The 113363-nt window shown below is 59.0% G+C and carries 113 protein-coding genes, 3 tRNA genes and 3 pseudogenes (2 of these 119 cut by a window edge); 48 read left to right on the forward strand and 71 right to left on the reverse strand.

Annotated features, from left to right (window positions below; translation table 11 throughout):
• Positions 1-9, forward strand: the end of a protein-coding gene (locus IPI80_RS00610; RefSeq protein ID WP_413856147.1) for a MerR family transcriptional regulator. 423 nt of this gene lie to the left of the window's left edge; the window shows 9 of its 432 coding nt (coding positions 424-432); its start codon lies beyond the left edge, outside the window; its stop codon occupies positions 7-9.
• A gap of 155 nt (positions 10-164) precedes the next feature.
• On the opposite strand, the gene IPI80_RS00615 is transcribed toward IPI80_RS00610, so the two are convergent.
• The 3 genes from IPI80_RS00615 to hrcA form a co-directional block, all read right to left on the reverse strand.
• Positions 165-241 (reverse strand) — tRNA-Ile (locus tag IPI80_RS00615).
• Between the two features lie 144 nt (positions 242-385).
• On the reverse strand, positions 386-1231 hold the full coding sequence (locus tag IPI80_RS00620) for an FkbM family methyltransferase (RefSeq protein WP_413856149.1): 846 nt from the start codon (positions 1229-1231) through the stop codon (positions 386-388).
• Between the two features lie 89 nt (positions 1232-1320).
• On the reverse strand, positions 1321-2325 hold the full coding sequence (hrcA, locus tag IPI80_RS00625; RefSeq protein WP_413856151.1) for a heat-inducible transcriptional repressor HrcA: 1005 nt from the start codon (positions 2323-2325) through the stop codon (positions 1321-1323).
• Between the two features lie 28 nt (positions 2326-2353).
• Between hrcA and IPI80_RS00630 the strand changes: the two are divergent.
• The 3 genes and pseudogenes from IPI80_RS00630 to rapZ form a co-directional block, all read left to right on the forward strand.
• A pseudogene (locus IPI80_RS00630) lies at positions 2354-3241 on the forward strand (NAD kinase); the annotation flags it as partial.
• Positions 3242-3266: 25 nt separating this feature from the next.
• Positions 3267-4916, forward strand: coding sequence for a DNA repair protein RecN (gene recN, locus IPI80_RS00635; protein ID WP_413856153.1), 1650 nt, complete (start codon positions 3267-3269; stop codon positions 4914-4916).
• Positions 4917-4920: 4 nt separating this feature from the next.
• The gene (rapZ, locus tag IPI80_RS00640) at positions 4921-5814 is read left to right on the forward strand and encodes an RNase adapter RapZ (protein ID WP_413856155.1); all 894 of its coding nucleotides are present in this window, start codon (positions 4921-4923) and stop codon (positions 5812-5814) included.
• Between the two features lie 9 nt (positions 5815-5823).
• Here the strand turns inward: rapZ and mutY are convergent, their stop codons facing one another.
• The 3 genes from mutY to mutM are packed head-to-tail and all read right to left on the reverse strand — an operon-like array spanning position 5824 to position 9706.
• Positions 5824-6879, reverse strand: a complete 1056-nt coding sequence (mutY, locus tag IPI80_RS00645; RefSeq protein ID WP_413856157.1) for an A/G-specific adenine glycosylase — start codon at positions 6877-6879, stop codon at positions 5824-5826.
• 2 nt (positions 6880-6881) lie between these two features.
• Positions 6882-8840, reverse strand: a complete 1959-nt coding sequence (locus IPI80_RS00650; RefSeq protein ID WP_413856159.1) for a dynamin family protein — start codon at positions 8838-8840, stop codon at positions 6882-6884.
• Between the two features lie 50 nt (positions 8841-8890).
• Entirely contained in the window at positions 8891-9706 is an 816-nt protein-coding gene (gene mutM / locus IPI80_RS00655; protein ID WP_413856161.1) for a bifunctional DNA-formamidopyrimidine glycosylase/DNA-(apurinic or apyrimidinic site) lyase, read from the reverse strand.
• A gap of 37 nt (positions 9707-9743) precedes the next feature.
• On the opposite strand from mutM, the gene IPI80_RS00660 reads away from it, so the two are divergent.
• From IPI80_RS00660 to IPI80_RS00695, 8 genes are all read left to right on the forward strand, one after another.
• Positions 9744-11480: a tetratricopeptide repeat protein gene (locus tag IPI80_RS00660; protein WP_413856163.1), complete on the forward strand. Its 1737-nt coding sequence runs from the start codon at positions 9744-9746 to the stop codon at positions 11478-11480.
• Positions 11477-11980, forward strand: a complete 504-nt coding sequence (locus tag IPI80_RS00665; RefSeq protein ID WP_413856165.1) for a lipoprotein insertase outer membrane protein LolB — start codon at positions 11477-11479, stop codon at positions 11978-11980. Before IPI80_RS00660 ends, IPI80_RS00665 begins: the two co-directional genes overlap by 4 nt.
• A gap of 22 nt (positions 11981-12002) precedes the next feature.
• Positions 12003-12869 carry a 4-(cytidine 5'-diphospho)-2-C-methyl-D-erythritol kinase gene (gene ispE / locus IPI80_RS00670; protein ID WP_413856167.1) on the forward strand — a complete coding sequence of 289 codons (867 nt, stop codon included), beginning with the start codon at positions 12003-12005 and terminating at the stop codon, positions 12867-12869.
• Positions 12870-12890: 21 nt separating this feature from the next.
• Positions 12891-12967, forward strand: a tRNA-Gln gene (locus tag IPI80_RS00675).
• A 78-nt stretch (positions 12968-13045) separates the two neighbouring features.
• On the forward strand, positions 13046-14023 hold the full coding sequence (locus tag IPI80_RS00680; protein WP_413856169.1) for a ribose-phosphate pyrophosphokinase: 978 nt from the start codon (positions 13046-13048) through the stop codon (positions 14021-14023).
• A gap of 98 nt (positions 14024-14121) precedes the next feature.
• Positions 14122-14805: a 50S ribosomal protein L25/general stress protein Ctc gene (locus tag IPI80_RS00685; protein ID WP_413856171.1), complete on the forward strand. Its 684-nt coding sequence runs from the start codon at positions 14122-14124 to the stop codon at positions 14803-14805.
• 120 nt (positions 14806-14925) lie between these two features.
• Positions 14926-15612: an aminoacyl-tRNA hydrolase gene (gene pth, locus IPI80_RS00690; protein ID WP_413856173.1), complete on the forward strand. Its 687-nt coding sequence runs from the start codon at positions 14926-14928 to the stop codon at positions 15610-15612.
• Positions 15609-16064: a hypothetical protein gene (locus IPI80_RS00695; protein ID WP_413856175.1), complete on the forward strand. Its 456-nt coding sequence runs from the start codon at positions 15609-15611 to the stop codon at positions 16062-16064. The genes pth and IPI80_RS00695 overlap by 4 nt, the downstream gene beginning before the upstream one ends.
• A gap of 117 nt (positions 16065-16181) precedes the next feature.
• Here the strand turns inward: IPI80_RS00695 and IPI80_RS00700 are convergent, their stop codons facing one another.
• Genes IPI80_RS00700 through IPI80_RS00720 form a run of 5 tightly spaced genes read right to left on the reverse strand, consistent with a single transcriptional unit; the run spans position 16182 to position 20457 of the window.
• Positions 16182-16445, reverse strand: a complete 264-nt coding sequence (locus IPI80_RS00700; protein WP_413856177.1) for a YfhL family 4Fe-4S dicluster ferredoxin — start codon at positions 16443-16445, stop codon at positions 16182-16184.
• A 9-nt stretch (positions 16446-16454) separates the two neighbouring features.
• Positions 16455-16889: a universal stress protein gene (locus IPI80_RS00705; protein WP_413856179.1), complete on the reverse strand. Its 435-nt coding sequence runs from the start codon at positions 16887-16889 to the stop codon at positions 16455-16457.
• Positions 16890-16904: 15 nt separating this feature from the next.
• The gene (gene coaD, locus IPI80_RS00710; protein WP_413856181.1) at positions 16905-17393 is read right to left on the reverse strand and encodes a pantetheine-phosphate adenylyltransferase; all 489 of its coding nucleotides are present in this window, start codon (positions 17391-17393) and stop codon (positions 16905-16907) included.
• A 38-nt stretch (positions 17394-17431) separates the two neighbouring features.
• Positions 17432-18124, reverse strand: coding sequence for a 16S rRNA (guanine(966)-N(2))-methyltransferase RsmD (gene rsmD, locus IPI80_RS00715; protein WP_413856183.1), 693 nt, complete (start codon positions 18122-18124; stop codon positions 17432-17434).
• Positions 18121-20457 (reverse strand): putative bifunctional diguanylate cyclase/phosphodiesterase, encoded by a 2337-nt coding sequence (locus IPI80_RS00720; RefSeq protein WP_413856186.1) that lies wholly within the window; start codon positions 20455-20457, stop codon positions 18121-18123. The genes rsmD and IPI80_RS00720 overlap by 4 nt, the downstream gene beginning before the upstream one ends.
• 159 nt (positions 20458-20616) lie before the next feature.
• Here IPI80_RS00720 and ftsY point away from each other — a divergent pair, with 159 nt between their 5' ends.
• From ftsY to IPI80_RS00745, 5 genes are all read left to right on the forward strand, one after another.
• Positions 20617-21678 (forward strand): signal recognition particle-docking protein FtsY, encoded by a 1062-nt coding sequence (ftsY, locus tag IPI80_RS00725; RefSeq protein ID WP_413856188.1) that lies wholly within the window; start codon positions 20617-20619, stop codon positions 21676-21678.
• A gap of 47 nt (positions 21679-21725) precedes the next feature.
• Positions 21726-22829 (forward strand): SMP-30/gluconolactonase/LRE family protein, encoded by a 1104-nt coding sequence (locus tag IPI80_RS00730; protein ID WP_413856190.1) that lies wholly within the window; start codon positions 21726-21728, stop codon positions 22827-22829.
• Between the two features lie 73 nt (positions 22830-22902).
• Positions 22903-23595, forward strand: coding sequence for an alpha/beta hydrolase (locus IPI80_RS00735; RefSeq protein WP_413857549.1), 693 nt, complete (start codon positions 22903-22905; stop codon positions 23593-23595).
• On the forward strand, positions 23585-24871 hold the full coding sequence (locus IPI80_RS00740; protein ID WP_413856192.1) for an Hsp70 family protein: 1287 nt from the start codon (positions 23585-23587) through the stop codon (positions 24869-24871). Before IPI80_RS00735 ends, IPI80_RS00740 begins: the two co-directional genes overlap by 11 nt.
• Positions 24872-25076: 205 nt before the next feature.
• On the forward strand, positions 25077-26189 hold the full coding sequence (locus IPI80_RS00745; protein WP_413856194.1) for an FAD-dependent oxidoreductase: 1113 nt from the start codon (positions 25077-25079) through the stop codon (positions 26187-26189).
• Positions 26190-26204: 15 nt separating this feature from the next.
• Here IPI80_RS00745 and selD read toward each other — a convergent pair whose 3' ends face one another.
• Positions 26205-27296 carry a selenide, water dikinase SelD gene (gene selD, locus IPI80_RS00750; RefSeq protein ID WP_413856196.1) on the reverse strand — a complete coding sequence of 364 codons (1092 nt, stop codon included), beginning with the start codon at positions 27294-27296 and terminating at the stop codon, positions 26205-26207.
• A 122-nt stretch (positions 27297-27418) separates the two neighbouring features.
• Between selD and IPI80_RS00755 the strand changes: the two genes are divergently transcribed.
• The 5 genes from IPI80_RS00755 to IPI80_RS00775 all read left to right on the forward strand — a co-directional run bounded on the left by IPI80_RS00755 (position 27419) and on the right by IPI80_RS00775 (position 31993).
• Positions 27419-27877 carry an acyl-CoA thioesterase gene (locus tag IPI80_RS00755; RefSeq protein ID WP_413856198.1) on the forward strand — a complete coding sequence of 153 codons (459 nt, stop codon included), beginning with the start codon at positions 27419-27421 and terminating at the stop codon, positions 27875-27877.
• Entirely contained in the window at positions 27874-28401 is a 528-nt protein-coding gene (locus IPI80_RS00760) for a C40 family peptidase (protein WP_413856200.1), read from the forward strand. The genes IPI80_RS00755 and IPI80_RS00760 overlap by 4 nt, the downstream gene beginning before the upstream one ends.
• Before the next feature lie 14 nt (positions 28402-28415).
• Positions 28416-29075, forward strand: coding sequence for a response regulator transcription factor (locus IPI80_RS00765; RefSeq protein WP_413856202.1), 660 nt, complete (start codon positions 28416-28418; stop codon positions 29073-29075).
• 2 nt (positions 29076-29077) lie between these two features.
• Positions 29078-30409: an ATP-binding protein gene (locus tag IPI80_RS00770; RefSeq protein ID WP_413856204.1), complete on the forward strand. Its 1332-nt coding sequence runs from the start codon at positions 29078-29080 to the stop codon at positions 30407-30409.
• Between the two features lie 81 nt (positions 30410-30490).
• Entirely contained in the window at positions 30491-31993 is a 1503-nt protein-coding gene (locus IPI80_RS00775) for a DegQ family serine endoprotease (protein WP_413856206.1), read from the forward strand.
• A 23-nt stretch (positions 31994-32016) separates the two neighbouring features.
• Here the strand turns inward: IPI80_RS00775 and IPI80_RS00780 are convergent, their stop codons facing one another.
• From IPI80_RS00780 to IPI80_RS00790, 3 genes are all read right to left on the reverse strand, one after another.
• Positions 32017-32352 carry a hypothetical protein gene (locus tag IPI80_RS00780; RefSeq protein WP_413856208.1) on the reverse strand — a complete coding sequence of 112 codons (336 nt, stop codon included), beginning with the start codon at positions 32350-32352 and terminating at the stop codon, positions 32017-32019.
• Positions 32353-32423: 71 nt separating this feature from the next.
• Entirely contained in the window at positions 32424-33173 is a 750-nt protein-coding gene (locus tag IPI80_RS00785; RefSeq protein ID WP_413856210.1) for an SDR family oxidoreductase, read from the reverse strand.
• 172 nt (positions 33174-33345) lie between these two features.
• Positions 33346-34044 carry a class I SAM-dependent methyltransferase gene (locus IPI80_RS00790; protein ID WP_413856212.1) on the reverse strand — a complete coding sequence of 233 codons (699 nt, stop codon included), beginning with the start codon at positions 34042-34044 and terminating at the stop codon, positions 33346-33348.
• Positions 34045-34099: 55 nt separating this feature from the next.
• Here IPI80_RS00790 and IPI80_RS00795 point away from each other — a divergent pair, with 55 nt between their 5' ends.
• The 4 genes from IPI80_RS00795 to IPI80_RS00810 are packed head-to-tail and all read left to right on the forward strand — an operon-like array spanning position 34100 to position 38232.
• A complete protein-coding gene (locus IPI80_RS00795) occupies positions 34100-34987 on the forward strand; it encodes a WcbI family polysaccharide biosynthesis putative acetyltransferase (protein ID WP_413856214.1) in 888 nt (295 codons plus the stop codon).
• Positions 34988-35009: 22 nt separating this feature from the next.
• Entirely contained in the window at positions 35010-36182 is a 1173-nt protein-coding gene (locus IPI80_RS00800; RefSeq protein WP_413856216.1) for a thiolase family protein, read from the forward strand.
• A 33-nt stretch (positions 36183-36215) separates the two neighbouring features.
• Positions 36216-36443: an acyl carrier protein gene (locus tag IPI80_RS00805; RefSeq protein WP_413856218.1), complete on the forward strand. Its 228-nt coding sequence runs from the start codon at positions 36216-36218 to the stop codon at positions 36441-36443.
• Positions 36430-38232, forward strand: a complete 1803-nt coding sequence (locus IPI80_RS00810) for an HAD-IIIC family phosphatase (RefSeq protein ID WP_413856220.1) — start codon at positions 36430-36432, stop codon at positions 38230-38232. The genes IPI80_RS00805 and IPI80_RS00810 overlap by 14 nt, the downstream gene beginning before the upstream one ends.
• Before the next feature lie 28 nt (positions 38233-38260).
• Here IPI80_RS00810 and IPI80_RS00815 read toward each other — a convergent pair whose 3' ends face one another.
• On the reverse strand, positions 38261-39082 hold the full coding sequence (locus tag IPI80_RS00815; protein ID WP_413856222.1) for a class I SAM-dependent methyltransferase: 822 nt from the start codon (positions 39080-39082) through the stop codon (positions 38261-38263).
• A 43-nt stretch (positions 39083-39125) separates the two neighbouring features.
• Here IPI80_RS00815 and IPI80_RS00820 point away from each other — a divergent pair, with 43 nt between their 5' ends.
• Positions 39126-40070, forward strand: coding sequence for a class I SAM-dependent methyltransferase (locus tag IPI80_RS00820; protein WP_413856224.1), 945 nt, complete (start codon positions 39126-39128; stop codon positions 40068-40070).
• On the opposite strand, the gene IPI80_RS00825 is transcribed toward IPI80_RS00820, so the two are convergent.
• Genes IPI80_RS00825 through IPI80_RS00835 form a run of 3 tightly spaced genes read right to left on the reverse strand, consistent with a single transcriptional unit; the run spans position 40009 to position 46053 of the window.
• Entirely contained in the window at positions 40009-40500 is a 492-nt protein-coding gene (locus tag IPI80_RS00825; protein WP_413856226.1) for a class I SAM-dependent methyltransferase, read from the reverse strand. The genes IPI80_RS00820 and IPI80_RS00825 overlap by 62 nt on opposite strands.
• Positions 40451-40870, reverse strand: coding sequence for a tetratricopeptide repeat protein (locus IPI80_RS00830; RefSeq protein ID WP_413856228.1), 420 nt, complete (start codon positions 40868-40870; stop codon positions 40451-40453). The genes IPI80_RS00825 and IPI80_RS00830 overlap by 50 nt, the downstream gene beginning before the upstream one ends.
• A complete protein-coding gene (locus tag IPI80_RS00835) occupies positions 40867-46053 on the reverse strand; it encodes a glycosyltransferase (RefSeq protein WP_413856230.1) in 5187 nt (1728 codons plus the stop codon). The genes IPI80_RS00830 and IPI80_RS00835 overlap by 4 nt, the downstream gene beginning before the upstream one ends.
• A 378-nt stretch (positions 46054-46431) precedes the next feature.
• Between IPI80_RS00835 and IPI80_RS00840 the strand changes: the two genes are divergently transcribed.
• From IPI80_RS00840 to IPI80_RS00860, 5 genes are all read left to right on the forward strand, one after another.
• Complete coding sequence (locus IPI80_RS00840; RefSeq protein WP_413856232.1) at positions 46432-47034, forward strand: class I SAM-dependent methyltransferase; 603 nt, start codon at positions 46432-46434, stop codon at positions 47032-47034.
• 183 nt (positions 47035-47217) lie between these two features.
• Complete coding sequence (groES, locus tag IPI80_RS00845) at positions 47218-47508, forward strand: co-chaperone GroES (protein ID WP_210544423.1); 291 nt, start codon at positions 47218-47220, stop codon at positions 47506-47508.
• Between the two features lie 165 nt (positions 47509-47673).
• Complete coding sequence (gene groL, locus IPI80_RS00850; protein ID WP_413856235.1) at positions 47674-49332, forward strand: chaperonin GroEL; 1659 nt, start codon at positions 47674-47676, stop codon at positions 49330-49332.
• A gap of 135 nt (positions 49333-49467) precedes the next feature.
• Entirely contained in the window at positions 49468-49806 is a 339-nt protein-coding gene (locus IPI80_RS00855; protein ID WP_413856237.1) for a hypothetical protein, read from the forward strand.
• A gap of 117 nt (positions 49807-49923) precedes the next feature.
• Entirely contained in the window at positions 49924-50850 is a 927-nt protein-coding gene (locus IPI80_RS00860; protein WP_413856239.1) for a plastocyanin/azurin family copper-binding protein, read from the forward strand.
• Between the two features lie 13 nt (positions 50851-50863).
• Here the strand turns inward: IPI80_RS00860 and IPI80_RS00865 are convergent, their stop codons facing one another.
• The 3 genes from IPI80_RS00865 to tal form a co-directional block, all read right to left on the reverse strand.
• On the reverse strand, positions 50864-52129 hold the full coding sequence (locus tag IPI80_RS00865) for a winged helix-turn-helix domain-containing protein (protein WP_413856241.1): 1266 nt from the start codon (positions 52127-52129) through the stop codon (positions 50864-50866).
• Between the two features lie 27 nt (positions 52130-52156).
• Positions 52157-52339, reverse strand: coding sequence for a hypothetical protein (locus IPI80_RS00870; RefSeq protein WP_413856243.1), 183 nt, complete (start codon positions 52337-52339; stop codon positions 52157-52159).
• Positions 52340-52487: 148 nt separating this feature from the next.
• Positions 52488-53435 carry a transaldolase gene (gene tal, locus IPI80_RS00875; RefSeq protein ID WP_413856245.1) on the reverse strand — a complete coding sequence of 316 codons (948 nt, stop codon included), beginning with the start codon at positions 53433-53435 and terminating at the stop codon, positions 52488-52490.
• Positions 53436-53500: 65 nt separating this feature from the next.
• Here tal and IPI80_RS00880 point away from each other — a divergent pair.
• A pseudogene (locus IPI80_RS00880) lies at positions 53501-54538 on the forward strand (hypothetical protein).
• A gap of 40 nt (positions 54539-54578) precedes the next feature.
• Positions 54579-55242: pseudogene (locus tag IPI80_RS00885) on the forward strand (hypothetical protein).
• Here the strand turns inward: IPI80_RS00885 and IPI80_RS00890 are convergent.
• Positions 55239-56189 (reverse strand): porin, encoded by a 951-nt coding sequence (locus tag IPI80_RS00890; protein WP_413856247.1) that lies wholly within the window; start codon positions 56187-56189, stop codon positions 55239-55241. The pseudogene IPI80_RS00885 and the gene IPI80_RS00890 overlap by 4 nt on opposite strands.
• A 247-nt stretch (positions 56190-56436) precedes the next feature.
• Here IPI80_RS00890 and coq7 point away from each other — a divergent pair, with 247 nt between their 5' ends.
• Complete coding sequence (gene coq7 / locus IPI80_RS00895) at positions 56437-57060, forward strand: 2-polyprenyl-3-methyl-6-methoxy-1,4-benzoquinone monooxygenase (protein WP_413857552.1); 624 nt, start codon at positions 56437-56439, stop codon at positions 57058-57060.
• Positions 57061-57081: 21 nt separating this feature from the next.
• Here coq7 and IPI80_RS00900 read toward each other — a convergent pair whose 3' ends face one another.
• On the reverse strand, positions 57082-57531 hold the full coding sequence (locus IPI80_RS00900; RefSeq protein ID WP_413856249.1) for an OsmC family protein: 450 nt from the start codon (positions 57529-57531) through the stop codon (positions 57082-57084).
• Positions 57532-57612: 81 nt separating this feature from the next.
• On the opposite strand from IPI80_RS00900, the gene ilvA reads away from it, so the two are divergent.
• The gene (ilvA, locus tag IPI80_RS00905; protein WP_413856251.1) at positions 57613-59220 is read left to right on the forward strand and encodes a threonine ammonia-lyase, biosynthetic; all 1608 of its coding nucleotides are present in this window, start codon (positions 57613-57615) and stop codon (positions 59218-59220) included.
• Between the two features lie 30 nt (positions 59221-59250).
• Positions 59251-60144: a 5'-nucleotidase gene (locus tag IPI80_RS00910; RefSeq protein ID WP_413856253.1), complete on the forward strand. Its 894-nt coding sequence runs from the start codon at positions 59251-59253 to the stop codon at positions 60142-60144.
• Between the two features lie 21 nt (positions 60145-60165).
• Here IPI80_RS00910 and queC read toward each other — a convergent pair whose 3' ends face one another.
• Both queC and ilvD read right to left on the reverse strand, forming a co-directional pair.
• Positions 60166-60879: a 7-cyano-7-deazaguanine synthase QueC gene (queC, locus tag IPI80_RS00915; protein ID WP_413856255.1), complete on the reverse strand. Its 714-nt coding sequence runs from the start codon at positions 60877-60879 to the stop codon at positions 60166-60168.
• 415 nt (positions 60880-61294) lie between these two features.
• Positions 61295-63154, reverse strand: coding sequence for a dihydroxy-acid dehydratase (gene ilvD, locus IPI80_RS00920; protein ID WP_413856257.1), 1860 nt, complete (start codon positions 63152-63154; stop codon positions 61295-61297).
• A gap of 735 nt (positions 63155-63889) precedes the next feature.
• On the opposite strand from ilvD, the gene IPI80_RS00925 reads away from it, so the two are divergent.
• The 5 genes from IPI80_RS00925 to IPI80_RS00945 all read left to right on the forward strand — a co-directional run bounded on the left by IPI80_RS00925 (position 63890) and on the right by IPI80_RS00945 (position 68563).
• Positions 63890-64537: an SPOR domain-containing protein gene (locus IPI80_RS00925; protein WP_413856259.1), complete on the forward strand. Its 648-nt coding sequence runs from the start codon at positions 63890-63892 to the stop codon at positions 64535-64537.
• A 139-nt stretch (positions 64538-64676) separates the two neighbouring features.
• Entirely contained in the window at positions 64677-65366 is a 690-nt protein-coding gene (locus IPI80_RS00930; RefSeq protein WP_413856261.1) for a DUF3348 family protein, read from the forward strand.
• Positions 65363-67279 (forward strand): hypothetical protein, encoded by a 1917-nt coding sequence (locus IPI80_RS00935; protein WP_413856263.1) that lies wholly within the window; start codon positions 65363-65365, stop codon positions 67277-67279. The genes IPI80_RS00930 and IPI80_RS00935 overlap by 4 nt, the downstream gene beginning before the upstream one ends.
• Positions 67279-67932 carry an OmpA family protein gene (locus IPI80_RS00940; protein ID WP_413856265.1) on the forward strand — a complete coding sequence of 218 codons (654 nt, stop codon included), beginning with the start codon at positions 67279-67281 and terminating at the stop codon, positions 67930-67932. The genes IPI80_RS00935 and IPI80_RS00940 overlap by 1 nt, the downstream gene beginning before the upstream one ends.
• Entirely contained in the window at positions 67925-68563 is a 639-nt protein-coding gene (locus IPI80_RS00945; RefSeq protein WP_413856267.1) for a DUF2894 domain-containing protein, read from the forward strand. The genes IPI80_RS00940 and IPI80_RS00945 overlap by 8 nt, the downstream gene beginning before the upstream one ends.
• An 82-nt stretch (positions 68564-68645) precedes the next feature.
• Here the strand turns inward: IPI80_RS00945 and IPI80_RS00950 are convergent, their stop codons facing one another.
• The 5 genes from IPI80_RS00950 to IPI80_RS00970 form a co-directional block, all read right to left on the reverse strand.
• The gene (locus IPI80_RS00950) at positions 68646-69098 is read right to left on the reverse strand and encodes an NUDIX domain-containing protein (protein WP_413856269.1); all 453 of its coding nucleotides are present in this window, start codon (positions 69096-69098) and stop codon (positions 68646-68648) included.
• A complete protein-coding gene (locus tag IPI80_RS00955; RefSeq protein ID WP_413856271.1) occupies positions 69095-69976 on the reverse strand; it encodes an ATP-binding protein in 882 nt (293 codons plus the stop codon). The genes IPI80_RS00950 and IPI80_RS00955 overlap by 4 nt, the downstream gene beginning before the upstream one ends.
• Before the next feature lie 3 nt (positions 69977-69979).
• Positions 69980-71209, reverse strand: a complete 1230-nt coding sequence (argJ, locus tag IPI80_RS00960; protein WP_413856273.1) for a bifunctional glutamate N-acetyltransferase/amino-acid acetyltransferase ArgJ — start codon at positions 71207-71209, stop codon at positions 69980-69982.
• A gap of 9 nt (positions 71210-71218) precedes the next feature.
• Positions 71219-73984 carry a preprotein translocase subunit SecA gene (gene secA / locus IPI80_RS00965; RefSeq protein ID WP_413856275.1) on the reverse strand — a complete coding sequence of 922 codons (2766 nt, stop codon included), beginning with the start codon at positions 73982-73984 and terminating at the stop codon, positions 71219-71221.
• Positions 73985-74157: 173 nt separating this feature from the next.
• Entirely contained in the window at positions 74158-75132 is a 975-nt protein-coding gene (locus IPI80_RS00970) for a M23 family metallopeptidase (RefSeq protein WP_413856277.1), read from the reverse strand.
• 25 nt (positions 75133-75157) lie between these two features.
• On the opposite strand from IPI80_RS00970, the gene IPI80_RS00975 reads away from it, so the two are divergent.
• Positions 75158-75472: a hypothetical protein gene (locus tag IPI80_RS00975; RefSeq protein ID WP_413856279.1), complete on the forward strand. Its 315-nt coding sequence runs from the start codon at positions 75158-75160 to the stop codon at positions 75470-75472.
• A gap of 19 nt (positions 75473-75491) precedes the next feature.
• On the opposite strand, the gene IPI80_RS00980 is transcribed toward IPI80_RS00975, so the two are convergent.
• The 6 genes from IPI80_RS00980 to petA all read right to left on the reverse strand — a co-directional run bounded on the left by IPI80_RS00980 (position 75492) and on the right by petA (position 79629).
• Positions 75492-75567 (reverse strand) — tRNA-Thr (locus tag IPI80_RS00980).
• Between the two features lie 60 nt (positions 75568-75627).
• Positions 75628-76095 carry a ClpXP protease specificity-enhancing factor gene (locus tag IPI80_RS00985; RefSeq protein ID WP_413856281.1) on the reverse strand — a complete coding sequence of 156 codons (468 nt, stop codon included), beginning with the start codon at positions 76093-76095 and terminating at the stop codon, positions 75628-75630.
• Positions 76096-76109: 14 nt separating this feature from the next.
• Complete coding sequence (locus IPI80_RS00990; RefSeq protein ID WP_413856283.1) at positions 76110-76721, reverse strand: glutathione S-transferase N-terminal domain-containing protein; 612 nt, start codon at positions 76719-76721, stop codon at positions 76110-76112.
• A gap of 103 nt (positions 76722-76824) precedes the next feature.
• Entirely contained in the window at positions 76825-77583 is a 759-nt protein-coding gene (locus tag IPI80_RS00995) for a cytochrome c1 (protein WP_413856285.1), read from the reverse strand.
• 16 nt (positions 77584-77599) lie between these two features.
• Positions 77600-79003, reverse strand: coding sequence for a cytochrome b (locus tag IPI80_RS01000; RefSeq protein WP_413856287.1), 1404 nt, complete (start codon positions 79001-79003; stop codon positions 77600-77602).
• Positions 79004-79014: 11 nt separating this feature from the next.
• Entirely contained in the window at positions 79015-79629 is a 615-nt protein-coding gene (gene petA / locus IPI80_RS01005; RefSeq protein ID WP_413856289.1) for a ubiquinol-cytochrome c reductase iron-sulfur subunit, read from the reverse strand.
• 163 nt (positions 79630-79792) lie between these two features.
• Here petA and mscL point away from each other — a divergent pair, with 163 nt between their 5' ends.
• Positions 79793-80221: a large conductance mechanosensitive channel protein MscL gene (gene mscL, locus IPI80_RS01010; protein WP_413856291.1), complete on the forward strand. Its 429-nt coding sequence runs from the start codon at positions 79793-79795 to the stop codon at positions 80219-80221.
• Positions 80222-80267: 46 nt separating this feature from the next.
• On the opposite strand, the gene pdxA is transcribed toward mscL, so the two are convergent.
• Together pdxA and IPI80_RS01020 are read right to left on the reverse strand one after the other, a co-directional pair.
• Complete coding sequence (gene pdxA / locus IPI80_RS01015; RefSeq protein ID WP_413856293.1) at positions 80268-81377, reverse strand: 4-hydroxythreonine-4-phosphate dehydrogenase PdxA; 1110 nt, start codon at positions 81375-81377, stop codon at positions 80268-80270.
• Between the two features lie 3 nt (positions 81378-81380).
• A complete protein-coding gene (locus IPI80_RS01020) occupies positions 81381-82127 on the reverse strand; it encodes a Nif3-like dinuclear metal center hexameric protein (RefSeq protein ID WP_413856295.1) in 747 nt (248 codons plus the stop codon).
• A 228-nt stretch (positions 82128-82355) separates the two neighbouring features.
• Between IPI80_RS01020 and IPI80_RS01025 the strand changes: the two genes are divergently transcribed.
• On the forward strand, positions 82356-83504 hold the full coding sequence (locus IPI80_RS01025) for a S1C family serine protease (protein WP_413856297.1): 1149 nt from the start codon (positions 82356-82358) through the stop codon (positions 83502-83504).
• Positions 83505-83574: 70 nt separating this feature from the next.
• On the opposite strand, the gene tatC is transcribed toward IPI80_RS01025, so the two are convergent.
• The 6 genes from tatC to hisI are packed head-to-tail and all read right to left on the reverse strand — an operon-like array spanning position 83575 to position 86292.
• Entirely contained in the window at positions 83575-84372 is a 798-nt protein-coding gene (gene tatC, locus IPI80_RS01030) for a twin-arginine translocase subunit TatC (RefSeq protein ID WP_413856299.1), read from the reverse strand.
• Positions 84372-84836: a Sec-independent protein translocase protein TatB gene (gene tatB / locus IPI80_RS01035; RefSeq protein WP_413856301.1), complete on the reverse strand. Its 465-nt coding sequence runs from the start codon at positions 84834-84836 to the stop codon at positions 84372-84374. Before tatB ends, tatC begins: the two co-directional genes overlap by 1 nt.
• Before the next feature lie 41 nt (positions 84837-84877).
• Positions 84878-85117 carry a Sec-independent protein translocase subunit TatA gene (gene tatA, locus IPI80_RS01040; protein ID WP_413856303.1) on the reverse strand — a complete coding sequence of 80 codons (240 nt, stop codon included), beginning with the start codon at positions 85115-85117 and terminating at the stop codon, positions 84878-84880.
• 41 nt (positions 85118-85158) lie between these two features.
• Entirely contained in the window at positions 85159-85521 is a 363-nt protein-coding gene (locus tag IPI80_RS01045) for a histidine triad nucleotide-binding protein (RefSeq protein ID WP_413856305.1), read from the reverse strand.
• The gene (locus tag IPI80_RS01050; RefSeq protein WP_413856307.1) at positions 85518-85898 is read right to left on the reverse strand and encodes a phosphoribosyl-ATP diphosphatase; all 381 of its coding nucleotides are present in this window, start codon (positions 85896-85898) and stop codon (positions 85518-85520) included. Before IPI80_RS01050 ends, IPI80_RS01045 begins: the two co-directional genes overlap by 4 nt.
• A gap of 4 nt (positions 85899-85902) precedes the next feature.
• Positions 85903-86292 (reverse strand): phosphoribosyl-AMP cyclohydrolase, encoded by a 390-nt coding sequence (gene hisI, locus IPI80_RS01055; protein ID WP_413856309.1) that lies wholly within the window; start codon positions 86290-86292, stop codon positions 85903-85905.
• 211 nt (positions 86293-86503) lie between these two features.
• On the opposite strand from hisI, the gene IPI80_RS01060 reads away from it, so the two are divergent.
• Complete coding sequence (locus tag IPI80_RS01060; protein WP_413856311.1) at positions 86504-87433, forward strand: fasciclin domain-containing protein; 930 nt, start codon at positions 86504-86506, stop codon at positions 87431-87433.
• Here IPI80_RS01060 and hisF read toward each other — a convergent pair.
• The 7 genes from hisF to IPI80_RS01095 are packed head-to-tail and all read right to left on the reverse strand — an operon-like array spanning position 87423 to position 92095.
• Positions 87423-88202, reverse strand: a complete 780-nt coding sequence (gene hisF / locus IPI80_RS01065) for an imidazole glycerol phosphate synthase subunit HisF (RefSeq protein ID WP_413856313.1) — start codon at positions 88200-88202, stop codon at positions 87423-87425. The two genes, IPI80_RS01060 and hisF, sit on opposite strands and share 11 nt — an antisense overlap.
• The gene (gene hisA / locus IPI80_RS01070; protein WP_413856315.1) at positions 88202-88942 is read right to left on the reverse strand and encodes a 1-(5-phosphoribosyl)-5-[(5-phosphoribosylamino)methylideneamino]imidazole-4-carboxamide isomerase; all 741 of its coding nucleotides are present in this window, start codon (positions 88940-88942) and stop codon (positions 88202-88204) included. Before hisA ends, hisF begins: the two co-directional genes overlap by 1 nt.
• 27 nt (positions 88943-88969) lie before the next feature.
• Positions 88970-89632 (reverse strand): imidazole glycerol phosphate synthase subunit HisH, encoded by a 663-nt coding sequence (hisH, locus tag IPI80_RS01075; RefSeq protein ID WP_413856317.1) that lies wholly within the window; start codon positions 89630-89632, stop codon positions 88970-88972.
• A 1-nt stretch (position 89633) separates the two neighbouring features.
• Complete coding sequence (gene hisB, locus IPI80_RS01080; protein ID WP_413857554.1) at positions 89634-90248, reverse strand: imidazoleglycerol-phosphate dehydratase HisB; 615 nt, start codon at positions 90246-90248, stop codon at positions 89634-89636.
• Between the two features lie 14 nt (positions 90249-90262).
• On the reverse strand, positions 90263-91393 hold the full coding sequence (hisC, locus tag IPI80_RS01085) for a histidinol-phosphate transaminase (RefSeq protein WP_413856319.1): 1131 nt from the start codon (positions 91391-91393) through the stop codon (positions 90263-90265).
• A gap of 20 nt (positions 91394-91413) precedes the next feature.
• Positions 91414-91878, reverse strand: a complete 465-nt coding sequence (locus IPI80_RS01090) for a PIN domain-containing protein (protein WP_413856321.1) — start codon at positions 91876-91878, stop codon at positions 91414-91416.
• Positions 91871-92095 (reverse strand): CopG family transcriptional regulator, encoded by a 225-nt coding sequence (locus tag IPI80_RS01095; RefSeq protein ID WP_413856323.1) that lies wholly within the window; start codon positions 92093-92095, stop codon positions 91871-91873. Before IPI80_RS01095 ends, IPI80_RS01090 begins: the two co-directional genes overlap by 8 nt.
• Before the next feature lie 919 nt (positions 92096-93014).
• On the opposite strand from IPI80_RS01095, the gene IPI80_RS01100 reads away from it, so the two are divergent.
• Together IPI80_RS01100 and IPI80_RS01105 are read left to right on the forward strand one after the other, a co-directional pair.
• Positions 93015-93419, forward strand: a complete 405-nt coding sequence (locus tag IPI80_RS01100; RefSeq protein ID WP_413856325.1) for a VOC family protein — start codon at positions 93015-93017, stop codon at positions 93417-93419.
• Positions 93420-93676: 257 nt separating this feature from the next.
• Complete coding sequence (locus tag IPI80_RS01105; RefSeq protein ID WP_413856327.1) at positions 93677-93898, forward strand: hypothetical protein; 222 nt, start codon at positions 93677-93679, stop codon at positions 93896-93898.
• A 31-nt stretch (positions 93899-93929) separates the two neighbouring features.
• On the opposite strand, the gene IPI80_RS01110 is transcribed toward IPI80_RS01105, so the two are convergent.
• The 19 genes from IPI80_RS01110 to IPI80_RS01200 all read right to left on the reverse strand — a co-directional run.
• Positions 93930-94325: a hypothetical protein gene (locus IPI80_RS01110; protein ID WP_413856329.1), complete on the reverse strand. Its 396-nt coding sequence runs from the start codon at positions 94323-94325 to the stop codon at positions 93930-93932.
• 29 nt (positions 94326-94354) lie between these two features.
• The gene (gene hisD / locus IPI80_RS01115; RefSeq protein ID WP_413856331.1) at positions 94355-95671 is read right to left on the reverse strand and encodes a histidinol dehydrogenase; all 1317 of its coding nucleotides are present in this window, start codon (positions 95669-95671) and stop codon (positions 94355-94357) included.
• A 34-nt stretch (positions 95672-95705) separates the two neighbouring features.
• Complete coding sequence (gene hisG / locus IPI80_RS01120) at positions 95706-96350, reverse strand: ATP phosphoribosyltransferase (RefSeq protein ID WP_413856333.1); 645 nt, start codon at positions 96348-96350, stop codon at positions 95706-95708.
• Complete coding sequence (gene murA, locus IPI80_RS01125; protein WP_413856335.1) at positions 96347-97612, reverse strand: UDP-N-acetylglucosamine 1-carboxyvinyltransferase; 1266 nt, start codon at positions 97610-97612, stop codon at positions 96347-96349. Before murA ends, hisG begins: the two co-directional genes overlap by 4 nt.
• Positions 97613-97631: 19 nt before the next feature.
• A complete protein-coding gene (locus tag IPI80_RS01130) occupies positions 97632-97874 on the reverse strand; it encodes a BolA family protein (protein ID WP_413856337.1) in 243 nt (80 codons plus the stop codon).
• 17 nt (positions 97875-97891) lie between these two features.
• The gene (locus tag IPI80_RS01135) at positions 97892-98647 is read right to left on the reverse strand and encodes an ABC transporter permease (protein ID WP_413856339.1); all 756 of its coding nucleotides are present in this window, start codon (positions 98645-98647) and stop codon (positions 97892-97894) included.
• Positions 98644-99588, reverse strand: coding sequence for an ABC transporter ATP-binding protein (locus IPI80_RS01140; protein ID WP_413856341.1), 945 nt, complete (start codon positions 99586-99588; stop codon positions 98644-98646). The genes IPI80_RS01135 and IPI80_RS01140 overlap by 4 nt, the downstream gene beginning before the upstream one ends.
• Positions 99589-99617: 29 nt before the next feature.
• Positions 99618-99884 carry a lipid asymmetry maintenance protein MlaB gene (locus IPI80_RS01145; protein ID WP_413856343.1) on the reverse strand — a complete coding sequence of 89 codons (267 nt, stop codon included), beginning with the start codon at positions 99882-99884 and terminating at the stop codon, positions 99618-99620.
• Between the two features lies 1 nt (position 99885).
• Positions 99886-100536, reverse strand: a complete 651-nt coding sequence (locus IPI80_RS01150) for a phospholipid-binding protein MlaC (RefSeq protein ID WP_413856345.1) — start codon at positions 100534-100536, stop codon at positions 99886-99888.
• Positions 100537-100544: 8 nt separating this feature from the next.
• Positions 100545-101339, reverse strand: a complete 795-nt coding sequence (locus tag IPI80_RS01155) for a VacJ family lipoprotein (RefSeq protein ID WP_413856347.1) — start codon at positions 101337-101339, stop codon at positions 100545-100547.
• Entirely contained in the window at positions 101336-101821 is a 486-nt protein-coding gene (gene mlaD / locus IPI80_RS01160; RefSeq protein ID WP_413856349.1) for an outer membrane lipid asymmetry maintenance protein MlaD, read from the reverse strand. The genes IPI80_RS01155 and mlaD overlap by 4 nt, the downstream gene beginning before the upstream one ends.
• 65 nt (positions 101822-101886) lie before the next feature.
• Positions 101887-102669, reverse strand: coding sequence for a lipid asymmetry maintenance ABC transporter permease subunit MlaE (gene mlaE / locus IPI80_RS01165; RefSeq protein ID WP_413856351.1), 783 nt, complete (start codon positions 102667-102669; stop codon positions 101887-101889).
• Positions 102666-103511, reverse strand: a complete 846-nt coding sequence (locus IPI80_RS01170) for an ABC transporter ATP-binding protein (protein ID WP_413856353.1) — start codon at positions 103509-103511, stop codon at positions 102666-102668. The genes mlaE and IPI80_RS01170 overlap by 4 nt, the downstream gene beginning before the upstream one ends.
• 71 nt (positions 103512-103582) lie before the next feature.
• Entirely contained in the window at positions 103583-105058 is a 1476-nt protein-coding gene (locus IPI80_RS01175; RefSeq protein ID WP_413856355.1) for a glutamate synthase subunit beta, read from the reverse strand.
• Positions 105059-105071: 13 nt separating this feature from the next.
• Positions 105072-109850 carry a glutamate synthase-related protein gene (locus tag IPI80_RS01180; RefSeq protein WP_413856357.1) on the reverse strand — a complete coding sequence of 1593 codons (4779 nt, stop codon included), beginning with the start codon at positions 109848-109850 and terminating at the stop codon, positions 105072-105074.
• A gap of 183 nt (positions 109851-110033) precedes the next feature.
• Positions 110034-110726, reverse strand: coding sequence for an REP-associated tyrosine transposase (locus IPI80_RS01185; protein WP_413856359.1), 693 nt, complete (start codon positions 110724-110726; stop codon positions 110034-110036).
• A gap of 30 nt (positions 110727-110756) precedes the next feature.
• Complete coding sequence (locus IPI80_RS01190) at positions 110757-111659, reverse strand: class I SAM-dependent methyltransferase (protein WP_413856361.1); 903 nt, start codon at positions 111657-111659, stop codon at positions 110757-110759.
• Positions 111656-112243: a DUF1415 domain-containing protein gene (locus IPI80_RS01195; RefSeq protein WP_413856363.1), complete on the reverse strand. Its 588-nt coding sequence runs from the start codon at positions 112241-112243 to the stop codon at positions 111656-111658. The genes IPI80_RS01190 and IPI80_RS01195 overlap by 4 nt, the downstream gene beginning before the upstream one ends.
• 10 nt (positions 112244-112253) lie before the next feature.
• Positions 112254-113363: the 3' portion of a deoxyguanosinetriphosphate triphosphohydrolase gene (locus tag IPI80_RS01200; RefSeq protein ID WP_413856365.1), read on the reverse strand. The gene runs 90 nt beyond the window's last position; the window shows 1110 of its 1200 coding nt (coding positions 91-1200); its start codon lies beyond the right edge, outside the window — the gene reads right to left on this strand; its stop codon occupies positions 112254-112256.

Here is a 113363-nt window from a genome sequence, read left to right on the forward strand (position 1 = left end):
CGCCAGTAGGCCAACTGGCCACTGCGCGGTGGCTGCCACATCATGGTCGACGTCACTATTGTTTTGATAGTGACATAGTCAGTATTGACGAGGGCTAGAGGCCACAAATGCAAAAGCCCGCCGCTCCAAAGAACTACGGGCTTCACTGTTGGCATATGTTGAAATGGTGGGCCGTCACAGACTTGAACTGTGGACCAAAGGATTATGAGTCCTCTGCTCTAACCAACTGAGCTAACGGCCCAACCGAACCGGCGATTGTAATGGGCTGAATCGACCAATTCACGTCAGGCAATGCACATCTACATGCAGCAATGCTGTGTAGGCACACTGTTGGGTTGCGTCATGGCGATTGAAAGTCCGCCTCCACCACCAATTTGAAAGCCCGTCAACGGCTGAAGAGCAGATTTTCAATCACCGGCCTACTGCACCCCAACTTTGCAGCAAAGTTCATGACGCCTTCAAGGATCTGCGGGTTTGTCTTGCCTTTGCAGTCGATCAGGAAGCTGTCGTGGTCGAAGTCCTCGTATTTCCGTGCGTCTTCAACCAGTTCCGCTATGTCAATTGGGGTTCCGTCCATCTGGCGTGGCATCAATCCGAGGCCACGAAGATAGTCGATGAACTCCCTGGGCTTGCCACCGGCTTCCAACATCGAAGCGGGGCAGTACTCGCTGATGATTTTCAAATTTGCGTTTTCTCGCAGGCAGTTTTCCGCTCCGCGCAGCGCGGATTCTTCATAACCCTCAATGTCAATCTTGATCAGGTCTACCTTTGCCCCGACCAGAAGGTCATCGAGACGAAGCACAGGCACGTTCACCGATGGCCCGGAGCAACACACGGATGCATATAGCCGATGCATGCCGCCATTGAAGTCGCTGGTGTGCAAGCTGGCGTCCCCTCGCTCTTTCCCCACCGCTGCGCGATGCAGGCGAACGTTGGTTAAACCATTCATATTCACGTTTTCCGTAAGAATTGAAAAATTCACTGGCTCAGGTTCAAATGCATGAACCACACCATGCGCACCAACCAAGCGTGAAAGGTGAACCGTAAAGTAACCAATGTTTGCACCAATATCAACGACGGTCATGCCGGGACGGACCCACTGCCGCAACGCCGCAAGAACTTCCGGCTCAAAAAGTGCGCCCCCACCGAGCCCAAGACTATCCATTTCATCAATGCGGAGTTTGAAGCCTTCACGCTCTATTAGCCGAGCAGCAGAATTGGTAAATGTCATGGTTACGGTTTGTTGAAAATGTGGAGGGCTGTGGGTTTACAAGGTGTCAGTCCCGGGGCACCCTCATCGGATCCGGGGACTGCCATGGGCTATTTATGGTGGCTCAACGCATTGCTGACCAGCTTGGATGTGATATCCACAATTTGGATCATGCGGTCGTAGGCCATGCGCGTGGGGCCGATAACGCCCAGGGTACCAACCACCTTGCCATCCACCTCGTAGGGGCTGCTGACGATGGATAGGTCTTCAAACGGCACCACCTGGCTCTCGCCACCGATGAAGATGCGCACGCCTTCGGCCTGGCCGGCAATGTCCATCAGGCGCATGAGCTGGGCCTTTTGTTCGAATAGTTCAAACGCGCGGCGCAACTGACCCATGTCGCTGGAAAAATCCGACACTGAGAGTAAATTGCGCTCGCCCGAGATGATGACTTCGTCTTGCGATTCGCTGATGGTGTCAGAACTGACCGTCACCGCTGCCTGCATCAGCGTGGCGATTTCGGAACGAAGGGATTCAACCTCACCCTGCAAACGCTCGCGCACACGGTCAATGTCCAGGCCCACGTAGTTGGTGTTGAGGAAGTTGGCAGCTTCCACCAGTTGCGTCTGCGTGTAATCCAACTCGGTAAAGATCACCCGGTTTTGCACATCGCCATCGGGCGACACCAGAATTACCAGCACACGCCGTTCGGACAAACGCAAAAATTCAATATGCCGAAACACCGACGTACGCTTGGGCGCAATCACCACACCCACAAACTGCGACAGGTTGGACAGCATGTTGGCCGCGTTGGAAATAACCTTTTGCGGCTGATCCGGCGCCAGGATGTGCGATCCATACTGGCTGGGCTGCACCGTGAGCATGGTGTCCACAAACAGGCGATACCCCCGCGCTGTAGGAATGCGCCCGGCAGAGGTGTGCGGGCTGACGATCAGGCCCATCTCTTCCAGGTCGGACATCACATTGCGGATGGTGGCCGGCGACAACTCCAGCCCCGACGCCCGCGACAAGGTGCGGCTGCCAATGGGTTGTCCATCGGCGATATAGCGCTCAACGAGCGCCTTGAGCAACAACTTGGAACGATCATCGAGCATCGGCTCATTTTAGTGATGTAATTTGCACATGAAGTCCCAATTGCGCAACGTAGCCCTGATCGGCAAATACCTCGCTGTTTCCAGCGGTGCTGCAGGGGCCGCATCGCGCCAGGTGTTGGAGCGTATTGCCCACTTCCTCATGGACCAGGGTTGCGATGTGTCGATAGAAGCCGATACCGCGACCAATATGGGGCTTAGCAACTACCCCACGCTGGACGTTGCCGGCATCGGCAAAACCTGTGATGTGTGCGTGGTGGTTGGTGGCGATGGCACCATGCTGGGCATTGGCCGCCAGCTGGCGCAGTACGGGGTGCCGCTGATCGGCATCAACCAGGGGCGCCTGGGCTTCATCACCGATATTCCCCTGGACAACTACCAGACCACATTGCAACCCATGTTGACTGGCTTGTATGAAGAAGACCACCGCAGCCTGATTCAGGCACGCGTCATGCGCGACGGGCACTGCGTGTTCTCTGCACTGGCCATGAACGATGTGGTGGTCAACCGCGGCGCCACTGCCGGCATGGTGGAGTTGCGGGTGGAAGTGGATGGGCATTTCGTGGCCAACCAGCGCGCCGATGGCCTGATCATTGCCACGCCCACGGGCTCCACCGCCTATTCCCTGTCAGCCGGCGGGCCACTGATGCACCCTTCCATTCCCGGCTGGGTGTTGGTTCCCATTGCCCCGCATACTTTGTCAAATCGGCCGATTGTCCTCGCCAACGCGTCAGAGATCGCTATTGAAATAGTAGCAGGCAGGGATGCTAGCGCCAATTTCGATATGCAGTCATTGGCATCACTTATTCACGGTGACCGCATTGTGGTGACACGATCGCAGTACCAGGTGCGCTTTTTGCACCCCAAGGGCTGGACCTACTTCGACACCTTGCGCCAAAAACTTCACTGGAATGAAGGAGCGGCTAAGGGCGGTGGGCCGACCTATGAGCCTCAAGCGCATCGTCTTGCAGGATTTTGTCATCGTCAGCGAGCTGGAGCTGGATCTGGAGAGCGGCTTCACGGTGCTGACCGGTGAAACCGGTGCCGGAAAATCCATCCTCATCGATGCATTACAACTGGTGACCGGCGCACGGGCCGACACGGGCGTGATCCGCGAGGGTGCCAGCCGCACCGATGTGAGCGCCGAATTTGACACACCCGCCAACGCGCGCCCAGCCCTGCAGGAAGCCGGCTTTGACGAAGCCGATACTATGCTGTTGCGCCGCACAGTGGACACCGCAGGCAAGAGCCGGGCCTGGATCAACGGTAGCCCGGCCACTGCCCAGCAATTGCGCACGCTTGGGGAACAACTGCTGGATATCCACGGCCAGCACGCCTGGCAAAGCCTGACTCGACCGGAGGCCGTGCGCAGTTTGTTGGACGCATACGCGCAGGTCACTACCACAGCCGTGGTTGCCCGCTGGCAAGAATGGCGCCTGGCCCAAACCGCCTTGGCAGACGCACTGGCTGCCCAAGATTCATTGCAACGTGAACGCGACCGACTGGCTTGGCAGATTGGAGAATTGGAAAAGCTCAACCCACAACCCAACGAATGGGAAGCACTCCACACCAGCCACACCCGTCTATCCAACGGCCAGGCTTTGCTGGATGCCGCACAAGGTGCGTTGCAGGTGCTGGAGAACCAAGACGTCAACGTATTGGGTTTGCTGAACAACGCTTTGCAACAACTGCAGGCCCAGGCTCACCTGGAAGCCGAATTTACCAATCCGGTAGAGGTCCTGGGCTCGGGTCTGGCCCAGGTAGAGGACACGGTGCGCACCCTGCGGGGCTACCTGCGCCACACCGAACTGGAGCCGGATCGCCTGGCTGTGCTGGACGAACGCATGGCCCTGTGGGTTTCATTGGCACGGCGCTACAAGCGTGCGCCCGAAGAATTGCCAACACTGTTGGCGTCCTGGCGAACGGAGTTAACGCAGCTGGACGCGGCAACCGATCTGCAAGGCCTGCAAAACGCCGAGAAGAAGGCGCAGGCCGGGTACATGGCTGAGGCCAAAACATTGACCAAGGCCCGCACCAAGGCCGCGCCGCTCTTGGCACAGTCCATCACGCTGGCCATGCAAGGCTTGGGCATGCAGGGCGGGCAGTTTCAGGTGCAACTGCAGGTTAGCGCACAGCCGCTGCAAAGCGGGCTGGAAGACGTAAGTTTTTTGGTGGCCGGCCATGCGGGCAGCACACCGCGCCCGGTGGGCAAGGTGGCCTCGGGCGGTGAGCTGTCACGCATTGCGCTGGCCATCGCCGTCACTACCAGCCAGTTGGGAACAGCGCAGACACTGATATTTGACGAGGTGGATTCGGGTGTAGGCGGTGCCGTGGCCGAAACGGTTGGCCGACTCATGCGCCAGTTGGGCGGTGACCGCCAAGTACTGGCCGTGACCCACCTGCCCCAGGTTGCAGGCTGTGCCGACCACCATTTGGTAGTGGCCAAGCAATTGAGCGGGAAATTTACTTTGAGTACGGTGGCAGCCGTTACGGGTGAACAGCGGGTGGCCGAAATCGGGCGCATGTTGGGTGGCGAAAAGCACTCCAGCACTACGTTGGCCCACGCCAAGGAAATGCTGCAGTCAGGAGTTTAAAGTCATGCAAAAAGACGCCCCTGCGCCTCTGGAAATCGTACTCATCACGGGAATGTCGGGGTCTGGTAAAACGGTGGCGCTCAACGCCCTGGAAGATGCCGGCTTTTACTGTGTGGACAACCTGCCACCTGAACTACTGCTGCCCTTTGTGGAGCTGGAGCAAAAACACCAGGCCCGGCGCGTGGCCATTGCCATAGATGTGCGCAGCGCCACATCGTTGCCACTGGTGCCGCACCAATTGGCCAGCCTGCGCAGCCGGGGCATTAACGTCAAGTCCTTGTTTCTGGATGCCAATACCGACACCCTGGTACGCCGCTATTCCGAGACCCGGCGCAAGCACCCCCTGTCCCAGCTGGATGCAGGCCATGGCGAGCAGGACGCGCGCCGCGCTTTGGTCGATGCGATTGAACTCGAACGCAAGCTGCTGGCCATCCTGCGCGAAGAGGCACATGTCATTGATTCCAGTATCATCCGGCCTTCGCAACTGCAAGGCTATGTCAAGACATTGATCTCGTCATCGCAGGACCAGTTGACACTGGTGTTTGAATCTTTTGCGTTTAAGCGAGGAGTGCCAACCGACGCCGACTATGTGTTCGACGTGCGCATGCTGCCCAACCCGCACTACGAGCCCACATTACGTCACCTGACTGGACGGGACGCACCGGTGGCCGAATTTCTGCAAGCGCAGCCCGATGTGGAGCGCATGCAGCATCACATTGCGCAGTTTCTGGAAAATTGGCTCGACGCCTTGGCACATGACCACCGCAGTTACGTCACGGTGGCGATTGGCTGCACGGGCGGCCAGCACCGTTCGGTCTATTTGGTTGAACGCCTGGCTCAACGTTTCGCGTTGGATTGGGTCACGCTCAAGCGCCACCGGGAACTCGACTCGGTCTGAAGCACCCTGTTAGTCCGTGGTGCTTGACTGCAGCAGCTTGCGAATGGGTGCCGGCAACCCGACATCAGGCCACGCGTCGGCGCTAACCCAACGCCCGCTAGCCCACTGCAATGAAGAATCCGCCAACAGCAGACACCAGGCGTGCAAGTGCAGGTCTTTGTGGGTGAGTACATGGGTGAACACCGGGACAGCTTGCAACAGATTGTGCAGATGCGACGGCACGGCCTGCCTTAGCGCATCTTCGCTCGCAAACAGGGGCAGACAGTAGAGGCCTGCCCAGACACCGGGCGTAGGCCGCTTGTCCAGCCATACATCGCCTTGCGCGGTTTGTGCCCACAGCAACCAGATGGACTGGCTGCTGCGCTTGAGGGCGCGGGTGCGCACGGGGTAGCGCTGTGGGTCGCCCGCTGCGCCCGCCACACAGTCAACGCGCACCGGACAAACGTCGCATGCGGGCTTGGCCGGCACGCATACGGTGGCACCCAGATCCATCATGCCCTGGGTGTAACGCGGCATGTCCGCCTTTGCACTTTTGCCAGCAGGCAGCAAGCCTGTTGCCGCATCCCACAGCGCACGCACATGCGCAGCCTGCGCCAGATCAGCATCAAAGCCCAACACCCGCGTCACCACCCGTTTGACATTGGCATCCAGAATGGCTACGCGTTCACCAAAGCACAGGGACGCAATGGCAGCGGCGGTGGAGCGACCAATGCCCGGCAATGTTTCCAGCACTTCTGAGGTTTGGGGGAAAACGCCCTGGTGTAACGCCATGATTTGCTGCGCACAGCGGTGCAGATTGCGCGCCCGGCTGTAGTAACCCAGGCCGCTCCACAGGCCCAGCACATCGTCCAGGCTGGCAGTAGCCAACGCCTGCACATCGGGAAAGCGCGCCAAAAAGCGGTCGAAGTAGCCGCGTACCGTCACCACTTGCGTTTGCTGCAGCATGATCTCGGACAGCCACACGCGGTAGGGGTCGCGGGTGTTTTGCCAGGGCAGATCGTTGCGGCCATGCGCCTGCTGCCAGGCCACCACACGGGCTGCAAAGTCAGCCTTGCGGGCGCGCACGCTCAGGCGAACTCGACGTCTACCGAGGTAGCGCTGGGGGCCTGATTGGCGGCGATCAGGTAGTCGGTCAACTCGATCAGCTTGAGTTCGATCTGGCTCAAAGCCGCTTCTTGCTGGTCGATGTCTTGAATACGGTCCTCCAACCCACCGGCGGCTTGCTGAATGCGGTCAATGGCTTCAATGCGGCGACTGAAATTGCGACGACGCTCGCGCAATTGCGCATCGAGTTGGGCGGCGGCTGACTTACTCCACAGCTCCACATCGCTCAAGGCCATTTCATGGATGCTGCGCAGCCGGCTGGACAGCGCACGCACCAAGCGGTCGGCAAACTCTGGCTGAGCCAGTTTGAAGGCATTGCCAATTCCCAGGTACTGAATATGGCTGCGTTCCACCATGTTCAGATCGCTCAAATACTGCGCCATTTGCGGCTCGGCAGGGGCCTGCAGCGAGAACCCGTGTTCTCCATTGAGCTGGCGGAAAGTGGCCGCCAACATGGACTGAATTTCTCCACACAAGGTCTGCACCTTTTGCAAATTGGCCCGCAACCGATCAAAGGTTTCGCCATAGGCCCGTTTGACACCAAGTTTGAGGCCCCTTTGCAACAGGGCAGCACTCAACTGCGACATTTCTTTTTTGAGGGCGGTGGAGCCCAGGATGCTGAAAACCTCGCGCAACAACTTCAGGTGAACCGAGCGCACAGCGTGTATCTTGGCTCCGCCCAGATCAAATTCGGCTTGTTCTTGCGAAATGCGGTTGCGCATGTGCTTGATGACTGTCGTGTTCTTACCCTGCAGGCCCTTGAGCTCCATCATCTGCTCGGTCAGATCGCGCTTGCGAATGTTGATCACGCGTGCGGTTTCGCCACGCAGGTCGGTGATTCCCGCCGCCATGGCTTGCGCCAAAATCCGCTGGCGTTTGCCCATCATGCCGCGGCCCAGCGCGTCTTCCAGCACGGGCAGGCAGCTGCGCTGCAGCAGCTCTTCGTCTTCTGTGACTTTGGCGACCAGTCCCTTCTGGGCCGATACGGCTATCACGCGGTCACGGGGAATGCCCAGAATTTCGGCGGTGCTGCTGATCTGGCGGTCAATCTGCGCGTCTATTTGCGCCGGCGAGCTGAGGTCGTCCCACAGGGTATCGATTTTGTTGAGCACCACTAAGCGCGAATCGGGGCTGTCCGCCTCGCACACCAAGTGTTCCCGCCAGATGGAGAGGTCCGACTTGGTCACCCCGGTATCCGCGCCCAGGATGAACACCACGGCATGGGCCTGCGGAATCAGGCTCACCGTGAGTTCCGGCTCGGCACCAATGGCATTCAGGCCAGGTGTATCAAGAATGACGAGGCCCTGCTTGAGCAAAGGGTGTGCAATATTGATCAGGGCATGGCGCCACTTGGGCACTTCCACCATCCCTTGGGCGTCAACCATGGGGTTGTCTTCTGGGGCTTGGCTGTGCCAGAAGCCCAGCGCGCGGGCTTCATCTTGCGTAACTTTGCGGGTTTCGGCCACTTTTTCCAGGGCCGACGCCAGCTGTTGCGGATTGTTCACATCCAGATCGATGCGAGTCCACTTTTCGGGGGCCATGCGCCATTCCATGAGGGCCTGAGGTTGCAGGCGGGTCTCGATGGGCAGAAGACGCAGGCATGGCGGCACATCAGCGTCATAGCCCATTTCCGTGGGGCACATGGTGGTGCGCCCGGCACTGGCCGGCATGATGCGTCGACCATAACCGGCGAAGAACACCGCGTTGATCATCTCGGATTTGCCGCGTGAAAATTCCGCCACAAAAGCCACCATGACCTTGTCGGAACGCACCTGGGTGCCAAGGCGAAGCAGGCGCTCTTCCACTGCAGCATCCAGCAGTTCGTTGTCCTTCATCCACTCGGCAAGCAGTTTCAGGCGCAATGCAAATTCCCGCCGCCAAGTGCCAAGCTGGTCAAACTGTTCGTTAAAAGATGTAGTCAAGAAAGCCCCCGTCTAGCCGCCCAATATAGCACTGCCCCCACTGGTTGCACTCAGGGTTTTTGGCATTGGGGGCAGAAAAAGGTGGATCGCTGACCCTGACGAATGGCCTTGATCGCCGTTCCACAGACCCTACAAGCCTGCCTTTCCCGACCATAAACCATGGCCTCCAGCTGAAAGTAACCCGCCTCACCCTGCGCATTGGAGAAATCACGCAGGGTGCTGCCACCCTGCTGCACAGCCCGTGCCAACACGGTGCGTATAGCCTGGTGCAAACGGGCCGTGCGCGGTCGGCTCAGCCGCGACGCACGTGTTGTGGGTCGAATACCCGCCAGAAACAGGACCTCGGAAGCATATATATTGCCTACACCCACCACCACGTCGCCCGCCAGCAACACCTGTTTGATTGGCGCACTGCGCCGCACAAGCCCCTGCTGAAACCGTGGCAGATCAAAGTCTGGGCCCAATGGCTCCATACCCAATTTACCCAGCAGCTTGTGTGCAACGGGGTCATCTTCGGAGTCCGCATGGACTACCGCCCCAAATCGGCGCGGGTCGTTCAGGCGCAAAAGGCCGCGTGAGGTCTGCATATCAAAGTGGTCGTGTTTGCCGGGCGCCGCGGGCCGCAGTGCGAAGGACAGGCTGCCCGACATGCCCAAGTGCAGCAGCAAAATCCCATGGTCCAGATCCAGCAAGAGGTATTTGCCCCGCCGGCGCACACCCAGCACTTGCCGCCCCACCAACGCCTCTGGAACAACACCCAATGGCCAACGCAGCGGCTGCCCCATCCGTAGAGCCTCAATGTGTGCCCCCGCGATACGGTTTGCAAAACTCAGACGGGTGACTTCGACTTCGGGTAATTCAGGCATGACTCAAGGATTCTCCAGCTTGGATTATTATGGTCCGATGTCACGAATCCCCCGCATCCTCTGTCTGACCCTGCTGTCTGCCTGCATGGGCGTCAGCGCCTTGGCAGCTTCGTCCAAGTCCGACAAACCAGACAACTCCAACCTGGATGGCCGGCTGTTCTACGAAATCCTGGTGGGAGAGATTTTGGCGCGCACCGGCGACAAAGGTCCGGCCTACGCCAACCTGCTGGATGCCGCTCGCAGATCCAACTCGCAGCAGTTGTATGAGCGCGCGGTGGAAATCGCTTACAGCGCCCGCAGCGGCGAATGGGCGTTGGAAGCGGCCCAGTCCTGGTCCCAGGCTTTTCCGTCCTCGCGCGAAGCCAACCGGCTGCAACTGCAGATCTTGCTGGGTCTGAACCGCGTTGCCGAAACCCAGGAACCGCTCAAGCGCGAATTGGCGGCGTCCAGCCCAACCGAACGCGTGGCCACCATCCAACTGCTACCCCGCTACTTTGCCAACGCCACCGACAAGAAGCTCGCGGAGAGCGTGGTCGAAAAGGTGCTGGCACCAGAGATCACCAACCGCACCACTGGCCCCACGGCCTGGGCTGCCATCGGTGCCCTGCGCTTGCAAGCTGATGATCTGAATGGCGCTATGGAAGCCGCCCGACGCGGTGCTGCCCTGGACCCTCAGGCCGACTCCCCTGTGCTGCTGGCCATTGCGCTCATTGGGCCCAAGGCTCCCACTGCAGAAACCATGGTGGAACGCTACCTGGCTGGCAAACCCAATGTAGACGTGCGCATGGCCTATGGACGCTACCTGGTGAACGCCCAACGCTACCCCGATGCTTACACGCAGATGCGTCTGCTCACCGAGGAGCATCCCCAGTTCCCCGAGGCCTGGCTGTTGCGCGGCTCATTGGAATTGCAGGACAGCAAATTGGCGCAGGCCGAATCCTCGTTCAAGACCTATGTAGGGCTGTACCCGCCAAGCGCGGACGACGCGATCGGTGCCGACATGAACCGAGGCATGGTGCAGGCCTATTTGCTGCTGTCGCAAGTGGCCGAGCTAAGTCAACGGCTGGATGAGGCGTTGGCCTATCTGGACAAAATCAACAGCCCGACTGACGCCTTGCGGGTGGAACGCAGACGCGCCAGCATTTTGGTACGCCAGGGCCATCTGGAGCAGGCGCGTGCCGGGATCCGCAACGTACCGGAATTGCAGGCCTCCGACGCCCTGGCCAAGGTCAATGCCGAGGTGGCGCTACTGCGTGATAGCCGCCTCTACGCAGAGGCCTACCAGGTGCTGCAAGCTGCGCGCACGCGCTACCCTGATGACGTCGACGTCCTGTATGACCTGGCCATGATGGCCGAGCGCCTGGGCAAGACCGATGAAATGGAGCAGATGCTGCGCAGGGTGATTGAGCTCAAACCCGACTACCACCACGCCTACAACGCACTGGGCTACTCGTTGGCCGATCGCAACATCCGCCTGAACGAGGCACGCCAACTGATTCAGCAGGCGTTGACCTATGCGCCCGATGACCCGTTCATCCTGGATAGCCTGGCCTGGGTGGAATTTCGCGCTGGAAACGCAACCGAGGCTCTGCGTTTGCTGCAAGGCGCGTTCAAGGCGCGTCCCGATGCCGAGATCGCCGCCCACTTGGGTGAAGTCCTGTGGACCACGGGCCAACATGACCAGGCCGTTGCCATCTGGAAAGAGGGAGTAGCTCTGAGCCCTCAGAACGAAACCCTGCGCGACACCATGCGGCGCCTGCGCGGCGCTCCGTGAGCCGGACCGTACTGGCGCTGTGGCGCCTGGTGTTGCTATTTACTATTATTTTGATAGCTGGTTGCGCCCATCCGACGAGGGCTAGCAGCCAAAATGATCAAAGTAATTCCTTTTGGCAGGGTCGCCTGGCGTTGACCGTGCGTAGTGATCCGGTGCAATCCTTCTCCGCAGATTTTGAGCTATCAGGCACGTCCCAAGCCGGTGAGTTGACCTTCTTTTCTCCCTTGGGAACTACTGTTGCGCGCCTGCAATGGGGCAATGATGGTGCCGTGCTGCAAGCATCTGGCCAGACACAGCAATTTGACTCGCTCGATGCTCTGACGCTCCACACCACGGGGGCCGTTCTTCCGGTAGCCAGCCTGTTTGCCTGGCTGCGGGCTGAGTCGCCCGACACACCGGGATGGCAAGTGGACTTGCAGGGGCTGTCCGATGGCCGACTCAACGCCCGCCGCTTTGCACCAGAGCCCGCCGCCGAACTCAAGATCCTGCTGGAACGCTGAGCGCACGGATAATTCCAACACCATGCAGTCGCTCTACGACATTCCGGCCCCGGCCAAACTCAATCTCTTCCTGCACATCACGGGTCGGCGCGCTGATGGCTACCACCTGCTGCAATCGGTCTTCATGCTGATCGACTGGTCAGACACCCTGCACTTCAGCTTGCGCCGTGACGGCCAGATCAGCCGCGAAGACCTCACCTGGGCTTTACCACCCGACGACCTGGTGGTACGCGCCGCCCGCGCGCTGCAACAAGCCACCCAATGTCCACAGGGTGTGCACATTGGCATTGCCAAGTCGGTACCCGCCCAGGCCGGCATGGGTGGCGGTTCGTCCGACGCGGCCTCCACTTTATTGGCGCTCAACCGCTTGTGGCAACTGAACCTGTCCCTGCCAGCCCTGGCGCGTTTGGGCCTGGCGCTCGGCGCGGATGTCCCTTTCTTTCTGGGTGGGCACAACGCCTGGGTCGAAGGCATTGGTGACCAGATCACCCCGGTGGAACTGCCCAGCGCGCAATTTGTCGTGGTTAAACCAGATATGGGACTGGAAACTGCAAGAATATTTTCTGACCCTGCGTTGAAACGCAACACGGAAACTGCTATAATTTCAGGCTTCGCTGCAGACGCACTCGGGAAATTCACATTTGGCCGAAATGACCTGCAAGCTGTTGCCCAAAAGCTGTGTCCCAGCGTGTCCCAAGCCCTTGATTGGCTGAAGTCGCAAGGGCTCGCTGGCAGGATGACAGGTTCAGGCAGTGCGGTATTTGCGCAACTGCTGCATGGTATTGATTTGGATAGCGCGCCGGACGCGCTGCTGATCAGGTTGTGCAGCAATTTGGATGTTCATCCTCTGGTGGGGTGGGCACCTAGCGATCGGTTTATCGGTGGGTAGCGTTTAGCTGCCAACCCGTGTAGGGGAGTCGCCAAGTTGGTTAAGGCACTGGATTTTGATTCCAGCATGCGAAGGTTCGAGTCCTTCTTCCCCTGCCAAATTCGTTGTTTGGACCATTCTGGTCACGAAACGCGCAACGTACGGACAATAGACCCACTCTACTCGCTGGAATCCGCATGCAGGCTTCACTCCCCCCCGATTTCATGGTTTTCACTGGCAATGCCAACCCCGGCATGGCGTCCGAGATCGCGCATCACCTGGGTATTTCACTGGGCAACGCCACAGTGGGTCGCTTCTCCGACGGAGAAGTGACGGTAGAAATCAACCAGAACGTGCGTGCCCGCGACGTCTTTGTGGTGCAAAGCACCTGTGCTCCCACGAACGAAAACCTGATGGAACTGCTCATCATGGTCGATGCCTTGAAGCGTGCATCGGCCGAACGTATCAGCGCGGTCATCCCCTACTTCGGCTATGCCCGACAGGATCGCCGCCCGCGTTCCACCCGCGTGCCCATCACCGCCAAGCTCGTGGCCAATATGTTGCAGACTGCCGGTGTCGGCCGCGTTCTTACCATGGACTTGCACGCCGATCAAATCCAGGGTTTCTTTGACATACCCGTAGACAATATTTACGCATCCCCCGTTTTGCTGGGCGATTTGCGCCAGAAAAACTACGACGACCTGATTGTGGTGTCGCCCGACGTGGGCGGCGTAGTGCGTGCTCGCGCCCTGGCCAAGCAACTCGGTTGCGACCTGGCCATCATCGACAAGCGTCGCCCCAAGGCCAATGTGTCGGAAGTAATGCACGTGATTGGTGAAATCGACGGACGCAACTGCGTCATCATGGATGACATGATCGACACCGCCGGCACGCTGGTCAAAGCAGCCGAAGTGCTCAAGGCGCGCGGTGCCAAGAAGGTTTACGCCTATTGCACACACCCCATTTTCTCGGGCCCCGCCATCGAACGCATCACCACCGGTGATGCCCTGGACGAAGTCGTTGTGACCAATACCATTCCCTTGAGCCAAGCTGCAAAGGAATGCCAAAAAATTCGCCAACTCACTGTGGCACCGCTGATTGCCGAGACGATCCAGCGCATTGCCAAGGGTGAGTCGGTCATGAAGTTGTTCTCGGATCAGGAAAATCTATTCTGATCGGGACATCAAGCAGACGCCGCTGCATAGGGCAGCATTGCGCGTCTTTGTTAAACCGGAATCGCACTGGTCGCGGTGGGTTCCTTCAGGAGTAATTTATGAAATTTGTCGCTTTTGAGCGCGCCAAGCAGGGTACGGGTGCGAGCCGCCGTCTCCGCAACACGGGTCGCACACCCGGTATCGTTTACGGTGGAGCCGGTGAGCCATTGCTCATCGAGCTGGACCACAATGCCCTGTGGCATGCCATCAAGAAGGAAGCGTTCCACGCATCCATTCTGGACATGGAACTGGCTGGCAAGGAAAGCAAGGTTTTGCTGCGTGACGTGCAAATGCACCCCTACAAGCAACTGATTCTGCACATCGACTTCCAGCACGTTGACGCCAGCACCAAGCTGCACATGAAGGTGCCATTGCACTTCAAGGGCCAGGAAGAATCGTCCGCCTTCAAGGTGGACCATTGCCTGGTTACCCACGTACTCAACGAAATCGACGTTTCCTGCCTGCCCAAGGATTTGCCCGAGTTCATCGAAGTGGACCTGAGCGACCTGAAGAAGGGCGCTTCCTTCCACCTGAGCGACATCAAGTTGCCTGCTGGTGTGAAGGCCGTGGTCAAGGGTAAAGAAAACCCCGTGATCGTCTCGGTGGTGGTCTCTGCCGCCGAAGCCTCTGCTGAAGCCACGGCAGAAGCCGCAGCTGCAGCGCCCGCCGCAGCCGCCAAGGGTGGCAAAGCGGCTCCTGCTGCGAAGGCCGCTCCTGCTGCCAAGCCCGCTGCCAAGAAGTAAGCAGTTCTTGCGCTGATTTTTGGCGCACACTGTCGACGGCCCACCTCGGTGGGCCGTTGTCATTTCAGTGCTGTCCAAATTGCCCTACCATCGGCAACACTGTTGCCTGCCCGCATTGTCATGATCAAACTGTTTGTTGGCCTGGGAAATCCCGGCCCGGAATACGAAGCCACCCGCCACAACGCCGGATTCTGGTGGGTCGACGCCTTGGCCCGCGAACTCAAGGTCAACCTGGCCATGGACAAGGGCTACCATGGCTACGTGGCACGCACCACCGTTCATGGTCAAACCGTCTGGCTACTGCAACCCCAGACCTTCATGAATCTCTCGGGGAAATCCGTAGCGGCACTGGCGCGTTTCTTCAAGATCGCACCCAACGAAATTCTGGTTGCCCACGATGAATTGGACATTGCCCCTGGCCAGGTCAAACTCAAATTTGGCGGCAGCCACGCCGGCCACAACGGCCTGCGTGACATCCACGCCCAACTCGGCAGCGGCGACTACTGGCGCCTGCGCCTGGGCGTGGGCCACCCCGGCAACAAGGCCGACGTGGTCAACTGGGTATTGAAGAAGCCCTCGCAGGACGACCGCATTGCCATGGAACAGTGCATCGACCGCTCGCTCAAAGCCCTGCCAGCGTTCCTGGCCGGGGACATGGACAAAGCCACCTTGTTGGTGCACACAAGCAAGCCACCGCGCCCCCACGCGCCACAGGCACTCCGCGATACCCCACCCAGCCCCGCCGTCGCCCCTGCCGACACACGGCCCCCTGCCACGGGAACAACCTTACCCGAAGGTGCACCATGAAACTTCTCGCGTCATTCACTATTATTTTAATAGCTATATGTGGAGCTTTCACGAGGGCTAGCGCCCAGTATGTCTATCGATGTGGCAACAGCTACAGCCAAGCTCCCTGCCCGGACGGTATACCCGTAGACGTGCAGGACGCCCGCACAGCAGAGCAAAAAATCCAGTCCGACGCAAACATCCGCCGTGAAACCAGTACCGCAGATGCAATGGAAAAAAAGCGGCTAAAAGAAGAAGCCCAATGGGAGCGTCAGCAGGCCAAAGCGGCCGCCGCTGCCCGCAAGAAAAAACCGGCCCCAGCGGCAAGCCAACCGGTTGTCGAAGTTGAAGCCAAATTACCCAAGGCTCACGGGCGGTTAAAAAAGAGCCGAAAAAAGTCGGAACCAGAGTCCTTCTCCGCCCGTGGCGCAGTACCGAAAAAGCCCAGGCATGCAGCCAGCAAGCCCAAATAGTTGTTACGAGTCCAATACGTTTGATGGCTGCGCCTGGTATTTGATGGGCTGGCAGTCCTGGGTTTTGAGGCCCTGATCCGCTGACCGAAAAACCGACCTCACGCACCGCATACGCCATCAGACTTTGTCCACCACCAGTTCCCGCAGTTGGTGGTATTTGGCCAAGAGCGTTTCGTGGTCTTCAACGAACTGGGGGTCAACCGGAATGCAGGATACCGGGCAGACCTGCATGCACTGTGGTTCACCAAAATGGCCTACGCATTCCGTGCACTTGTACGGGTCGATGACATAAATCTCCGGCCCCATCGAGATTGCCTCATTGGGGCATTCGGGTTCGCAGACGTCGCAGTTAATGCACTCGTCGGTGATGATCAATGCCATGCTGGCAACTCACACTTCATCGGGCTTGGCGATCATGACGGGAACTGCGCTGGCGTGCAGCACTTCATTGGACACCGAACCCAGCATGGCACTGCGCAACGCGCTTTGGCCACGCGCGCCCATGACGATGAGATCGCAGGCAAAACGTTCGGAAATATCCACAATGGTGTGGGCTGGATCACCCATGGCGACTTCGCACTCATACGTGATGCCGGCAGCATCCAGCAGCTCACGCGCACTCTGCAGGGCGTGCATCCCGGCTTCGGCGCTGACGCGGCTGATAACTTCGGGGTCGTGCGCCATCAGCAACTCATACAAATTGGCTGGCTCCTGTACGTTGGCCAGCACCGCATCGGCGCGCAGGCCCGCCAGTACCATGCGAATGGCAAAGCGCACGGCCTCCAGGGACAACTCGGAACCATCCACCGGCAGCAGGATTTTCATAAGGTGTTCTCGCGGTTAAGTTTTAAATTTTTGTAACAGGCGCGCATGCACGGCAGGCGACACAAACTGGGCCACGTCTCCTTTGAGCGTGGCAATCTCGCGCACCAAGGTGCTTGAGATGTGTTGGTAACGCGCGTCCGGTGTCAAAAAAACGGACTCGACGTCCGGCACCATGGCACGGTTCATACCGGCGAGCTGGCTCTCAAAATCGAAGTCGGTGACCGAACGTACACCGCGCAACATGGCACGCGCACCGTGCCGGGTGGCAAATTCCACCACCAAACCAGAAAAAGGCTCCACCCGCACATTGGGGTAGGCCCGCATCACCTCTCGCACCGAATCCAGGCGTTCTTCCAGGCTGAACAGCGTCTTTTTGTGGTGGGCAACGGCGACGGCGACGATGACCGTCCCAAACAGGCCCGCAGCACGGCGAATCAGGTCCTGGTGGCCCAGGGTCATGGGGTCGAAGGTGCCGGGGTAGACGGCGATCACGGACTGGGACATCAAGGGCTCCGGGGCCAACAAGCCCTGCGTTGGGTCAATTATGCCCCGCCACTCGCCTCGAAATCGGTGGCCCTGTGCAAGATGTGGGCATGCACGGCACCCGCTTTGAGGTGGCGGTGCACCATCAGCCCCAGGGGCTGCAGCGCCTCATCGTTCCAGGCCTTGGGTGATTCCAGGTAGATCGAGCCGTTGACCACCAATGCCCGTGCCGCTGCGGCAAGCGCGGCTTCGTACAGATTGCCATCGAACGGCGGGTCCAGAAAGATCACGTGGTAGCTGGTCGGCGCCAGCTGGCGCAACGCGGCGACGCCCTCACCACGCAGGATCAGGAGCTTCTGCGGTTGCGGATCGGGTAACTCCAACGCTTGCAACTGCGCCAACACGCGCTGCAACTGCGTGACCAATGTTCCGTCCTGTTCCACCAGCAGCACTTCAGCAGCGCCGCGGGATGCCGCCTCGAAACCCAGGGCCCCCGTGCCGGCAAACGCATCGACACAGCGCAGTCCGGTCATGTCCTGGCCCAACCAGTTGAACAGCGTCTCACGCACGCGGTCTGGCGTGGGGCGCAGACCAGGCTTATCCGCTACTTTGAGCTTGATGCGCTTCCACTGGCCACCAATGAGGCGGATCTCGCCCGGTTGACGCTTGTGTACCGGTGTACGTGGGGGTTTGCCGACGCCGGCGGCCCTGCGACCGGTGGACTTGGAAGAAGAATTGCGGGGTTTTGTCATTCCCCAAGCTTACCGGACTGCAAGGGCATTTCCAGGGTCTCGGACCAACGCTCGGCAAAGCGCTCCAGCCAGCCTTCAGCGTCCTGCACCGAAAGGGGTTGTGCATACAGAAAACCCTGCAGCTCCGCGCAGCCCGCATCGCGAGCGGCAATAGTCTGAGCTGTTGTCTCCACGCCCTCAGCCACCACATGCAAATCCAGCGCATCGGCCAATTGGCAAATAGCCCGCACCACGGCAATAGCCTGCGGATTGGGCAGAGGGTCGATCAGGCCGCGGTCGATCTTGACCGTGTGCAGCCGCAGGCTGCGCAACATATTGAGCGATGAGAAGCCAGTGCCAAAGTCGTCCATGGCCACGTGCACCCCCATGGAGCGCAACTGCTCAATCTGCACCGTAGTTTGCTCCAGGTTCTGCACGGCTGAACTTTCAGTGATTTCCAGCGTCAACCACTGCGAATCCACACCACTGGCGCGCAGAATCTGCGCTACCAATTCGGGAAAACGGGGATCGAGCAACTGCAGTGGCGACACGTTGACAGCCACCGGAACACAGGACTCAAATCGCGATTGCCAATGGGCAATCTGCTCGCAGGCTTGTTTAAGCAAGTGTGTGCCCAGGGCCCCAATCAGACCAGTACGCTCCGCCACCGCGATGAACTCAACCGGACTGACTACCCCCACACCGGGGCGGTTCCAGCGCGCCAGCGCCTCGAAACTGGTGAGTCGACCGCTGTGTGCGTTGACCTTGGGTTGGTAAACCAGCTGGAACTCGCCACGCTCGATGCCGGCACGCAGTGCCTGTTCCTGTTCCAGCGTGTTGCTGGAACCTCGTTCGAAGGCTTTTTCGGCCAAGCGGTAGGACGTACCCGGCGTACGCTTGGCCACGTGCATGGCGGCGTTTGCCGCGCGCAGAAGGGACTCGGCATCGTGCGCGCTGCCCGGGTACAGGGCAATGCCCAGCGAGGCGTCCAAAAAGAGTTCCTGATGGGCAACCTTGAGTGGCCGGCCCAACAACTGTCGCACCCGCGTGACCAGGTCGACCGCCGTATCACGGTCGTCTTCAGAGCTGCAAACCAGCGCAAATTCGTCACCGGAAAGTCGCATCACCTCGCAGGCCGGGTCCATGCTTGCGCGCAGGGCTTGACCCATGGCACGCAGCACATCGTCTCCCATGGAGTGGCCATGGGCCTCGTTAAAAAGCTTGAAGCGGTCCAGATTCATCAACACCAGCACAAAGTGCTGCGCTGACTGCATGGGTTGCGCGGGGTTGCAACGATTACGCAAGGATTTGATTAGCGCCGTGCGGTTAGGCAGGCCAGTCAGTTCGTCATGCAGGGCCTGGTAGATCAACGCCTGGCTAGCATAGTAACGTTCGGTCTCATCGGATATCAGTACCTGCACCGCCGGCGAACCATCCCACTCCGTGCGAAAGTAATGCAACCGCAACCACATGGGTGTTCCGTCTACCCGGTGGCGCTGGGCTTCATAGCCGGTATCATCTTTCTGGCCACGTTGTATCTGGTCAAGCAAGCGCCCAACAGCCTTGCGCTCAGCCTCAGGAATGGTCTGTGCAACGGTGGCAACCTGCAATTCGGCCAGACTCTTCACGCCGTAGATAGCCAAGCAGGCCGGGTTGGCATACACAATGCTGTCACTGCCCTGGCAGATCAAGATGCCTTGGGGGGAACGCTCCGTCAGGCGCTCAAAACGGTTCTGCAGCCTGCGTGTGGCCAGTGCTCCTCGGTCCAGCGCGGCGTACAGCAAAACCAACCCCAGCATCACGCGCAATAGTGCCCCTAACGTGGCCAGCAAGGCAGTACCTGCATCCTGGTAGACGACGTAGATGAACTGGATCAAACCCAACAACACCAGCAACGGTCCCACCAATTTTTCAGAGCTGTAGCGTGTAGAGCCAGCATTCCAAAGCCAATACGTGCAGACCACGCCCAACATGGTGTTGATAGTGGCCATGCTGGCTTGCCCAAGACGCAGACCCGCCAGACCCACTGCAGCGGTGTTGACCAACGCCAGCGTCAACAAAATAGGCCAGGCCAACTTGTGACCCAGTGGTCGGTTCGCCAAGTGCGCAGTACCAATCAACAGCAAGGTGGAATAGCCAGCCGCAATCACCATGAGCGCAAGGTTACCGATCGTGTCAACAAAAGGGTCCCCCCGAACCTTGACCAGAAAGGTCAAAGGCACCAGCAATTGGACCAGGTTGGCCCAGCCGATGTAGCGGGTAAAGGCCTGCGTGGGGTCGCGCCGCCAAACCAGTACCAACGCGCTGCCCATGATGAGGCTGATGGCGGCGTTGATAACCAGAACGTAATTCATTAGTGGTGCGCAGAAGGTTGCTGCACCCATTGTGCGGCACCGCCCGTGCGGGATCCTCCGGATTGATATAGGGATTACCCTGATTGGGAATGCTCCCACCGTCGTAAGGCAATCAGCGGCAGGTGTTTCATAGAATGCAGGTATTCCAAGAACCCCCGTATGTTCAGCTTTTTCAAAAAGAAAACCCCTCCCCCACCGCCACCCGCTGCGCCAAGCACCAGTACCGTTGTGGCAACTTTGCCTACACTGTCTGGCGGATCGATGATTGGCAGCGCGCTGGTCACCCCCATCGACATCCCGGTACCCAGTGCCACGCCGCCCGAACGACAAAAGTGGGTGGACAAGCTCAAGGCAAGCCTGGGCAAAACCGCTGGCAGCATCTCAGCCGTTTTTGGCGGATCGGTCATTGACGAGACCTTGTACGAGAACCTGGAAGACGCCCTGCTGATGTCTGACGCGGGCGTGCCCGCCACCCAATACCTGCTGACCGAACTGCGCCGCAAGGTCAAGGACAGCGGCGTGACCCACCCGGTAGCGCTGAAGAATATTTTGGTGGCCCTACTCACCGACCTTCTGCAACCGCTCCAAAAACCGTTGATGATCGGCGAACACAAACCCACGGTCATCATGGTGACGGGCGTCAACGGCGCAGGCAAAACTACATCCATTGGCAAGCTGACCAAACACCTGGCCGACCACGGCGCCAGCGTCTTGCTGGCCGCAGCCGACACCTTCCGCGCTGCGGCGCGCGAACAGCTCAGTGTCTGGGCGGACCGCAATTTGGTGGAAATCATCAGCCAGGAAGGCGGCGACCCCGCCGCCGTGAGCTTTGACGCAGTCAGCGCCGGGAAGGCCAGGGGCAAGGACGTGGTGCTGGTAGACACAGCCGGGCGACTGCCGTCGCAGTTGCACCTGATGGAAGAGCTCAAAAAAATCAAGCGCGTGATCCAGAAAGCCGACGCCACAGCACCGCATGAAATTTTGTTGGTCATCGACGGCAACACCGGCCAAAACGCCCTGGCGCAAGTCCGCGCCTTTGACGATACGCTGTCGCTTACCGGCCTGGTCATCACCAAGCTCGACGGCACGGCCAAGGGCGGCGTGATTGCGGCGATTGCGCGCGAGCGGCCCATTCCCGTGTACTTTATCGGTGTGGGCGAAAAGCTGGAAGAACTGGAAACCTTCAACGCCCGCGAGTTTGCCCAAGCCCTGCTGGGCTAGAGCGCTACTCTGCGGCTATCCTTGGCGCATAACAAGGAGACACCGCCATGAAGAAACTGCTGGGCACGCTGGCTGCCCTGGTTCTGCTCGCTGCCGCTTACCTCTTGCTCTGGCCAGTGCCCATCGTGCCGGTGGCCTTCACTCTGGCCGCAGCGCCGGGCTACGTGGGCGTGCATGCCACCAACACCAAACTGGCCAAGCTCCAGTTGATCGACCTGCACGGCGAAGTGGGTCCCGAGCACATTGCCTTTGGTCCGGATGGCAAGCTGTACACCACAGTGGCCAGTGGCAACATCCTGCGCATGAACGCCGATGGTTCGGCCCAGCAAGTATTCGCCAACACTGGCGGGCGGGTGCTGGGCTTTGACTTTGACGCCAAGGGCAATCTGATTGCAGCCGATGCCGTCAAGGGCCTGCTGTCCATTGCGCCAGACGGCAAGACCACCACGGTGCTGACCGACACCATTGGTGGTGACCCCATCCGCTATGCCGACGCTGTGGTGGTGGCCAAGAACGGCAAGATGTACTTCAGCGATGCCTCCATGCGCTTTGCGCCCAAGGACTGGGGCGGCACCTTCGAGGCCAGCGTGCTCGACATCATCGAAGGGGCCTCCACCGGTCGTATTCTGGAATATGACCCCGCCACCCAAGCCACCCGCCTGGTGGCGCAGGGCATCAGCTTTGCCAACGGTGTTGCGCTGAGTGCAGACGAGCAGTTCTTGTTCGTCAACGAAACCGGCAAGTTCCGCGTCTGGAAGATTGCCGTGGCAGCCAACGGGCTCAACGTGGCGCAAAACAGCCCCCAGGCCACCGTGCTGTTCGACAACCTGCCGGGTTACCCCGATAACCTGATGCGCGGGCTAGACGGCAAGATCTGGCTGGGCTTTGCCAAGCCGCGCAACCCCAAGGCCGACGCCATGGCCGACAAACCCTGGCTTCGGCGTTTGAGCCTGCGCCTGCCCCGCGCGCTGTGGCCCATTCCCAAGTCCTACGGCCATGTGATGGCCTTCACGGAAGATGGCAAGGTGGTCGCCGATTTGCAGGACCCCACCGGCAACTACCCCGAGACCACGGCGGTAACCGAAACCAAAGACCGGCTCTACATCCAAAGCCTGCATGCCCACGGCCTGGGCTGGCTACCCAGGCCCTGAGGACGGGCCTCGCTGACCACGCAAATGGCGCTTCATGGACAATGAGCCCTTTTTCTTTGCAAACTGCCCTGCCATGATCACCCTGCTGCCCCGCGTCGAACTCGAATCCCAACCCGGCACACCGGCCACGGCCGCCGTCATTTGGTTGCACGGCCTGGGCGCTGACGGCAACGACTTTGCTGGCCTGGTGCCCGAACTGGACCTGAAGGGTTGCCCGCCCATCCGCTTTGTTTTTCCGCACGCGCCCAGCATTCCGGTCACCATCAACGGCGGCTATGTGATGCCGGCCTGGTACGACATCCTTGGCCTCAACCTAGTGGACCGCCAAGACGCGGCCGGCATCCAGAGATCCGAGCGCGCCATCGTGGCGCTGATCGAGAACGAAGTCGCCCGTGGTATTGCCTATGACCGCATCGTGCTGGCCGGCTTTAGCCAGGGCTGTGCCATGGCCCTGCACACCGCCCTGCGGCTGCCGCACACGCTGGCAGGCATCATGGCCCTGTCGGGCTACCTGCCGCTGGCAGACCGAACCCGCACCGAGCGCCAGCGGGCCAACGCCCACACGCCCATCTTCATGGCACATGGCACCATGGACCCGGTGGTGGCAGTGACGCGCGGCGAAGATTCGCGCGATGCCCTGGTCGCGCTGGGCCACCCGGTGCAATGGCACACCTACCCCATGCAGCACGCCGTGCACCCGCATGAGATTGCCGACATTGCGGCCTTTTTGAAACAGGTGTTGGGAAAGCCCGCCCATGCCGCCTGAGCGGAAGGCAACCCGGGGTTTGATCCTGGGCATTGACTTCGGTACATCCAACTCGGCCGCGGCCTTGATTGGCGTAGACGGGCAAATGCACACCATCCCTCTCGACGGTGCCCGCGCCGAAATGCCCACCGCCGTCTTTTTTGCCAGCGAGACACACACCGTGCTCTACGGCAGTGAAGCCTTGCAGGCCTATCTGGCCGGCACCGAAGGCCGCTTGCTGCGCTCGCTCAAGAGCCTGCTGGGCAGCCGCCTGATGGACGAATACACGACGGTCAACGGCCAGAGCCTGCGCTTCTTCGACATCGTGGTGCTGTTCTTCAAGGAACTCAAACGCCGCTGCGAGGCCCAGGTTGGCCAGCCGCTAAACCGCGCCATGCTGGGCCGCCCGGTGCATTTTGTGGATGACGAGACCGAGCGCGATGCCCTGGCACAAGAGACCCTGGGCCGCGCGGCACGGGAAGCCGGCTTTACCGAAATCGCCTTCCAGCTGGAACCCATTGCCGCTGCGCTGGACTACGAGCAGCGCGTGCAACACGAGACCACGGCCCTGGTGGTGGACATTGGCGGCGGTACGTCGGACTTCACCGTCATCCGGCTCAATCCCGCACGCAGCGCAATAGCCGACCGCAGCGCCGACATTCTGGCCACCACGGGCGTGCACATTGGCGGCACCGACTGTGACCGCCTGCTCGATCTGGCCACCGTTATGCCCCTGCTGGGCTACCGCCACATCGGCACAGGCAGGCGCCCGGTGCCCAACAGCGTGTTCTTTGACCTCTCTACCTGGCACCTGATCCACCAGGCCTATACCCGCAAGGCGTTGCACTTTGCCAAAGAACTGTGGACCGACTACGTGGACCAAACCTTGCATGCGCGCCTGATGGACGTGCTGGAAGGCCAGCACGGTCACCGCATGCTCAGCGGGGTTGAGGCGGCCAAAATTGCCTGCTCCGTCACCGGAGACGATGCCCTGGTAGACCTCGACTTTCTGGGCCACGGTGGATCCGAACATCTGGGCGCCACCGTTACGGCGAGCACCATGACCGACACCTTGCAACAGGCCATCAACCAAATCGTGCAGTGCGCCCAACAGTGCGTGCAACGCTCGGGCCTTGCCAGCGTGGACACCATCTACCTCACCGGCGGTTCTTCAGCCCTGCGTCCCTTGGCAGAGGCCCTGCGCACCGCCATGCCCGAGGCCACGCTGGTGGAAGGCAACCGCTTTGGCGGTGTGGCTGCGGGGTTGGGGTACGCAGGAGCGACGCTGCCCGTATAAGGTATTTTGTTTTACTATTATTTTGATAGTGACTTACGTATATTCCACAAGGGCTAGCGTCCAAATTCATAAAAAATTATCACGACTCCTGCGTTGACTACCCGGCAAGAACTGGCCAACGGGCACATCAAGCAGACGAAGCGGCTAAAGGCACTGGGACCATTCAACACGTTTGCCAACCCCCGCTCATGGAACAATAGTCGATATGACGGTTTTATCCAGTCCCGCAGCACCAACCATCAGCGGCACCCAGCACGTCGTGCTGCTGGGCGTAGGTCTTGTCCATGTGCAGGCCTTGGCCCAACTGGCCACCAAGCCCCTGGCAGGCACAGTAGTGACACTGGTCGCGCCCCACCCGCGACAGCTCAATGCGGGCATGGTGCCGGGCTTCATGGCTGGCCACTATGCGCTGGATGATTGCGCTATACCCTTGGAACCGCTGGTGCAGCGCAGCGGCATTCGTTGGGTGCAGCACAGTGCCGTCGGGTTGGATGTGCAACAGCAAACCCTGCAGCTCGACGATGGCAGTACGCTGCACTTTGACTGGCTGTCAATCAACACCGACCCAATCCAGGACCGCGATCAGCTGGAAAAAGCCATCCCCGGCGTGCGCGAGCATGCCCTGTTTGCACGCCCCATTGAGGCCTTTGCCGCGCTGTGGCCACGCGTGGTTGAAATGGGTAGCAGTCGTGCGTTGCGCGTTGCGGTGATTGGCGGTGGCAGTACGGGCATCGAACTGGCCCTAGCGGTGCGCCATCGGCTGCCTAACGCGGCCGTCACGTTGGTCAGCAGCTCCACGGTGCCGGGTGCCAATTACCCCACCAACATGCGGCAGCGCTTGCATAACGTGCTGAAAATGCGCCGTGTCACCGTGATACAGGATCTGGCGGTGGGCCTGACAGCAAATGCTGTTCAGTTAGGCTGCGGCGCCGATCTGGCCTGCGACGTGCCCATTCTGGCCACCGGCGGCGCCCAACCTCCAGCGTGGTTGGCAGCCAGTGGGCTGGCACTGGATGATCACGGTTTCATTGCGGTGGACCGATACCTGCGTTCTACCAGCCACAGCCGCGTATTTGCAATGGATAACGTGGGTACCTGCAGCAGACACCCCTTGGTACAGAACCTGGCCGCCGCCATGGCCGGCTCGCCCCTCCAACCGCACCAGCCGCCAATCAAATCCCTGAATATTCTGTCCTGCGGTGACCGTTACGCGGTGGCGTCATGGGGCCATTTCAGCGCCCAGGGTTGGTGGGTTTGGCGGCTCAAGGATTGGATGGATCGACGCTTTATGGCGCGGTCCACGCAACAGCAGGGTTAACAAACTCCCCCGCCATCAGACAATCTGCAGCGCCGCTCCGTACGGTGCGCTACCCGAAGGCAAAATTTGCCCAACCTCTGCTGCCCCATCAAAGCCGTGGCGTCGGAAGATTTCCAGCACCGCCGGCACGGCTTGCGGCACACAACTCGCCAGCAATCCGCCACTGGTCTGCGGATCGCTCAGCAAGGCCTGGTCAACCGTATTGAAACCGGCGGGCACCGCAATCTCATGCCCGAAGGCCGCCCAATTGCGCCCCGAGGCACCCGTCACCATACCGGCACTGGCCAGCGCGTGCACGCCTTCAATCAGTGGCACGCTTGACCAATCCAACTGCACCACACACTGCGCACCACGCGCAATCTCCAGCGCGTGCCCGGCTAGCCCAAAGCCAGTGACATCGGTCAGGGCGTGTACTCCGTCGAGCGCGGCCAGCTCGGGCCCTGGTGTGTTGAGCTGCGTGGTGACTGCAATCATGCGCGCATAACCGGCGGCGTCGAGTTGCTCTTTCTTCAGCGCAGCCGACAGAATGCCCACACCCAACGGCTTGCCCAGGATCAGGCGGTCGCCCACGCGGGCATCGGCATTGCGCTTGACGCGCTTGGGGTGTACCAGCCCCATGGCCACCAGACCGTAAATGGGTTCCACCGAATCGATGGTGTGGCCGCCGGCAATGGGAATGCCTGCCGCCTTGCACACCGACGCACCGCCGGCCAGGATCTGGCCAATGGTTTCCAAAGACAACACATTGATCGGCATACCCACCAGCGCCAACGCCATGATGGGGGTGCCGCCCATGGCATAGACGTCCGAGATGGCGTTGGTGGCGGCAATGCGGCCAAAGTCAAAAGGATCGTCCACGATGGGCATGAAAAAGTCGGTGGTGGCAATCAGTGCCTGATCGGCATTGAGCTGGTACACCGCCGCGTCGTCTGCCGTTTCAATACCCACCAGCAACTCCAGCGGCAGCGGCATGGCTGTAGTGGTTTTAAGGATTTGCGAAAGCACACCCGGTGCAATCTTGCAGCCGCAGCCGCCGCCGTGGGATAGCGAGGTCAAGCGGGGCTCGACCACTGCGCTGGGTGATGGATGGGTGGAACTGGAATTCATGGTGGTATGCGGGTTGCCAATGGATAGCGTCGAGTATCCCAAATTGGGGCCATCCACTTTGGGCGACAAGGCCAGCCATCGGCGCGGCGTAAGATGCCGCCCATATCTGCTCAAAGACCGCCATGGCCTGGGACTATCCAAACCCGTTCACCATTTCCGCGATGCCGCAAGCCTGCGACATCGACGGCCTGAACCACACCAACAATGCGGTCTACGTGCAATGGTGCGAGAAAGTGGGTTGGGCCCACTCGCACGCGCTGGGCCTGACGTTGGACGACTACCGGCGTCTGGACCGTGCTATGGCGATCCGCCGGGGTGAATACGATTACCTGCTGCCGACATTGCTGGGTGAGCCACTCACACTGGGCACCTGGCTGTTTGCGGGCAACGGCAAGCTGACCATGGAGCGCCGTTTTCAGTTGGTGCGCGACCGGGACCACGCCACTGTGCTGCGAGGGCGTTGGGATCTGGTCTGTATTGAGCTTAGCCGCGGCCAAGCCCGACGCATGCCGCCCGAGTTTTGTCAGGTGTACCTGCCAGCGGTTGTTACAGTCCTCACTACACAGGAGGCCATGGAATGATCCAATCTCCGCCCGCACATGTTGCACTGCGCCTTGTCACGGTGCTGCCAGTGGCTATGGTGGTGGTGCTATTGCAAGCGTGCTCATCCACGCCACCGAATCCAAACGCCACCTACGGGACTAGCACACGGTCATTTACCTCGCGTCTGACGCCGTACCAGGCGGCCGATGTCACGCTCAATGCGGTGTCCCTGGTGGGCACGCCCTACCGTCGTGGCGGCAATACCCCGGAAAACGGTTTTGATTGCAGCGGGCTGATTCGCTATGTGTACAAGGCCAGCGCGGGCGTGAATGCGCCGCGCACGGTGGCCCAGTTGTCGGACTGGGGCCAGGCCATACCTTCCGATTCGGTTCAAACCGGTGATCTGGTGGTGTTCACGTTGGGGGGGGTGGCCTCGCACGCTGGCATATATGTGGGCGACGGCCGCTTTGTCCATGCACCTTCAACCGGTGGCGAAGTGCGGTTGGACCAGTTGGCATCCAAATACTGGTCCCGCCAGACGGTGGCATTTCGCCGCCCGTAAGTGCCGCCTCGATCATGCGCATCCTGCTGGTAGAAGACGATACGATGATCGGCGAATCGGTGATGGACGCCCTGCGTGCCGAGCACTATGCCGTTGACTGGGTCAAAGACGGCGAGATGGCGCTGACCGCCCTGCATACACAAACCTACGATCTGGTTTTGCTGGACTTGGGGCTGCCACGGCGTGATGGCATGGCGGTTTTGCACTCCATGCGTTCGCACAAGATCCGCACACCGGTTCTGATCGCGACCGCGCGCGATTCGGTGCAGCAGCGCATCCAGGGGCTGGATGCGGGTGCCGATGATTACGTTCTCAAACCCTACGACCTGGACGAACTCCTGGCTCGCATACGCGCCTTGCTACGACGCGCTTCGGGACGCGCCGAACCCATTTACGAGCACAAAGGCGTGAGCATCAATCCCGCGACCCGGGAAGTAAGCGTTGGCGGGCAACCGGTGCTGCTATCGGCACGCGAATGGGCGGTTCTCGAACCGATGTTGGCCCGACCGGGCTTGGTTTTGTCCCGCACGCAGTTGGAAGAAAAGCTGTACGGCTGGAAAGATGAAATCAGCAGCAACGCAGTCGAGGTCTACATCCATGGTTTGCGCAAAAAATTAGGGACTGAGCTGATCCAGAATGTGCGCGGTGTAGGCTACAACGTGCCCAAGGTATAACAATGCGACTGCAAACCACCCACTCACTGCGCAACCGCTTGCTATGGGTATTGCTGGTGGCCATCATGCTGACTGCAGTCGCACAGGCGCTGATTTCCTACCGTACGGCTCGCTCCGAGGCGGACGACATATTCGACTACCACATGCAGCAAATGGCGCTTGCACTGCGCTCTGGTTTGCCCACAAACGGGGCAACCAGCGTGGACGGTGATGCGAATGCAGACGAGAATTTTGATTTTGTGATCCAGGTCTGGACTGCCGATGGTCTGAGCGTGTTTCAGTCGGCCGCGCGCGCCGAATTGCCGCAGCGGGCGATTTTGGGTTTTTCGAACGTCGCCGCTCGCGGCACCACCTACCGCGTGTTTTCGATGCAGTCGCGATCACAGGTCATCCAGGTCGCCCAGGATATGGCGGCACGGCGCCAGATGGCTAGCAGGTTGGCACTGCGCTCCATGCTCCCCATCGCCGTCATGGCACCCTTGCTGATGCTGGTGGTCTGGTGGGCCGTGGGCCTTTCATTGCGACCGGTATCGCGCGTGCGCCGCCAAGTGGCACAGCGACAGGCCGATGATCTCAGCGATGTCAGTGAGCTTGGCCTGCCCGACGAAATTCGCCCTTTGGTGCACGAGCTCAATCTGCTGTTTGCGCGCGTTCACCAGGCCTTCGATGCGCAAACCAATTTCGTGGCGGACGCCGCCCATGAACTGCGCTCGCCCTTGGCCGCATTGAAGCTCCAGGTACAAGGGCTGCAGCGCGCGACGGACGACGCCACGCGAGAAGTGGCGGTTACCCGCCTGGTCACGGGCATTGATCGTGCCACCCGATTGGTAGAACAACTGCTCGTACTGGCTCGGCATCAGGCCAACACGCTTGAAACCAAGCCGCAACCGGTGTCACTGGCAGAGATGGCCCGCCTGGCCATTGCCGATGCCACTCCCGCCGCGCAGGCGCACCAAATAGACCTCGGTCTTGGGCGCACTGTTGAAGATCGCATTGCAGGTCACCCCGATGCATTGCGCATCCTGATGCGCAATCTACTCGACAACGCCGTCAAATACACGCCGCCGGGTGGCAGGGTGGACCTTGAAATTCAGCGTGAGGCCAATCTGCTGCGCCTGGTTGTGGAGGACAGCGGCCCAGGCATCGCAGACGCTGATCTTGAGCGGGTTCTGGATCGGTTCTATCGTGTTGCCGGAACACGGACTACCGGTAGCGGCCTTGGGTTGGCTATCGTCAAGTCCATCGCGGATTTGCACCACGCATCACTACAACTCGACCGCTCCCCGCGCATGGGCGGACTGCGTGTGGAAGTCAAATTTCCGGCTATTGGTTGAAAGCGATTAGTGGTTTAAGCCCTGTCTAAGTTTTGGGCACGATATTCGAGTCGTGTTCATTCTTTACCCCCAGGAGCTTTTATGACCATGCGTTCAATGGCACCGTCCCGACTTGTTCTGGCGCTAGTCGCCGCTGGCGCACTCGGTGGCGCAGGGGCCACTTTCTTAACAATTTCCCATGTGAGTGCAGCGCCAACCGCTGTCACCGTGACTACGCCCGCTGTGGCATCGAACAGTGCTATCGGGGCTCCCGACTTTTCACAGATTGCTGAGCGCTATGGCGCAGCCGTTGTCAATATCAGTGTCAGCGGCACCAAGGCGGCAACCGATGATTCACAGCAAGAGCCGGCTGCGCAGCGTCGTGGCGTGCCTGGCATGGATCCGAACGATCCGTTCTACGAATTCTTCCGGCGCTTCCAGGGACCCAATGGCGCCATGCCAGGTCAGCGCGACCAGCCGGTGCGGGGACAGGGTTCAGGTTTTATCGTCAGTGGAAACGGGCTGATTTTGACCAACGCTCACGTGGTGCGCGATGCCAAAGACGTTACCGTCAAACTCACCGACCGGCGCGAGTTTCAGGCCAAGGTTCTAGGATCCGACCCCAAGACTGATGTTGCAGTGCTCAAGATCGAAGCGAGTAACCTGCCCGTCGTGCCTTTAGGCGACTCGCACAACCTGCGGGTGGGCGAGTGGGTGCTGGCTATCGGCTCGCCGTTCGGTTTTGAGAACAGCGTGAGTGCAGGCGTGGTCAGCGCCAAAGGCCGTGCTTTGCCCGATGATGGCTTTGTGCCATTCATCCAAACCGATGTCGCCGTCAATCCCGGCAATTCCGGTGGTCCACTGTTTAACTCACGCGGCGAGGTTATCGGTATCAATTCGCAGATTTTCAGCCATACCGGCGGCTACCAAGGTCTGTCATTCGCCATTCCGATTGATTTGGCGATCAAGATCAAAGACCAGATCGTGGCCACTGGCAAAGCCAGCCATGCGCGCCTGGGCGTGGCCATCCAGGATGTGAACCAGGGTTTTGCCGATTCGTTCAAGCTGGACAAACCGGAAGGTGCACTGGTGGCCAATGTCGACAAGGGTAGTCCAGCCGATCGTGCGGGGTTACAGGCTGGCGACGTTATCCGCAAAATCAATGGTCAACCCATCATCGCCTCGAATGATCTGTCGGCCTTGATCGGCCAGTCTGCACCGGGGCAAAAGGTCGCGATCGAAATCTGGCGGCAGGGAAAGCGTGAAGAGCTCAGCGCCCAGCTTGGGGACGCCAGCGACAAGGCGGGCAAGGTAGCCAAAGCCGACGAATCTGCCGGCAAAGGCAAGCTTGGGCTGGCGCTGCGGGCGTTGGAGCCATCGGAAAGACGTGACTCTGGCCTAGCCACCGGGCTGGTGGTTGAGGGGGTCAGTGGCGCCGCAGAACTTGCGGGTGTGCGGCCTAGTGACGTGGTGCTGGCAGTCAATGGCACTGCGGTAAAAAACGTTGAGCAGGTGCGTGAGATCGTTTCCAGCTCCAACAAATCGGTGGCGCTGTTGATCGAGCGCGAAGGCAGCAAAATTTTCGTACCGGTGCGCATCGGCTGAAGCAGCCTACCAGCCTGGTCGATTCAGCCGAAGGTGGCCAGCACACTCACAAACAGTGTCTTGACAAGCAGCCACGTGGCCAGCACGATGGCCCAGGATTTCCAGCGCACGCGTGGTGTATTGAAACGGTTCTCGGTCAGGGTGAATACGACTGCCCCGGCCAGACCAAATGACATGCCCATAAAGGCCTGGTCGAGCTTTTGCGCCCAGAACGGGTTACTGGCGCCATCTACCGGCTGGAACAGGTGCACGACCAACCCAAACACCAACCAGCGCACCAAGTAGCCCCACCACCGGGTCCATCGGCCGGTACCAACCGGGGGCCAGTGGGGCGTGTCATGGGGTGCTGCGTGGTTCATCGTGCCAGCAGTTTACCCACGTCTACGCGCCGAACGTGGTCGTGTGGCTACAGGCAGGTCATGCGCTGGGGTTAGCGTGCCAGATAGCCGCCATCAACCGGGTAATAGGCCCCGGTGACAAAGGAGGCACGGTCTGATGACAGCCAAGCAACAAGCTCGGCTACTTCCGTTGCTTTGCCCAAACGGCCAATGGGGTGCGCTCCCACCAAAAACGCACGCACGCCGTCGTCAGCCTCCAGTCCGCTGATCATGGGGGTGTGAATAAAGCCCGGTCCCACGGAGTTGACGCGAACCCCCTGGGCGCTGTATTCCAGCGCGGCGGCTTGCGTCAAACCCAGCACACCGTGTTTGGCTGCGGAGTAGGCCGGGCTGTTGGCAAATGCCACGGCACCCAAAATGGAAGCCATGTTCACGATAGAACCTCCACCATTTTTCAGCATGGCAGCAATCTGGTACTTCATGCCATAGAAAACACCCGACAGGTTGATGTTGATAACCTGCGCCCACCCATCCAGCGGATAGTCCGCCGTGGGGGCAGAGGGCCCACCAATGCCGGCATTGTTGCAAGCCACATCCAAGCGACCATAATGAGCCACAGTCGCATTGACCAGTGCTTCACAGTCGGCAGCCTTGCCCACATCGGTCGCGACAAAAATAGCGTCACCCCCCTGAGCCCGCACCAGTTTTACCGTTTCCTCACCACCTGCAACGTCTAGGTCCGACACGACGACTTTGGCACCCTCACGCGCCCACACCTGCGCTACCGCGCGCCCAATACCGGAGCCGCCACCGGTTACCAAAGCCACTTTGTTCTTCAACATGTCATTTCCTTTGCTTTCACACGGCGAGGCGCCGCAACCGGATCACGCACTATGACAGCATGATACGCAGCTTCTTTCCCCCGACGGGTAAGCTGACACCACTGCTTCCCCAGGCTGCTACGGGTTGGCGGCGTAATTATTTGATAATTGCAAGTTGTTTTTGGATGCGAATTCAGTCTCTGGCAAATAGCGCGACGATGTTGTCTCCGCGTTCCAACTGAGGCATCGACGGCAGGCTTTGCAGCACCTCGGCAACCCTGTCCACGACCTCATCGCCACCCAGGTTCCAGCTATCCATGGTTCTGGACCAGACCGTCCTCAAACCGCACTTGAGCGCAACCCGGTCAAGGTCCGCCAGCGTGAATTCCCGCACATGTTGCGGATCGGCCAGTAACAACTCCCCATAAATCCATTTGGCCAGCATGTGCATGGAAGCCGCATTGGGCGTTGTTACCAGTAGCAAACCCTCTGGTCGCAGCGTGCGCCTCATCTCGCACAGCATGCTCTCGACACCCGAGTAGTTGAACGCCTCAAGGTCACGCAGTTCGCTACTGTCAACATCCTTGATGTGCTCAATAACTTCAGTACACAGGACGAGATCAATGCATTGGTCAGGGAAAGGCAAGGGGCCGCGCAGGTCCACCTCTGTGCCGCGCACCTCCCAGCCCATGCTACCGAGGTAAGTTGCTACAGGACCCACCCCGCCTGCGTCCAGCACTACGCCAGTGGAAAGCCCCAGTCCTGCAACAGTGTTCCAAGTCTGGACGAAGCGACGCCGATGATGAACAAAGTATGCTCCACGCTGAACCCACTCAATGTCGCAATACAACTCAAATGTCACCGTTTTCCTACCCCATGTCCAAATGGGCATTGTTGCAGATCGCCCCGTCTACGGTCATCTATCGCATCTATCACGGTCAATCCGCATGTCGCAAGTCCTGACGTACGGCGGTGCAACGGCGCAAGCGCGGACCGTTCTGGTCTACGGCAATTGCCAGGCGCCGTTTTTGGCCCAGACTCTGGCAACGCTCGATGACTTAAACGACGACTATCGCTTCGTCTTCGCGCCCAACCACATCTTCCCTGGCGCAGACAAAGCCACCGAGCTGTCCGACCATTTTTTTGAGAACGTGGCGCTGGTGCTGTGGCAGTTGGAGGAATACACCACCAACCCTGCAGCACTCGCTGTTCAGGCACGCTTGCCTGCGTGCTGCCCAGTCATCACCTACCCGAGCTTCGTAATGACGAGCCTGTGGCCCTTCGAGTGCCCGGAGCCTCGCGGCACCATCGACCCCGCCTTTCCCTGGGGGCGCTACCAACTAGGCGACATAATCGGGCTGCAGATCAGGAATGCGGGACTTACCGGGCCCCTCGCCGTGGCGGCTTACCTTGATCTGTCTTATAGGAAGATGCCGAACCTCGAGATTCGTCTGCAGCGCGACATCGACCGGATGTGCCGCTACGATACCCAGTGCGACATCCAGCTCGCGGACTTCGTTGAAGCGAATTTCCGTGACCAACACCTGTTCTGGACTAGCGGGCATATGTCTCAGTCTGCCATTATCGAGCTGACCCGCAGGGTCGCCAAGGTCGTTCGCCCGATTCTTGGCGGCAAAGAGGCCAGATTGGAAGCTTGCCTTTCAGCCTCGGGCTTCAAAGGTATGGGTGACCTGCAAATGCCTATTCATCCCATGGTGGCCGAGGTCTTGGGATTGACCTTCTGGCAACCTGGGCAGACCTACCGCTGGTACACTGAAAATTGGACTTTCTATGACTACTTTGAGCGATACATCACCAATAACGCTGACTGGTAAGAATCGCCAGATCGGCTGAAATATGGAAGATCCCGTCGTCATAACCGCTGCGGTACGAACTGCGACAGGCGCCTATCAGGGTGTATTCAAAGACGTCGCTGCGCAGGCACTGGGTACCGCCGTAATCGCTGCCACATTAACGTGGTCCGGCATGGACCCGAAGGACGTTGGAGAGGTGTATCTGGGCAATGTGCTCACTGCAGGTTTGGGCCAGGTGCCCGTCCGTCAGGCTGCGCTCTTTGCGGGCTTGCCGCCGAGCGTGCCTTGCAGTGCGATCAGCAAAGTCTGCGGGTCAGCCATGCTGACAGTGATGTTGGCGCATGATCTGCTGCGTGCTGGAACGCTGACGAGCGTGATCGCGGGCGGTATGGAAAACATGAGCCGGGCTCCCCTGTTACTCGGTCGTGAACGCGGGGCTTACCAAGCGGGTCTGCGCGATCATCTGCTGCTGGATTGCATGCTGGATGCCTGCACCGGCCAGGGCTCTCCCTCACTCGGCCGGTTTGCGGACGCCATCGCTCTAGCGCGAGGCATTAGCCGCGCCGACCAGGACGCCCAGGCCATCATCTCTGTGACTCGGGCTCGCACGGCCCAAGACAGTGGCGCATTTGAGCGCGAGATCTTCCCGTTCAAACTCCCTGACGGCTCCACGGTGTCGATCGATGAACCAATGATCCGTGCGCAGCCGGAAAAAGTGCCGACACTCCTGCCTCTGTTCCCGCCGGATGGCAGGGTGACGGCGGCAACCGCCGCGCCTTTTTCCGATGGCGCGGCAGCGTTGCTGCTCACCCTCCACTCTCGGGCCGATGCGCAGGGTTTGCCAGTCCGCGCTCTGGTGCGTGGACACGCGTCACACGCACAGGCGCCAGAGCAGTTCATCACCGCACCGGTTGGCGCCGTGCGCAAACTACTGGCCAAGACTGGATGGGAAGCGCGCTCGGTTGATCTCTTTGAAATCGGCGAAGGCTTTGCACTCGGTGTTCTGGCCGTGGCGCAGGAGCTGGGTATTGGCCTGCAGCGTGTGAACGTTCACGGCGGCGCCTGCGCGCTGGGGCACCCTGTTGGCGCCACGGGTGCCCGGATCATCGTGACGTTGCTCCATGCCCTGGAGCACCATGGTCTGCGCCGCGGCATCGCCACCCTTTGCATGGGTGGTGGTGAAGCCACGGCCATTGCGCTGGAACTGCCAGCGTGAAAAATATATTGCTCCCAACAGGAAAATGCACCTATGTCTGACGTCTTGACGCTGATCGCTTCGGTATTGCAGGTAGATGCCGCAGACCTCAATGAAGACGACGGCATCGACACCGTGGCCGCCTGGGACAGCCTGAAGACCATCCTGCTCGCCAGCATGATCGAGATCAACTACAGCATCACCCTGGACAACCACGACATTGAAAAGCTCATCACGGTTCGGGGTGTTCGCGAGGTGCTGGCCCGCCATGGCAGCGAATAATCTTCCCGACACGCTGCGTGCACGTCTCGCGGCGCCTCAATGGACTCCAGCCGATGTGATGGCCTGCGCCGACCAGTTGCAGCATTTAGCGCAGGAAGCTCAAAGCGCCGGCACGTCGGTTCAGCGGGTCGCCGTGGTGGGCGACCTAACGTCTGACTTGCTGGCGCGGGCGGTCGCCTGTGCCATCGCGCAGGAAGGTGTGTTGCCCCTGCTTTACGCGGCCCCCTACGGTGTGATGCAGCAAGAGTGCCTGGACCCGGATTCAGCTCTGCATGCCTTTCGACCCGATGTAGTAGTGCTGATCCCCGACTGGCGAAACACCTGGCCAGCGCTGCCGGTCGACACGCCCGTTGATCGGGTTGACGCCGATACTCAGGCCCAGGTGCGCCGGTTCGAAGCACTGTGGGACGCTCTGGAGGCGCGGCGCTGCATCATCATCCAGCACACTCTGGTTCCACCGTCGCAACAATTACGAGGCATCGCCGAGCGCCGGTCTCCGGCCAGTATGGCGAGCCGCGTTGATGCACTCAATACCGCTCTATTCGAGGCCGGTGCGGGTCGGGTGTGTTGGTTACAAGCCGACCAACTCGCAGCCCAGGTAGGACGGGTGACATGGTCACCAGCACGGTATTACTATGCCGGCAAACTCGGATTTGACCCGCGCTTCCTGGCCGACTACCTGCCCTGGTTTCGTGGTGCCTGGCGCGCCGCAACCGGACGCGCGAAGAAGCTGCTAGTGCTTGACCTGGACGACACACTTTGGGGCGGCACGATCGGTGACGATGGTCCCGAGGGCATTGCCCTGGGCCTAGATCACGGCGCCCGGGGTGAGGCCTTCGCAGCATGGCAGCAGTACATCGCCCAGTTGGGCCAACGGGGCGTAGTACTCGCTGTGTGCAGCAAGAATGATCTAGCACTAGCAGTCAGCGGGCTTAGTCATGCAGTGAGCGCATTGAGCCGCAGTGACTTTTCCGCCTTCGTCTGCAGCTGGAGTGACAAGGCTACGGGTCTGCGGCAGATCGCGACCGAGCTCAATCTCAGCCTTGATACCATGGTCTTCGTGGACGACAACCCGGCGGAGCGTTCCCTTATTGAGCAGATCCTGCCTGAAGTGGCACTGGTGGACCTCGGCACCGACCCCGCCCAGTTCATTGAACGTCTGGAATCCGGCCACTGGTTTGATCTTCAGAGCTATACCGTGGCCGACCTACGACGCACCGCAACCTACACAGCGCGCTGCGAAGCACTGGCTACACAGTCGACCGCAGCCGACTTGAGCACCTACCTTGAAGGACTGGAGATGGTCGGTCGGCTCGCCGTCGCGCAAGCCGCCGACCTGCCCCGTCTGACCCAGCTTGAACTCAAGACCAACCAGTTCAACCTGACAACGCGACGCTACGCGCAGCCGCAACTGGCGGCCACACTGGCGCGACCCGACCAGCAATTGCTGGTTTTCCAGCTCAAAGACCGGTTCGGTGACCACGGCCAAGTGTCTTCCATGCTGCTGGTACGCGAAGGCGACGTGCTGCGAATCGACAGCTGGCTCATGAGTTGCCGCGTCTTTTCACGCTCAGCCGAACAATTCATGCTGGTGGGCCTCATTGCGCTGGCTAAGGATCAGGGTGCCACGACCTTGAGCGGCGAGTACCTGCCCAGTTCGCGCAACGGCGTCGTGGCCGATCTTTATCCTCGCTTGGGTTTCATTCCTGCATGCACCAAAGGCCGCTACTGGCGACGTAACCTTGCAGCCCCGATCAGCGACCTCACCTCGCACATTCGGGCGGGCTAGCCCAGTTCGACCACGGCCTGTCGAAACCCTAGCAGCGCTGCATCCAGAAACTCCCCCCCGCGCCCAGACCCGGACAACGTGGGAAAACCGAGCAAACCGCCTCACGGTGGCGACTCAACATGTAGTGCGCCATCCACACCACGCGCCAGTCGGTGTTGAACATCAAAAAGGCGTGCAATAGGTATTGCTCGGTCCAGCTTCGTTCCTCATCAATCACCCAAGGCTTGGGGTACTCGTCCGGCAGGAAGATGTCGTGCAGGTGCACATACACCCCTGACTTGAGTCGTGGCAGCACCTCAAAGAAAAGATGGTTCACATCGCTTCCGGCCTTGGACACGTGGGACGAATCGATGAACAGCAGGTCGCCCGCCTCCAGTTGGGCAAACACCGCTAGATCGGTTTCCTCCACGCGTGACGGTAGCAGCCGCGTGATGCCCTCCACACCCGCGCGAAGGAAATCACGGGGGTACGGTTCGATGCAAGTAATGTCCAGCGCGCCGCCAAACACGTCGACGTTCGCATCCGCCATCACCAGGGACGAAAACCCCGAGCCCACCTCCACAATGCGTTTCGGCCTGAACAGGCACAACGCGCCATAGAGGAACTCGGCGTCAAGCACCGGGAACATGCCATTCATGTAATAGTAGCGGCCCGGCTCAGCAGGCGCTTCCACCGGATAGTGAAGGGTGACCAGGTGGGGGCGGAGCCGTTTCAGCAAGGCAAGCTGGGCTGGCACCTGGGTGTCAACACCCGAGAGGCTTTCCCGAAGGGCCCAGACCCTGTCCTCCCGTTTCAGCAGGTCGACGGGGTCAGGGATCGACGAATAAAAATGTCCTGGCGGAAAGCCCATGCCGCATCCTTTAGGAGAGACGCCCATTGTAAGATTGAGCCTGATGCTCGATTCTCACCTCTCCGACCGGCTCGATGCCGTATGGGGCAACCCACATTCATGGGTCGCCAACGGCCTGCAATGGACTCATCTGGAAGAAGTCCGGACGCTGATCAATCGCAGGGTCAGCGGCGACGCGTCAATCGGGCCGCTCGCGTGGTTCGCGCAGCACCTTGCAGCGGCGGGCGCCTTGCCGCTGCGCCGCGTGCTGGTACTGGGTTGCGGCGCCGGGCGGGTCGAACGCGATCTGCATGAAAATGGATGGGCCCGCGAGATCGTGGCTTTCGACCTGTCCCCCAAGGTACTAGCGGTGGCCCGCGAAAGCGCCGCTGGCATCGCGTCGATCGAATACGTTCAGGCCAACATGGATAACCTGCCGCTCGGTGAGCCGCCTTTTCTTTCAGGCAGCTTTGACGCCGTTCTGGGCGTGGCCAGCGTGCACCATTGCTCCCAACTGCGGCAGCTTTTCAGCGTCGTCGCGCAGTTGCTGACACCCGGAGGCTGGTTTTTCCTCGACGAATACGTAGGCCCCGACCGGTTCCAGTTTTCCCCCAACAACATGGAGCAAATTTGCGCGCTGGCGGACCTGCTGCCCGAGCGACTGCTGACCACGCGCTCGGGTGGGATCAAGCGAGGCTTTCGTGCGCCGACCGTAGATGAGGTAATCGCGGTGGACCCGAGCGAAGCCGTCTGCTCGTCGCAGATCCTGCCACTTCTGGGCGAGTATTTCGAGATCATGATGCAACGACCCTATGGTGGCTCGGTGTTGCATCTGCTGCTCGCCGACGTGGCGCAGAACTTTCAGTCGCCGGAAGCCGGGCCGTGGCTGCAGGCCCTGATCGCCACCGAAGAAGATCTCGACCGGCTGGGGAGACTTGAGCACCATTTCAGCTGCGTGATTGCACGCCCGCGTCCAGAAGCCACCGACTCACCGCATTCGCTTCGCTGAGTCCCAGTGGCCCTACCACTGCCCCGGGCCGCTCGACAATGCGTTGCGCGCTAAGCCGCGCATACACCTCAACAATCTGCGACTTTCGTTCGTACAGCACGTCGGAGCGCGGGTTCAGCCCAGTTATCAGCGTGAGGCCTGTCGGCGCGATAGGCAGGGTCAGCAATCGCAGCTCGGGCCGCAACGCGTTGAGGCAGGGCACGAGCTTCCAGCCGTCACCGGTATAAAACCCGGATTGCCGCTCTGCGGTGGCGGTCACGTTGGTCAGCGGCAAGGTGTCGTGCAGCACGACCAAAGCGCTTGGCGCAGCCCACTTTTCAAGGCCAATGTAATCCTCCAGCACGCTCTGGAAGCGATGATCCCCGTCGACACAGGCCAGATCAAAACCCTGCTCCCTCAGCCCGCAGTCCGCAGTCCGCAGGTGGATCACTCAGGAATTCCGCGCTGGTCTGACGATACAGGCTTGCCGCCGCATTGCAGGCCGCCAGTGGATCGCCCATGGGCGCGGGGTCAACCCCAATGACCCGCGTTGGTGGCAACGCAAGCTTCAGCGACTCACCCCTTTCCACACCGATCCCCACATACAGCCGTGGCTGCAGCTCGCCGTGCAGCCATGCCAGCCAGTGGAGGTAGTCTGGCCCAGGCCACCGCAGTTGCGCCAACTCCAGATGCACTGTGGCCAGATTGGGCTCCTGCGCCAACGCTTCCCAAAGAACCGCTTCCGCCTGTGCCTCCTGCCCCCTGGCCCGCAAAAACCTGACGCGCTTCAGCGTGGGCTGCTCCAACGGGTGAGGTTTCATGCGTCTCCCTCTGCAGCCTGGTACAGCACCCGACGCAGCGCCCGCCCGAAAAGGTCGGGGTTGTAGCGCAACGCACACTGCTCCCATGCGGCGGACTGCTGACGCTCCCACACCGCGTCGTCTTCCAGCAGGCGGGCAATTGCGGCGGCAAAAGCCCTGGCGTCGCGGGCACCCACAATGTCCAGCCCGTCGCGCCAAGCCAGTTGGCGCACCAGCAAGGCTGAGGCTACTGTGGGAATACCGTTGGCAGCGGCCTCAATCACCTTTGCCGGAACGCCGCCCGCAAATCGCACCGGTGCAATGAACACTCGGGCGGCGTCATAGTGCGGCTCTAGCGTTTCTTGCGGCCCCAACACCATCACCTCGGGCCCCACGAGGGCCGCCACCTGATCAGAAAGACACACACCCACCACCGACAGAAGTGGCGGCGACGCCAGTCGCCTACGCAGCAACGGCATCACTTTGCGGATGAACCAGAGTAGGCCGTCTTCATTGGGCGTACCAGGATGCAGGGCACCCACAAATAGCATGCCGCTGCGGGTTGCGACGCCGGGGGCGTTACGCCGCACCGGCGTGCTGTGACTGAGAACCTCCACCCGGTGGCCTGCGGCCTCGAAATATCGGGCGTCGCGCTGCGAAACCACAAGCACATCACTGGCGCCGGCTGCCAAAGACATCTCAGCATCCATCCGGGCCTGCGCTGCAACCCGCGAAAGTGGATGACCCTGCACACCCGCCATGGCGACCTCACGCAGCGCGAAAAGCGCTTCCGCGTCATAGACCAGCCGCATACCAGCAAAAAGATCCGGCCGTCGCCGGCGCAAGGGTTTAATGGCGTCCAGGTTGGTAGGCCGGCTAACCAGCAGAACGTCGTATACACCAAGGCGCCGCTCCAGGAACGATTCAAGCCCGTCCAGCCCGTAGCCCAGTGCGACTTCGACGCTGCGCGGAATGGACGCATAGACCGCACGCCAGTTGTCTTGCAGCGTCCAAAGCGGAAACAGAGTCACCGGCCAGTCGTCCAGAGCCTGAAGCATGAGGCGGGCCCGCGGCAGGCCACCGCCTTTGAACATATGCGGGACTTCGTTTTCCAGGAACAGCACACGCGGGCGTCGGGCCTGGTCCTCGGGCGACCGCCACCGGTCGCCATCGAGCGGTAATGCCTGTGGCATAGGTTGCCCTTTGAGCCATGTCGCGTGACGATTTCGGAACACAGCCCGATTGCACTCCATAAGCTGTGTGGCGCTGTCGCCTGTAGCACTGCCCCATTCCAGATGCTCCAGCAACACCGAAGGCTCGTACACGACGCGCAAGCCCGCGCGCCACACCCTTAGACAATAGTCAGTATCTTCGTAATAGGCGGGTGCCAGCGCCACGTCGAAGCCTCCGAGCATGCGCCATACCGGCGCCGGGGTGACCAGAAAAACACCAGAAACATAGTCTGTTGCTCGGGCATGCAGCGCAGCGTGACCAAAGGGATCTTCACCACGACCAATGCCACCAGCCCGCCCATCGTCAAAGACCACGTTACCAGCTTCCTGCAAGCCGCCATCTGTCAGTACCACACGCCCACCCATGGCACCAATGCTGGGGTCTGCATCCATGGCCTTGCAAGCATTAGCGAGCGCGTCCGTCAACAGGATGGCGTCGCTATTGAGGAAAACCAAATACCGGCCTCGTACTGCGCAGGCACCCTGCCGCGCAGCCAGCAGAAACCCCAGGTTGTTTGAATTGCGAATCACGCGCGCCCCACGTAGGCACGCCAGAAGCTCTGGCGTGCGGTCCGTCGAGGCATTGTCAACAATAATAGTCTCGAAGCTTGGGCCACGCTGATCAGCCAGCGCCTGCAGCGTGCGATGCGACAGGCCAGCCTGGTTGAACAGCACCACGACCACAGAGAGGTCGGGTACCACGTCCGAAGGCACAGCCGGAAAGTCCACCACTCGGGGCAGCCGCAGCCAGGTATCCAGAAATTTTTGTGCCTGCATACGTGTGCGAGCCTTGGCGCCATCCGCCGCCGCCAGGTCCTGGTACGCTCCTTTCAGCCGGGCACAGATGGCTTCAATCTGCGAGGCAACGCGCTGTCCGTCCACCAGCGCGGAGCCGAGGATGCGGTCACGCAGCGCCAGACGGTGCGCCGACAGGCCTTCCACATCTGCCACGAGCTTAACCGCGAGTGCGCAGAAACCCTCCACGGTCTCAGCGCTCCAGCACAACAACCCCAGCGACGCCAGCACCGAGGCCCCCTGCCTGGCGCCCACCCATTCACCAGCCAGCGTGACTACCGGCACACCCATCCACAAGGGATCCAGCAGGCTCAGGCCTCCGTTGCCAGGGAAGCTGTCCAGCACCAGATCAACGCGGCCAAACCATGCCAGGTAGTCGGCATGCGGCATGAAGGGGTGGAAAAACACCCGACCAGCGCTAACGCCCTGGGCTTGCATGCACGACAGAATCTCGCAACGCTGGGGCCAGTCGCCCGCCACCTCACCAACGAAGCGGATAGTCGAATTGGGGGTATCGGCCACGATACGCGCATAAGCGGCCAGACATGCGGCACCCAGCTTTAAACCGCGCGCCGTAACGCCATAGGTAACAGAACCCAGGCTGAGCACAGGTGGCGCGCTGACCGCTGGCGCCAGGACGGATGGGTCCCAGCACCACTGTCCGCCTGCAATCCGGCAAACTACCTCGTCATAGTGAACTTCGTGGCATACCGGCACCGATACCTCATCGGCGAGCAGCACATCAAACAGCCCGCCCGCGGAGCCCCAGCACCCCAGCCAGCCCATCTGCACCGGGGCCAAGCGGCGCGCATAGGCCTGCAACAAGGCAAACTGTCCCTGAAACGGGTGAAGGCCGCCAACATCAATCACCACATCGATCCGGTTGGCAGCGCACGATTCGGCCAGGGTATCTATCAGCAGCGGTTGCAGATAGATGTGCGGCGGAAGATCCGGCCACACCTGATTGGTGTACAGGAAGACTTGGGCTCGATCGCCCGAATGGGCCGCCAGCACGCGACGCAACAGACTCTGGTGCAGCTGCCCCGCCATGTAGGCGATGCGTGGCCTCGTATCAAAAGCCAGATTCTGCTTCGAATGCGGCAGACGCGTCAGCCCACTTCTAACCTTGAGGCTGCGGTACCAGTTCCGCGCCTGAAGCGACAAATCCGCCCTGTCAGACCCGGCGCACAGCGAGGCCGCGTACAACATCGCAGCACCATTCCATGGATCTTCATCCAGGTCCTCACGAGCGATCAGGGCGAGGCGGTCCAGATACGACTGCCCCTGCGTGTAAACAGCCTGCTGCAAAGCATCACGCAGGGCATTGCGCAGAACCTCCACGGGGATCAGGCGCAAGAGCGAACGGGCATTCGGCTTGCCCAACCCGACCAAGCGCAAGGTAGTCTTGATCGCATCTGGCGCAAAACGGTCGTGGCGTAGTAGCCGGGCGCACGCATTCAGGGCGTCACCATCACCGGCCTCGGTCAACACGCGGGCCCTGAGCAGCAGGGCGGGTGGCCAGCCGACTTGCGCTTCGAGCAAGGCATCGACACCTGCCAGAGCCGCTGCAAAGTTTCCGGTCCGGCTTTGCGCCTCAGCCAGTTCAAGTCGCGGAGCGGGGTTGTCAGGTTTGCATTCAACAGCGCGCAGAAAGGCGAGTTGGGCCTGCGCCGGCCGGTCGGCACTCAGCATCACCCAGCCCATCTGCCGCAGCGCGTCCACATGGTCTGGCGCCAGACGTAGGGCGGCCTTCACTGCCAGTTCAGCGTCGGCCAGTCGACGCTGTCGCAGCCGCACCTCGGATAATGCGCGCCAGGCCTCTGCCGAATCGGGCGCGTGTGCCACCGCCCGCTCCGCCCAGCCCTGCGCTTCAGCGATCAACTCCGCACGGGTAAAGATGAACGCCGCCTGAATCTGGGCCGGGCTATCGCCCGGCAAGCGCGTCACTAGAGCCCTTACCGCCTCAACGGCGAGGGCCTTGTTGCCAAGTTCCAGCGCCAACCAGCCTTGCATGCGAAGGCCTTCAATGTCGTCGGGCGCCAGGGTGAGTACATGGCGAAGCGTTCGCTGTGCAATCTGCAAACGCCCTCGCCGCCACTGGGCCACGGCCAACAGTCGCCGCAAATCCACCGCATTACGGTGTTGTCGCAAGCGCCTGACCAGCACACGGCGTGCCGCGAGCGTCTCGCCCAAGTCGAGCAGCACCTGGGCCATGAGATCCTGCGCAATCGCATGATCGGGCGCCTGGTCCAATACCATTTCCAGCAGCCACCTAGCGCCCACGAAGCGCTCCCAGCCACGCTGGATCTGCGCCCTGCGAAACATTGCATCAATGAGGCCCGGATCCAATTCGTGTGCGTTGGCCAGCGCTTCATCAGCCTCCTGCAGTTCACCCATGTCCTGTAGGGTTGCACCCAGCAGAAGCCAGGAATCTCCCCGTGAAGGCTGCGCCTGCACCAGATCGCGCGCTAGCCGCTTCGCGCCTTGCCAGTCTCCACGCTTCCAGCAACGGCGCACCGCTTCAGCCACCAGTTCAGCATTCAGTGGCCACTGGTCTAGGGCCTGTCGTAACACGGCCTCGGCCCCGTCCACATCCTGCACCGCCTGCAAACACTGCGCCAGGTGCAGATGCAGCCGGGGCTGTTCGGGCGCGGCAGAATGAAACGCGGTGATGGCTTCACGGTAGGCCTGCACCGCCGATGCGTGGAGCTCGCGCTTCTGCTGCAACCATCCCATTTGCATCCATCGTTGCGGCAATTTCCTTTGCGCAATGGCGTGCGCAGCCCAGTCAGCGGCCTCTTCAATCCGGCCCAGGTCGTGCAGTACCCATGCTAATGCATAGGCCGCTTCATCGAGCGAATCATCGAGCTCGCAGGCGCGCTGAAAAGCCGCGGCTGCAGCAGCCGCGTCACTGCGCCGTTGGTACAGGTAGCCAGCGTACCAATGCAGCGGTGCATACGCAGGAGCATGTTCAAGTGCGGGGAAAAGAACATCTGCGGCCTCGTCGTCCCGACCAGCCTGTATCAGAAAAAAACCAAGAGCAGCAAGGGCCTGGTTTGATGGTCTGCCCCCCGCAGATGCCTGCTGCGCCTCCAAAATCGCGGCGTCCAGCTCACCTGCGGCATAGAGCCGCCAACTTTCCGTAACCCTTTGAAATGCGAAAGAATCGGCGTCCATAAAGTTAATTAATCAACCCGGCGCGCCAGCACGGACAGTCCATTGAGCTGGGTTTCGATGACGCAGCAGTCAAACAAGCCTCCCCAGGCTAATGGCTTTAACAGCAGCACGACTGGGCAAATACGGTACACACACCATCCATTTCAGAGTTCCGCGCCAGTTTACCCAAAGCCTGCGCACGACGGCATTGAAGGTTGCGCAGTGTTGGTCGAGGGTCCCGCCTTCGGCAGGCAGAAATAGCCAGCAAGTACCGGGTGTGTAGCCAAAACCGGTCCTACAATTTGGCAACGGCCTTAACGCCCCCGCAATGCACCCCACCGCCCTGGATAACGGCCGCCTTTTTTTGAATGCTACCTGTATGGTCGCACAGGAGCCACTGTGCTCGACATTGGAGCCCAGGACGTCAACGGCTCGCTTCGGCCACTGGTGCCCGAGGGCTGTCGCTACATTGGCCTGGATTTTGAAGCTGGGCCTGGCGTGGACCTTGTATTGGACGACCCTTACCGCCTGCCGTTTGACGCAGGATCAGTGGACACGGTGGTCAGCAGCTCATGTTTCGAACACGTCGAATTCTTCTGGCTCATGTTCAACGAGGTGTTGCGGGTGCTCAAGCCCAACGGCCTGTTTTACCTGAACGTACCGTCCAATGGCGAGTTCCACCGCTACCCTGTGGACTGCTGGCGCTTCTACCCTGATGCCGGCATGGCGCTGGTGAACTGGGCTCATCGCGCAGGCTACAAGCCAGTGCTACTGGAATCGTTCACCACGCGGCAACGCCTCGATATCTGGAACGACTTTGTGTCCGTCTACCTAAAGGATGAGGCAACATTGGCCGCACACCCTCGGCGCATGCTTGATCACATTGGACACTACAGCAACGGTCGGCGGCATGGAAGGCCTAAACTACTGCAACCCGAAGCGGCCCCCGAGGACCTTGCGAAGCTGCAGCGGCTGACGGGCTATAGCAAGCCCCAAAGCTAAGACCGACCTCAGCTGTTGATTTCCGGTGCTGTGCGGTCTTGTAATCCCCATAAAAGGCCTTATCATTAGCACTCGTCGGAGTTGAGTGCTAACATCATCCAATCCGCAAGTTAATGAGCACTAACTCAATGCAGTTGGTGCAAGTTTGAATGTGCAATTGTTTCAAAACCCAGGAGATTTCCCATGAAACTGCGTCCTTTGGCAGACCGCGTGATTGTTAAACGCGTCGAAAACGAAACCAAAACTGCTTCCGGCATCGTCATCCCTGACAGCGCCGCAGAAAAGCCAGATCAAGGCGAAGTCTTGGCCGTTGGCCCAGGCAAGAAGAACGACAAGGGCGAACTGTTGGCCATGAACGTCAAGGTCGGTGACCGCGTTTTGTTTGGCAAGTACAGCGGCCAGACCGTCAAGGTCGACGGCGACGAACTGCTCGTCATGAAAGAAGACGACCTCTTCGCTGTTGTCGAGAAATAAAGCTACTGCGCGAACGCCATGCGTCGTTGCTCCGTGCTCGCCATCCTCACGTACAGAAGTACGTTCCGGTGGCTGTGCGCGGTGCGCCTAGCCTGACGTCCGCTCGCTACGCTTTCTTCCCCAACAACAAGTTTTGTATTTATTTGAAATTATTGGAGTCATATCATGGCAGCAAAAGACGTAATTTTCGGCGGCGAAGCCCGCGCACGCATGGTTGAAGGCGTGAACATTTTGGCCAACGCGGTCAAAGTGACACTGGGCCCCAAGGGCCGCAACGTGGTTCTGGAGCGCTCGTTCGGCGCCCCCACCGTGACCAAGGACGGTGTGTCCGTGGCCAAGGAAATCGAACTCAAAGACAAGCTGCAAAACATGGGTGCGCAGATGGTCAAGGAAGTTGCTTCCAAGACCTCTGACATCGCTGGCGACGGCACCACCACTGCTACCGTGCTGGCACAAGCCATCGTGCACGAAGGCATGAAGTATGTGGCCGCTGGCATGAACCCAATGGACCTGAAGCGCGGCATCGACAAGGCTGTAACAGCCCTGGTCGAAGAACTGAAGAAGGCTTCCAAAGCCACCACCACGTCCAAGGAAATCGCCCAGGTCGGTTCCATCTCTGCCAACAGCGACGAAACCATTGGCAAGATCATTGCAGACGCGATGGACAAGGTCGGCAAAGAAGGCGTGATCACTGTGGAAGACGGCAAGTCCCTCGACTCCGAACTCGAAGTCGTCGAAGGCATGCAGTTTGACCGCGGCTACCTGTCACCCTACTTCATCAACAACCCTGAAAAGCAAGCCGCTTTGCTGGACAACCCGTTTGTGCTGTTGTTCGACAAGAAGATCAGCAACATCCGTGACCTGCTGCCGACCCTGGAACAAGTCGCCAAGGCTGGCCGTCCTCTGTTGATCATTGCTGAAGATGTCGATGGCGAAGCCCTGGCAACTTTGGTGGTGAACACCCTGCGCGGCATCCTGAAGGTTGTGGCTGTCAAGGCTCCTGGCTTTGGTGACCGTCGCAAGGCCATGTTGGAAGACATCGCCATCCTGACCGGTGGCAAGGTCATCGCTGAAGAAATCGGTCTGTCGCTGGAAAAAGTGACTTTGGCTGACCTGGGTACCGCCAAGCGTATCGAAGTGAGCAAAGAAAACACCATCATCATCGACGGTGCGGGTGCTGCTGCTGACATCGAAGCCCGCGTCAAGCAAGTGCGCGTTCAGATCGAAGAAGCCACTTCTGACTACGACCGTGAAAAGCTGCAAGAGCGCGTGGCCAAGTTGGCTGGCGGTGTTGCCGTGATCAAGGTGGGCGCTGCCACCGAAGTCGAAATGAAAGAGAAGAAAGCCCGCGTGGAAGACGCATTGCACGCTACGCGCGCTGCTGTGGAAGAAGGCATTGTGGCTGGCGGCGGCGTGGCTCTGCTGCGCGCCAAGCAAACCGCTGGTGTGGTCAAGGGTGCGAACTCGGACCAGGACCACGGCATTGCTCTGGTGATGAAAGCCATCGAAGCGCCTCTGCGCGAGATCGTGTACAACGCCGGTGGCGAAGCGTCGGTGGTGGTGAACGCCGTGTTGGCCGGCAAGGGCAACTACGGCTTCAACGCAGCCAACGACACCTACGGCGACATGATCGACATGGGTATCCTGGACCCCACCAAGGTGACACGTACTGCACTGCAAAACGCAGCGTCGGTCGCGTCTTTGATGCTGACTACCGAATGCATGGTGGCCGAGTCTCCCAAGGCTGAATCCGGCGGCGGCATGGGCGGTGGTGACATGGGTGGCATGGGCGGCATGGGTGGTATGGGCGGCATGGGCATGTAATTGCCTCGCTGCTGAAGACCATCGGGTTTTCACGCTCCCCAAAGCCTGCAAGGTTTGCGCCTTGCAGGCTTTTTCTATGGGCCATTGTTCTACGGCGCTTGCTATCATGCGGCCATGGTTTGGATACGCTTTCTATTGCTTACTGTATTGCTGGCTCGCATCGCCGCCGGCGCTGCGTGGGCCATGCCGCCAGTGATAGACATGCCATTGCCAGCCAGCCACTCTGTGAGCGCAGCCAATATGCCCTGCCACATGGTAGCCTCGGCAACCGATGCCGAAAGCTCTACTGCCCAGAACGCCACCGCACAGCCCGCCTCGGGCCATACCGGCTGCGGCCACTGCGCGTTGTGTTTTCCGGCGCTGACTATGGCAGTCCATCTGCCTGTCACCGTGGCGGTTTTCAGCGCTCCCACAACGCCTGCAAAGACCAGCTCCCACTGGCAGCCAGCCCCCGATCTGCGTCCACCCATTTAAGACGAAACCGCTGCGCCCACTGCGGCGTGGTACCCATGATCGAAACTCTTGGCGCCACCTTGATGCGCCGCTCGTCCGCATTTTCTGGAGGGTGCAATATTGTTGCGCCCCATCACCATGACACCCAATTTTCAAACCCAACACGCCACCATGCTGTTCAAGTATGCGGGCATCAGTTTTATTTCCGGTGCAGTCAACCACGGCTTTTTCAGTGGCGAACGCTCGCTGTGGACGGGCGGTATCGGTATCGTGCTCTTTGTGCTGGGCGCTGTGTGGGAACACCACCAAACCATGGCAACCGCCGATACACCCCGAAGCTTGGGCAAGGCCCTGCTTTGGGGTACGCTGCTGTCCATTGGGCTGGGGTTTTTTACCGGCGGGTTACAACACTTTCCTGATTCTCCGGCGCGCAGTGCGTGGGTCGTTCCCACTGGCTTCGCAGTGTCGGTCATCGCACTGGCGCTTAACAGCGGTTTTCAGTGGCGGCGTAGCATGGTCTCCTATGGCGTGCTGGTGGGCACAGCGGTTCTTGCAGGAAGCTTTGGTACCGCCCAATGGCTGCAGGCACACCCCGAGTGGGCGGCCGTTGGGGGTGACCACAGCCATCGCGAACCTGCCCCGCTGGTAGCCCAGGTGGTTAGCCGCACAGTGAGCGTCCACATGGATGACACCATGCGCTTTACCCCCGACACCATTGCCGTCCGAGCCGGTGAAACGGTGCGTTTTGTGGTGCACAACGGCGGCACTGCGACCCACGAATTTGTGTTGGGCAGTGACCATGAGATCGCTGAGCACGCTGCACTGATGCGCCAAATGGCCGAAGGCAAAGTCGTGCAGCATCAGCACGGTGGCGGTATTGCGCTGAGTCTGGCGCCCGGTGAAATGGGCGAACTGGTGGTGACGTTTGCGCAACCCGGCGCGCTACAGATTGCCTGCCTGGTGCCCGGCCACTTTGAAGCGGGTATGCGGGGGCGCATCCAGGTCGGCACGCATCCCGTCGATGCGGGATCAGGTCACCACGATATGGCTGGCATGCACCACTGACAACCGCATCGGACTACACCGCACTGGGCAAGTTCTGGATGTGCGCCAGTGCCCGGCGCAAGGCTACGGCCATGCGTGCGGGTTGGGTTACACCGATCATGACTTCCGTTAGCCCCTGCCAGCGGCCAAAGCGCCACAAGGCCAGGGCTACGTCGAGCACCTGTTCGGCATTCCAGCCCTTTGGGCCTTGGCTGTACAGGCGCTTGACTTCAAGCACGCCGTCGCCACGGTGTGCCTTGGCATCGAGGCGGCCGATCAACTCGCCACGGCACAGAATGGGGAGCACGAAGTAGCCGTGCACGCGTTTCGCCTCGGGGGTGTAGCACTCCAGCCGGTAGTCAAAGTCAAACAGGGTCAGGGCACGCTCGCGGTCCCACACCACCGGGTCAAACGGCGACAGAACAGCCGTGTGCTGTGCCTGCAGCACACCACGCATGGCCTTTTTGAGCAGCGTCTGGTGGCTGTGGTGCACGTAGGCAGGGGCATCCCACCCGTCAACCACAACGCGGTGCAGGGTGCCGGCCTCGACCAGCGGTTGCAGGTCGGCGTCTTTCAGGCGTGGTTTGATCCGAAAGTAATCGTTGACCCAGCGGGCCTGGGCAATGCCCAGCGCGATCACGGATTTTTCGATGAACTGACGGTGGACCATGGCGGGATCTGGGCTCTGCCCTGCGGCCTCCTGCGTCAACGCGTGCGGGGCAACGCGACGAGTCAATTCATAGACGCGGTGAAAATTCTCGCGCCGGGCCACCATCAGCTCGCCACTGGCAAACAGCGCTTCCAGCCAGCGCTTTTCATCCTTCCAGGCCCACCAGGCTCCACCCTGCCCTTCTGTGCGTTCAAAGTCCGACGACTTGACCGGGCCTACGTCCGCAATATGCGCCAGCAGCTTGTTCAGATGCCTGGACTGGTGTGCGTAGGTTTTCTTCGCATGGTTAAGCCCCCAGTGCTGACGCAAGCTGCGGTTGTAGGCACGGTGCAGGAGCAGATCATCAGCCGGCGCAAAACAGGCTTCATGGGCCCAGGTCTCAAATACCTGTCCGCCGCTCAGAGCCGCTTCCAGCCAGTGGTTTGGGTAGTCCCCCAATCGGGAAAAAAGCACCAGATAGGGACTGCGTGCCACCACGTGGATCGTGTCGATTTGCAGCAACTGCATGCGCGCAATGCACTGGTGCAGCGCATTGGCCGTGGCGCGTGAGGAAGGGTGCTCCAGCAGGCCTTGTGCCCCAAGGTGCAGGGCACGGGCCTGAGCCAGGGTGAGGAAAGGATTTGTCAACACGGCCCGTGCACCACGCGATACACGACGTCAACCGGGCCAAAAGGCCGGCGTCAAATCGTCCATCACGTGAGTGCCAGCTAAAAATTCACGCAAGGCCGTTTCACCAATGGCGATGGCAAGCGGGAGCCCAATGCTGGACCCGACCGAATAGCGGACACCCAGCGCCAGCATGGCATTGCGCGAGGCATGCAACTGTTGCAACTTATTCACTACATTTTTAATAGCTGATTGCGCAGTATCCACGAGGGCTAGAGCCGAATTTCGCAACAACCTATGCGTGGCGGCGCGCAGGTCACATCGTTGTCGCGTAATGGCCTGCATCGGTTGTAGTCCAGGTACTGACGCGCCGGGCAGCGTTTCAGGCCGCCAACAGCAATTGATCTAGTTTCACCGCATCGGCGCAGAATGCGCGTATGCCCTCGGCCAGCTTCTCGGTGGCCATAGCGTCCTCATTCAGCGCCAGACGAAAAGCGTATTCGTCCAGCACCTGGTGTTTCAGATCGGACTGGCGGGCCGTTGCAGGGTCGAGTGCGCGCACCAACGGTGCATTGGTGGTCGCCAGGGTGGCCAGCAAGTCGGGGCTGATGGTGAGCAGGTCGCAACCCGCCAACGCCGTGATTTGGCCCACATTGCGAAAGCTCGCTCCCATCACTTCTGTGGCAATCTCAAACCGCTTGTAGTAGTTGTAGATTTGGGCGACTGAACGCACGCCGGGGTCGTTGGCACCCGCGTTGTCAGCCTCCACCCACGCAGCACCCGCAGACTTTTTGTACCAGTCGTAAATGCGGCCCACAAAGGGCGAAATCAGCTGAACCTTGGCTTGTCCGCAGGCCACGGCCTGGCAAAACGAAAACAACAAGGTCAGGTTGGTGCGAATGCCATCACGTTCCAGTCGTTTGGCCGCCTCAATACCTTCCCAAGTGGCGGCTACTTTGATCAACACCCGGTCAATGTGGATGCCCTCTGCCTGGTACAACTCGGCAATACGCCAACCGCGGGACACGGTGGCACTGGTGTCAAAGCTCAGGCGGGCGTCGACTTCGGTCGACACACGCCCCGGAATGATGGACAAAATTTCGCAGCCAAAGCGCACCAACAGCCGGTCCATCACCTCGTCCACCGCACGGTCACGAAACCGGTTGACGGTTTCCCTGAGCAATGGCGCATATTCCGGCTTTTGTACCGCCTTGAGGATGAGCGAGGGGTTAGTGGTAGCGTCTTGCGGCTGGAACTGCGCCATTTGCTTGAAATCACCGGTGTCGGCGACCACAGTGGTGAATTGCTTGAGTGCGTCGAGTTGGTTCATGTTTGAATTATCCGATGAAACAAAGTGACAGCGCAGTGTGTCTTTTCATGTAACTTCAGCAACCTATGAGTTTTGATCTTATCTTGTTCGGTGGCACAGGTGATCTGACATGGCGCAAGCTGATGTCTGCTTTGTTTCAGGCCTTTCGCCATGGCAATATGCCAGACCGTGCGCGCATCATTGGCGTTGGACGCGATGATCTGAGCGACACGCAATACCGCGCACTCATCCAGTCACGATTTGACAACGTTTAGCCAGCCAAGCGTCCCAACACGGACGAATTCTCCCGTTTTGCGGCCCTGCTGGAGTATGTCCGCATGAACTTGTCCCAGCCTAACGACTACCCCAGTCTGGCTGCGAGCCTGCTGGCCTGCATGGTCTACATCGACCTCAACCCGGTGCGATTTGGGACGAGAAGCTCAAAGTGCTGCGCTCGCTCAAACCGTGGACCACAGAATCACTGGCACAAGATGTGGTGCGCGGCCAATACGCCAGCGGCAGTATCGATGGCGCCAAGTTGCCGGCGTACCGCGAAGAGCCAGGCGTCAACCCACTGAGCAATACCGAGACGTTTGTGGCGCTACGCACCGAGATTGCCAACTGGCGCTGGGCTGGTGTGCCCTTTTGAATCCGCACCGGCAAGCGCGTGGCTGGCCGCGATGCGCGCATCGTGATTAACTTTCACCCAACGCCCCACGCAATCTTCAACACCCAAATCGAGGTGGCGAACCGCTGATCATCAATCTTCAACCCAAAGACGGTCTGGAATTGCATTTGATGGCGCAGGGTCAGGCCAACCGGCAAAGCCCCCTGGGCGGCGCAAACCCTGGTTCCGGTACAGCTTGACCTTGATTTTGACAAACGCGTGGGCACTGAACGGGTGGGCGCCTGTGAGCGACTGCTGCTGGACGTGATTGATGGTCGCTTAAACCTGTTTGTACGCAGCGACGAGCAAGACGAGGCCTGGCGGCGCTGGGTAGAGCATCTGCTCAACCATTGCTCTGGCGACGCCCAGCCCCTGCGCCTGTATGCTGCCGGAACCCTGGGGGCCAATTGCGTCCAGCGCGATGAATGCATGCGATGGCTTTTGCTGGGCAGAATAATCATGAGTTGCCAGCCATGCTAGACCGTGTATAAGCTGCTCTGCCATCACTGGCCCCTTCAGAGCAGTCCGTGGGCAAGCTGTGCCAGGCTGACCCCACGGTTTTTGCCAAATTGCCAGTGAGTGTTCTGGCCAATCGGTCACACGTGAACAAACCAACCGTCGTCCGCTTTGGCCGTGGCCTGACGTGATGGTCGAGGTGATCGGACAACACGGTTGCTCGGGCAATTGCCGCCCTGATGTTCGCATACGATGGCAGGGCAGCACATTCAGCTTTTTTTAGTGTCGGCAATTCTCGCGCAGTGGCCCAAGCTGCACAGCATAAATTCTTCCGCGTGGGCATTCACACAATTACCTACAGCGATGGACAGATGCAGGTGATGAGCGCAACCTCCATCGTCGTTACCGTCAGCGAATCGCCACTGGCCAGTGCCGGTCATGTCGAGCTGAGTTCCGACCACCCAGAAGGTTTTTGACAAGTACAGTCCCATGGTGTCACGCTTGCTGCACATGATGATCATCGACATCCTGGCCACCTGTATGGCACTGACCAATGTTGGTGACACACTACAGCCGCTGCTGCGCGAGATGAAGGGCAACCTGCGCAGCAAACGCTGCACCTGGAATGTAAAAACCCCCGCTGCGTTGCCGCAACGGGGGTTTGGTCTCTTAACCATTAGCTGGCAGATGCCAGCGTCAGTTTAGAAGTTGTGACGAACGCCAATGCCGTAGATGTCGGCGTCAACAGCGGACTTGCCACCTGCCTTGTTAGACTTGCCGTCACGACGGTAGTCGAAGTAAGCGGTAGTGCGCTTGCTCAGGCTGTAGCCAGCGTACAGCAGGTAGTCGGTGTCATCAAAGCCGGTGTCTTGAGCGACGTCAACCGTGAAAGCCCATGGGCCAACGGGAACGCGAGCACCCAGGGACCAACCTTGCGAAGGACCAGCAGCATCTTGGAAGGAACCAGCCAGGATGAAGGCGCCGAAGTTGTAGCTAGCACCCAAAGAGTAGTTGCCGTCGGTGGAAGCACCAGGTGCAACCTTGTCGTTCTTCCAGTAGGACAGGCCAACTGCCAAAGGACCAGCGGCGTAGATAGCGTTAGCATCCAACTTGCTACCCAGACCACCATTTTCCATACCGTCCAACTCGGTCACGTAGCCCAGAGTTGCCGAGAAACCACCCATGTTGGGGGTGGTGTAGCTGAACTCGCGGCTGTTACGCGAACCGCCGCCAGCAAAACCGAACTGGTTAGCAACAGCGGAGAAGTTGGCAGCGCCAGTCAGTTCCCAAGCAGCAACGCCGAAGAAGGAAGGAGACAGGGTACGGCCAGCCTTGATACGGCCGAAACCACCGTCCAGAGCCATGTAAGCGTAACGACCGCTGGCAACGTCAGCAGCGCCAGTGGAGTAGTCGATGTTTTGCTCGAACTGGGCAGTAGCCTTCATGCCGCCGCCGAGGTCTTCAACAACCTTGATGCCCCAACGGCTGTTGCCGTCGTTCTGAGCGTCATTGGTCTTCATGTTGGCGTCGCTCTTGACGCCAGTTGCATTCACGGCACCCAGTGCAATATCAGCCACGCCGTACAGGGTAACTTGCGCCATGGCGGCGCTGGAAGCGGCCAAAACGGCCAAAGCGATGAGGGTTTTTTTCATTTCGGGTTTCTCAAAAAGGTTAAACAGCGGGCTCCGGTCCGACGGGATTGGAACCCCGGGCCAACCTCCTAGTTCAGGAAGTTGGGTCTATTGCACCAGACCGCTGCCTGTTTGGCAAAGCATTGCCCTTAAAAAGGGCCGAAAAGTCCGATTTCCCCTAGTATCCGTTGCTGGGTTGCAACAATTTGTTTTCCCACCTCCTGTCACAGAATCACGCTAGACTGTGACACTGTTCAAATTCCGGAGATTGACCATCGATTCGCTGCTAAATGCTGCAGATTGCGCCCTGCGCACCTTGTTTGCAAAGCCCCGTGCAAAGCATGCCAGCCCCTCGGCAACCGAATCAACCGGGCCGTTGTCACCTGACGAGAGCCGCCAGGCGGCGGCATTAATGCGGGTAAACCATGTGGGCGAAGTTTGTGCACAGGCGTTATATACGTCCCAGGCATTGGCAACCCGAAACTCGGCATTGCGGGTCCATTTTACGCAAGCGTGCCGTGAAGAAACAGACCATTTGGCCTGGACTGCAGACCGCTTAAGCGAACTGGGTTCCCGCCCTTCCCTGCTGAATCCGTTGTGGTATGCCGGAGCGTTCGGGTTGGGTCTGCTGGCAGGCCGGCTGGGTGACCCGGTCAGCTTGGGTTTTGTGGTGGAAACAGAGCGTCAAGTAGGCGCACACTTACAAAGTCATCTTGAACTATTGCCGAAGGCAGACCATGCTTCGCGGGCAATTGTGGCGCAGATGCAATCCGATGAGTTGCATCACGCCGAGGCCGCCAGGACCGCCGGCGCTATGGATTTGCCAGCATCCGTGAAAGGCATGATGCGCGCTGCGGCCAAGGTCATGACGACCGTCGCGCACCACGTCTAAACCGTCAAATTCAGGGTTGAATCAGGCTTCAATCACTTCAAAACTAGTTACGATTTCAGCAGTCTTGGCCAGCATGATGCTGGCAGAACAGTATTTTTCGTGGCTCATGGCAACTGCCCGTTCGACCGCAGCAAGCGGTATGCCTTTACCTGTTACGGTAAAGTGCATTTGGATTTTGGTAAATACTTTTGGGTCCGTTGGTGCCCGTTCAGCTGACAGCTTGACGGTACAACCCTGAACCGTATGGCGACCGCGTTTTAAGATCAGTACCACGTCATAGGCCGTGCAACCACCGGTACCTGCCAACAGGGTTTCCAGTGGTCGGGGCGCCAAGTTTTGCCCACCATTTTCCGGCTTATCCGCATCCAGGGCCCCATCCATAACCAAGGTATGTCCGCTACCGGTTTCCGCCACGAACCCCATGCCCGAACGGGTATTCAAGCCGCCGGTCCAACTGACTGTGCATTCCATCGTTTCATTCCTTGGCAACTGTCATCAACCGAATCTACGGTATGACGCCGATTATCATGCGGGAACACCCCATTGCCTGCCATGACGACCAAATCCCCAAAACCACTCACCCCCGCTGACTATCTCAAGAAAATATTGACTGCGCGCGTCTACGACGTCGCCACTGAGTCTGCTCTGGAGCCAGCCAAACAACTGGGCAAGCGCTTGCACAACACCGTGTTGCTTAAGCGCGAAGACCAGCAGCCGGTGCGCAGCTTCAAGTTGCGGGGTGCTTACAACAAGATGGCTCAGCTCAGTTCTGAGCAATTGAAAAAGGGTGTTATTTGTGCCTCCGCCGGCAACCACGCTCAGGGCGTTGCCCTGAGCGCATCCCGACTGGGTACCCGCGCAGTCATCGTGATGCCCACCACCACGCCCCAAGTCAAGATTGACGCCGTGCGTGGTTTTGGCGGGGAAGTTGTTTTGCACGGGGATAGCTACTCCGACGCTTATACCCACTCGCTGACACTGCAAAGCAAGCAAGGGCTGACCTTTGTACACCCGTTCGACGACCCGGACGTCATTGCCGGACAGGGCACCATTGCCATGGAAATGCTGCGCCAGGTCCAAACGCTGCACATGCGCACCGCACCGCTGGCAAGTGGCACGCCCACGCCTCCGGCCTTAGACGCAGTATTTGTTGCCATTGGCGGCGGCGGCCTGGTGGCCGGCGTGGCGAACTACCTCAAGGCGGTGGATCCGCGCATCAAAGTCATCGGTGTGCAGATGAACGACTCCGACGCAATGATTCAGTCAGTTGCCGCAAAAAGGCGCGTCACCTTGCCAGATGTGGGCCTGTTCTCGGATGGCACTGCTGTCAAGCTGGTCGGCGAGGAGACTTTCCGAATCGCGCGTGGCTTGGTCGACGAATTCATGACGGTGGATACTGATGCAGTGTGCGCCGCCATCAAAGACATCTTCGTGGACACCCGCAGCATTGTGGAGCCCGCCGGTGCTTTGGCAGTGGCCGCCATCAAACAGTATGTGGCTAAAAACAAGACGCGTGGCGAAACCTACGCTGCCATTCTGTGTGGCGCCAATATGAACTTTGACCGACTTCGTTTTGTTGCCGAACGGGCCGAAGTGGGCGAAGAGCGTGAGGCCTTGTTGGCGGTGACGATTCCAGAAGAGCGCGGGAGTTTCAAGCGCTTTTGCGAGTTGATTGGTGGTTTGCCAGGTGGTCCTCGCAACGTGACCGAATTCAACTATCGCATCAGCGACGCAACCAAAGCCCACGTGTTCGTCGGTCTGACCACGCATGGCAAGGGCGAGTCCGCCAAAATCGCCACCAACTTCACGCGCCACGGATTTCAGACCCTGGATCTCACCCACGATGAATTGGCCAAGGAACATATCCGCCACATGGTGGGAGGGCATTCCACCCTGGCTGAGAACGAACGTCTGCTGCGCTTTGTGTTCCCCGAAAGGCCCGGAGCATTACTCAAGTTTTTGAACCTAATGCGCCCCAACTGGAACATCAGCCTGTTTCACTACCGCAACCAAGGTGCGGACTATGGGCGCATACTGGTTGGCCTGCAGGTTCCCAAGGCGGACGACAGGGCATTTGCAAAGTTCTTGCAGACCTTGGACTACCCCTACGTGGAAGAATCGGATAACCCGGTGTACCGCATGTTCTTGCGGCAGCAGTAAGACCGTCGCACCTAGACAGGACGAACCAACATGGGCATTTCCCTGGATGGCAAATTGGTTGTGGCAATCTCTAGCCGCGCCTTGTTCGATTTTGAAGAAGAAAATCTGGTTTTCGAGCAATCGGATGACACGGCCTATATGCGACTCCAACTGGAGCGATTGGAAACACCGGCCAAACCCGGTGTTGCATTCTCGCTGGTTCAAAAGTTGCTCGCGTTCAATTTGGAGCCTTCGCAAAAGGTCGAAGTCGTTATCCTCTCGCGTAACGACCCGGTCAGTGGCCTACGCGTCATGAAATCAGCCGCTCACTACGCACTGCCGATCATCCGGTGTACGTTTACCAGAGGCGAGGCACCCTGGCGCTATCTAAAACCCTTACGTGCCAACCTGTTCCTGAGCACACACTTGAGTGACGTTCGCGCCGCATTAGCCGCTGGCGTGCCAGCGGCACAGGTCTACCCTCAGTCAGCCCATGCCAGTGATGCACATCCTTGCGAAGTACGCATTGCCTTTGACGGCGATGCGGTGTTGTTCAGCGACGAAGCCGAGCGTGTCTACCAGTCACAGGGCCTAAATGCCTTTCAACAGCACGAGATAGACAAGGTGGCGCTACCCCTGCCCGACGGCCCTTTCAAGCCCCTGCTCGTCGCGCTGCATCAGCTACAGCAGGCTTCCACACCCAACATGCGCATTCGTACGGCATTGGTAACGGCCCGCAGTGCGCCCGCGCACGAGCGTGCTATCCGAACCTTGATGGACTGGAATATTGCCGTGGATGAAGCCATGTTCCTTGGGGGCCTGGACAAGGGTGAATTTTTGCGCGAGTTCGAACCGGATTTTTTCTTTGATGACCAGACTGGGCACATTGAATCCGCAGCGCGTCATGTCCCTTCTGGACATGTTGTCAGTGGCATCCGCAACTAGAGCGCAGGTGCCGCTGTAGGTTCAGCGCGCAATTTCCTGGCCCACCCCAATGTAGGTGGTGTATCCACGTGCACGCAGCAAGCAAGCTGGACACTCCCCGCAACCATAGCCCCAGACATGGCGTTGATCCCGTGTTCCCAAATAGCAGGTATGGGTGTGCTCCACAATCAGGTCTACCAAGGGCTGGCCACCCAGTGTTGACGCCAGTGCCCAGGTAGCAGCCTTGTCGATCCACATCAGCGGAGTTTCAATCAAAAACCGCTTGTCCATTCCCAGCGACAGCGCCAGTTGCATGGCTTTCATGGTGTCATCGCGGCAATCGGGGTAGCCGGAAAAGTCGGTTTCGCATACGCCAGTGACGATCACCTGCAGGTCACGCCGGTAAGCGACGGCCGCCGCCAACGTCAAAAACAGCAGATTGCGCCCGGGCACAAAGGTGTTGGGCAACCCGGTGCTTTCCATTTGGAAAGCGGTCTGGCGGGTCAAGGATGTTTCGCTGACCGCCCCCAGGACCGCGAGATCCAGCAAATGGTCTTCACCCAACTTGACAGCCCAATGCGGGAACTGAGCGCGAATTTCCTGTAAGACGACTAAACGCGCATCCAACTCCACGCTGTGGCGCTGGCGGTAATCAAAGGCAATGGTCTCCACCCGCTCGTAGCGTTGCAAAGCGTGGGCTAGGCAGGTAGTGGAATCCTGTCCACCGGAGAAAAGTACAAGGGCGCTGGTATGCATGGCCGCAATGTTAGATCATGGCCTGTACCTAGGCACTTAACGGTGGATCATGAGTTGCGCACTGACTGACCGATTCACTGGCGCAATCGGGATTACCCTATTTGTCCCAGACGAAACCGTGTCTGCGTTGGCTCGACGCAGGTTCGCGGCTCGACCAATGATTGGCAATTGCAATTGGTTTGGGTTTGGGTTTGGGCCCCTTCAGTTATTTTCTATGTAGCCGTGCGTTTCTTAACGGCAGATTTAGACAGCCATTTAGTAGCGCACCTTTTGAGATACTTTCAAAAGTCTTCGTTTTACCGTCGAGATTCTCGTTTTATGCACCGCTTCGGTGCATAAATAAAATGCAAACCCATTGGCGATTACGCCAACGCTGCACAGCACGTCAGACTCGGCCGTACGCCGGCCATCTACTTCAGTAGTCCAGCAACGAAGCGTCCCGCACCGCACCTTTGTCAGCTGACATGACCAGCATGGCGTAGGCCTTGAGCGCGCTTGAGACCTTGCGGGGGCGGGGCAGCGCGGGCTTCCAGCCCTTGGCGTCTTGCTCGGCGCGCCGCCGGGCAAGCTCTTCGTCCGACACCAGCACGTTGATTGAGCGGGCATGGATGTCGATACGGATGCGGTCGCCGTTACGCACCAGGCCAATGGCACCACCGGCAGCAGCTTCGGGCGAGGCGTGGCCAATGGACAGACCCGAGGTGCCGCCCGAGAAGCGGCCATCGGTCAGCAGTGCGCAGGACTTGCCCAGCCCTTTGGACTTGATGTAGCTGGTGGGGTAAAGCATTTCTTGCATGCCGGGGCCGCCTTTGGGGCCTTCGTAGCGCACGATCACGATGTCACCGGGCTTGACCTTGTCGGCCAAGATGTTGGCCACGGCTTCGTCTTGCGATTCGGTCACGTAGGCGGGGCCTTCGAACACCATCAGCGCGTCGTCCACACCGGCGGTCTTGACCACACAGCCCTTGAGCGCAATGTTGCCCACCAGCACGGCCAAGCCGCCTTCTTGTGAGAAGGCATGGTCGCCAGAGCGAATGCAGCCGTTGGCGCGGTCCAGGTCCAGACTGGGCCAGCGGGTGTTCTGGCTGAACGCCGTTTGCGTGGGGATACCGGCCGGGCCAGCCATGTAGAAGGTTTTAACGGCCTCTGATGGGTTACGGGCAATGTCCCACTCGTCCAGCGCGTCCTTCATGGTCTTGGCGTACACGGTGGGGGTATCGGTGTGCAGTTTGCCAGCACGGTCCAGCTCACCCAAAATGGCCATGATGCCGCCGGCGCGGTGCACGTCTTCAATGTGGTACTTGTCGGTGTTGGGCGCCACCTTGCACAGCTGCGGCACGATGCGCGAGAGGCGGTCAATGTCGGCCATGGTGAAGTCAATCTCAGCCTCTTTTGCAATGGCCAGAATGTGCAGGATGGTGTTGGTGGAGCCACCCATGGCGATGTCCAGCGTCATGGCGTTCTCAAACGCTTTGAAGCCGACAGAGCGCGGCAACACGCTGCTGTCTTCCTGGTCGTAATAGCGCTCACACAAATCCACAATCAAACGACCGGCGCGCTTGAACAGCTGTTCGCGGTCCGAGTGCGTGGCCAGCGTGGTGCCGTTGCCGGGCAGCGAGAGGCCCAAGGCCTCGGTCAGGCAGTTCATGGAGTTGGCAGTGAACATGCCCGAGCAGGAGCCGCAGGTGGGGCAGGCCGAGCGCTCGACCTCAGCCACATCGGCGTCGGAGGCCGTGTCGTCAACGGCCATCACCATGGCGTCGATCAAGTCGAGCTTTTTGAAGGTCAGCTCATGCGTACCGGGCGTAGCCAACTTGACCTTGCCTGCTTCCATGGGGCCGCCGGACACAAACACCACGGGGATGTTGACGCGCATGGCCGCCATGAGCATGCCGGGGGTGATCTTGTCGCAGTTGGAGATGCACACCATGGCATCGGCGCAGTGGGCGTTGACCATGTATTCGACTGAATCCGCAATGATGTCGCGGCTGGGCAGCGAGTACAGCATGCCGTCGTGGCCCATGGCAATGCCGTCGTCTACCGCAATGGTGTTGAACTCTTTGGCCACACCGCCGGCGGCCTCAATCTCACGCGCCACCAACTGGCCCATGTCTTTGAGGTGCACGTGGCCGGGCACAAACTGGGTGAATGAGTTCACGACCGCGATGATGGGTTTCTGAAAGTCGCCGTCTTTCATGCCAGTGGCGCGCCACAGTGCGCGGGCGCCCGCCATATTGCGACCAGAAGTAGAGGTTTTGGAACGGTATGCGGGCATGGAGCGATCTCTCTGTTTGGCGTTAAGTCAGAGCCAAATTATCGCCCACTGCCCGTTTTGATGACCGCCATGCAACAAATGCCCGCAACGCCAACAAGAGAACGACTTCTACCGTGTTGGTGGGACCAACTGCCACCCTTCCGGGCAGTATTGCGTGTAAGGGTAATACTGGCCCACCGAGCGGCAGAAATACCAGGCATCGGCTGGCGGTGGAGGAGGCATGGAGGGTGCGGGAGCAACCTCGGCCGGCGCGACATAGGTCGCGATTGGCGGTGCGTACGTGACTGGTGGCGATACGTACACAGGCGGTGGTGGGCTTGGTTGGCTATTGGCGGCCCCGATTATCGCGCCCGCAAGCCCCAGGAACAACAGCGGAGCGACCCAACCAGCGTCGCCGCCGAGATGCGAGTATTCGCGGTGCGGCTGACGGTAATAGCCCCGTGGGCCATCAGCCAATGCGTTGGTGCCCAGAGTGGCAATAAGTAGTGCCAAGCCGACGGATTGTGCGATTTTCTTCATGGTGTGCCTTTACATCCTCCTCAACGTTGTCAGCCTTCGGTGGTTGACAGAGCGGCTCTCCATTGCTGATCGCTACGTACCAAATGACCATATTCAAGTGGCCGTTACAACGACCGATGGGCAATTACGGAAAAAGTACCCCACGGGTTCTCGGTCTGTTTGGCAAAATGCGAACAAACTACCGGCCAACGGCCACTTTGCAAAGCAGCAATACGCATGAACCATGAAACTCAAGGCCACGGAACTCCGACGCGCGTTCAGACAAGTACCTTTAGTCGGGTTGCCGTACTAAGCACCGCAGCGGCTGTACTGGCCGGCTCCTTCGGCGGCTGTTCCATTTGGCCCCAATCACTCTCTTTGCAGTCTGAACCCCTTCCAGAGGCTCCGCAGCAAGTGAGGGGAGCGAAAGCACCCAATCAAGCGCCAGAGCCTTCAACGTTTGTAGCATTGCCTGTCAGCGCCGTTACGGCAACTGCCATACCACCTGCGGCAGAAGTTAAAGCTGTCGAAGTGACAGCGCCCAAAAAAGCCGCTTTTCCTGCACCAGACACCGCTCAACCGGTCCCGGTAATCCCAAAGGTGAAACCCAGTGTGGCAATCGATGCCACCAAGCCTTCTCACCCGGATAAGTCGTGGCATGGCTACTACGTTAACGTCGGGTTGTTCGCTGTCGAAAGGAATGCCCGCAAAGCGCAACAAACGCTGGAACGAGCGGGTCTGGCTGTCCAAACCCAAGAAGTTCGGACCAAAGATGCGAAGGCGACCCGCATCCGCGTTGGACCGTTTGTAAAACAGGCTAAGGCAAAAGCAGCAGCCAAGAAGATTCGCGCAGTAAAACTCGACGCAGTCGTCGTGCATCACTGACTGCGCCTTTGCCTGTTGGCACTGATACCGGGGCTGGTATCGGTCCGGCCTAAAATACGCCCTTTCAAAATCACTTCAATCCTTTGATCCTGTGCATGCCCCGGGAGGGGGCGCTTGAGACTATTGCCGAGGACTGAATTTGCGCGGGAACTTCAACAGTTCACAACTTGTTAGCTTACTCAGCACTTGGGGTCACACGGATGCGCAGGCGTCCCTGCAGGACTGGGCACACCAGCTTAGTTTGTGGCTGGGCCCTTTCGATGCCATCACGCTGCAAGGGGTTCATCAGTCGATCACAACAGCATCCGCTTCAGTGCGACCTCAGGCGTCAATGCCAGGCGCCCAAACGCTAAATGAAGCACTGCAGCGGGTGCGCTCTGACTTGGTGAATTCCATTTCGGCTTGGCAACGGCCACGCCCTGGAGGATCCGATGACACCGAAGTCGCTGGCGAATTTGCACCATACAGAACGCAATACATTGAACTGCAGCGCCGCATGGAATGGCGGCTAGATCCCTTTCGCGTTCATTGCAGGCAGGTACTCTCACGAACCCATTCCCGGTTGAAGCAACTGGCCGACCTGGATGCGGCACTGGAACAGACGCTAACAAAGCGAGAGAAGGCCTTGCTATCCAAACTACCTGCATTACTGGAACAACGCTTTATGCACTTGAAGAGACACCACGACGATGGCCCCCACATAGTTGGTTGGTTGAGCCCTTTTGAAAGGGAGTTTCGCGCGCTGCTATTGGCAGAAATGAACCTTCGGATGGAGCCCATCATGGGATTGATTGAAGCATTTGCTAACGGAACACACACAACACAATGAACAGGTTTCTATTTCCGATCAGCTTTGCAATGGGGTTGGTTGCCGTGATTTGGGTTGGCGTGGGCTTTATTGGATCGAGTGCATTGGCACTGGCTATGACCCTTGCGATAGCCGGGGTCTACTTGCTGGGTGCCCATGAACTTCGGCTGTTTCGTGCGGCCACCACCTCATTGGCGACTGCGCTAACGGATATTCCACACCCCCTTGTAGCTCTGGGTACGTGGCTCGAACGCCTGCCCTCTTCCCTGCAAAACGCTGTGCGCCTGCGCGTTGAGAGTGAACGCGGGGCCTTACCCGGCCCTGCGTTGACGCCATACTTGGTGGGACTTTTGGTGATGTTGGGCATGCTGGGCACCTTCCTGGGCATGGTTGTGACGTTCAAGGGTGCCGTGTTTGCCTTGGAAGGCTCTACGGATCTGCAGGCCATTCGCACCGCAATGGCAGCCCCCATCAAGGGGCTGGGTCTCTCGTTTGGCACTTCTGTCGCAGGGGTCGCTGCGTCGGCCATGCTGGGTTTAATGTCGGCCATCAGTCGGCGTGAGAGGTCAACCGTCGCCCGCAACCTCGACAGCAAGATTGCGACGGTTCTTCGCCCTTTTTCTCATGCCCATCACCGTGAAGAAACCTTGCAAGCACTGCAGGCACAAACCCGTGCGTTGCCCAACGTTGTGGACCGACTGACTGCCATGATGGAACAGATAGAGCAGCGCAACCAGCAGTTGAACGAGAGCTTGACGAGCCGACAGGATCAATTTCACCGCGAAGTTGCGGTGGCTTACACCGGACTGGCGGATGACGTCGGAAGATCCCTGAGAGACAGCCTGGTAGAAAGCTCCACATTGGCCAGCGAGAGCATCAAGCCCGTGGTGGAGGCTGCCATGGCCGACATGGCCCGAGAGTCGCGGTTGCTGCACGAGCGCACCAGCGAGTCTGCGCAGGCACAACTATCCGGGCTGACAACATCGCTGCGCGACGCATGGCGGCGTGCAGGCCAGCAGACGCTGGAACAACAACAGGGCATCTGCCAGACGCTGGTAGAAACAGCCGGCGCAATCACCGGGCACACCACGGAACATGCCAATCGGGCGATGGGCGGCATCAGCCGTTTGCTGGAACGTGCTGAGACTTTGGTCAGCTCACGGATTGACGCCGAGGCCGACTGGATGAAGCACCAAGGTGACCGTATGGATCAGTTGGCTAGTCTTTGGCGAAAGGAGCTGGGCGCGCTACGGGATGACGAAGCCTCACGGGGACACACGGCGCTTGAACGCCTGGGCGAACTACAAGCGGCACTTGCGCTGCAGTTGGCGACTTTGGGCGCTGCATTGGAAGCTCCTTTGGAGCGCCTCATGCAAACAGCAGCCGAAGCCCCGAAAGCCGCAGCTGAATTGATCACCCAACTGCGCAAAGAAATGACCCACGCTACCAAGCGAAACGCTGTTGCACTGCAAGAGCGCACCGACTTGATGGAACGCATGAGCGCACTGCTGGATGCTGCTGGCCAGACTGCACTGGAGCAGCGCGCAGCCATTGACTCGTTGGTAGCCTCAGCCGCCACGGCGCTGGACAAGACCGGCAACCGATTTGAAGCACTGCTTGGCGTTCAGGCCGACAACGCGAAGAACGTAGTGGCCCACGTGAGCGGTAGTGCTATCGAGCTGTCCAGCCTGGGCGAGTCCTTTCACCTTGCCGTGAAGCTTTTCAACGACTCCAACAACAAACTGATTGAGAGTTTGCAACGCATCGAAGGTGCGGTGAGTCAGTCCATGCTGCGAAGCGACGAACAACTTGCCTACTACGTGGGCCAAGCGCGCGAAGTGATTGACCTGAGCCTCACGTCACAAAAAGCAGTCGTCGAAGATTTGCGTCGACTCCACAGCAAATCCATTGCGCACCCAGAGGGCAGTCTTTGATGTTCGACGCGGACGCAAGCGACGATGGCGTGGAGCAAACGGCACCGGTTTGGGCCGTTTTTGGCGACCTGATGTCGGGATTGCTGGGCGCATTTGTCCTGATACTGGTTGGCGTGCTGGTGGTCCAGATGGACCTTGTGGCCAATCTGCAGTCGGAAGTCAAGAAGCGCCAAGTGGAAGAGCAACGCCGCATGGCCCTGGAGAAGGCATTGGCCATTCCACTGCAGGCAGGGCGAGTCACACTGAACAATGGCCGCATTGGCATCAGCGGCAGCGTCTTGTTTCCCGTGAACTCTGAAGAATTGCGTCCCGACGGTCGTCAGTTGCTGAAGAGTTTGGTCCCCCCCTTGCAGGTGTACCTTGGTGAGCGCGATGAAATGTTGATGGTCAGCGGGTTTACGGATGACAAGCGAATCCAGCAAGGCAACCAACGCTTTACCGATAACCTGGAGCTGTCAGCGCAACGCGCCCTGACGGTCACCCGCGCTTTAATTGACGAGGGAATGCCCTCGGCGCGTGTCTTCGCTGCGGCATTTGGGGCCGAGCAGCCCGTGGCTTCCAACAGCAATGATTCGGGGCGCGCATTGAACCGGCGGGTAGAAATGGCGCCGGTTCCCAAATCCTCACCCCAAAAGCCGCCAGCGCATGAGTGAATCCGGACTTTCCGAAACGTCGGCGGAGAACATCCTCGAATCCTGGCGACGCGATGGATGCCACCGCCAAGACCCAGTGCGCTTTCATTACATGGAAGTACTGTCCCAGCGATTGCAATCCCAACAGGATGCTGTACGCGGTGTCCTCACCGAGAAACTGGGCGCCGCATTAAACGCCTACCGGGAGCAATTGGCGCTGACCAGCGAAGCCACTATTCAAAAACCTCGAACGAATACAGTGACGACCCAAGGCACAGGTCACGCATCGCTGGCTGAACTGAATCGCTACATTCGTAGTGCAACAGATGTTGGCACCGATACCCAGGTGACGGGAGAGACGGTTGCACCACCAGAGATGAAGAGCGTGCGCCACTTCAAGCATGCCTGGTCGCGCATGCGCGCCCAAGACCAAGTACTGAAAGCAGTTCAGCAAGGGCCAGAGAACGCTGGGCCACTCAATTCACATCGGCTAGTACTTCGCTCGCTGTCGCTGATGCGAGACCTTTCGCCCGACTATCTGCAGCGATTTTTGTCGCATACCGAGTCGTTGCTGTGGCTTGACCATCTCAGCGTAAAGATTGCCACGATGGATTCCAAAACCGCCCGGCGCAGTCGCCCTAAAAAGCAATGACCGGATACGGGCAAAGCTTATAGAAAAATAGGCCTCTAGCCCTCTAGAATTCTGCGTTGTACGCTATTCAATATATAGCGTATCAGGCAGATCGTTCCTCGGTCAACCATTGCAGAACCGGGATGGTTCCAGGTAGCACCGGGCTGACCTGCACCGGCAGCTGCTCCCAGGAACAGCGTTGCCCTTCGCGCATTTCCAGCTCACCCGACCATGCCGACACCTTGCAAAAGTGCAGACGAACCAGCGCGTGCGGGTAGTCCACCAGTTCGACCCTCCAGGGTGTAACCGGCCCAATCTGGATACCCAGTTCTTCGTGCAACTCACGGGCCAGCGCTTGCGCTACCGTTTCGCCCGCTTCGAGCTTGCCGCCAGGAAACTCCCAGTAACCTGCATAGGGCTTACCTTCGGGGCGGGAGGCCAGCAAAAACTGTCCATCGGGCCGGATCAACACACCAACCGCGACTTCAACCACGCTGCGATCGCTGCCACCCTGTCGCTTGGCGCCAGGATCGGCAACCAGAGGGGTGGAGGTCATAGCTCCGAGCCGTTACGACCGGCATAGTCCCGGGCAAACTGCCAGGCAACACGACCACTGCGCGACCCGCGTTCCAGCGCCCAGATCAAGGCCTGCGGCCGGGCCTCGGCAATATGGGAGTCGCCCACGCCCATGGCAGACAGCCACTGCGCCACAATGTGCAGGTATTCTTCTTGGCTGAATGGGTAAAAACTCACCCACAAGCCAAAACGCTCTGACAGGGATATTTTTTCTTCCACCACTTCACCAGGGTGCACCTCGCCGTCCGCAGTGTGGGTGTAGCTGAGATTCTCAGCCATGTATTCTGGCAACAGGTGACGGCGGTTGCTGGTGGCGTAGATCAGCACATTGGACGTCGCTGCGGCCACCGAACCATCCAACACAGATTTGAGCGCCTTGTAACCGGACTCACCCTCGTCAAAACTCAGGTCATCGCAAAAGACGATAAATTTCTCAGGCCGCTGGGCCACCAACTCGACAATATCTGGCAGGTCTATCAGATCGTCCTTGCCCACTTCAATCAGGCGCAATCCCTGGTCGGCAAAGGCATGCAGGCAGGCCCGGATCAAGGAGGACTTACCCGTGCCGCGTGACCCCGTCAACAACACATTGTTGGCCGGCAGACCCCGCACAAATTGCTCGGTGTTACGGTAGATTTTTTCCTTCTGGGGCTCGATTTCTTTCAAATCTGCCAGACTGATAGCACCAATATGGGCAATAGGCGCAATGACCCCTCGTCCCGACCGGCGTTGGCGATAACGAAAGGCGATGGACCGGCTCCAGTCGGGCTGCTCCAGCGCATGGGGCAAAGCGGCCTCAATACGCTCCATCAGCAATTCGGCTCGCGCCAAAAACGCGATCAGGGGGTCTGCACCCATCGCTTAGGAGCGGTAATCCGCGTTGATGGTGACGTAGTCGTGACTCAGGTCGCAGGTCCACACCGTATCCGCCGCCGCGCCGCGGCCCAGACCCACGCGCACTGTGATCTCGCTTTGCCGCATGACCCTTTGGCCATCTTCTTCACGGTAGGCGGGATTGCGCCCACCCTGGGTGGCCACGTGAACATCATCCAGAAAGAGTTCGATGTGGCTCTGGTCCAGATCGTCAATGCCTGCATAACCCACGGCTGCCAAAATGCGACCCAAATTGGGGTCACTGGCAAAAAAAGCGGTTTTTACCAACGGTGAATGCGCAATGGCGTAGGCAACTTTGCGGCACTCCGCACTGTCCTTGCCGCCTTCCACGTGAACGGTGATGAACTTGGTGGCGCCCTCACCGTCCCGCACAATGGCCTGCGCCAGATTACGCGCCACGCCCAACATGGCTGCCTTCAATATCTGCCCGTCCGCACTGTTCAGCGACTCAATTTCCGCATGTCCAGCCTTGTTGGAGGCGATCACCACCAAGGAATCATTGGTTGAGGTATCGCCATCCACCGTCACGCGGTTGAAGGATCCTTCTGCAAGGTCAGTCGCCAGTTGCTGCATGACGGACTGGTTGACACAGGCATCGGTAGCAATGAAGCCCAACATGGTCGCCATATTGGGCCGGATCATGCCGGCGCCTTTGCTGATGCCCGTGATGTGAACGGGCTTGCCACCAATCGTGATTTTTGCTCCAAAGGCCTTGGGCGCAGTGTCTGTAGTCATGATGCCTTCGGCCGCACGCAACCAGTTGCCTGGCTGTGCGTCGGCAATGGCCGCCGCCAAACCCGCCTCAATGCGGTCATTTGGCAAAGGCTCCATGATCACACCGGTCGAAAATGGCAATACCTGTTGCTCACCAATTCCCAACCGCTGTGCCAATGCTACGCAGGTACTACGCGCCCGGGCCAAGCCGTCTGCGCCCGTGCCGGCATTGGCGTTACCGGTGTTGATCACCATGGCCCGCACACCTTGGCCGGTTTGCAGGTGCTGGCGGCAGAGCTGAACGGGCGCGGCACAGAAACGGTTGGTCGTAAACACACCGGCCACCGAGGCACCTTCGTCCAGTAGCACCACGCTGAGGTCTTTACGCCCCACCTTGCGGATACCGGCTTCGGTCACGCCGATGCGAACACCAGCGATGGGAAAGAGTGAGCTGAGGTCAGTTGGCGGCAGATTGACTGGCATGGCTATCTCTCAGGCTAGCTTTCCATGGCACTGTTTGTATTTCTTGCCGCTACCGCAAGGACAAGGCTCATTGCGTCCAACGCGCAGGTAAGGGTCAGCAACCGCAGCTGTGGCCACATGGACAGTTTCGGGGTCCACCATGGTCTGAACTTCTCCGGTTTCGGTGGGCGCGCTGTAGGTGACGTTGGCAATGCTTTCGCCACGGCTTTCCATGGCGTCTGCTGCCTCTTCCAATTGTTCGTTGGATTGGATTTTGACCGTCATCAACACCTTGGTCACATCGTTCTTGACGGAATCCAGCAACTGGCCAAACAACTCAAACGCTTCGCGCTTGTATTCCTGCTTGGGCTGCTGTTGGGCATAACCACGCAAATGAATGCCTTGTCGCAAATAGTCCAGTGAACTCAGATGGTCGCGCCAATGGGTATCAATGCTTTGCAGCAGAACCATGCGCTCAAACTGCATGAAATTCTCCAGCCCCACCAACTCCAGCTTGGCGTTGAATGCAGCGTCTGCCGCACGGACTACCGTCTCCAGCAAGTCTTCATCGGTGATGGCACTGGATTCCTGAACCTTCTTCACCAACTCCAGGTTAATGTGCCAGTCATCGGCCAACGCGTTTTGCAAGGTCACCAAGTCCCATTGCTCTTCCACGGATTCGGCCGGAATGTACTGACGAACCAAGTCCTGGAAGCAGCCTTCGCGCAACGATGCAATTTGTGCGGTCAGATCTGTAGCGTCCAAAATGGCATTGCGCTGCTGATAAATAACCTTGCGCTGGTCGTTCGATACGTCATCGTATTCCAGCAGTTGCTTGCGGATATCGAAGTTGCGGGCCTCTACCTTGCGTTGCGCGCTTTCAATGCTGCGGGTCACAATACTGGCTTCGATGGCCTCACCTTCAGGCATCTTCAGGCGGTCCATGATGGCCTTCACCCGGTCTCCGGCAAAGATGCGCATCAGGGAGTCATCCAAACTCAGGTAAAAACGCGAAGAACCCGGATCACCCTGACGTCCCGAGCGGCCGCGCAACTGGTTGTCGATCCGGCGGGACTCATGGCGCTCAGTTGCGATGATGCGCAGTCCGCCCAGGGCTTTGATTTTTTCGTGGTCAGCCGTCCACTGCGCACGCAGGGCTTCAATCTGCGTCTGTTTCGCGGCATCGTCCAACGTTTCATCTGCATCTATGGCTTCAATGGCCCCGGTGATGCTGCCGCCCAATACGATATCGGTACCTCGACCTGCCATGTTGGTGGCAATGGTGATCATCCCCGAACGGCCCGCTTGGGCCACGATGTCTGCCTCGCGGGCATGCTGCTTGGCGTTGAGCACCTGGTGCGGCAATTTTTCCTTTTCCAGTAACTGGGCAATGATTTCCGAATTCTCAATGGAAGTAGTGCCTACCAATACCGGCTGACCACGTTCATAACACTCACGAATATCGGTGATGGCAGCGATGTACTTTTCGCGTGTCGTCTTGTAAATGCGGTCGAGTTGGTCTTCACGGCGACTCACCCGGTTGGGCGGAATCACCACCGTCTCCAGTCCATAAATTTCCTGGAATTCGTAAGCTTCGGTATCGGCCGTGCCCGTCATACCGGCCAGCTTGGCATACAGGCGGAAATAGTTCTGGAAGGTAATGGAAGCCAACGTCTGGTTCTCGGCCTGAATTGCCACGCCCTCTTTGGCTTCCACCGCCTGGTGCAGACCATCACTCCAGCGGCGTCCGGTCATCAAACGCCCGGTGAACTCATCAACTATGACAATTTCACCCTGTTGAACCACATAGTGCTGATCGCGGTGGTACAGATTGTTGGCGCGCAAGGCGGCATATAAGTGGTGTACCAGCGTGATATTGGCAGGGTCGTATAGCGACGCACCTTCCGGAATCAGCCCCATGTCCGCAAAAATGCGCTCGGCTGTTTCGTGACCCTGTTCCGTCAGGAAAACCTGGTGACTTTTCTCATCCAATGTGAAATCGCCGGGCTTGGTCACGCCTTCACCGGTACGCGGATCGGCTTCGCCTTCCTGCCGCTGCAACAACGGTGCAGCCTTGTTGATGGCCAGGTACATGTCGGTGTGGTCTTCTGCCTGACCACTGATGATGAGGGGGGTGCGCGCCTCGTCAATCAGGATGGAGTCGACCTCGTCAACAATCGCGTAATTCAAGAGACGCTGAACCCGGTCGGCCGCCTCGTAGACCATGTTGTCGCGCAGGTAATCAAAGCCGTATTCATTGTTGGTACCGTAAGTGATATCGGCCCGGTAGGCGGCTTGCTTTTCCTCCCGCGGTGCCTGGGGCAGGTTAATGCCCACAGTGAGCCCCAGGAAGTTGTACAACCGTCCCATCCATTGCGCGTCGCGACTGGCCAGGTAGTCATTCACCGTGACCACGTGTACCCCCTTGCCTGTCAAAGCGTTCAGGTAGACCGGCAGCGTAGCGGTCAGGGTCTTGCCCTCACCCGTGCCCATTTCGGAAATCTTGCCATGGTGCAGCGACATACCGCCTAGAAGCTGCACATCAAAATGCCGCATTTTCATGACCCGCTTGGAGCCTTCGCGCACCACGGCGAATGCTTCGGGCAACAAAGAGTCGAGTGATTCGCCCTTGCCGATGCGATCCTTGAACTCCTGTGTCTTGGCTTTTAGGGCCTCGTCGCTCAACTGCTCATATTGAGGTTCCAGCGCATTGATCCGGGCGACTCCGCTTCGGTATTGCTTGAGCAGGCGGTCGTTGCGACTGCCGAAGATTTTGGTAAGGATATTGGTGGCCATGAATGCAAGACTGGCCTGGACCCACCATGGGTTCTCAGCGCAGCGCAGTCCTTTTTCTAATCTGGATGAAATGGGGATGTTCTGGTGAAATGCAACCAACTAAGTATGATTGGCCTGACACCGGGAAAACCAAAGCGGTGATTTTAGCGTTGCGCGCAAGACTCCCCGCCAAACTAGCGCTTTGCGACGGGCAATGCGCCCGGTAAGGCAGTATTGTTCTGCGCAAACGTCTGCGCACCGAGGTTGCGCCCCGCATTGAGAAACTTCTGTGGATCTTGGGGAATGCCTTGTACCAGCACCTCAAAGTGCAAATGCGGACCGGTGGAGCGCCCCGAAGTGCCCACCTCGGCAATCTTCTGACCCCGTTTGATCAGATCCCCTTTTTTGACAAACACCTTGGAAGTGTGTGCGTATCGGGAAATCAGGTCATTGCCATGGTCCACTTCGATCATATTGCCATACTCCGCCTGAAACTCCTGAGTGACGACCACACCACCGGCAGCTGCATAAATGGGTGTTCCTGGCGCTGCAGGGAAGTCCAACCCCGTATGCAAGGCTGATCGTCCAGTAATAGGATCAATGCGCCAACCAAACATGGAGCCTAGATTGGCATTTGGCACCGGCGGCTGCGTCGGCACCATCATCTTTTTGATCTTTTGATCAAACAAACGCGACTCAAGTACGGTCATTGCATCCGTTCGCTGGCTGGCCAACTGGTCCAGTTCGAGCAAGGTGTTCTGCAGTTCCAGCATGGATAAATCGCGATCAGCGACCAGCCGGCCACCCTGCCCAGGCTTAATCTTGATGTCTGCCGGGTTCACACCAGCCAACCCAGAGACCCGTTCGCCAAGAGATTCCAACTGCAACATCTTGGCTTGCATTGCCCCCAGCTTTTTTGCCATGACCTCGATGTTTTCGCGCATGAACCGATCCTGCTGCGCCACTTCGTCTTTCACCACCAACCGAACCAGCGAACCAATCACCGGCCAACCCTCTTGGGCGCCTTTGAGAAAGACCCAGTGGTAGAGACCGGCGGAGACCAACATCAAGGCAATGGAGGCGGCAAACACGGCAAGCAACAGTTTGGAGCCGCTGAGATGGAGCGCGCGAGTCTTGATCAGCCACGCATCCGTGATAATCAATTGCATTCAAAATCCCTTCGCATCTAAGGTCATGAACCGCCCCAACCATTCGTTCACGTTGCTGCAAGCCACCCAGGACTCACCAACTCTGGCACGCCTGACAGGATTGGTTGCGGAATCTTCCGCCCGGCTTCAGTCGGTCCAACCACTCATCCCCGTAGCGTTGCGTTCGGCTGTCAGGGCGGGGCCCATTGAGGGAACGGTTTGGTGCTTAATTCTCGACAACAACGCCATTGCCGCGAAAATTCGACAACTCCTGCCAGCCCTGGAATCCCATTTGCGTTCCAAAGGCTGTGAGGTGACCACTATTCGTTTGAAGGTTCAAACGCGTAGCGTCTCGTCCTGAGTTGTCAAAAAGTCGTAAATGGTGCCGCTTGTCGGATTCGAACTGACGACCTACCGCTTACAAGGCGGTTGCTCTACCAACTGAGCTAAAGCGGCAAGTCTTTCATTCTACATCAGCTATCGACACCAAAATCCGGTCGATCGTCGTCAACAAGATTACTTGATGCGTGTAAGAGAGGGCTTGCCACCCGTAGGTGGGCGCGGCGTCTGAGGGGCAGAATCCGCTGGTGAACTGGCTACCGGCGTCAATCCACCGGGTTTGGCGTCCAATGCAGTTGCGTCCGATGGGGTACCGGGACCGGTCAACATGGGGAAGGCCATGCCTTGCCCATTTTCACGTGCATAGATCGCGACTACCCGACTCACCGGAACAAAAATGTCTCGAGCGACGCCACCAAAACGCCCTTTGAATTCGATGTACTCATTGCCCATGCTGAGCGAACTGGTTGCATCGAAACTGATGTTCAGCACGATCTCCCCGTCTTTTACATACTCATTGGGCACACGCACGGTCTCATCAACCAGCACGGCAATAAAAGGGGTAAGCCCATTGTCTGTGCACCATTCATAAATGGCACGAATCAGATAAGGGCGCGTTGAACTGGATTCGGCAGCGTCGAGCATGGAGGGACTGCGAACTACTTGCGCATCACCTTTTCAGACGGTGTCAACGCTTCAATATAGGCGGGGCGAGAGAAGATGCGCTCAGCGTATTTCAGCAACGGTGCGGCGTTTTTGCTGAGATCGATGCCATAGAAATCCAGGCGCCACAGCAACGGTGCAATCGCTACGTCCAACATGGAGAAGTTATCTCCCAACATGTACTTGTTCTTGAGGAAAACGGGTGCTAGTTGAGTCAGTCGATCACGAATGTGGGCGCGTGCTTTTTCCAGCGACTTCTCGTTACCCTTGGCGCTACGGGCTTCCAGGGTCGACACATGAACGAACAGCTCCTTCTCAAAATTGAGCAAAAACAAACGCACACGGGCACGGTCCACCGGGTCACCGGGCATCAGTTGAGGATGCGGGAAGCGTTCGTCGATGTATTCGTTAATAATGTTGGATTCGTACAGGATCAGGTCGCGCTCCACCAAAATGGGGACCTGTCCGTAGGGATTCATGACGCTGATGTCTTCGGGTTTGTTGTACAAATCCACATCGCGAATCTCGAAGTCCATACCCTTTTCAAACAGGACAAAACGGCAACGGTGAGAAAAAGGGCAAGTTGTTCCTGAATACAGCACCATCATAGCGATCGACTCCTAAAAATTAAAAAGAGTGGGTTGCCATTGCCAACCCACTCTGGAACCATGCACCGACGCCAAAACGCCGTCAGGTTGATTAATAACCGCGTTATTTAACGTCTTTCCAGTACGCGGCATTGAGGCGCCACGCAATAAACGTCATAAACAACAAGAACACCATCACGCCAAATCCCACGCGTATACGGGTATTTTTAACGGGCTCCGACATCCACTGCATATAGCTCACCAAGTCACCCACTGCCTGGTCATATTGCTCAGCCGTCATGGTGCCGGGTGTCAATTGTTCCCAACCTTTGAATACATGGGCTTCGTGTCCGTGTTCGGTCACAGTCTCATACACGGGAACACGCTTGCCTTGCAACTCCCACAGGGCGTGGGGCATGCCAACGCTGGGGAATGCCAAGTTGTCCCAGCCCGTGGGCTTGGTGTCATCCACAAAGTAGGTGCGCAAGTAGGTGTACAAATAGTCCGCACCGGTTCCCTGCCCCTGGGCAGAGCGCGAACGGGCAATCACGGTTAGATCGGGTGGGTTGGCACCAAACCAGTCCTTGGCCTGCTTGGGATCGATCGCTGCCTTCATGGTATCGCCAACCTTTGCGTTCGTGAACAACAGGTTGTCCTTGATCTGTTGCTCGGTCAGGCCAATGTCTTTCAGGCGATTGTAGCGCATGAACGCTGCCGAGTGGCAGTTCAGGCAGTAGTTCGCAAACAGTTTGGCGCCATTTTGCAAAGCTGCCAAATCATTGGTGCGGTCGGGTGCTTTGTCCCATGCAATACCGCCGGAGTTGGCATGAGCACCGGCAATGAATCCCAGCGCCATCAGCAGAGTTATCAATATCTTTTTCATTTGCGTAATCTCCAGCTTAATGGGCGGTGAAGTTGACTCGTGTCGGCACGGGCTTGGCCTTACCAATACGACTCCACCAAGGCATCAGCAAGAAGAACCCGAAATAAAACAGTGTGCCCGCTTGCGATAGGCGCTCACCAACAGGTGTCGGAGGCTGCGTACCCAAATACGCCAGGATCACGAAGATGATCACAAACACGCCATACAGGTACTTGTGCCAGCTCGGACGGTAACGGATCGACTTCACCGGGCATTTATCCAGCCAAGGCAGGAAAAACAGGATCACAACAGCGCCACCCATGGCCACGACACCCCAGAACTTGGCGTCAATGGACAGCATCATGGCAACTACCACGACAGCACCGCCCACAATGACTGCCTTCAGAATGGCCGGCAACTTGAACTTGATCACGCTAAATCCTGCCGCACCCACCACGCAAGCGATCAGCACCAGAACCATTTCGGAGGTGATGGCACGCAGCATCGAGTAGTAAGGCGTGAAATACCAGACCGGCGCAATGTGCGGCGGCGTCTTCAGCGGGTCGGCCGGGATGAAGTTGTTGTACTCCAGGAAGTAGCCGCCAAACTCCGGCGCAAAGAAGATGACAGCGGAGAACACCATCAGGAACACACAGACCGCAAAGATGTCATGCACTGAGTAGTAAGGGTGGAAGGGAATGCCATCCAATGGGATGCCCTTGTCGTCCTTGGTGGCCTTGATTTCGATGCCATCGGGGTTGTTGGAACCCACATCGTGCAAGGCCATCAAGTGCGCAACCACAAGACCCAGCAAGACCAGCGGCACGGCAATGACGTGGAAGCTGAAGAAGCGGTTCAATGTGGCGTCGCCCACTACGTAGTCACCACGAATCAGCAAAGCCAGATCGGGACCGACAAAGGGTACGGCGGTGAACAAGTTCACGATCACCTGCGCACCCCAGTAGCTCATTTGGCCCCAAGGCAGCAAATAGCCCATGAAGGCTTCGCCCATCAGGCACAAGAAGATGGCACAACCGAAAATCCAGACCAACTCACGCGGTTTGCGGTAGCTGCCGTACAACAGGCCACGGAACATGTGCAGATACACAACCACAAAGAAGGCGGACGCACCAGTGGAGTGCATGTAGCGGATCAACCAGCCCCATGGCACGTCGCGCATGATGTACTCGACCGAGCCGAAGGCCAGGGCCGCATCAGGCTTGTAGTGCATGACCAGGAAAATACCGGTCACGATCTGGATCACCAGCACCAACATGGCCAACGAGCCAAAAACATACCAGAAATTGAAGTTTTTGGGAGCGTAATACTCCGACATGTGCACCTTGTACATGTCGAAGGCTGTCGGCAACCGGTTCTCAAACCAGTTGGTGAGCTTGGCAGTTGCCGAAGCGTTGGGAGAAATTTCCTTGAAATCAGCCATTTCTTGTGTCCTTAGGCTTTCTTGTCTTCACCGATCAGCAATTTGCTGTCGGAAAGGTACATATGGGGCGGCACTTCAAGGTTGTCTGGCGCCGGCTTGTTCTTAAAAACACGGCCTGCGAAGTCAAAGGTTGAGCCGTGACAAGGACAGAAAAAACCGCCCTGCCAGTCATTCGGCAGTGAAGGCTGTGGTCCCGATTGAAACTTGTCAGAAGGCGAGCAACCCAAGTGGGTGCAAATGCCCACGGCCACAAAATATTCCGGCTTGATGGAGCGCGCTTCGTTGCGGGCATATACCGGAGTGAATTCGTCGGGTTTGCGCTTGGACTGGGGATCCGCCAGTTCGGCATCGTTTTTTGGCAGCGTCGCCAATTGTTCCGGCGTGCGTCGAAGAATCCAAACGGGCTTGCCGCGCCATTCGACGGTCAATTTTTCACCGGGCTTTATGCCGCTGATGTCCACTTCCACGGCTGCACCAGCGGCTTTGGCTCGCTCTGACGGCTCAAAAGAGCTGATAAATGGAACAGCTACTGCGCCAACGCCGACAGCGCCTGCGCAACTGGAAGCAATTAACCAGGTTCGCTTACTGGGGTCAGACGGTTGGATGTCGACAAGGCTTGCACTCATGAGAATCCTCAATGAACAGACTAGGGGGTAACCCGGGATTGTAGCTGACGACCGAACCCGTTTTTTACGTCCCCGGCCAGTCTAATCAATCTGATCATGGATTCTTGACACAGCGCAATTGTCGGTAATACTTCTATTTTTTTGTCATTTGGAGCGTATCGCTATGGGAATGATTCAGGAATTCAGGGACTTCGCTGTCAAGGGCAATGTGATTGACCTTGCGGTGGGTGTCATCATTGGTGGAGCGTTTGGAAAAATTGTGGACTCCGTGGTTGGTGACCTCATCATGCCGGTCGTGGGTGCAGCCTTTGGAAAGCTCGATTTTTCCAATCTGTTTCTGATTTTGGGCAGTGTGCCACCAGGCACCGGCACCACGCTGGACGCCCTGAAAAAAGCCGGCGTGCCGGTATTCGCCTATGGCAGTTTCATCACCGTGGCGGTGAATTTCGCCATTCTGGCTTTCATCATCTTTTTGATGATCAAGCAAATCAACCGCATCAAACGGGAAGCTCCAGCTCCCGCACCAGAACCCGTGGCACCGCCGGAAGACGTGATGCTGCTGCGCGAAATCCGCGACAGCTTGAAGAAATAGAGCCCCCACGCTCCGCCGCTACGCGGGTCGCTGCCCCCCAAGGGGGCTAATTTGCCTTGGGGCGGCCCGGCGGCAAATTGCCTGCGCCGCTCGACAGCGCCCGCGCCATGCGCACCGCCTCGATCAGGCTGGACGCATCGGCACGACCAGTCCCCGCAATGTCAAACGCCGTACCATGGTCCGGGCTGGTTCTTACCAGGGGCAGGCCCAGGGTTACATTGACACCCTTTTCCACTCCAAGGTATTTCACAGGAATCAGGCCCTGATCGTGGTACATCGCCACCACCACATCGAACTCACCCGGTGCGCCACCCGCGTTGCGGGCGCGCATGAAGACCGTGTCGGGCGCCCAAGGGCCGCTCACATTGCAACCTAAAGCCCGAGCTGCCTCCATGGCTGGGCCGATGATTTCCAGTTCCTCACGACCAAACAACCCGCCCTCTCCGGCATGGGGGTTGAGCCCGGCCACCGCAATCCGTGGGGTACGCCCCAGCACCTGTGACAGTGCTTGGTGTGTGATGCGTAGGGTCTGCAGCACATTATCAAAGGTCACTGCCTCCAGGGCATGTCGCATGGACATATGGATGCTGACCAGCACCGTGCGCAGCTCGTCATTGGCCAGCATCATGCGCACCGGAACTTCTGCCACAAGTTTGCCCAAAAAGCGTGCGGTCCGGTCTTGCAATAGTTCAGTGTGGCCGGGAAACTGGTTGTACGGCGCGCCTGCCGCGTGTAACGCTTCCTTGTGCAACGGCGCGGTAACTAGCGCCGCAATCTGGCCCTGCAGAGCCGCGTCAGCCGCCCATTCCACACACTGGCCTGCCAGGGCACCCGCTTTGGCATCCACCCGTCCAAAGGGCACCGACTCCAATGCCGCGCCGAGCTGCAACACGGCAATGCAATGGCTGGGTACAGCCAGCGCCTCTTGCGGCGTAGCGATCACAGCAACCGGCAGCGCCAAGCGGCCTGAAGGGGTTACCAGATGCGCAGCGCGACGCATGGTGGCCACATCACCCACAACAAAGCTGCCACTCATCCAGGCAGGTTGCTCGCGGTAGGCTTTGGCAATGATCTCGGGGCCAATACCGGCCGCATCCCCCATGGTGATGGCCAGGGGCTTTTCAGATGTATTGGGTGCGTCCAAGGGGTTGGCCATGGCTCAGGCCGGGTTGTCAATGTCGATGAACTGGTGATCCAGCCCGAACTGCAGCGCGACGTGTGCTGCCAATGCAGGAGCACCGTAGCGCTCGGTCGCATGGTGGCCGCAGGCCAGGAACGCGACGCCGCATTCACGCGCCAGATGAAATTGTGGCTCGGAGATTTCACCGGTAATAAAGGCATCCGCACCCGCGGCAATGGCGGCCTCAAAATAACCCTGCGCACCGCCCGTGCACCAGGCTACGCGCCGAATGGGTCCTCCCTTGCCGTTCACCAGGGTCACACTGCGGCCCAGCGCCGCTTCCACCCGTTGGGCCAGCGTTTGGGCGTCGGCGTCATCCGTCGCACCCAGACAGCCCAAGTCCTGCTCGCCAAAACGCCCCGACGCCTGCCACCCCATGCGCAGTCCCAATTGGACGTTATTGCCAAACTCAGGATGTGCGTCCAGTGGCAAGTGGTAGGCAAAGAGGTTGATGTCATGGGCCAACAGTAAACCCAGGCGTTGGCGCATCCATCCCGTCACACGGCCGTCGTGCCCGCGCCAAAATAGTCCGTGGTGGACCAGGATGGTGTCGGCCCCTTCGGCAATGGCGGCTTCAATCAGGGCCCGGCTGGCGGTGACGCCGGAAACGATCTTGCGTACTCTTTGGCGCCCCTCCACCTGCAGCCCGTTGGGGCAATAGTCTTTGAAGCGGTCGGGCTGCAGCAGCGCGTCCAATGTGGTTTGTAGTTCCAGGCGATCAATCATGGTGGGGATGGCGCACAAGTGCGCACCGTTCGGGAGACTTCACTATTGTCGTTGAGACGGCTGTCACTGACGTTGCAGGGTGCGCCCACAGCCACCTTGGCCGGCGCCTCGGGGTGGATGCGGATCGTGCAATGGGGCTTGCGCCATATCAGCCCTGCAATGTAACGTGGACGCCCCAGGCCTCTACAATTTGCTGGCTCGGCTGCGTGCCCTACCCCTGGAAACTCCATGAAACGTCTTTGGCTCCTTTTTTCCCAAACCACTACGGTCCTGCTGGCTGCTTACTTTGTGGTGGCAACGCTAAAACCCCAATGGATTGGGCACAACAGCCAGTCGCTTTCCGGCGCGGTATCCCTGATTGAAGCAGCACCCGCCATCGGCGGCGCCGCACCGGCTGGCAGCTTCCGGGCGGCAGCACAAAAGGCCTCGGCGGCAGTGGTCAGCATCAACACCAGCAAGGCGGCACGGCGCAATCCCAACAGCAACGACCCGTGGTTTCGGTTTTTCTTCGGTGACCAGGGCAGCGGTGAACCCCAGGCGGGCCTGGGCAGCGGCGTCATCGTCAGCGCCAGTGGTTACATCCTCACCAACAACCATGTGGTGGAAGGCGCTGACGAGATTGAAGTGGTGCTCAACGACAGCCGCAGTGCACGCGCCAAGGTGATTGGCACCGACCCCGAGACCGACCTGGCCATTCTCAAAATTGAACTCGACAAGCTGCCCGTCATCGTGCTGGGCAACTCTGACGGTGCCCAGGTTGGCGACCAGGTACTGGCCATTGGCAATCCGTTTGGTGTAGGCCAGACCGTGACCAGTGGCATTGTGAGCGCGCTGGGGCGCAACCATTTGGGCATCAACACGTTTGAAAACTTCATCCAGACCGATGCGGCCATCAACCCAGGCAATTCAGGTGGGGCTCTGGTGGACACCAATGGCGACCTGCTGGGCGTCAACACCGCCATCTATTCGCGCTCCGGTGGGAACATGGGCATTGGTTTTGCCATTCCGGTATCCATTGCCAAACAAGTGCTCGAAGGCATCGTCAAAGACGGTCAAATTAACCGTGGGTGGATTGGTGTGGAACCGAGTGACCTGTCCCCTGAACTGGCTGAAACCTTTAACGTCAAGGCGCAACAGGGTGTGATCATTACCGGCGTACTGCAAAACGGCCCGGCCGCGCTGGCCGGCATTCGCCCCGGCGATGTGATTGTGAAGATAGCCAACCAACCGGTAGCGGATGTGGCGACTCTGCTAAGCCAGGTTGCCGCGCTCAAGCCAGGTACGGCGGCCCGCTTCTCGATTCAGCGCAAAAACCAACCCTTGGAGCTGGACGTCACCCCCGGGGTGCGGCCCCGGCCCCGGAACACAAATCAATAGCTATTGTTTTAATAGCGTCTTACGTAGATTCGACGAGGGCTAGAGTCCATTTTGACCAATAGCTACCGGGTTAAACCGGCTTGGTAGTGGCTTCTTCGTCCTCTGGCGCCTGTGTGTGCTTGATGAAGAAGGCAGCCGCCCAGATGCCACACTCGTACAACACCACCATCGGTGCCAGCAGGGCCAGCATGGACACCGGGTCCGGCGGCGTCACCAAGCCCGCCACCGCCGCTGCCGCGACCACAAAATAAGCGCGAAACGATTTGAGCTGCTCCACCGTCACGATACGCATGCGGGCCAGGATCACCACCGCAATGGGCACCTCAAAGGCCACACCAAAGGCGATGAACATGGTGATGACAAAGTCCAGATAGGCATCAATGTCCGGACTCACCGCCACAGAGGTTGGCGCCATTTTTTGGATAGCTGGAAAGGCCTGGCCAAACACAAAAAAGTAACAAAAAGCCGCGCCCGTGTAAAACAGCAGGGTACTGGCCACTACCAGGGGTATGACCAGGCGTCGTTCATGTTTGTACAGGCCCGGCGCTACAAAGGCCCACACCTGGTACAGCACCCAAGGTAGCGCGACACCAAATGCCGCCAGGACCGACACCTTGATAGGCACCAGAAAGGGTGACACCACGCCCACCGCAATCATGTGCGAGCCAGCGGGCAAGGTTTTGACCAGCGGCATGGCCAGCAAGTCATAAAGGGCCGACGGCCCCGGATAAAACACCAACACGGCAAAGATCGCGCCAATGCCATAGGCGCTGTAGAGCAGGCGGTCGCGCAGCTCGATCAAGTGCTGCACAAAAGGCTGCTCAGTACCGGCGAGTTCGTCGTCGGTGGGGGATTTGTCGTCGGCCATCAGTTATGAATTTTGGGAGGACGGAATCGCGCCACGCGGGCGGCACCAGACTGGGCCTTGGTGCGCACGCCGGCGCGGGACTTGTACCAGTTGGGCACGGCCGCCCGTTTGGTACGCCAGTGCTTGTCGGGGCGCCGGTACTGCGGCTCGTCCCAGTTGCTCTCGCGCATGCTCTGGGTCGCTGTGTTCGTGGCATCAGCCCAACTCCGCTCCACCTCGGCGGAAGTGGCGTGAATGGATTGTTCGACATCACGGGCCGCACTCTCCATGGTGTCCTTCATTTTCTTGAGCTCGTCGAGCTCCATCGAGCGGCTGACCTCGGCCTTAACTTCCGCCATGTAGCTACGCGCCCGCCCCAGCAGGTTGCCGGCCATGCGCGCTACCTTGGGCAGGCGTTCCGGGCCGATCACTACCAGCGCAATTGCGCCGATGATGGCGAGCTTGGTGACCCCAATATCAAACATGGAGCAAACGAATCACGCGACCAGACCGACCAACGCCACCATCAACTCTTGATCTTGGCTTCGACATCGATGGTGGATTTGGCTTCGGTTTTTTCGGTGGCGACCAGCGTTGGCGCAGGCGTTTCGGCTGATTTCTCGGCGTTGCTTCCGTCTTTCATGCCATCTTTGAAACCCTTGACCGCACCGCCCAGATCGGAGCCAATGTTCTTAAGCTTCTTGGTGCCAAAAATCAAAATGATAATGACCAAAAAAATGATCAGGTGCGTAGTTGACAAGCCCATGGCTTACTCCTTGGTAGATACAGTAGTTTAAGTGAACGCTATTAACCCCGCAGCCAAGGGCGCGGGCCACCCATCACATGAAAGTGCAGGTGCTGAACCTCCTGCCCACCTTCCGCCCCGGTGTTGGTTAGCAACCGGAACCCTCCTTCAGGGTACGGATTGCAGCCTTCTTGCAGGGCCAGTTTAGGTACCAACGCCATCATGCGGCCCATCAGGGCTGCGTGCTCCGGCCCGATGTGGGCCATGGAGACAATGTGCTGCTTGGGAACCATCAAAAAATGCACAGGCGCCCAGGGGTGGATGTCGTGAAAGGCATAAAACTCGTCGTCCTCAAACACCGTGCGCGAAGGAATTTGCCGCGCAATGATTTTGCAGAACAGGCAATTGGGGGCGTGATCAGTCATTTTGTTTCAGCTTCCCGGTCCAGCACCTTGCGCAGGGCCTTCTCTTCGATACCGCTGGTTCCTTCACGGCGCTCCAGTTCAGCAATGACATCGGCTGGTGTCAGTCCGTAGTGTGCCAGTGCAATCATGCTGTGGAACCACAAGTCGGCCACTTCGCGCACGACCTTGGTAGTGTCTCCACTGTGGTCGGCATCCTTGGCGGCCATGACCACTTCGGTGGCTTCTTCGCCAATTTTCTTCAAAAAGGCGTCGGGGCCTTTGCTCAGCAGCCGGGCCACATAGCTGGCATTGGGGTCGCCGCCGTTGGCAGCCTTGCGGCTTTCAATCACCGCAGCCAATCGGGCCAGGGCGTCTTGCGAGGTGGTATTTGCGCTCATGGTGCTATCGGTAGATGGATTCAGGGTCTTTCAAGACCGGGTCTATGGCTTTCCAAACGCCATTGTCCAGCACGCTGAAAAAACAGCTGTGGCGGCCGGTGTGGCAAGCAATGCCGGGCTCGTGCCCCAGCTGCGTCACCTTGAGCAAAATGACGTCGTTGTCGCAATCCATGCGGATTTCGTGCACCTTCTGCACGTGACCCGATTCTTCACCTTTGTACCAGAGCTTGTTGCGCGAGCGGCTGAAATACACAGCCCGTCCCAGCTCGGCGGTCTTTTGCAGAGCCTCGCGGTTCATCCAGGCAAACATCAAAACGTCACCCGTGCCCTGCTCCTGCGCGATCACAGGCACCAAGCCTTTGGAATCCCATTTGATGTTTTTTAACCAATTCATACGTTGATTGTCCCTGATTGCAGCAAACCCTCGTTCCGAGGTAATTGGCTGAAGGCAAACGGCAAAGACCATGAAATTTTTAGGGAAATGATGGCTGACTCGAAACCACTCAGTTATATGAAATACCATCAAAAGCAAATTAATACCAATTGGTAATAATTTTAACGCAGTCGTATTGTTTCAATCATACAAGTTTAACTTAGGAGTAGCTATGCAACGCAGATCAATTCTTTTGGCGGTCGGCGCCGCAACGGTTGGCAGCAGCTTATTGGCCGCATGCGGGGGCGGCAACGACCCTGACATTGTCCAAATTGCCCAATCCAATCCGGACTTGAGCATCCTTGTTGAGGCAGTGGCAGCAGCCGGTCTTGTTGATACGCTTAAAAGCCCAGGCCCCTTCACCGTTTTTGCACCCACCAATGCTGCGTTCGTTTCCCTTCTCGGTGAGTTGGGGGTAACCAAAGACGCACTGCTGGCGAATAAACCATTGCTCACCGCAGTGCTGACCTACCATGTGCTGTCCGGTCGAGTAGACAAAGCCGCCATTCCGGCTGGGAAGGCCATATCAACCGTGGGCGGTTCGATTTTCAAAATCGAAACCTCCTCTGGCGCACTGGCAATTACCGATGGTCGCAACCGCGTATCGAAAATAATCCAGACTGACATCAACGCCTCTAACGGCGTGATTCATGTCATTGACAAGGTCATCTTGCCTGCGAACAAAAACATTGTGGAAACAGCCGCTGGCATATCCGACTTCAGTATTTTGGTTGAAGCCGTGATTGCCGCCAATTTGCAAGGAACACTGTCAGGAGCGGGGCCGTTTACGGTTTTTGCACCAACCAATGCCGCGTTCGCTGCCTTGCTCGCAGAGTTGGGAATCAGCAAACAGGCGTTGCTGGCGGACGTACCGTTGTTGACCAACGTGTTGACCTATCACGTGGTAGCTGGGCGTGTTCTCAAGGCAGACGTTCCCGTGGGCACGCCCATTGCCACGGTGCAGGGCGGAAAATTCACGGTGGACAGCACGCTGACTATTACCGATGCACGCAGCCGCAAAGCCAAGATCGTCGCGACCGATGTGCTGACGAGTAACGGCGTCATTCACGTCATCGACAAAGTGATACTTCCTACAGCCTGACAGGGATACCGCGGCGGGCCATGCATTCCTTGGCCTGGCCCACGGTGAATTCGCCGTAGTGAAAGATGCTGGCGGCCAGCACGGCGTCGGCACCGCCCTTGGTGATGCCGTCGGCCAGGTCATCCAGCGTACCCACACCGCCCGAGGCAATCACTGGAACACCAACAGCATCGCTCACCGCACGGGTCAGCGCCAGGTCGAAGCCGGATTTGGTGCCATCACGGTCCATGCTGGTGAGCAAAATCTCGCCGGCGCCACGGCGGCCCATTTCGGTTGCCCAGGCCACAGCGTCCAGGCCGGTGTTTTTGCGACCACCGTGGCTGTACACGTCCCAACCCTCACCACGCGCCAGGGCGTCTTCGCCATAGCGACGCTTGGCGTCAATGGCCACCACGATGCACTGCGAGCCGTATTTGGCCGACGCGTCTTCAATCACCTGCGGCTTGGAGATTGCGGCAGAATTAAAGCTCACCTTGTCGGCACCGGCATTGAGCAGGCGGCGCACGTCGGCCACTTCGCGCACACCACCGCCCACGGTCAACGGAATAAACACCTGTGAAGCCACGGCTTCAATGATGTGCAAAATCAAATCGCGCCCATCGCTGGTAGCGGTGATGTCCAAAAACGTAAGTTCGTCCGCGCCCTGCGCGTTGTAGCGCGCCGCAATTTCCACCGGGTCACCGGCATCGCGCAGTTCAACGAAGTTGACGCCTTTGACGACCCGGCCACCCGTTACATCCAGGCACGGGATGATTCGCTTGGCTAGCATTAGCCGTTCAATTCATCAGCGCGCTCTTGCGCTTTTTCAAAGTCCAGATCGCCACTGTAGATCGCACGCCCGCAGATCACGCCTTCGATACCCTCGTCTTCCACTTCGCACAGGGCTTCGATATCAGCCATATTGCTCAAACCACCGGAGGCAATCACCGGAATGGACAAGGCTTGCGCCAGCTTGACGGTGGCCTCTACATTGATGCCGGTCAACATACCGTCGCGGCCAATGTCGGTGTAGATGATGGATTCAACGCCGTAGTCTTCAAACTTTTTACCCAGGTCGATCACATCATGACGTGTGAGCTTGCTCCAGCCATCGGTGGCGACCTTGCCGTCGCGCGCGTCCAGACCCACGATGATGTGGCCACCGAACGCGGTGCAGGCGTCTTGAAGGAAACCGGGGTTTTTAACCGCAGCCGTGCCAATGATGACATAGCGCAGGCCGGCGTCCAGGTAGCGTTCAATCGTGTCCAGGTCGCGGATGCCGCCGCCCAGCTGCACATCCACCTCGCTGCCCACTTCTTTGAGGATCTTGCGGATGGCAGCCTCATTCTTGGGCTGGCCTGCAAAGGCACCGTTCAGGTCCACCAGGTGCAGACGCCGCGCGCCCTTGGTCACCCATTGGCGGGCCATGACGCCGGGGTCTTCGCCAAAAGTGGTGGATTGATCCATAACACCTTGTTTAAGGCGCACGCAGTGACCGTCCTTGAGGTCGATGGCAGGAATGAGGAGCATGGTGTCAGCGAAAGCCGAAGGGGGGTTTCAGGGTTTCCAGTGAAGGAAGTTGCGGTAGAGAGCGAGGCCGTGGTCGGCACTTTTTTCAGGGTGGAACTGGGTAGCAAAAATATTATCGCGCGCTATGGCCGCCGAAAAGCGCTGACCGTAGTCGGTTTCGCCCACGCTGTGGCGCGCATCAGACGGTCGGGCAAAGTAACTGTGCACAAAATAGAAATAGCTGCCATCCGGCACGTCGCCCCAAACCGGATGCGGCCGGGGATGGCCCAGGTTGCTGTGCCAGACCTGGTTCCAGCCCATTTGAGGCACCTTGTAGCGACTGCCATCGGGCTGAATTTGGCCAGCCAGTTCAAACTTGACCACTTCTCCAGGGATCAGTCCCAGGCAGGGGGTGTCCAACTCCTCGGAATGGTCCAGCAGCATTTGCATCCCCACGCACACGCCCATCAGGGGTTTGTGCTGGGCGGCGTGCATGACGGCGCCGTACATGCCGCTGTCATGCAACTCGCGCATGCAGTCGCGCATGCCGCCCTGCCCGGGCAGCACCACGCGCTCGGCTGCCATAACCTCGGCAGGGGTGCGGGCCCAGACTACGTCCACACCGGCATCGGCCGCCACATGCATGACGGCCTGGGTGACCGAGCGCAGATTGCCCATGCCGTAGTCCACCACCGCAACGGTCTTCTTCATGTCAGAGCGAACCCTTGGTGGATGGAATGGTGCCAGCCGTGCGCGGGTCACGCTCCAGCGCAAAGCGCAAGGCACGCGCAAAGGCCTTGAACACGGTCTCGGCCTGGTGGTGGGCGTTTTCGCCCTTGAGGTTGTCGATATGCAGTGTCACAAAAGCATGGTTGACGAAGCCCTGAAAAAACTCGTGGGTCAACTGGCTGTCAAAGGTACCAATCATCCCACTCTTGAATGGCACATCCATTACCAGCCCTGGACGGCCGGAGAAATCCACCACCACGCGGGACAGCGCCTCGTCCAGCGGCACATAGGCGTGGCCGTAGCGGCGAATGCCTTTTTTGTCACCAACGGCCTTGTGCACGGCCTGGCCCAAGGTAATACCCACGTCTTCTACCGTGTGGTGGCCGTCGATGTGGAGGTCGCCATCGGCCTCGATATCGAGGTCAATCAGCCCGTGGCGGGCGATCTGGTCGAGCATGTGGTCAAAGAAGCCAATACCGGTGGAAAGGCGCGATTGGCCAGTGCCATCCAGATTGACTTTGACACGCACCCGCGTTTCTGCGGTATTGCGTGCTACATCGGCCACGCGATCCGCCAGTGGGTCGGGGGGCAATTCCATCAGAGAGTGGTTGGTCATAGTGATTCAGCAAGTGCAGACAGGAGGCGGGTGTTTTCTTGGGCGGTGCCGACAGTCACGCGCAGGCAATGGGTTAGCAATGGGTGCATTTTAGAAACGTTCTTGACCAAAACCCCGCGCGCCTTCAAACCATCGAAGACCCGCTGCGCATCCGGCACGCGAATCAGGACCATATTGGCATCGCTGTTCCAGGCGTGCACACCGGGCAATTGGCGCAATGCTTCTAAAAGTGTAGCGCGTTGTGTACGTATATCGAGGGCTTGCGCGGCAAACACCTCTTGATGTTCCAGCGCAAACAGGGCGCATTCGTAGTTCAGCACGCTGATGTTGTAGGGCGGGCGCACCTTGTCCACCTCGGCGATCAGCGCCTTGGTGCCCATCATGTAGCCCAAACGCACACCGGCCAGGCCAAATTTGCTCAGGGTGCGCATGAGCAGCACATGGGCGTTCGCCGCCGGGTTGGCTCGGATGACATCCAGGTAGGTGCGACTGGAAAACGGCTGGTACGCCTCGTCGATCACCACAATGCTGCCCACTTGGGCGCCCGCCGCCACGACGCGGGCCATGTCCGCCGCATCCCACAGGTTGGCAGTGGGGTTGTTGGGGTACGCCAGGTAGATGATGGCGGGCTGGTGCTGGGCAATGGCGGCCAGCATGGCGGGGGCGTCCAGCTCAAAATCAGCGGTGAGCGGCACGCCCACAAAATCCAGGCCCTGCAATTGCGCGCTCATGGCGTACATCACAAAACCGGGCAGGGGCGCCAGAATCACCGGCTTTTTGCCGCCGGCTGGCACCGGCACATCGCAAGCCATGGCCAAGAGGCTGATGAGTTCGTCCGAGCCATTGCCCAGCATGATGTCAAAGCCTTCAGGCATAGCGGCGTAATCCGCCAGGGCTTTGCGCAGGTCATTGACGCGGCCATCGGGGTAGCGGTTCAGCGCCAGTGCGCCCAGGCGCTGGCCCAACTCGGCCTGTAATTTTGCGGGCAGGCGGTGCGGGTTCTCCATGGCGTCGAGCTTGACCATGCCTTTGGAATCCTGAATGGCATAGGCGTGCATGGACACAATGTCTTGGCGGATGCGGCGACCAATCAATGCGTTGACAGCTGCGGAAGTATCAGGGGTCATGCGGGGGCTTTCAAAAACAATCAATCCACCAACGCCAATTCAAGCGGCGTGGCTAGCAAAGGGCTCAACACGGTGACACCATCAATCTGCTGGCCGTGCTGCAAATCCAGCGAGAGCACATGGCTGGCACCACTTTGCGCGGCGGCCGCCACGATGAGCGCATCCCAATACGGCAGACCAAAACGCGCCTCCACGCCCCAGGCGGTTTCGACCGTCTGGTGGTCAATCTGCCAGGGCTGCCAGAGCTGGTAGCGGCGTAGCTTGGCACGCGCATCGCCCTGCGGCATGCCGAAATGATGGGTGGCGTTCACGTAATAAGCGCCCAGCACCTGCGTACTCACCCGCCCTGCCCGGCGCTGCCACAGCGCCTGCAGCCATTCGCGGATGCGGGTTTGTTTGCTGGCATCGAACGCATCGTCGGCGGCCAACAACACGTTGGTGTCGACAAAAACGATGGCGCCGGCGTCGGGCAAGGCGCTAGCCATTGTGTGCGTCCCTTGCCGGATAGACCTTGCCCGCCGAGTTGAAGCTGGAGGTATCCGCCACCCAATCGCGCTGGGCGCGGGCGTAGGCGTCGTCGTGCTGCATCTTGTCCGTCAGCATCTCGCCCACCAGCCGCGACACACTGGTGTTGCGCTTGGCCGCCTCGATGCGTATCCACTCCAGGGAGGCGTCTTCGACGGTGATGGTCACGTTTTTCATTGGAAACAAGTATACACGAATTTCGTGCAACACGAAATCAGTGTTAATCCAATTAAACCTGAATGTGACTGGATTAAAGGCTTCCTTTGCCTTGAAGGCAAAGCATACTGCCATTCAAAAGCAGCGAGAAAAATGATGCCCAATGGACAGTCACCTGCTAAATCGCTGACACTTCGACACATCCAGCCGCACTCCGGTTTAGCGTTATAGTTTTAACAATGCACTATTCACGAGCGCTACGGCTAATTTAAATGGTGACGTTGCAAGATTATTCCGCAAAATTTGGCGATCTACGTTACCTTCAATCGGGCTTGCGAAATCAGGCTGGGTCGGCATGGCGACGGGTGGCAGCGTCTTCGGTGGGCACGGATTAATGGCGCACTTCTCATTTCTGGTTATGGGTTCGTGCCCGCTTAGGTCTCAATCGTCCGGGGGACTGGCATTCTGGGAGAGGCTTCGCACAATGATTTAGCTGGCCTTGACGGTTGGTTCTCTCGAAAGTTACGCGACGAATTTTTGAGGGATCTACTTGCCTGGACGCGGTGAGTCGCAGGAGCTGATCCTGGTCGGCAAGGAATCGCGCTCATTCAATGATCTTCAGTTGAACCGACAAGAACCGAATCGGGCGCTGCCTCAGGTCACTCATTGTCAGGTGTACAAAGCGGGCGTCATTGCCGGCAGATGGTTGGGCGATATGGAGCTGAAAATTGTCGCTTGTCCGAGTTCATGCCAGATTGTCTGACGCTCATTCCAGGCTACCAGCTCGCACATGGCGCTTCCTCAACGTGGTCTTAGAGCACTTCACGCCGAAACAGAATCTCCGCCCCTTACCAGTTCAAAGGCAGCCAGCAGCCTATCAAACAATGCGATCTAACTTCATAGGGTAGACCGCACAAACCCACGCCGCACCGCAAACCCCATGGAATCGTACTTCATCCTCTACGTTTCGGACCAAGCGCGAAGCACGGCGTTCTATGCGGCGGTTCTTGACCTTGCCCCGCGCTTGAACGTGCCGGGGATGACGGAGTTCCTCTTACCCAGCGGGGGTGTGCTTGGCCTCATGCCAGAGGCCGGCATCAAAAACCTGCTGGGTCCGGCCCTGCCTGATCCATCGCTTGCGCGGGGCATCCCACGCGCAGAGGTCTATTTGCTCACGGAAGATGCGCTGTCCTACCATCGCCGGGCATTGGCGGCGGGAGCCAAGGAACTGAGCGGGTTCAAGGTTCGCGATTGGGGCCACACTGCGGCCTACTCGCTGGACCCTGACTGCCATGTGCTGGCCTTTGCAACCAGTACTGCTCTTGCCGACGATCACAGCTTGTAAAAATCATAATCCGCAGGCGCGGCTGTGTTCGCCATGGATGTGCGGTTACGATAAAACTTTAAGCGAAATCGACCGCTAGCCCTCGTCGAATATGAACTATACGCTATCAATTACATAGTACTCTGTATCGCACTCAGATGCGCTATGTGCGTTACCGCACGGGTCTCTTTCGCGATGTATGTCCCAATGCCACAAGTGGCTCTTCCTCAGTCTCGTCGGGCGTGGGGACGATGGGCTTTAATGAAGGAGAACTAAATATGAACTCAATCAGACTATTGGCGATAGCGCTCTTGCTGGGTGGCACTTTGGGGTTGGTTTACGGTGGCTTTAGCTACACGAAGGACACGACCGCTGTGAAGCTGGGGTCACTAGAGCTAACCGTCAAGGAACAGAAGCAGGTCAACATTCCCTTGTGGGCGGGCATTGGTGCCATCGTCGCCGGCGGGCTACTATTGCTAACGGCATCGAAACGCGGCTGAGCCTCAACGTTAAACCCTGCCGCAGCGCACACTAGCAGGGGTACACCGTGCCCAGCGCATTGAGCATGACCAGTTCTACAGGCATGTCCGCCTCGTACAGGTCGGCATTGCGCTTGAGCTCGGTGGTGAACAGGCCCTTGGCCATGCTGGGCAGCAGTCGTCGGCCGTTCAGGCAAATGGTAGGGGTGGCACCGTTGCGCACAGCCTGGTCGTGGGTCGCTAACGTACCTTCCATCACGCCTACCAGGTAATAGTCGGTGTAGGTGCTGCCCAGCTTTTCGGTTTTTTCAAGCGTGCGCATTTCGCGGATGGACATCGCGAAGGCGGGCAACACCAGTGCGGCGCCCACTGCCAGCGCGCAGAGCGTGCGCAACCAGGCCAACAGCTGGGAAGGAATGGGTTTTTGGGAATGTGTTGATGTGTGCATAGGAATTTGTCGTCCTGATGCACCCATTTTTACTTCAATCGCATTTCCGCCGCGCGCGCATGGGCTTGCAAGCCCTCGCCATGCGCCAGTACCGAGGCAATTTTCCCCAATACTTGGGCACCCTGTTCGCTCACCTCAATCAGGCTGCTTCGCTTTTGAAAGTCATACACGCCCAGCGGGCTGCTAAAGCGCGCGGTGCCACTGGTGGGTAGCACGTGGTTGGGACCAGCGCAGTAGTCGCCCAGGCTCTCGGACGTGAAAGCGCCCAAAAAGATGGCGCCCGCATGCTTGAGCAGCGGCTCCCATTGGTGGGGTTCGCGGCTGGACACTTCCAGGTGCTCCGGCGCAATGCGGTTGCTGATGGCACAGGCCTCTTCCATGCTGCGGGTGTGAATTAGCGCGCCACGGTCTGTCAGGCTCTTGGCAATGATGGCGGCGCGTGGCATTTCGGGCAGCAGGCGGTTCATGCTCTGCTGCACCTGGTCGATGTACGCCGCATCAGGGCACAGCAAAATGCTTTGCGCCAATTCGTCATGCTCGGCCTGGCTGAACAAGTCCATGGCCACCCAGTCGGGCGGGGTCGTGCCATCGGCGAGCACCAGAATCTCGCTGGGGCCGGCAATCATGTCGATTCCCACGGTACCAAACACGCGGCGCTTGGCCGCAGCCACATAGGCATTGCCGGGGCCGGTGATTTTGTCCACTTTGGGAATGGTGGCAGTGCCATAGGCCAGTGCCGCCACGGCTTGCGCGCCACCGATGGTAAAGGCACGTGTCACGCCCGCCACGTAGGCGGCGGCCAGCACCATGGCGTTTTTCTCGCCGCCGGGTGTGGGCACCACCATGATGATTTCACCAACCCCGGCCACATGCGCCGGAATGGCATTCATCAGCACCGATGAAGGATAAGTGGCCTTGCCGCCCGGCACGTAAATGCCCACGCGGTCCAGCGGAGTGACTTTTTGCCCCAGCAGCGTGCCATCGGCATCGCGGTAGCTCCAGCTCTCGCCACTGGCGTGCTTTTGGGCCTCGTGGTAGCTGCGCACGCGTGCCGCTGCCGCCTGCAGGGCTTCGCGTTGCGGGGCGGGAATGGCATCAAAAGCGGCCTTGAGTTCGGCCTGCGTCAGTTCCAGCGCCTGCACACTGGTGGCCTGCACACGGTCCCAGCGTGCGGTGTAGTCCAGCACGGCCGCATCGCCACGGCGCTGCACGTCTTGCAGAATATCGGCCACGCTGTGCTCGATGGCGGCATCCGTGTCGTCTGCCCAATGCAAACGGGCTTTGAATTCAGCCTCAAATTGGGCGTTGGCCGTAGAAAGACGTACAGGAGCAGCTATCAAAGTCATAGCGGTTGTGCAGAGTTGTGCAGAGTTGTTCTGCTTAAGCGGTTACTTGGACCGCGCTGGCAAAGGCATCGATGATTTTGCGGATGGGCTCACGCTTGAGCTTGAGCGCGGCCTGGTTGACCACCAGGCGCGAGCTAATGTCCATGATCTGCTCCACCTCCACCAGGTGGTTGGCCTTGAGCGTGTTGCCGGTGGACACCAGATCGACAATGGCATCGGCCATGCCGACCAGGGGGGCTAGCTCCATGCTGCCGTAGAGCTTGATCAAGTCCACGTGCACACCCTTTGTCGCAAAAAAATCGCGGGCAATAGCCACATACTTGGTGGCCACCGTGAGGCGGGAACCCTGTTTGACGGCAGAGGCGTAGTCAAAGTCAGAGCGCACCGCCACGCTAATGCGGCACATGGCAATGCGCAGATCCAGCGGCTGGTACAGGCCATCGCTGCCATGCTCAAGCAGTGTGTCTTTGCCGGTGATGCCCATGTCGGCTCCGCCGTATTGCACGTAGGTGGGCACGTCGGTGGCGCGCACGACCAGCACCCGCACATCGGGCAGGTTGGTGTCCAGAATCAATTTGCGCGATTTTTCGGGATCGTCCAGTACCTCAATGCCGGCGGCGCGCAGCAGGGGCATGGTTTCTTCAAAGATCCTGCCTTTGGAAAGCGCGAGTGTGATCATTTGATTCTCTCTATGTCTGCGCCAATGCCGCGCAGTTTGGCTTCCATCTGGTCGTAACCGCGGTCCAGATGGTAGATGCGGTCCACCACCGTCTCACCGTCGGCCACCAGACCGGCAATCACCAGGCTGGCAGAGGCGCGCAGGTCGGTGGCCATCACCGTGGCGCCAGACAGTTTTTCCACACCCTCAATGACCGCCACCCTGCCGTCGATCTGGATGTTGGCGCCCAGGCGCACCAGCTCGTTGACGTGCATGAAACGATTTTCAAAAATAGTCTCGGTCACCATGCTGTTGCCGTGCGAGATGCTGTTGAGCGCCATGAACTGGGCCTGCATATCGGTAGGAAACCCCGGGTATTCGGTGGTACGAAAGCTCTGCGCTTTCAGGCGGCCAAGGGACTGCACGCGGATGCCACCGTCCACCGCAGTCACGGTGGCGCCGGCGTCGCGCAGTTTTTCCACCACCGCCTCCAGATGGTCCAGACGTCCATGTTTGAGCACCACGTCGCCACCAGTAGCTGCCACAGCACACAAGAAGGTGCCAGCTTCGATGCGATCGGCCACTACTTGGTGGGTGCAGCCGTGCAGGGATTCAACGCCCTGGATGCGGATGCGGCTGCTGCCATGGCCTTCGATATTTGCGCCCATGCTGATCAGCATTTCTGCAAGATCAGGAATCTCGGGCTCCTGGGCGGCGTTTTCCAGAATGGTTTCGCCTTCGGCCAAAGCCGCAGCCATCAAAAAATTCTCGGTGCCGGTGACGGTCACCATATCGGTGGTGATGCGCGCGCCCTGCAGGCGCTTGCGGCCCTTGGGCAGCTTGGCAAGCATGTAGCCGTGCTCGACCACGATCTCGGCCCCCATGGCGGCCAGCCCCTTGAGGTGTTGGTCCACCGGACGCGAGCCAATGGCACAACCGCCGGGCAGAGACACGGTGGCCTCGCCAAAGCGCGCCAGCAAAGGGCCCAGCGCCAGCACCGAAGCACGCATGGTTTTGACCAGCTCATAGGGTGCCTCGGGGGAACTTAAGCTACCTGCATCCACCCGCACGGAACCATCGGCACCCTGCTCTACCTGCACACCCATGTTGCGGATGAGTTTGAGCATGGTGGACACATCTTGCAAACGCGGCACGTTACGCAGCGTGACCGGCTCGGCACTGAGCAGCGTGGCGCACAGTTCGGGCAAAGCCGCGTTTTTGGCGCCCGAAATCAGCACCTCGCCCTGCAATGGGTTGCCGCCGCGAATCAGTAATTTGTCCATCGTGTCAGTGACGTTGCGTTTATGCGGCTTGCGCAGCCCATTCGGCGGGGGTAAACGCCTTGATGGACAGAGCATGCACTTCGTCAGTCTTCATGCGCGAACCCATGGCGGCATAGACGCGCTGGTGGCGCGTAATGGGACGCAAGCCTTCAAACGCGGTGGAGACCACGGTGGCGTACCAGTGGCGGCCATCGCCTTCCACACGGCAGAGTTCACAGACCAGATGGGCGGCGATCAGGGATTCGATGTCTTCAGCAGTCATATCAAGTAACTCCGGTTTTAGGTGCGAATTTTGTAGCCAGTGCGCAGCAAATGCATGGCCAGCAGGCTGGCAACGGCCAGCGCCGAGCCCACAATGCCCAAGCTTAACCAGGGGGAGACATCGCTCACACCAAAGAAGCCAAAGCGAAAGCCATCAATCATGTAGAAAAACGGGTTGAAGTGGCTCACCGTCTGCCAGACGGGTGGCAGCGATTGAATGGAATAAAACACGCCGCTGAGAAAAGTCATGGGCATGATGATGAAATTCTGGAAGGCAGCCAACTGGTCAAACTTTTCGGCCCAAAGTCCGGCAATCAAACCCAAAGCGCCCATGAGTGCCGCACCCATCGCCGCAAACGCCACAATCCACAGCGGTTGCGCAAAGCTCAGTGGGGCAAACCAAACGGCCACCAGCAACACGCCTACGCCCACCACCAGCCCCCGAACAAGGGATGAGCCCACATAAGCCACAAACCAGCTCCGGTGTGACAGCGGTGTCAGCAACAGAAACACCAGGTTGCCCATGATTTTGCTCTGGATCAGGGAGGATGAACTGTTGGCAAACGCGTTTTGCAAAACGCTCATCATCACCAGGCCCGGTATCAGGAACGACGTGTAGCTAATCGTGTCGTAGACTTTGACGTGACCTTCCATCACATGGCCAAAAATCAGCAGGTACATCATGGCGGTCAACACGGGGGCCGCCACCGTTTGAAAGCCCACCCGCCAGAAGCGCAGAACTTCTTTGTAGAAAAGCGTTTGCCAGCCGGTCATGCTGGCTCTCCAGCAATGGGGCGCGGCACATTGCGGTGCATGATTTCGATGAAGACGTCTTCCAGATCGGCCTTGCGCATTTCCACATCTTCCACCACCAGGCCGCTTTCGCGCATAGTGGCCAGGTACTGTTCGATTTCCAGCGCGCTTTGGGCTGGCAACTGCACCACACTGCCGGTCACACGCGCCCGTGCAGCCAGTGCCGGTGGCAATTCGCCCGTGGTCTTGAAGCGCAACACATTGCCCGAGGCCGCCTTGAGCAGGGCCGACGTGCTGTCCAGTGCCACGATGCGCCCGGACTTCAGCATGGCAATGCGGCCACACAGGGCCTCAGCTTCTTCCAGGTAGTGGGTGGTCAACAGCACGGTGTGCCCCTGCTTGTTGAGTTTGGACACAAATTGCCACAGGGTTTGGCGCAGTTCCACGTCCACACCGGCGGTGGGTTCGTCCAGCACAATGACCGGCGGCTTGTGCACCAGTGCCTGCGCCACCAGCATACGGCGCTTCATGCCGCCGGAGAGTTGGCGCATATTGGCGCCAGCCTTGTCGGTCAGGCCCAGGCTGTCCAGCAGTTCGTCGATCCAGGCATCGTTGTTCTGGATGCCGAAATAGCCGGACTGAAAGCGCAGGGCCTCACGCACATTGAAAAAAGGGTCAAACACCAGTTCCTGCGGAACGATGCCCAGTTTGCGCCGCGCCTGTGCGTAATCAGTCTGCACGTCACAGCCCTGAACCGTCACGCGTCCACTGGTGGCACGGGTCAGGCCAGCCAGGATGCTGATCATGGTGGTTTTCCCGGCACCATTGGGGCCGAGCAAGCCAAAGAATTCGCCCTCCTCGATGTCGAGCTGTACGTTGTCCAACGCAAAAAAGGTGGAACCACTGGGGCCACGCGGCGAAGGATAGGACTTGGAAACGGACTGAAAGGAGATGGCAGACATGAAGAGCCGCCATTTTAGGCGGTCAGGGTTCAGGGACGGGGCAGCAGCGCTTCAATCCCGTACAGGGTGGCCAAATCGCCAAGGTGTGTTGGCATGCCCTGCACGACCAGCGTTTTACCCAAACGCTGGCAGGTACGACGCAACTCCAGCAGCACAGCCAGCGCCGAAGAGTCAAAGCGCGTCAAGGGCGCAGCATTCACCATCACCGGGGACGGCTCGGCGTTTGCGCCGACCACCAGTTGTGCCAGGCAGTCCTTGGCCTGGTTGTGGGTCAATTCGGCAGGCAGGCTCAGCACATCAGCCTTTCTTAACGTTGGCCTTGTTGCGTTCGGTCAGGGTGGCGATCAGGCCATCGATGCCTTTGGCGTTGATTTCCTGTGAAAACTGGCTGCGGTAGGTTTCCACCAGCCACACACCCAGCACGTTGAGGTTGTAGATGCGCCAACCGGCACCCTGACCCGGCGTCTTTTCCAGACGGTAGTCGAGTTGAACGGTGTCACCGCCACCCCGAATTTCGGAGCGAACCAGAACCTCTTTGTCATCAGGCGAACCACGAAACTGTTTCATGGTGATGGTCTGGTCAGTCACCTGGGCCAGTGCACCAGCATAGGTGCGCACGAGCAGGATCTTGAACTCTTCTTGCAGACGCTTCTTTTGCTCGGGCGTGGCCTGGCGCCAAGCCGGGCCTACGGCAGACGAGGTCATGCGCTGAAAATTCACGTTGGGCATGATGCGCTCGTCCACCAGGGCAATGACCTTGGCGGTGTCTCCGGCGCGGATGGCCTTGTCGCCCTTGATGGTTTCCAGCACGTCAACAGACAGGCGTTTGATCAGCGCATCCGGCGCCTCGTCGGCTGCATGGGCCAGCGGGCCGGCCAGAACAAAGGCCAGCAGGGTGGCAGTGGTTGCCAGGGTCTGGCGCAAGAAAGTTCGTTTGGTGTTCATCATCAATCCCCTCATTGGGTTCCATTATCCGGGTGGTTCGCATCGGGCTCCGACATGAAATCGTCTTCAGGCGGGTTGCCGTCATACACCTGGTTGCGGCGACGCTGCAAATAGGCATCACGGGTAAAGCTGTATTTGTCCAGGGCCGCTTCTTCTACGACTTCGCCTGCCCTTAAATAGTTCGACCGGGTGTCCACCAGATTCAGCAGACCCAGGGCATCTCGGGTGGGATCATCCGCCACGTGACGAACCGGGTTGGCAGGAATATCGACCGACAAGGCTACCGTATCACGCAAGGTGGACGACCCCAGGAGCGGCAGCACCACAAACGGCCCAGGGCCAACGCCCCAGCGGCCCAGTGTCAGGCCAAAATTGGCGGGGTGGCGCTCCATCCCCATTTCACCGGCCACATCCAGCACCCCGCCCAAACCCATGGTGGTGTTGATCATCACCCGGCCAAAACTGTCTGCCGTATACACGCCACGCAATTGCAGGGCATTATTGACACCCGACCAGAGGTCTTCGAGGTTGTTGAAAAAGTTGCCAATTCCAGTCCGCATCCAATTGGGCAGAACATCGCGGTACGCGGTGGCCACAGGTTTGACCACGGCACGGTCTACTGCATCGTTAAACCCAAAAACGCTGCGATTCCAGCCTTCCATAGGGTCGCGCGGATCGGGATTGGCCACTGTCGCACAGGCCTGCAACAAAATAACAGCGGCCACTACGCCCCAGCGCACCATGCGCGCCCCTAAGCCCGATGGGGGTGCAACACGCTTGGTATCAATTGCTTGCATCACACTCATTTTTTCTCCGGCGCAGGGGTGGTGGCCCCGTCGGCGGCCTTGCTGAAGAGGAACTGGCTAATCAGATTTTCCAGTACAACGGCGGATTGAGTCGCACCGATGACATCGCCCGCCACCAAATTGGTCTCGGCAGCGCCGGCTTCAATGCCGATGTATTGTTCACCCAGCAGACCACTGGTCAGGATTTTCAACGAACTGTCTTTAGGAAAAGCGTAACGACTCTCCAATGCCAGAGTCACCCGTGCCTGAAACGTCTTGTCGTCAAAGGTCATCGATTCCACCCGCCCCACCACCACGCCGCCACTGCGCACGGCGGCCTTGGGCTTGAGCCCGCCCACGTTGTCGAATTTGGCCGACACGTTATAGGTGGACTGGAAGTTCAAAGACAGCAAATTGGCCGACTGCAAGGCCAGAAACAGGATGGCTACCGCCCCGATGATGACAAACATCCCCACCCACACGTCGTTTTTAGAGCGCTGCATGTAAAACCTTCTTTAATCAGTTGTGGACAGAGCATCACTACGCTCTGGTCTGTCCCGCAAAGTTCTCATATCGTAAACATCATGGCGGTCAGGATAAAGTCCAGACCCAAAACGGCCAGCGAGGCCACCACCACCGTGCGGGTGGTCGCACTGGCCACCCCTTCCGGCGTTGCCTGGGCCTCAAATCCCTGGTACACGGCAATAAACGTCACTGTCAATCCAAACACCACACTCTTGATGACACCGTTGCCCACATCCTGCCAAACATCGACGCCGCCCTGGATCTGGCTCCAAAAAGACCCGGAGTCGACCCCAATCATGAGAACGCCCACCACCCAGCCGCCGATGACGCCCATGGCGCTGAACACCGCAGCCAGCAGGGGCATCGCAACCACACCAGCCCAGAAACGCGGTGCCAGCACACGCTGAATAGGGTCCACCGCCATCATTTCCATCACGCTGATTTGCTCGCCAGCTTTCATCAGCCCAATTTCAGCGGTGAGCGATGTTCCGGCCCGGCCCGCAAACAGCAGCGCCGTCACCACTGGCCCTAGTTCACGCACCAAGCTCAGCGTTACCAGCAGGCCCAGGGCCTCGGACGAACCATAGCGCTGCAAGGTGTAATAGCCCTGCAGGCCAAACACAAACCCGACAAACAGGCCCGATATCGCAATGATGGCCAGGGAATAGTTGCCCAAAAAATGAAGTTGGTCGCGCACCAGGCCAAACCGGCGAAAAGTGGGCACTATGGACGTCAGCAGGCGCATAAACAGGCGCGCAGCGTAGCCCAGATCCGCCAGCTTGCTGCGGGTGGCGAATCCCACATCGGCGGGTTTATACCAAGTCATCGTGCAACTCCGAACTTCTGGTGGCCAACCCCTGCATGGGCGCCAAAATCATCTTCCACACTGGTGGCCGGGTAATGGAAACGCACGGGTCCATCGATCTGGGCATTCACATATTGGTACACCAGCGGGTCCGTGCTGTGCAGCACATCCTGCGGCGTACCCTCGGATGCTACCTTGCCGTTAGCCAAAATGATGACGTGGTCGGCAATGGTGAAGGTTTGCTCCAGTTCGTGCGACACAAAAATGCTGGTCAGGCCCATGGTGTCGTTTAACTGCCGCACCAGCCGTGCGGAGGTTCCCACAGAAATTGGGTCAATGCCGGTGAACGGCTCGTCGTACATCACCAATTCGGGGTCCAGTGCGATGGCGCGGGCCAGGGCCACCCGGCGGGCCATGCCACCCGACAGGGCGCTGGGCATCATGTCGCGCGCACCACGAAGGCCCACGGCGTTGAGCTTCATCAGCACGATGTCGTGAATCATTTCAGGCGACAGATCGGTGTGCTCGCGCAGGGGGAAAGACACGTTGTCGTACACACTCATGTCGGCGAACAAGGCACCAAACTGGTAGAGCATGCCCATGCGCCGTCGGGCAGCATACATCTGGGTCTGGTCCATGCGGGTGACGTCTTGACCATCGAACAGCACTTCGCCCGATTGGGCCCGGATTTGACCACCAATCAACCGCAAAATCGTGGTTTTACCGCCACCCGAAGCACCCATCAGTGCCGTGACCTTGCCACGCGGCACGGACAGAGACAAATCATTCAGGATGACGCGTTCGCCGTAACCAAAGGTCACGTTGCGCAGTTCTACCAGCGAGGATGAAGGGGTTGGGGCCATAAAAAACAAAAGCCGGGCAATTTCCGGCTTCTGAATGATAAGGGATTAAGGTAAACCCTGTATTAGGCCATTCACCGCGGCAAAACGCTGCTTCCCATCAAAAATTCATCCACCGAACGCGCGGCCTGGCGACCTTCGCGGATGGCCCAGACCACCAGGCTCTGGCCACGGCGTATGTCCCCGGCGGCAAACACCTTGGGTACGTTGGTGGCATAGCCACCGGTGAAGTCCGTTGTGGCCTTGGCGTTGCCGCGCGTGTCCTTGTCCACGCCAAAGCCATCCAAAATGGTGGCTACCGGGTTGGTAAAGCCCATTGCCAGTAGCACCAGATCGGCCTTGAGCACTTTCTCGGAACCGGCAACCTCGACAATTTTTCCATCTTTCCACTCCACCTGAACGGTCTTCAGACCGGTGACCTTGCCCTTTTCTCCGGTGAATTCCTTGGTGGAAATGGCAAACACGCGCTCGCAACCTTCTTCGTGGCTGGAACTGGTGCGCAGTTTGAGCGGCCAGTATGGCCAGGTCATGGGCCGGTTTTCTTCTTCAGGCGGCTGGGGCATCACCTCGAACTGGGTCACGCTGGCCGCACCGTGGCGGTTGCTGGTGCCCACACAGTCGCTGCCGGTATCACCGCCACCGATGACGATGACGTGTTTGCCGTCTGCCTTCAGCTGGCCCTTGATCTTGTCGCCCGCGTTAACCTTGTTTTGCTGGGGCAAAAACTCCATCGCAAAGTGGATGCCGTCCAGGTCACGCCCCGGCACGGGCAGGTCTCGCGACTGCTCAGAACCACCCGTCAGCAGCACCGCATCAAAGTCTTTCTGCAATTGGGCCGGCGTGATGGTCTCCTTGGCCCAGTTGGTGACCTTGGAGGCTGCACCGGTCTTGGGCATTTCACCCACCAAGACGCCGGTGCGGATGGTGACGCCTTCTTTGACCAATTGGTCCACCCGGCGGTCAATGTGCGACTTCTCCATCTTGAAATCGGGGATGCCATAGCGCAACAGACCACCCACGCGGTCGTTCTTCTCGAACAGCGTCACGGTATGGCCGACGCGGGCCAGCTGCTGGGCAGCCGCCATGCCGGCTGGACCGGAGCCCACGACGGCAACGGTCTTGCCCGTCTTGACCTTGGCCGGTTGGGCTAGTACCCAGCCCTCGGCCCAAGCGCGGTCGATGATGGCGTGCTCAATGGACTTGATACCCACGGCGTCGTCATTCACGTTGAGCACGCAAGCGGCCTCGCACGGCGCCGGGCAGATGCGGCCCGTGAACTCGGGGAAGTTGTTGGTGCTATGCAGCGTGTCGATGGCGGCTTTCCAGTCGTTGCGGTACACCATATCGTTGAAGTCTGGAATGATGTTGTTGACCGGGCAGCCGCTGTTGCAGAACGGCGTGCCGCAGTCCATGCAGCGTGCCGCCTGCTTGTGGGCCTGAGCGTCGTCAATGCCGATGACAAACTCTTTGTAGTTTTTCAGGCGCTCGGTAACGGGCTTGTAGCCTTCTTCGATGCGCTCGTACTCCATGAATCCTGTGATTTTTCCCATGACGTGTCCCTTCTTACTTGGCTGCAATTGCTACTGTTTTGGTAGCGGCTTGCGTAGATTTGACGAGGGCTACTGCCGTTTTTTTCATATGCATTTCGCCCAGAGCACGCTTGTACTCGTTGGGGAACACCTTGACGAACTTGGCCCGTGACACCTCCCAGTTGTCCAGCAGATCACGCGCGCGCTTGCTGCCGGTCCAGCGGTTGTGGGCCTCCAGCAACTTGCGCAGTTGCGCCTCGTCGGTCTGGCCCTGGTGCCAGATGGCTTTGTCCTGGCTGGCTTCCTGCTCAGCCGCGCTCAGCACTTTGTCCATGGACACCATGGCGGTGTTGCAACGCTTGGCAAACTGGCCGTCTTCGTCGTACACGTAAGCAATGCCACCACTCATGCCGGCTGCAAAGTTGCGCCCTGTCTTGCCCAACACCGCCACGGTGCCACCGGTCATGTATTCGCAACCATGGTCACCTGTGCCTTCGACCACGGCCGTGGCGCCCGACAGGCGCACGGCAAAGCGTTCGCCACCAACACCGCTGAAGAAGGCCTCACCGCTGGTGGCACCGTACATCACGGTGTTGCCCACGATGGTGTTGTTCACCGCCGCGCCACGGAAGTCAATGCTGGGGCGCACCACAACACGACCGCCCGACAAGCCCTTGCCGGTGTAGTCGTTAGCGTCGCCGATGAGGTACAGGGTGATGCCCTTGCACAGGAACGCGCCAAACGATTGGCCACCAGTGCCCTCCAACTGGATATGGATGGTGTTGTCGGGCAAGCCTTGTGGGTGCACCTTGGTCACCGCGCCAGAGAGCATGGCGCCCACGGATCGATTGACGTTGCGCGCATGTTCCATGAACTGCACCTTTTCGCCCTTGTCAATGGCTGCGCGGCTCTTGGCAATCAGTACGTTGTCCAGTGCCTTTTCCAGGCCGTGCTCTTGTTCCAGCGTCTGGAAGCGGGGCACATCAGCGCTCACTTGGGGTTGGGCAAACAGGCGGCCAAAGTCCAGGCCGCTGGCTTTCCAGTGTTCAATGCCTTTGCGCATGTCCAGCAGGTCCGAGCGGCCAATCAGGTCGTCAAACTTGCGGATGCCCAGCTGGGCCATGATCTGGCGCACTTCTTCGGCAATGAAGAAGAAGTAGTTGACCACGTGCTCGGGCTTACCAGAGAACTTTGCGCGTAGCGTGGGGTCTTGTGTGGCCACGCCCACCGGGCAGGTATTGAGGTGGCACTTGCGCATCATGACGCAGCCTTCCACCACCAGCGGTGCGGTGGCAAAGCCGAACTCATCCGCACCCAAGAGCGCGCCAATGGCCACGTCACGTCCGGTCTTCATCTGGCCGTCAGCCTGCACGCGGATACGGCTGCGCAAGCGGTTCAAGACCAGGGTTTGCTGTGTTTCGGCCAGACCAATTTCCCACGGACTGCCGCAATGCTTGATGGACGACCAGGGCGAAGCACCCGTGCCACCGTCGTGCCCGGCAATCACCACATGGTCAGCCTTGCACTTGGCGACACCTGCAGCAATGGTGCCGACACCGATTTCGGCCACCAGCTTGACGCTGATGCCGGAGTGCGGCGCCACATTTTTCAGGTCGTGGATCAACTGCGCCAAGTCTTCAATCGAATAGATATCGTGGTGCGGCGGAGGCGAGATCAAGCCCACACCGGGGACCGAATGGCGCAGGCGGCCGATGTACTCCGACACCTTGCCACCAGGCAACTGACCGCCTTCGCCAGGCTTGGCGCCCTGGGCCATCTTGATCTGGATCTGGTCGGCGCTGGACAGGTATTCGGCAGTCACGCCAAAACGACCCGAGGCGACCTGCTTGATGCGGCTGCGCAGGCTGTCGCCGTCTTGCAGCGGCAGGTCTACTTCCACTACATCGTCACCAATGATGCTCTTGAGCGTATCACCCAGCTTGATAGGAATACCCTTGAGTTCCTGGCGATAACGTGCGGGGTCTTCACCACCCTCGCCCGTATTGCTCTTGCCGCCAATGCGGTTCATCGCCACGGCCAATGTGGCGTGGGCTTCGGTGGAGATGGAGCCCAGCGACATGGCGCCCGTGGCGAAGCGCTTGACGATTTCCTTGGCGCTCTCGACCTCGTCCACGGGAATGGCCTTGGCCGGGTCGATCTTGAACTCGAACAGGCCGCGCAGGGTCAGGTGGCGCTTGCTCTGGTCGTTGATGAGTTGGGCGTACTCCTTGTACGTGTTCCAGTTGTTGGCGCGCGTGCTGTGTTGCAGCTTGGCAATCACATCGGGCGTCCACATGTGCTCTTCGCCGCGTGTCCGCCAGGCATATTCGCCACCGGCATCCAGCGCGTTGGCCAGTACCGGATCGGCACCAAAGGCGGCCTTGTGCATGCGGATGGCTTCTTCGGCAATCTCGAAAACGCCGATGCCTTCCACCCGGCTGGGGGTGCCGGTGAAGTATTTGCCCACGGTATCGCTGGACAGGCCAATGGCCTCAAACAACTGCGCGCCGCAGTAGCTCATGTAGGTGGACACACCCATCTTGGACATGATCTTGGACAGGCCCTTGCCAACGGCCTTGACGTAGTTGTAGATGGCCTTGTCGGCACTCAAATCACCCGGCAGGTCTTGGTGAATATGGGCCAGGGTTTCCATGGCCAGATAGGGGTGCACAGCCTCGGCGCCGTAGCCGGCCAGCACGGCAAAGTGGTGTACCTCGCGGGCGGTTCCGGTTTCCACCACCAAGCCGGCGGTGGTGCGCAAGCCCTCGCGCACCAGGTGCTGGTGAATCGCGGAGAGCGCCAACAACGCGGGAATGGCCACCTGGGTGGCGCTGACGCAGCGGTCACTGATGATGAGGATGTTCTTGCCACCCTTGATGGCATCCACACTTTCCGCGCACAACGAAGCCAGTTTGGCTTCCACGCCTTCGCGACCCCAGGCCAGCGGGTAAGTGATGTCCAGCGTGTAACTACGGAATTTGCCCTGCGTGTGCTTGTCGATGTCGCGCAACTTGGCCATGTCGGCAAAGTCCAGCACCGGCTGGCTCACCTCCATGCGCATGGGCGGGTTGACCTGGTTGATGTCCAGCAGGTTGGGCTTGGGGCCGATGAAGGACACCAGCGACATGACAATCGCTTCGCGGATGGGATCGATGGGCGGGTTGGTCACTTGCGCGAACAACTGCTTGAAGTAGTTGTACAGCGGCTTGTTCTTGTCGGAGAGCACTGCCAGTGGACTGTCGTTACCCATGGAACCGATGGCTTCTTCGCCAGCAGTGGCCATGGGGGCAATCAGAAACTTCAGGTCTTCCTGGGTAAAGCCAAAGGCCTGCTGGCGGTCCAGCAAATCGGCACTGACGTGCTCCGTGCTGGTCGTTTGGGGTCCGTTGGCACCCACTGGCAACTCTTGTGGTGACTCTCCGGCAGTTAGCACCACCACATCGTCCAGACGGATGCGGAGATTCTCAATCCATTGTTTGTAGGGCTTGCTGTTGGCCAAACCGGCTTTTAGTTCCTCGTCGTCAATCATGCGGCCCTGCTCCAGATCAATCAGGAACATCTTGCCGGGTTGCAGTCGCCATTTGCGCACGATTTTGTTCTCGGGCACGGGCAGCACGCCAGACTCGGAGCCCATGATGACCAGGTCATCGTCGGTGATGCAGTAGCGTGAGGGACGCAGGCCGTTGCGGTCCAGCGTGGCGCCAATCTGGCGGCCATCGGTGAACACGATTGAGGCCGGTCCGTCCCAGGGCTCCAGCATGGCGGCGTGGTATTCGTAGAAGGCCTTGCGGCGCTCGTCCATGGTGGTGTGCTGCTCCCACGGCTCGGGAATCATCATCATCACGGCCTGGCTTAAGGGGTAGCCCGCCATGGTCAACAATTCCAGGCAGTTGTCAAAAGTGGCAGTGTCGGACTGGCCGGGAAAACTGATGGGATAGAGTTTTTGCAGGTCGGCGCCGAGCACGGGGGACGACATCACGCCTTCGCGCGCCTTCATCCAGTTGTAGTTGCCCTTGACCGTGTTGATTTCACCGTTGTGCGCCACATAGCGGTAAGGGTGCGCCAAAGGCCATTCGGGGAAGGTGTTGGTAGAGAAGCGCTGGTGCACCAGGCCCAGTGCCGAGGTGCAACGCGCGTCTTCCAGATCGCGGAAGTAAATGCCAACTTGATCAGCCAGCAGCAGGCCTTTGTAGATCACGGTGCGGCTGCTCATGCTGGGCACGTAGTACTCTTTGCTGTGCTTGAGCTTCAGGGCCTGGATGTGGGCACTGGCGGTCTTGCGAATGACGTACAGCTTGCGCTCCAGCGCGTCTTGCACGATCACGTCCTGACCACGGCCAATAAACACCTGGCGCTGGATAGGCTCCTTGGCGCGCACGGTGGGCGACATGGGCATGTCGCGGTTGACTGGCACATCGCGCCAACCCAGCAACACTTGCCCTTCGGCCTTGATGGCGCGTTCCATCTCTTGTTCGCACGCCAAACGGGACGCATGCTCTTTGGGCAGGAAGATCATGCCCACGCCGTATTCACCGGGCGGTGGCAGTGTCACGCCTTGGGCCGCCATTTCTTCACGGTAGAGCGCATCGGGTAACTGGATCAGGATGCCGGCGCCGTCGCCCATCAGCTTGTCAGCGCCCACAGCGCCCCGGTGGTCCAGGTTTTCCAGAATTTTCAGCGCGTTCTTGACAATGTCATGCGACTTTTTGCCCTTGATATGGGCCACAAAGCCCACGCCACAGGCATCGTGCTCGTTGGCTGTGGAATACAAACCGTTTTGCTGAAGGTGCTGGATCTCGGCTGCCGTAGTCATGGCGCTCTCCTGAAAATGACAATGGACACGAAGAATACTGCAACGCAACAAAAAAGCCAACCGGAATAATCGGGGTCAGATTCCAATTAAGCCAATTGATCTGCACGAATATTTAAATTAAGGGACATATTAAATTTAATAGCAATATAGCCAATATCGACGAGGGCTAAGCCCTATTCTGGTCTAGATGATTTGCCTGAAATCGGTCGTCCTGCGGCGCTTGCTAACACGCCGTGTCGTTAGTTTTTGCAAACTCTTTACAAACTCTGGCTCACCCAAGGCCCAGCCACGCAAGGCCGAGTCGGTCAGGGCTTGTTGTTGCCCTGCATTGACGCCTGCCTGAACCAGTTCGGCATAGGCAGCTTCCCGGGCAAATGGGGTGTTGCCCAATGCCCAGACCAGTGGGTGCGGGGTGAGCAGTTTGTCGGTACGCAAACCGATGTAGTGCGCGTGGCTGGACCAGGTGTATTCCCGCGCCTGGGCGACCATGCCCGCACGCACCGGGTTGAGGTCGATGTAGACCATGCAGGCCAGCAGGTAGCGTTCGGTCTGGATCAGGGTGGACTTGTAGCGACCCTCCCACAAAGTGCCGCTGCGCTTTTGGCTGTCGTTGAAATAGCGCACATAACGCCGCCCCACCGCCTGCATCATCAGCGGCAAGCCATCTGCCGTTTGCGGCGTAGCCAGCAGGTGAAAATGGTTGTCCATCAGCACATAGGCATGGATGGCAACGTTGAATTTGCGCGCGTTTTCCTCCAGCAGATCGAGCATCAATTGCCGGTCTGCCGCTGTGGCAAAAATGGGCTGGCGGTTATTGCCCCGCTGGATGATGTGGTGGGGATGACCCGGCAGTGTCAGGCGGGCTAGACGGGCCATGGGATCGGATGCCTATCCTGTGCCGGGAGGTTACGCCGTGGGGGCAGGCTGCAGCTCAGGCTCTGCGGCCGGCGCCATCGCATAGCGTGTGGCCAACAGCGCCGTCAGCCCAAATTCCTGCAGCAGGGCATGCAACCGCTGCACTGCGGCGCGGTTAGGTTTGCCGGTGCGCTTGGCGATGATGAGCTCGTTCTTCATGCTGTGCTCCCAACCCACCAGCTCGGTCACGGTCACCTGGTAGCCACAGGACTCCAGGTACAGGCAGCGCAACACGTTGGTAATCTGGCTACCCATCTCGCGCGTGTGCAATGGGTGACGCCACAGTTCGGCCAGCGGCGTGCGCCGTAGAGACAGCGCCTTGTTGGCATTGAGGCTGCGGGCGATTTCGGCCTGACAGCAGGGCACCAGCACCAGGTAGCTCGCCTGCTTCTTGAGACCAAAATCAATGGCGTCGTCGGTGGCGGTGTCGCAGGCGTGCAGGGCAGTCACCACGTCTATCTGATCAGGCAAGTCGCTGGACTGTGTGGATTCAGCCACGCTCACGTTCAAGAATGCCATGCGCTCAAAACCCAGTCGTGTTGCCAGTTCACGTGACTTTTGCACCAGTTCTGGGCGGGTCTCGATGCCGTAGATATGACCGCCAGTGCGCGACTTGAAAAACAGGTCATAAATGATAAAACCCAGATACGACTTGCCTGCGCCATGGTCGGCCAACGTGGCGCCCTCGCCGCCTTGCGGTAGCTCCAGCAACAACTTCTCGATGAACTGGTACAGGTGGTAAACCTGCTTGAGCTTACGCCGTGAGTCTTGATTAAGCTTGCCTTCGCGGGTGAGGATGTGCAGTTCTTTGAGCAGCTCCACGCTCTGGCCCGGGCGCACTTCATCGGCCAGTGGGTTGACGGGTGCCGTTGTGCGGGCCTTGTGTTGCTTCATGGCGGGAGTGTGCCACGCTTGGGGCGTGCACCCACGTTCAACGCTCTCCAACCCTCGTGGCCGATGCGTTCCATGGTACGCATATTTGTCTCAAAAATGGTCTCCGCATGGGGAAAGGCTTGTACCGCACGGTCAATGCTCTCTTCACGCAGCAGATGCAACGTGGGATAGGGCGAGCGGTTGGTGAAGTTGGTAATGGCATCCGCCGGCGCATCCGCAAACTGGTATTGCGGATGCAGGCTGGCAATCTGGAAGACACCTTCATAGCGCAGTTTAGCTAACAGGCGGTTAGCCTGAGCCACAAAGTCATTGAACTCCAGAAAATCGGTCAAGGCGTCGGGCGCTATAAAAAGAGTAGTGTCTCGTGTAGCAGCGTCGAGGGCTGCGAGGCTATTTAGCTCTTGCTTCAGATCCACCAGCAAGTCCTTGAAACCCACAGAACGGGTAACGGCGTAGTGCACCTGGTCCTTGACGTCGACCGACTTGGCAAAAGGGCACAAGTTCAACCCGATGACCGCGCGGCGCAACCAATTGCGGGTGTCTTCAATGACCTGGGTGTCACTGTTTCTTTGTATATCGGTCATACCATTTACTTTACAGTCCGCCAGTCTCACCCAGACCGGTAATTGAACCCAGCAAACGTTCCCCGGTCAGGCGTTCGTGTTCATGCACGGCAAACCGGTCGGTCATGCCTGCAATGTAGTCGGCAACCATGCGTTCTGGCGTATCGTTAGATTCCGCTGCTCCATCCAGACCCACACCAAAGCCTGCCGAAATCTCATGAGGCTGTGCCAGGTAGGCGGCAAACAGCTCGCGCACGATTCGCGTGGCCATGATACGGGTCTGGTGCACCTGCGGATGGCGGTACAGGTTGGCGAATAGAAAACGCTTCAGATCGCGGGACTGCTCCCGCATGTCACTGCTGAACCCCAACAAGGACGGCAGGCCACGCACCGCGTCCACGCTGGAGGGCGCAGCTCGCTCTATTGTTGCGCTGCTATGGGCAATGAGATCGTAAACTTGGGCACTGAGCATGCGACGAATCGTCTCGTACAACAGCCGGCGCTGGTTGTGGGCAGCGGCAAGGCCTGGGTACTCTTGCAAGGCCAGACCGTGATGCTGAGCAAACAGAGGGACATGAACCAATTGCGCCATGTCAATCAGGCCGGAGCGAACACCATCGTCAATGTCGTGCGAGTTGTAGGCAATCTCGTCGGTCAAATTGCACAGCTGCGCCTCGAGGCTGGGACGCGTGTTATCAATAAAGCGCCGTGCTACGCCATGGGGTTCGCGTGCCTCCAGAGCCTGCGCATTGGCCACGCTGCAGTGCTTAAGAATTCCTTCGCGCGTTTCAAAACACAGGTTGATGCCATCAAATTGCGGGTAGCGCGCCTCCAGCTGGTCCACCACCCGCAGGCTTTGCAGGTTGTGTTCAAACCCGCCGTGGGACTGCATGCACTCGTTGAGCACATCCTGGCCGGCGTGACCAAACGGTGTATGCCCCAAATCGTGGGCCAAGGCTATGGCTTCAACCAGATCTTCGTTCAGGTGCAGCGACCGTGCAATAGAGCGCCCCAACTGCGCCACTTCCAGGGAATGGGTTAACCGGGTACGAAACAGATCGCCCTCGTGGTTCAAGAACACTTGCGTCTTATAGACCAGGCGGCGAAAGGCCGTGGAGTGAACAATGCGATCCCGGTCCCG

Origin of the sequence: Candidatus Aalborgicola defluviihabitans, from assembly GCF_016705985.1 — a bacterium.
In the GTDB taxonomy this organism is placed as follows: domain Bacteria; phylum Pseudomonadota; class Gammaproteobacteria; order Burkholderiales; family Burkholderiaceae_C; genus Allorhodoferax; species Allorhodoferax defluviihabitans.

Coding starts and splice junctions, on each gene's coding strand:
- IPI80_RS00620 (WP_413856149.1), bottom strand. CDS start 1,231: ATGACATTTACCAATTCTGCTGCTCGGCTAATAGAGCGTGAAGGCTTC.
- hrcA (WP_413856151.1), bottom strand. CDS start 2,325: ATGCTCGATGATCGTTCCAAGTTGTTGCTCAAGGCGCTCGTTGAGCGC.
- recN (WP_413856153.1), top strand. CDS start 3,267: ATGAGCCTCAAGCGCATCGTCTTGCAGGATTTTGTCATCGTCAGCGAG.
- rapZ (WP_413856155.1), top strand. CDS start 4,921: ATGCAAAAAGACGCCCCTGCGCCTCTGGAAATCGTACTCATCACGGGA.
- mutM (WP_413856161.1), bottom strand. CDS start 9,706: ATGCCTGAATTACCCGAAGTCGAAGTCACCCGTCTGAGTTTTGCAAAC.
- IPI80_RS00660 (WP_413856163.1), top strand. CDS start 9,744: ATGTCACGAATCCCCCGCATCCTCTGTCTGACCCTGCTGTCTGCCTGC.
- ispE (WP_413856167.1), top strand. CDS start 12,003: ATGCAGTCGCTCTACGACATTCCGGCCCCGGCCAAACTCAATCTCTTC.
- IPI80_RS00680 (WP_413856169.1), top strand. CDS start 13,046: ATGCAGGCTTCACTCCCCCCCGATTTCATGGTTTTCACTGGCAATGCC.
- IPI80_RS00685 (WP_413856171.1), top strand. CDS start 14,122: ATGAAATTTGTCGCTTTTGAGCGCGCCAAGCAGGGTACGGGTGCGAGC.
- pth (WP_413856173.1), top strand. CDS start 14,926: ATGATCAAACTGTTTGTTGGCCTGGGAAATCCCGGCCCGGAATACGAA.
- IPI80_RS00695 (WP_413856175.1), top strand. CDS start 15,609: ATGAAACTTCTCGCGTCATTCACTATTATTTTAATAGCTATATGTGGA.
- IPI80_RS00700 (WP_413856177.1), bottom strand. CDS start 16,445: ATGGCATTGATCATCACCGACGAGTGCATTAACTGCGACGTCTGCGAA.
- IPI80_RS00705 (WP_413856179.1), bottom strand. CDS start 16,889: ATGAAAATCCTGCTGCCGGTGGATGGTTCCGAGTTGTCCCTGGAGGCC.
- coaD (WP_413856181.1), bottom strand. CDS start 17,393: ATGTCCCAGTCCGTGATCGCCGTCTACCCCGGCACCTTCGACCCCATG.
- rsmD (WP_413856183.1), bottom strand. CDS start 18,124: ATGACAAAACCCCGCAATTCTTCTTCCAAGTCCACCGGTCGCAGGGCC.
- IPI80_RS00720 (WP_413856186.1), bottom strand. CDS start 20,457: ATGAATTACGTTCTGGTTATCAACGCCGCCATCAGCCTCATCATGGGC.
- ftsY (WP_413856188.1), top strand. CDS start 20,617: ATGTTCAGCTTTTTCAAAAAGAAAACCCCTCCCCCACCGCCACCCGCT.
- IPI80_RS00730 (WP_413856190.1), top strand. CDS start 21,726: ATGAAGAAACTGCTGGGCACGCTGGCTGCCCTGGTTCTGCTCGCTGCC.
- IPI80_RS00735 (WP_413857549.1), top strand. CDS start 22,903: ATGATCACCCTGCTGCCCCGCGTCGAACTCGAATCCCAACCCGGCACA.
- IPI80_RS00740 (WP_413856192.1), top strand. CDS start 23,585: ATGCCGCCTGAGCGGAAGGCAACCCGGGGTTTGATCCTGGGCATTGAC.
- IPI80_RS00745 (WP_413856194.1), top strand. CDS start 25,077: ATGACGGTTTTATCCAGTCCCGCAGCACCAACCATCAGCGGCACCCAG.
- selD (WP_413856196.1), bottom strand. CDS start 27,296: ATGAATTCCAGTTCCACCCATCCATCACCCAGCGCAGTGGTCGAGCCC.
- IPI80_RS00755 (WP_413856198.1), top strand. CDS start 27,419: ATGGCCTGGGACTATCCAAACCCGTTCACCATTTCCGCGATGCCGCAA.
- IPI80_RS00760 (WP_413856200.1), top strand. CDS start 27,874: ATGATCCAATCTCCGCCCGCACATGTTGCACTGCGCCTTGTCACGGTG.
- IPI80_RS00765 (WP_413856202.1), top strand. CDS start 28,416: ATGCGCATCCTGCTGGTAGAAGACGATACGATGATCGGCGAATCGGTG.
- IPI80_RS00770 (WP_413856204.1), top strand. CDS start 29,078: ATGCGACTGCAAACCACCCACTCACTGCGCAACCGCTTGCTATGGGTA.
- IPI80_RS00775 (WP_413856206.1), top strand. CDS start 30,491: ATGACCATGCGTTCAATGGCACCGTCCCGACTTGTTCTGGCGCTAGTC.
- IPI80_RS00780 (WP_413856208.1), bottom strand. CDS start 32,352: ATGAACCACGCAGCACCCCATGACACGCCCCACTGGCCCCCGGTTGGT.
- IPI80_RS00785 (WP_413856210.1), bottom strand. CDS start 33,173: ATGTTGAAGAACAAAGTGGCTTTGGTAACCGGTGGCGGCTCCGGTATT.
- IPI80_RS00790 (WP_413856212.1), bottom strand. CDS start 34,044: ATGCCCATTTGGACATGGGGTAGGAAAACGGTGACATTTGAGTTGTAT.
- IPI80_RS00795 (WP_413856214.1), top strand. CDS start 34,100: ATGTCGCAAGTCCTGACGTACGGCGGTGCAACGGCGCAAGCGCGGACC.
- IPI80_RS00800 (WP_413856216.1), top strand. CDS start 35,010: ATGGAAGATCCCGTCGTCATAACCGCTGCGGTACGAACTGCGACAGGC.
- IPI80_RS00805 (WP_413856218.1), top strand. CDS start 36,216: ATGTCTGACGTCTTGACGCTGATCGCTTCGGTATTGCAGGTAGATGCC.
- IPI80_RS00810 (WP_413856220.1), top strand. CDS start 36,430: ATGGCAGCGAATAATCTTCCCGACACGCTGCGTGCACGTCTCGCGGCG.
- IPI80_RS00815 (WP_413856222.1), bottom strand. CDS start 39,082: ATGGGCTTTCCGCCAGGACATTTTTATTCGTCGATCCCTGACCCCGTC.
- IPI80_RS00820 (WP_413856224.1), top strand. CDS start 39,126: ATGCTCGATTCTCACCTCTCCGACCGGCTCGATGCCGTATGGGGCAAC.
- IPI80_RS00830 (WP_413856228.1), bottom strand. CDS start 40,870: ATGAAACCTCACCCGTTGGAGCAGCCCACGCTGAAGCGCGTCAGGTTT.
- IPI80_RS00835 (WP_413856230.1), bottom strand. CDS start 46,053: ATGGACGCCGATTCTTTCGCATTTCAAAGGGTTACGGAAAGTTGGCGG.
- groES (WP_210544423.1), top strand. CDS start 47,218: ATGAAACTGCGTCCTTTGGCAGACCGCGTGATTGTTAAACGCGTCGAA.
- groL (WP_413856235.1), top strand. CDS start 47,674: ATGGCAGCAAAAGACGTAATTTTCGGCGGCGAAGCCCGCGCACGCATG.
- IPI80_RS00860 (WP_413856239.1), top strand. CDS start 49,924: ATGACACCCAATTTTCAAACCCAACACGCCACCATGCTGTTCAAGTAT.
- tal (WP_413856245.1), bottom strand. CDS start 53,435: ATGAACCAACTCGACGCACTCAAGCAATTCACCACTGTGGTCGCCGAC.
- IPI80_RS00890 (WP_413856247.1), bottom strand. CDS start 56,189: ATGAAAAAAACCCTCATCGCTTTGGCCGTTTTGGCCGCTTCCAGCGCC.
- IPI80_RS00900 (WP_413856249.1), bottom strand. CDS start 57,531: ATGGAATGCACAGTCAGTTGGACCGGCGGCTTGAATACCCGTTCGGGC.
- ilvA (WP_413856251.1), top strand. CDS start 57,613: ATGACGACCAAATCCCCAAAACCACTCACCCCCGCTGACTATCTCAAG.
- IPI80_RS00910 (WP_413856253.1), top strand. CDS start 59,251: ATGGGCATTTCCCTGGATGGCAAATTGGTTGTGGCAATCTCTAGCCGC.
- queC (WP_413856255.1), bottom strand. CDS start 60,879: ATGCATACCAGCGCCCTTGTACTTTTCTCCGGTGGACAGGATTCCACT.
- ilvD (WP_413856257.1), bottom strand. CDS start 63,154: ATGCCCGCATACCGTTCCAAAACCTCTACTTCTGGTCGCAATATGGCG.
- IPI80_RS00925 (WP_413856259.1), top strand. CDS start 63,890: ATGAACCATGAAACTCAAGGCCACGGAACTCCGACGCGCGTTCAGACA.
- IPI80_RS00935 (WP_413856263.1), top strand. CDS start 65,363: ATGAACAGGTTTCTATTTCCGATCAGCTTTGCAATGGGGTTGGTTGCC.
- IPI80_RS00940 (WP_413856265.1), top strand. CDS start 67,279: ATGTTCGACGCGGACGCAAGCGACGATGGCGTGGAGCAAACGGCACCG.
- IPI80_RS00945 (WP_413856267.1), top strand. CDS start 67,925: ATGAGTGAATCCGGACTTTCCGAAACGTCGGCGGAGAACATCCTCGAA.
- IPI80_RS00950 (WP_413856269.1), bottom strand. CDS start 69,098: ATGACCTCCACCCCTCTGGTTGCCGATCCTGGCGCCAAGCGACAGGGT.
- IPI80_RS00955 (WP_413856271.1), bottom strand. CDS start 69,976: ATGGGTGCAGACCCCCTGATCGCGTTTTTGGCGCGAGCCGAATTGCTG.
- argJ (WP_413856273.1), bottom strand. CDS start 71,209: ATGCCAGTCAATCTGCCGCCAACTGACCTCAGCTCACTCTTTCCCATC.
- secA (WP_413856275.1), bottom strand. CDS start 73,984: ATGGCCACCAATATCCTTACCAAAATCTTCGGCAGTCGCAACGACCGC.
- IPI80_RS00970 (WP_413856277.1), bottom strand. CDS start 75,132: ATGCAATTGATTATCACGGATGCGTGGCTGATCAAGACTCGCGCGCTC.
- IPI80_RS00975 (WP_413856279.1), top strand. CDS start 75,158: ATGAACCGCCCCAACCATTCGTTCACGTTGCTGCAAGCCACCCAGGAC.
- IPI80_RS00985 (WP_413856281.1), bottom strand. CDS start 76,095: ATGCTCGACGCTGCCGAATCCAGTTCAACGCGCCCTTATCTGATTCGT.
- IPI80_RS00990 (WP_413856283.1), bottom strand. CDS start 76,721: ATGATGGTGCTGTATTCAGGAACAACTTGCCCTTTTTCTCACCGTTGC.
- IPI80_RS00995 (WP_413856285.1), bottom strand. CDS start 77,583: ATGAAAAAGATATTGATAACTCTGCTGATGGCGCTGGGATTCATTGCC.
- IPI80_RS01000 (WP_413856287.1), bottom strand. CDS start 79,003: ATGGCTGATTTCAAGGAAATTTCTCCCAACGCTTCGGCAACTGCCAAG.
- petA (WP_413856289.1), bottom strand. CDS start 79,629: ATGAGTGCAAGCCTTGTCGACATCCAACCGTCTGACCCCAGTAAGCGA.
- mscL (WP_413856291.1), top strand. CDS start 79,793: ATGGGAATGATTCAGGAATTCAGGGACTTCGCTGTCAAGGGCAATGTG.
- pdxA (WP_413856293.1), bottom strand. CDS start 81,377: ATGGCCAACCCCTTGGACGCACCCAATACATCTGAAAAGCCCCTGGCC.
- IPI80_RS01020 (WP_413856295.1), bottom strand. CDS start 82,127: ATGATTGATCGCCTGGAACTACAAACCACATTGGACGCGCTGCTGCAG.
- IPI80_RS01025 (WP_413856297.1), top strand. CDS start 82,356: ATGAAACGTCTTTGGCTCCTTTTTTCCCAAACCACTACGGTCCTGCTG.
- tatC (WP_413856299.1), bottom strand. CDS start 84,372: ATGGCCGACGACAAATCCCCCACCGACGACGAACTCGCCGGTACTGAG.
- tatB (WP_413856301.1), bottom strand. CDS start 84,836: ATGTTTGATATTGGGGTCACCAAGCTCGCCATCATCGGCGCAATTGCG.
- tatA (WP_413856303.1), bottom strand. CDS start 85,117: ATGGGCTTGTCAACTACGCACCTGATCATTTTTTTGGTCATTATCATT.
- IPI80_RS01045 (WP_413856305.1), bottom strand. CDS start 85,521: ATGACTGATCACGCCCCCAATTGCCTGTTCTGCAAAATCATTGCGCGG.
- IPI80_RS01050 (WP_413856307.1), bottom strand. CDS start 85,898: ATGAGCGCAAATACCACCTCGCAAGACGCCCTGGCCCGATTGGCTGCG.
- hisI (WP_413856309.1), bottom strand. CDS start 86,292: ATGAATTGGTTAAAAAACATCAAATGGGATTCCAAAGGCTTGGTGCCT.
- IPI80_RS01060 (WP_413856311.1), top strand. CDS start 86,504: ATGCAACGCAGATCAATTCTTTTGGCGGTCGGCGCCGCAACGGTTGGC.
- hisF (WP_413856313.1), bottom strand. CDS start 88,202: ATGCTAGCCAAGCGAATCATCCCGTGCCTGGATGTAACGGGTGGCCGG.
- hisA (WP_413856315.1), bottom strand. CDS start 88,942: ATGCTCCTCATTCCTGCCATCGACCTCAAGGACGGTCACTGCGTGCGC.
- hisH (WP_413856317.1), bottom strand. CDS start 89,632: ATGAAGAAGACCGTTGCGGTGGTGGACTACGGCATGGGCAATCTGCGC.
- hisB (WP_413857554.1), bottom strand. CDS start 90,248: ATGGAATTGCCCCCCGACCCACTGGCGGATCGCGTGGCCGATGTAGCA.
- hisC (WP_413856319.1), bottom strand. CDS start 91,393: ATGACCCCTGATACTTCCGCAGCTGTCAACGCATTGATTGGTCGCCGC.
- IPI80_RS01090 (WP_413856321.1), bottom strand. CDS start 91,878: ATGGCTAGCGCCTTGCCCGACGCCGGCGCCATCGTTTTTGTCGACACC.
- IPI80_RS01095 (WP_413856323.1), bottom strand. CDS start 92,095: ATGAAAAACGTGACCATCACCGTCGAAGACGCCTCCCTGGAGTGGATA.
- IPI80_RS01100 (WP_413856325.1), top strand. CDS start 93,015: ATGGAATCGTACTTCATCCTCTACGTTTCGGACCAAGCGCGAAGCACG.
- IPI80_RS01105 (WP_413856327.1), top strand. CDS start 93,677: ATGAACTCAATCAGACTATTGGCGATAGCGCTCTTGCTGGGTGGCACT.
- IPI80_RS01110 (WP_413856329.1), bottom strand. CDS start 94,325: ATGCACACATCAACACATTCCCAAAAACCCATTCCTTCCCAGCTGTTG.
- hisD (WP_413856331.1), bottom strand. CDS start 95,671: ATGACTTTGATAGCTGCTCCTGTACGTCTTTCTACGGCCAACGCCCAA.
- hisG (WP_413856333.1), bottom strand. CDS start 96,350: ATGATCACACTCGCGCTTTCCAAAGGCAGGATCTTTGAAGAAACCATG.
- murA (WP_413856335.1), bottom strand. CDS start 97,612: ATGGACAAATTACTGATTCGCGGCGGCAACCCATTGCAGGGCGAGGTG.
- IPI80_RS01130 (WP_413856337.1), bottom strand. CDS start 97,874: ATGACTGCTGAAGACATCGAATCCCTGATCGCCGCCCATCTGGTCTGT.
- IPI80_RS01135 (WP_413856339.1), bottom strand. CDS start 98,647: ATGACCGGCTGGCAAACGCTTTTCTACAAAGAAGTTCTGCGCTTCTGG.
- IPI80_RS01140 (WP_413856341.1), bottom strand. CDS start 99,588: ATGTCTGCCATCTCCTTTCAGTCCGTTTCCAAGTCCTATCCTTCGCCG.
- IPI80_RS01150 (WP_413856345.1), bottom strand. CDS start 100,536: ATGATGAACACCAAACGAACTTTCTTGCGCCAGACCCTGGCAACCACT.
- IPI80_RS01155 (WP_413856347.1), bottom strand. CDS start 101,339: ATGAGTGTGATGCAAGCAATTGATACCAAGCGTGTTGCACCCCCATCG.
- mlaD (WP_413856349.1), bottom strand. CDS start 101,821: ATGCAGCGCTCTAAAAACGACGTGTGGGTGGGGATGTTTGTCATCATC.
- mlaE (WP_413856351.1), bottom strand. CDS start 102,669: ATGACTTGGTATAAACCCGCCGATGTGGGATTCGCCACCCGCAGCAAG.
- IPI80_RS01170 (WP_413856353.1), bottom strand. CDS start 103,511: ATGGCCCCAACCCCTTCATCCTCGCTGGTAGAACTGCGCAACGTGACC.
- IPI80_RS01175 (WP_413856355.1), bottom strand. CDS start 105,058: ATGGGAAAAATCACAGGATTCATGGAGTACGAGCGCATCGAAGAAGGC.
- IPI80_RS01180 (WP_413856357.1), bottom strand. CDS start 109,850: ATGACTACGGCAGCCGAGATCCAGCACCTTCAGCAAAACGGTTTGTAT.
- IPI80_RS01185 (WP_413856359.1), bottom strand. CDS start 110,726: ATGGCCCGTCTAGCCCGCCTGACACTGCCGGGTCATCCCCACCACATC.
- IPI80_RS01190 (WP_413856361.1), bottom strand. CDS start 111,659: ATGAAGCAACACAAGGCCCGCACAACGGCACCCGTCAACCCACTGGCC.
- IPI80_RS01195 (WP_413856363.1), bottom strand. CDS start 112,243: ATGACCGATATACAAAGAAACAGTGACACCCAGGTCATTGAAGACACC.